Origin of the sequence: Paenibacillus sp. PastM-3, assembly GCF_029893965.1 — a bacterium.
In the GTDB taxonomy this organism is placed as follows: Bacteria; Bacillota; Bacilli; order Paenibacillales; family Paenibacillaceae; genus Paenibacillus_AQ.
Genome location: NZ_JARXXP010000006.1, coordinates 1 through 115,343, shown reverse-complemented (window position 1 = coordinate 115,343; position 115,343 = coordinate 1). Strand labels below are relative to the sequence as shown.

Sequence of the window (115,343 nt, the reverse complement as noted above, 5' to 3'; positions counted from 1 at the left end):
ACCTGCGGTACGGCCGGATTCGCGGCAGCAGCAGTGGAAACCATGAACGTACCGACCATAAACGGACCGTTGCTGAGCGGAATCGTAGCCGTTACAGTCAGAGTGTCCGTATCAATGACAGACATGCTGCTGCCGGTGTAGTTAATGGTATAAGCATGCTTGCCGTCTGCAGAGGCACCGACAACATAAGGGTTGCCGCCAACAGGTATAGTCTTGATTACAGTGTTCGTCACAGTGTCGATAACAGACATATTGTTGGACGATGCGTTTGCAACATAGACACGGCTGCCATCGGGAGATGACTCTGTAGCATGAGGAGCACTGCCGACAGTAATCGTTGCTTCAACTGAGTTGTCAGCAACATTGATGACTGTCACCGAGTTGCCTCCCCGATTAGCTGTATACAATTTGGTACCAGCCGGGTTGACGGAAAGCCCGTAAGGGGCACTATTCGGGATAGGGATAGTTGTCACCAGTTTCTCCTGAGCCAAATCTACTACCTTAATCGAATGATCGGTTTGGGAGGCGATGAACAGCTTATTTCCGACAACGACAATAACTGACGGGCTGCCGGATGTGGAGATCGTATTGGTCACTACCAGTGCTGCGGTATCAATGACAGAGATTGTTCCGTTACTGAGATTTGCAACATACGCCTTGCTGCCGCTGGCATTAAATGCAACACCATGCGGTGATGCACCTACGGGAATTGTGCTGATCACAGTGTCGGTAGCCGGATCAATAACCGATACACTGGAGCTGCCGCGGTTTGTAACATAAATCTGTTTTCCGTTGGGGTTGAAGCCTGCGCTGTTAGGCGAGTTCCCAACTTTGATTTTTCCTGCTTCCACCGTATTGTTCTCAAGATTAACAACATCCACTACGCCTGTGTTAAAGCTGGTAATATAAGCCTTATGGAGCAGATCCGGCGCTTCGGCTGCCGAAGTGTAGGCTGTAAGTCCGGTAAGATTGATAAGCATTGCCGCAGCCAGGAACAATACAGAAAGCTTGGACGATAATGATTTGGTCTTCAGTGTATTCATCTCCCTTGATGTTGGTTATTAGTTTTTGGAAGCGCTTTTTCTGTCAGCTAAACTCGCCAGCCTCCTTTAGCGATGGTGTGTATTAAAGATATAAAGCACTTATCGGTCTTTGTACCTAAAAATGTTATAAAGAAAAATTAAAATATTCACGAAATTAATTTACTTTGTCATATTTTAGCGGGACAATGAATTAAAAAAATATATGACACATATGCGTTATATAAGCTATAATGGGGCATAAAAAATAAAAAAATGGGGTCAGTACATGAATCAACAAAAAAGTCAACAAAGCCTGCTGACAGAGAAAAAAGAACGTTTCTCGAACAGCGGCTTCATTCTCGCAGCCATCGGGAGCTCGGTGGGTCTAGGGAATATGTGGAAGTTTCCTTATATAACAGGGGAAAACGGAGGAGCTGCCTTCTTCCTGCTCTTTATTGTCTGCCTCGTGCTGATCGGCTTGCCGGTCCTGCTGGCTGAGCTCGCGATCGGACGGAGCGGACGCGGAAGCGCCGCAACCTCGTTCATCCGTGCAGGAGGCGGAAAAGGCTGGAAGGCTGCCGGAATTCTGCAGGTTATAGCCCCGTTTCTGATTCTCTCGTTCTATGTCATCGTTGCCGGCTGGACCTTGCAATACGCAGTGGTTTCTTTTAACGGACAGCTGTTCAGCAATACCGATTATGCCGGCGAGTTCGGCTCGTTTATCTCCGGTTATATGCCGATTGTCTGGCAGGGCGTAGGCATGCTGATCACGGCTGCTGTCGTTATTCTCGGCGTATCCGGCGGGATCGAGAAATTCAACAAGGTGCTGATTCCCGGTCTGGTCGTGCTGCTGATCGTCCTGATGATCCGTGCCGTTACTCTGCCTGGTTCCTCTGCCGGCGTATCCTTCTTCCTTAAACCGGACTTCTCGGTGCTGACGGCGGAATCCGCGCTGGTCGCTCTGGGACATGCCTTCTTCTCGCTCTCGCTCGGAATGGGGATTCTGCTGACTTACGGATCATATGTGGACAAAAACCAGTCACTTGGCACTGCCACACTGGCTATCGGCGCAGGCGATCTGCTCTATGCGTTCATCGCCGGCCTGATCATTTTCCCGACCACGTTCTCGTTCGGCATTGCTCCTGACCAGGGGCCTTCGCTGATCTTTGTCGCGCTGCCGGCGGCATTCTCTGCGATGCCTTTCGGCGCCTTCTTCGGCGGACTGTTCTTCATTCTGCTGGCGATTGCCGCTCTGACATCGGCGGTATCGCTGCTTGAAGTTCCGGTATCCTACGCTATGGAGCGCTTCCGCTGGAGCCGTCCGCGTGCTGTCTGGATTCTGTCACTGGTCTGCTTCCTGGTCGGCATTCCGTCAGCCATGTCGCTGGGAATGTTCCCTGAGCTTACGTTCGGCGGAAAAGCGCTGTTTGACTGGATGGATTTCATTACCTCCAACATTATGCTGCCGCTGGGCGGCCTGCTGATTACCATCTTTGCGGGCTACTTCTGGAAAGGTGCAGCTGATGCGGCCGGCCTGAATGCCCGCTGGTTCCGTATCTGGCTGTTCACCCTGCGTTATGTGGCGCCGGTGCTGGTCCTCCTGGTGCTGCTGCACACGTCGGGAATCATCAAATTCTAGAGTGTACGTTCGTAAGCCCCCGGGACTTGTCCCGGGGGCTTTTTTAAATGAACAGGGCAGCGCTGGCAGTTGTTCTTCCGTTACCCCTTCACCGCACCAATCATAACACCCTTCTCAAAGTACTTTTGCACAAAAGGATACACAACCAGGATTGGCACCGTGGCTACAATGATAGCAGCGGAGAATGAACATGATAGTGATCCTAGGCAGAATCCCCGGCAGCTTGAAGTACAGCCTCTGCTTCAGCCGGCTGCCTTATTACTGTAAAGCTAGAAGGCTTCAGCCGCTGGCCGGAAGCAGAGGGGCAGATTTCAGAAGGAAGCAGGGTGCAGAGATCGTTTATCCCCGCAGATTGCGTATAGTGCGTATTGATTGAGCCCTGCATTGGCTGAGTGGTGACTGTAACGGACTCTAACGAACTCTAACGAACACTAACGAACTCTAACGAACTCTAACGAACTCTAACGGACCGTAGAGCCGTTATTTTTCCTATATAAAGCTTCTGGCAAAGCTAACGGACTGTAGTGCGCTTAAATCATCCCCGGAGGACATTTTCAGACCAAATTATTGTATTTAAGCGTACTGGTGTCCGTTAGACTGATAAAATATCGATTTTACCGGAAATAAGATTATCTCTGTCCGTTAAAGATACACAGCATGGCTGGCTTATTCCCCGGTTCGATGATGGTTTACTGACCCGCCCAGGTCTTTCGGACACAACCGGTCTGAAGCAGCTATATATTAGGAAGCTGTAAGCCGGAACAGTACCCGCAGATAATCGCGCGCGATTTCGGGTATATAAAAGATAGGCGTTTGGAGAACCTATTACCCTAACATGGAAGAAACGAGGCGATTTGCATGTCAACTTTGAACAATAGCCATCAGGAGGCCGTCGAGACGGTCCGCAAGCTGATCAAGGGCATTGATACGGCGATGTTCACCACGATTTCACCTGAAGGTCTGGTGTCCCGGCCGATGAAGACGCAGGAGGTAGAGTTTGACGGGGATCTGTGGTTTCTCACCAAGCGGGATACCAGCAAGTTTGATGAGATCCTGCACGACCCGCGGGTCAACGTCGTATACGCTGATAAATCCTATGTCTCCATCCGCGGCGTAGCGCGGATTGTAGAGGATGTAGCCAAGAAGAAGGAGTACTGGAATCCGGGCTATGAAGCATTTTTGAAGACTAGCTATGATGATCCGGAAGTCATTCTGATTCAGGTACATGCGGAAGCGGCAGAGTATTGGAAGAGCGGCAACCTGGCTGAGAAAGCGACCTATATGTTCAAAAGAATAACCAATCAGGATACTGAAAACTCTAACCTCAACCAGACGGTTGAACTGGAATAGCACTGAGCAGGCCAGCATGACAAGAAGGAGCTCCGCTCTCGCAGCGGGGCTCCTTCTGTTTGGTTCGGGACGGTATACTTTATCCAACTCAGATTTTGAATTGATTCACGATCTTTTGGAGATCATCAGCCAGACTGGCTAATGCCTGGGCTGAAGAAGAGATTTCCTGCATGGAAGCCAGCTGCTCTTCAGTTGCAGCAGAGATGTTCTGCGAGAGGGAAGCGGAATCCTTGGCCACGCTGCTAACCTCTCCGATAGAAGTATTCAAGTTCACGACACCGCCGGCCAGCTTCTGCAGAGCCTCGGAAATGTCCCCGATCTGGTCAACGAACCGGCTAACCGCCTCATCAATCTTCCGGAAGGAGCTTCCGGCATCATTTACGACGTTCAGCCCGGCATGCACTTCTTTTGAAGCGGTATCCATCGTATGCAGGGTTGCTTCTGTATCCTGCTGGATGAGATGTATAAGCTGCGTAACCTGCTCGGTTGATTTGTTCGACTGCTCGGCCAGCTTTCGTACTTCACCGGCTACGACCGCGAAGCCTCGGCCATGCTCTCCGGCTCTGGCCGCTTCAATCGATGCATTCAGCGCGAGCAGATTGGTCTGGGCTGAAATTCCGGAGATGACACTAATGATCTCCCCGATTTGAGCGGAGCGGCTATTAAGGCTGTTAACCGCTTCGAATAGGCTGGTTACGTTCGTGGAGATCGAATTCATCTGCGACGTAACCTCTGTAATAGCCTGATTGCCTTCCAACGACATCCTGGAGGCATGCAGTGCATCCTGCTTCATTTGTTCTGTATGATCAGCAATGGTCCGGGTGTAGCCGGTCATGTCTGAAATCGATACCGAGGTGCCCTCGACAATATCTGCTTGTTTCTCGGTACCGGATACAAGCTCCTGAACCGTCTCCGCAATATGCCCGCTTGCATGGCTGTTCTGCTCAGCGCTTGCGCTAAGCTCCTCGGAGGTGGAGGCGACGAAATGCGAGGATTCCTGGACGGTGCTGAAGATCGACTGCAGCTTGGCGGTCATTTTATTAAAGGAAGCGGATAGCCCGCCGATCTCGTCTTTGGAGACATAGCTGCTTTTTACGGTAAAGTCACCATGTTCAGCTTGCAGCAGCAGGCCTCTTACCTCCTTGACCGGTCGGACAATCATGCGCGAGATCAGCAGGCCGAGGAAGACGAGCAGCAGAAGTGTAGCAATCATGACAGATGTGGCAATAATCGTAATCCGGGTGACCCGGCTCTGATTCTGCGAATTGATTACACCGGCTCCTTCAACCTTGGAGTGCTGCAGGGCTTTTAGCGTGTCATTGACCAGCTTGCGCTGGGATTCCACCTCTTCTGTATAGACTATATAGGCCAGCTCATATTTATTCTGAGAGGCCAGTTCAATGACCTGAAGTCTTGAAGCTTCCAGTACCGCTGCCTGCTCATGATACTGGGCTATAAGCTGACGCTCCGCTTCCTTGAGATGTGTCGCTTCAATCTCTCCGATCATGTCATCAATTTCTGCCCATGCGGAAATAATTTCGTCATTTAATTCTTTTATCCGGTCAGCATTTTTGGTTGTCAGCAGCTCAAGCGTATAGGCATCACTTGCTCTGGCGTTGATCCGGATCTGCATGACGGTTTTGAGCGGGATAAGATTCTCCTCGTACATTACTTCAGATTTATCGGCCATTATATTCGTGTAGACCTGACCGATTGTTCCGATGGTAAGCAGAGAAGCTGCGCTCACCAGGATGAGAATCATAAGCTTTTTTGCAATACTCAGGTGTTTTAACAGCCTCATACAAGATGTCCCCTTTGTTTCTCTATAATGTCAATTATTTTAACAAAATATATATCGACAAATTACAGCTGTTTGTTGAGCGGATAGAGGAGAATTCCGGGGCTTCTGTATTGGAGAAAAAGAGAAAGGGTATCCATCCCCCCGGGAGGAGATGAATACCCATTTATTGGGTTCTGCTATAGCTGCATTAGAAGACTGGCTGCTGCAAGAAACCTTAACGCTTTACCGCTCTCAGGCGGTAGGTGCAGCTGGCGAAATCACCACGCAGATCGGAGACAACGAGTCCGATGCGCATCAGGCGGTCGCCGCCGTAAGGCGTTCCGCCGAAGGCCGGCTGGAACGGGGCTGCGCTGTCTGCTGCCGCGGCTGCATCCTCAGCGCCATGCCGGTCCGTATTATCGGCTGCGCCGGTCTCCAGCACATAGTCGAGCGCTGGATCAAGCCCCTTGAGCACAAGCCGTGCAATTGGGGCATTCGGCTTGGCCAGTACACGGAAGTAAGCTACGAAGGCTTCTGTCTTGTCTTCGCTGACAAACATCCAGGCCGTATCTCCGCTGCCCTCGAACGGGCTCAGCAGGCGGTACATATCCCCTTGCTGTACAAGCGAGCGGATCTCTTTGTATTGGGCGATCTGCTTGGCAGCCAGGTTCTTTTCTGCTTCGGTGAAGGCTGTCAGATCCAGCTCGTAGCCGAAGTTGCCGCTCATCGCCACATCGCCGCGGATCGCAAGCGAGGTTGTGCGCTCAACCTGATGGTTCGGCACAGCGGAGACGTGTGCGCCCATGCTGCTGGCCGGGTACACAATGCTTGTGCCGTACTGGATCGCCAGACGCTCGATGGCATCGGTATCGTCACTGGTCCAGGTCTGCGGCATGTAGAACAGCATGCCCGGATCGAACCGGCCGCCGCCGCCGGAGCAGCTCTCGAACAGGATATCAGGGAAGCGCGAGGTCAGGCGCTCCATCAGATTGTAGAGACCGAGCATGTAGCGGTGGGCGGTTTCTTTCTGCCGCTCAGGAGCTGCCGCAGCAGAGACAATCTCGGTCATATTGCGGTTCATATCCCACTTGACATACGTAATCGGTGCGCTGGAGAAGACCGCGCTCAAGGTTTCATACAGGTAATCGCAGACCTCCGGACGTGAAAAATCAAGGATCAGCTGGTTGCGCGCCTCGGTACGGCGGCGGCCTTCAGCATGCAGGCACCAGTCCGGGTGCTTGCGGTACAGCTCGCTGTCCGGCGAGACCATCTCCGGCTCCACCCACAGACCAAACTGCAGGCCTTCCGCGTTTACGCGGCCGGCGAGGTTAGCAAGACCGCCTGGCAGCTTACGGCTGTGTTCGAACCAGTCGCCGAGCGAGCTGTCGTCGTTGTCACGCTTGCCGAACCAGCCGTCGTCGAGCACGAACAGCTCGATGCCGAGCGGGCCGGCTTCTTTGGCGATGGCGGTGATTTTGTCGGCGTCAAAGTTAAAATAGGTTGCTTCCCAGTTGTTGACCAGGATCGGACGGGCTTTGTCACGGTGAACGCCGCGGGAGAGGCGGGTCCGGTACAGGCGGTGATAGGTGCGCGACATACCGCCGAGCCCTTCGCCGGAATAGACCAGTACTGCTTCCGGCGTCTGGAAGGTCTGACCCGGCTCCAGCAGCCAGGAGAAATCAAACGGGTTAATCCCGATGTTCACACGGGTTGTTCCGAACTGCTCAACCTCGGCAACAGCAGCAAAGCTGCCGCTGTAGACCAGGCTGAAGCCGTATACATCGCCGTGGTCTTCATCCGCGCCGTGGCGCAGCAGGGCCATGAACGGGTTAACCTGATGGCTGCTTGATCCGCGGCGGCTCTCGAGCGCTACTGCGGCACCCGGCACAAGCGCACGGCGCTGGATGTGGCGCTCTCTTACCCAGGCTCCGCTGAGGTGAAGGGTATCATAGGCGGAATCGGCAAAATCAACAGAGGCGCTCAGCGCCTGCTCCAGCCGCAGCGGCTCTGAGCCGCCATGCTCGAAGTGTACGGAACGGGCAATCGCGCTGTGATCAGCGAAAACGGTGTACAACAGCTTGACGGTAAGCCCGGCGTAGTTATCCTTCAGGGTAAGCTCCAGTGTCTGTGCTTCATCATCGCTCTCCGTATAGACAGCGGGAAGTCCTTCAAGAACCGGCTTGCCGGAAGTAATAGCATATCCTGCATATTTCAGCTCTGTAATCCGGCTGCCGTCGGCAAGCTGGGCCTGGTAAGCGGGACGGCGGAAGTCACTTGTGCCGTACTGCGGATACTCCTGAGGCAGGGCATCCAGCGAAAGGGACGGTTTGCCCGGCACCGGATTCGGGGAAAACGATGAACGCTCGCGGATCTGTAGCGCATCAGCCAGGGTGCTGTCATGGCGGAGGCGTGATCCCCAGTATACGTGGGAAGGATAGCCTTCGATGAGTTGGATAATATAGCTGGTACCTTTGGATTGAAGATGGAACAGGCCAAGCGATTCGTCAACGTAAATGTTCATGCTCATAACTTAATTCTCTCCTTGTCAATGTAAGATTAATCTGCTGCCGCTCCGCAGGTTCCGCGGACGATCAGCTTCGTGCCGATAATCGTATGCGACGGTGCTTCGCGGCCCTCAAACCGTTCGGCAAGCAGCTGAACGGCAGCCTTGCCCATCTGCTCGGGATAAGCGCGGATTGTGGTCAGCGGCGGCTGGACATAAGCCGCCATCTCGATATCGTCGAAGCCGATGATAGCCATTTCCTGCGGCACCTGGACCCCATGCTCATGCAGGGAGCGCAGGGCCCCGACTGCGAGCGGGTCGCTGGCCGCGAAGCAGGCAGTCGGCCGCTTTGTGCCCGCCAGCAGCTCGTCCATCATCCGGTAGCCGTCGGCGCTGCTCCAGCCGCCGGTGCGGACCAGCGCGGGATCGTAACAGCCCTGCTGCTGCATAACCCGCCCGAAATGATGAGCCCGGCGTTCCCCGCTGTCACCTCCGCCGATAAAGGCAATATCCCTGTGGCCGAGGGCAAACAGGTGGCCGAGTGCCTGGTCCACCGCCTGCCGGAAATGCGTCCGCACCGAATCATAGTCAGAGCGTTCCTGGTACTGGTCAACAAGCACTATAGTGTCGTGATCGGTATGCAGCCCTTCGATGTCTTTGAGATCGAAGCCGCCGACAACGATTAGGCCGTCGCCGGGCCGGAGCAGATGCTGCGGCGTCCGGCCGCGCAAAGTCTGGCCGAGCCGGATGCCCAGTTCCTCACAGCGCAGCTCCACTCCGCGGCGGATGGAGCCGTAATACGGGTCATCCCGTTCTTCCTCAGGAGAGCACCAGAGCAGGAGTGAGACGGTTTTGCCGCCGAGCTCGGTGTCCCTCTTCAGCTGCTTAAGCCGGGCAGGCTTGTAGTCAAGCTGCTCTGCGACGGCAAAGATCCGGGTCCGCGTATCCTCGCTGACCGCCAGGGTCAGGTCATTATTTAACACCCGCGATACTGTGGCTGCGGATACTCCCGCTTCACGGGCGATATCTTTAATCGTTGCCAAGGTGCTCCCGCCTTTTTTTTGTTTTAGTTAATAAATTTACTAAATCACAATAACAATATTATCACCGGGCGTTCAATCTTTCAAGTAGACTCTGACACCAATGTCCAGTAGCGGCTGAGCCTGTATTTTGGAGAGGAATATGGATGGGCTGTACAGAACGCTCCGGGTGAGGGAGCTATAGTGGAACTGTCGCTACGCTCCCTGAATTCTAGTGTGAACACCATATATATAGAAGAAATTTTTCCGGGCGATATTTGTCTGGTGAAAGGGTTCTTCATTACCGGTCAGATCAAGAATCAGGAAGTCACCGGGGCGTACTATCCATTTTTCCGCCGGGACATATATGTTATGCAGGTAAACCTTCCTGCTTTGGGTTGGCGCGTCCAAGAGGTTCCATCCTGCTGCGAATATAAATACAATGAGATCCGACAGCTGCAGAAGGGGTGGTTAATAATGTACAGACAGCCAAAGCCGGTGAAGAATCGATCAAAAGCTGTAAAGAGACAATCAGGCTCAGTTAAAAAGCGCAGTACTTCCTGCGGAACAGCCATATCCTCCAGGTCGGCGCCCAGACGCAGTCTCAATCCCCGGGTGAAGGCCCAGACGGTAAACTTTGCAGTAATTGGAGACAGCCATGTCGGGTATGGGAACAGCTTGGCGATCTTCAGGAATCTTTTACCGAGGGCTGTGAGCAGCGGAAATAAAAGGTTTGTAATCTTCGGCGGAGATAATACGCAGGCGGGTGCTAATCATGGGAATAACGCGGATTCTTTTTACAAGGAGTTCAAGGATGCAGTGACAAGCACACTCGGGAGCATTCCGTATAAAGCTTCAATTGGAAACTGGGAGGCGAGCACGCAGCCGCTTTTCACCAAATATCTGGGCGCTGTCACCGGCATGATGAATTTTCCGGGTACACAAGGCAAAGTGAGATATGTATGGCTGGATTGTGCGCTGGGCAGGTTCACGGCGGACAGTATCAATCTGCTGAAAAATTTGGATGACCGCTACTATCACATTATCGATTTCCATTGGCCCCTCAAGGTGAGCGGAATTACGGTTGACCCCAGCCATGTTTTAAGCACGGCGGAGACGGCAAAGTTTTTTACAGCGGTTCCTGTAAAGGTAAGGGATAAGGTGCTGGCGGTATTCACACATCACGGGCACAAATTTTACCGCAAGCTCAGCAATATTTATCCGGGTTACACCAAGACGAAGTTCTTTGTAACCGGCTGCTCCGGAGATTATAAATGCCGCCCTAACGGTGCGCGGGGATATTATAATGGGACATTGACTATTAGCGGGGCTGCGGTGACGGTGATGTAACACTTTTCTGAATCTGCGGATACATGACATACTTGCACAACTCCCGGCTACTCGTTAAACTCATTTTAAATCAAGAAGAACGAGCAGGGGGGAATGACTCATGAATATCGAGAATCTGGAGGCGTTTGTATTTGTAGTTCATTTGGGAAGCTTTAATAAAGCTGCGGAAGCCTTATTCTTGAGCCAGCCGTCCGTTACTGCCCGTATCCGTTCCTTGGAGAACGAGATGAATGTTAAGCTTTTCCACCGCAATGGCAGATATATTCAATTAACAGAAGCCGGTAAAAAGCTGATTCCTTATGCCGAGAAAATCCTGCAGTCTTACCGAGAAGCTACCTACAAAATGAACCAGCATATTGCGCTGCCTGAGGAGGTGCGGATCGGCTGTTCCATTTCTATTTCCAATTACCTTCTCCCAGGGTTACTGGAGAGCTTCAGGGCAACATTCCCCGACACCCGGGTCAAAATCTTATCCTATCCGTCCGAGCAGATCATGACCCATATTCTGGAGGAAGAGGTTGATTTCGGCCTGGTACGCACGACGACCCATCCCCGGATGATAAGCAAAACGATGCTGTCCACGCCCATTGGCCTGTATGCCGCTCCTGATCATCCGCTTGCGCTGCGCAAGGAGACAATCAAGACTGTCGAGCTGCTGGAACATGAAATTATCTTTTATGATCATCTGTCGGAAGAATGGCTGCTGCTGGTCAAAATGTTCGAATCGATGCAGGTGCGCCCCAACATTATTTTTGAAGTGGATAACATGGAGACTGCAAAGCGGCTGGTTGCGATCGGCAGGGGCGTATGCTTTTTGCCGGAGTATTCAGCCAGAAGTGAGATCCTCAAGAATACCTTGGCCCGCATACCGGTTGAGTCCGAGGTTGATATTCACGCCAAGGTCTCGCTTATGTATTTAAAGGAGAAGGATGAAACCCCTGTGCTGGAGTTTTTCTCAGACAAAAAATTATATCTTTGATATATGACATATAAATAACATAATAGGTTACTTCTAAATAGACTGTCTTTATAACAAATAAGATATTGTCTATTTTTTTTATTTAAAAAATCGTGGTAAGGTAGTAAACAAGAAATAAAGACACAGGGATGTCACTAAAACTGACTTAATGCTTAAGTTAGATGACGTCTCAGACTAAATAACCGAAGGGGTGTTCTGAAATGATACTTCATTTTAAAAGCTTTAAGTCTCTGGCTGTGGTTACAATCCTGACTTCCCTGCTCGCGGGCTGCGGCAATGCTCCAGATAATACCTCATCAGCTGATTCTGCGGATACGGGTTCCGGAGGCAACAATACCACTGCAAGCCAAAGCTTGGTGGATCAGGTTAAAGCGGAAGGAAAAATAAAGGTGGGTACGGATGCAACCTACGCACCATTTGAATTTGTTGAAGACGGTAAAATTGTAGGCTATGGCGCGGAAATTCTTGCCGAAGTAGTTAAAGATCTCGGAGTTACGCTGGAGCAGCCGGATACGCCATTTACAGGTATCCTGCCGGGACTGGATGCCGGGAAGTTCGATATTGTGGCTACGTCCATGACGATTACACCGAAAAGACAGGAGAACTACCTCTTTACAGTCCCCATTGCCGAAGGAACGGCTGCGGTGATGAAGCATAAGGGGGATGATTCTATCCAGACTGTGGATGACCTGAACGGCAAGATTGTCGGCGTTCTGATCAATTCGGGTCCGGTGGATGCACTGAAAAAATATAACGAGGGGCTAAAAGCGAACGGCGGCGGCTTCAAGGAAATGAAGGAATATGTAAGCTATCCGGACGCTTATCAGGATTTGGCAGCCAAACGTGTGGATGCTGTTGTCCAAGCCCTTCCGGCCATGTCACAGCTTGTGAAAAGCCGGCCTGATACTTTTGAAATCGTAGGTACGATTGGGGATCCAACCTACCTGGCCTGGATGGTCCGCAAAGAGGACACAGATATGCAGCAGTATTTAAACCGTGTGATTATTGGACTGAAGGACAGTGGTAAGCTGGCTGAAATGCAGAAGCAGTGGTTCGGATTCGAGATGGAGGTTCCCGAGGAAATGTACAGCATCCAAGACTAGGGAAGCATGAAGCGAGGTGTGTGAATGTTTGAATTTGAAACGGTTGTTAAGTATTTACCGGATTTACTGCACGGTGCCCTGTTAACGGCGGGAATATCGGCAGGTGCTATTGTCCTCGCCTTTCTGGGAGGAATTCTGCTCTCGCAGATGAGAGTCAGCGGACTGAAATTATTGCAGATTCCTGTCCGTGTATACGTGAGCTTTATCCGGGGGATTCCATTTATTATCCAGCTTTTTGTGATCTATTATGGAATTTCCCTGATCGGGGTGGACATGCCGACCTGGCTGATCGGGATGCTGGCGCTGGCCATGAACTCCGCAGCCTATCAATCAGAGTATTTCCGGGCCGGCCTGGAATCGATTCCCCCGGGGTATATTGAGGCTGCGCGCGCTCTGGATATGAGTAAGCTGCAGATCCTGCTGCGGATCAAAATGCCGCTGGTTTTTGCTAAGCTGGTTCCGCCTCTGACGAATGAATTTATTCTGGTGCTGAAAAATTCGGCGATTGTGTCGATTATATCCGTCGTGGAACTGCTGCGGGTCGGCCAGCAGATCATAACTACAACTTACAGGCCTACAGAAATCTATATTATGGTTGCGGCCATTTATCTGGCCATTAATTTGACTCTGATGTTCCTGATTAACATTTACCGTAAAAAGCAATCGGTGTGGACCGGCAGAAGCGGAGGTGGCAGCGCATGACGATTGATTTTTCCATCATTCTTGATTTTTATCCGGCGCTGCTCCGCGGCCTTTATAATACGATGCTGATTTGTGCCTGCAGTCTGGTGCTGGGAATGCTGCTCGGCGTCCCGGTCTGCATGCTGAGAATGTCAGGTAGCTCCATGGTCCGGTTTATCGGCAAATCCTATATCAACGTTGTACGCGGAACCCCGTTCCTGGTTCAGGTTTATTTGCTGTATTACGTTGGCCCCTTATACGGATTGACTTTGAGTGCATTTGCCTGCGGGGTTATTACCTTGACTATCTTCGGAAGTGCCTACTTTTCCGAGATTTACCGCTCAGGTGTGGAGTCTGTCCCTAAAGGGCATCTGGAAGCAGCCAGTTCACTTGGTATGTCCCGGTTACAGGCGTTTAAGCGGATTACATTTCCGCAGATGATGGCGCTTATTATTCCGATGCTAACCAATCAGCTCGTAGGTCTGGTGAAGGAGTCGGCCATTCTGTCCACGGTGACTGTCCATGAGCTGACCTTTGCCGGAACCCGGATTATCGGGGAAACCTTCCGTTATTTTGAAGTATACATTGTGCTTGCGCTCCTGTACTGGATTCTGAATACGTTATTGGCCGCTCTTGCCGACAAGTGGGAGGCACATTTCACCAGATATATGAAGCGAAGCAAAAAATCAGAGCTGATCTAGGATTTTTTTCCAGCAGGGAGGGGATAGAGATGAATAATACTGCAGCTGTAGAGGTAACCGGCCTGCAAAAGAAGTTTGGGGATCAGCTCGTGCTGAAGGGCATTGATATGCATATTGAAATGGGGGAGGTCGTTGGCATCATCGGCCCCAGCGGCTCGGGAAAAAGCACACTGCTCCGCTGCCTGAATCTGCTCGAAACCCCGACAGAGGGTGTGATCCGGATTCAGAATGAGCTGCTGTATAACAGACAAGCTGGCTCAGCACAGCCTTCCAAAATAGCCAAAACCAAACTAAAAACCGGCATGGTATTCCAGCAGTTCAATCTGTGGCCGCATATGACCGTTCTGGAGAATATCATAGAAGCGCCTCTTCGGGTGAAGAAAGCTGACAAAAAGACAGCCATCCGCAAGGCGGAGGCGCTGCTGGAAAAGGTAGGTTTGCTGGAAAAGCGGGACATGCATCCCATTTATCTGTCAGGGGGTCAACAGCAGCGGGTCGCGATTGCCCGTGCCTTAGCTATGGAGCCGGAAATCATGCTGTTTGACGAGCCTACCTCTGCTCTGGACCCCGAGCTGGTCGGCGATGTCTTGAGAGTCATGAAGGACCTTGCCGGGGAAGGAATGACCATGATCGTGGTCACACATGAAATGGAATTTGCCGCGAATGTGGCTGACCGCGTGATCTTCATGGATCAGGGGGCCATTGTTGAACAGGGAACACCAGATACTATATTCCGCCGTTCACAAAGTCCGAGACTGAAGCAGTTTTTGTCCAATACAAGCTTTACAGCCTTTGGCTGACCAAATTACCGATAAGGGGAATATTCATAATGGAAATTACAAGATACCGCAAATTTTCGACCCAAAGCTTTTATCCGTCACAGATGGGGGAGCCGGAGCATCATATCCAGAATGACTTTTGCATGGCAGTTCGTGCCGGTGACCGTATTTTTTTGCGGGGCCAAACCGGGTTTGATCTGGACGGTAACTTCCGCGGGCTGAATGACGTTGCAGAGCAGACGGAACAGGCCTGCCTTAATATCAAGCAGCTTTTGAATGAAGCAGGCAGCTCAATGGATAATATCTGCAAAATCACGGTGTATCTCACCGACCGGGATTACCGGAGCCAGGCCTATGCTGTAATTGCCAAACATTTTCAGGGTGTATTTCCCTGCAGCACCGGCCTTGTGGTAAAAGGGCTGGCCCTGCCCGAAATGTATGTGGAGATTGATGTGGAAGCGATGGCAGCAGAATAAGAAGAGGGGGAAGTTCAGGTGACAGTATCGACTACAAGATTCAGACCCTTTAAGACCGGGCAATTTTACCCTGCCGGGATGGGAGCGCCGCAGCACCATGTGCAGAATGAATTCAGTATGGCGGTGCGCAGCGGGCACAGGATTTTTCTCCGCGGCCAGACGGGATTTGACCTGGATGGCAACTTTCATGGAGTGGACAATGTGGCCGAACAGACCGAACAGGCTTGCCGGAATGTGAAGCAGCTGCTGGAGGAGGCAGGCGGGAGCATGCAGGATGTGTGCAAAATTACGGTATATCTGACAGAGAGAGAATACCGGAGTCAGGCTTATGCAGTAATTGCTGAACATTTCCGGGGAGTATTCCCTTGCAGTACAGGATTAATAGTGGAAGGTCTGGCGCTCCCTGAGCTGCTGATGGAAATTGATGTTGAAGCTGTGATCAGGGAAGCGTAGCGGAGTATGGACATTATTGCATTGCGCCGGGATTTACATGCCCATCCGGAGGTCGGGTTTACTGAGTTTCGCACAGCCTCCATTGTAGCAGGATTATTATCTTCCTGGGGCTACACTACGGTGTATGGACCAGAGGCGCTGGACGGCGCTGTCCGCAAAGGAGTCCCGCCTGCGGAAATACTGGAATCTGCTTATGAACGCGCCCTTGAACATGGTGCCAATCCTGACCTTGTCCGGCGGATGAAAGGCGGGTATACCGCGGTAGTCGGTATATTGGAAGGGAAACGCCCTGGGCCTGTCGCTGCCTTCCGGTTCGACATGGATGCTCTGCCTGTCGCCGAGAGCCAGAAGGAAGGACATCTTCCGCATCGGGAGGGCTTCTCCTCCCGCTACAGCGGACTCATGCATGCCTGCGGGCATGATGGCCATACGGCAATTGGCCTGGGGCTGGCGGAGAAGATGGCAGACAGGGAATTTTCCGGGACGCTCAAACTTATTTTCCAGCCGGCGGAGGAGGGGGTCAGGGGAGCAGAAGCTGTTGTCAGTAAGGGCTGGCTGGATGATGCGGATTATCTGTTCTGCCAGCATCTGGCGACCGATGCGGTTTCAGGCCAGCTATTCGCTGGAGCATTGGGCTTTCTGGCTACTACCAAGCTTACAGCTCACTTTAAAGGGGTATCGTCCCATGCGGGAGCGGCTCCGGAGCTTGGCCGCAATGCGCTGCTGGGGGCAGCGACGGCACTGTTGAACATTCATGCCATACCACGCAACAGCGGCGGGCAGACTTTTGTGAATGTAGGTGTGCTCCAGGGCGGAACCGCGGCAAATATTGTTCCGGATTATGCCAGGCTGGTGCTGGAGTGCCGTTCCGATTCCGCAGAAATTAACAGCGATTTGGAGCGCAGAATCCGGCGGATTCTTCAGCAAAGTGCTGAGATGTATGAGCTGGCCTGTGAAGTTGAAGTGACCGGTGCAGCTATTCCTATTCATTGTGACGAGGCGGCTGTGCGGATTGTGGCGGAGGAAGCGGCAGGACACCCGCGCTTCAGTTCAATTTCAGAGCGTGCGGCAGTAGCGATCGGAAGCGAGGATGCCGGATTTATGATGCAGCGGGTCCAGCAGCGCGGAGGGATCAGCACTTATATGATTATCGGCTCTGACAGGCCTGCAGCCCATCACCATCCTGAATTTGATATTGACGAAGCCGTCCTTGAGCCGGCTGTTGACCTGCTGGCAGGCATCACACGGAGAGTGCTGGTGTGACCCCGATGCGGCAATTGAATACGTACCAGACAGCAGACGGCTTCCTGATCATCGGGGAGCCGTCTTTTTAATATCAGATTTAGCGTTTTGCAACGCCTGCCAGGCATAAGAAAGGGATAGCCAATGCATAAGGCCCGCTATAACGCGGTTTTTTTGTTGTGTCAATAATGACAACCGGGGGGCCTGAAATGAACAGTCCTGCACCGCAAAGCCAGCAGCAGCAAGGGTTTCAGACTGGTACTAAGATGACTATAGACGGCAATTCCGCAGCTAAACTATATTGGTGGCAGAGCAAGCAGCTGCTGCCCGAAGGTGCTGTACAGAACGATGAACCTCTCTGTGCGGCTTTTAAATGAATGCGCTTTCCTGTACAAGATGAGGTGGAATCCAAATCCAAGGAGGCTGTATCAATGGTATCTAATCTAAAAAAACGTTCTGCACTGACGTGGTTCCTGTGTGCCAGCCTGCTCCTTTCATTATTGATAAGCGGCGGTGCGGCAAGTGCGGAGGGGACGCCGGGAAAGGTAGCTTTCCAGTCTATAGAAGCGAAGCAGATGGTGGCCCTGATGGGCAGGGGAACCAATCTCGGCAACACGTTCGAAGGGAACTGGAACAGCCAGAGCTATCAGGATGTGAAGAACACAGTGGACGCTTTTATCGCTGCAGGCTACACGAACATCCGGATTCCGGTGAACTGGGGCGGACGGGGAACGAAATACGCCTCGACGGCAGATGAGCAGGGGCATTTCTCAGCCAGCGCCCCGAATGTAGCAACGGTTAAACAGCTGGTGGACTATGTCCTGAACGATGTAAATACCGTGCGGCAGAGCCAGAACAAACCGCCGGTCATCCTCATTATCAACACGCATCACGAAGAGTGGGCGATGAGCGCGCTGCAGGGAGAGCCTGCTTTTGAGAGCAACATGCAAAGGCTGGAGACGATCTGGACGGGAATCGCCGATTTGTTCAAGGATGCGCCGGAGACGCTGCTGTTCGAGCTGTTCAATGAGCCGCATTTAAGTATGAACACCGGGGCGGCTGCCAAGGCGAGTGTCATCGAGCTGAACAAACGGGCATATGCGGCGATCCGCAGCTTTACCGTAAACGGCACGCAGCCGCACGTTCAGCGGAATATTATTTTTGGCGGATACAACTACAACAGCGCATGGGGACTGTATGATACGTACCGCAATCCGCTGGACCTGCCGGGGGAGGGAGCTGACCGTTATGTTATCGGGACGTATCACTCGTATTATCCGAATCTGGCAGACCATCTGAAGCGGGTGGACGATGTGAAAAGAGAGTTCGCAGATGTGCACGACATTCCGGTGTATATGGGCGAATTCGGATACGAGCACCGGGGTGTCATCACCGATCCGCTGCTTGATTCCTACCGGCAGATTACTAGTAAAGCGGTCTCGGGGGGATTTGCCTTCTCGGTATGGGATGACAACGGCTGGTATCAGATCTATAACCGCTCGACCGGGCAATTCAATGCGTTGAAGGATCAGGTGCTGTATCCCGGCAATTAATCCTTAGCAATGCTGGAAATGGGGAAGGAACATGGGAAATCCTATCGCGGCTTCGAAGCCGACAATGACAAATGTGTACCGCAGGCAGAGGCTGAGACGGATGGTCCGCAACAAATGGCTGTATATCATGCTTCTGCCCGGGCTCCTGTATTTTATTATTTTCAAATATGTACCGATGTACGGCCTGCTGCTGGCCTTTAAGAATTATCAGCCTTTTCTGGGATTTGTGGACAGTGAGTGGGTGGGGCTGAAGCATTTTAACCGCTTTTTCGGGGACCCGCTGTTCTGGAAGCTGCTGAGCAATACGTTCATTCTGGCCGCCTACAACATCCTGTTCTTCTTTCCGCTGCCGATCATTCTGGCGCTGATGCTGAACGAGCTGCGTTCGCAGGCCTACAAAAAATGGATTCAGACGATGGTCTACATCCCTCACTTTATGTCATGGGTCGTCATCGTTTCGATCGCCTATCTGTTCTTCACCACCGAGGGCGGCCTGGTCAATGAAGCGATTGCCTCCATGGGCGGGGAAAAAATCCAGTTTCTGCTCAGTCCCGGCTGGTTCCGGACGTTCATTACGGGCGAAGTGATGTGGAAGGAAACCGGGTGGGGCACGATTATCTTCCTTGCGGCGCTGGCGGGAGTAGATACACAGCTCTATGAGGCTGCCAAAATAGACGGGGCAGGGCGCATGCGCCAGCTGTGGCATATCACCCTTCCGGCCATCCGCTCCACCATTATTATTCTGCTGATCCTGCGGCTGGGGAATTTCCTCGATACGGGGTTTGAACAAATCTTCCTGATGCTGAACTCGCTCAACCGTGAGGTCGGTGAAGTGTTCGATACCTATGTGTACACCACCGGGATCTCGCAGGGTGAGTACAGCTACAGTACGGCGGTCGGGTTGTTCAAATCTGTCGTCGGTCTGGTGCTGGTGTTCGGGTCCAACTTTATAGCCAAACGTTATGGCGAGGAAGGAATTCTCTAAGCAAAAAGGGAGAAAGGAGGTAGAATTGTGGTAAAAGAAACATCATGGGCCAGCCGGCTGTTCGATATTTGTAACATCATCGTTCTGGCAGTAATCGCGCTGGTCACTATTATCCCGTTCATCTATGTCGTTGCAGGCTCGTTTGCCACCCAGCGGGAGCTGCTGGAAAAAGGGTTCATCCTCTTTCCGACCGAGTTCTCACTGGAAGCGTACAAATACATCTTTTCAACCAGTACATTGATGCGGAGTCTAGGGGTCACTATCTTCATCACCGTTGTCGGCACCCTGATCAATATTACACTGACCTGCCTGATGGCGTATCCGCTGTCCCGCAGGGATATGGATTTCCGCTCGCCGATTCAGCTTCTGGTCATCTTTACGATGCTGTTCAGCGGCGGGATGATTCCGACCTTCCTGGTCGTCAAAGAGCTGGGGATGCTCGATACGTACTGGTCATTGCTGCTGCCGGGTGCGATCAGCGCCTTTAACCTGATCATTATCCGCAGCTTTTTTCAGCAGCTTCCGCCGGATCTGGAGGAGTCGGCCAAAATCGACGGCGCCAGCGACCCCGGCATCCTGCTGCGGATCGTCATTCCGCTGTCCCTGCCGGCGCTGGCTACCTTCTCGCTGTTCTACGCTGTAGGCCACTGGAACACCTATTTCAGCTCCATCCTGTACATCAACGACTCGACCATGTGGCCGATTCAGGTGCTGCTGCGGCAGATCGTCATGCTGTCCCAGGGCGGCAGCCTCGGGGATACCTCGTCGCTGGAGAGTAACTTTATCCCGCCGGACCAGGCTGTCAAAATGGCAGTCATCGTCATCTCCACCGTGCCGATCCTGATCGTATACCCGTTCCTGCAGAAGCATTTTGCCAAGGGTGCGCTGCTGGGATCGGTTAAGGGTTGAGAGAGCAGAGTGTTAGCGCGATGCCCCGCCGTGTAAAGTCTGCTGGCGGGACGCTGCGCCGGAAGCACGCAGGATTGTGAAGGCTAGTGTTGCAACGTTACTCACTGGCTCCCTAACACATATTAGGTGGGAAAAGGTCATCTAATTTAGAAAATTCACCTGTCCAAAGTGATTTAAGTGGAATAAGGCAACCTAATTTAGCCGATATGCCGTCCGGATGCCCAAAACCCGAAATGTAAGCGGATTAATTCCAACTAATCTTACCACGCAGGCAATTTAGGAGAGATTAGGTGCCGAATTTCCAACTAAATGCATTAAGTCAGGCACAAACACACCACAATCAAGAAAGGAACATAACAATGACAACAAACCAAGGGGCTCAAGGTTTAAAAAGAAAAGCAATAACCTCCATTTCAGCACTGCTCGTACTGGGAACATTATCCGCCTGCGGCGGCAATAACAATGCAGCCGAGAACGCACAGGGCGGAGACAGCGGCGCACCCGCCGCCGAAGGGCCGTTCAAAATGTCCATGATGCTGACCAGCTATAACCCGGAGCCGATGGACCCGGAGGGAGAGCTGTATAAGCAGCTGGAGGAACGGACCAATACAGACCTCAGCATCACCTGGGTGCCGTCGACCACCTATTCGGATAAGCTGAGCGCAACAGTCGCCTCGGGCGAGCTGCCGAGTGCCGTGCTGGTTCTGGACCAGAAGCTTCCCTACATCGTTAATTCAGCGCGCTCCGGAATGTTCTGGGAGCTTGGGCCTTACCTGAAGGATTACCCGAACCTGAGCCGGATGGACGATGTGGCTCTGAATGCCATCTCCATTGACGGTAAGGTATACGGGATTTACCGTGCACGGGATCTGGCCCGGGACGGCCTGATGCTGCGCAAGGACTGGCTGGATAATCTGGGCCTGCAGGAGCCGAAGACGATTGACGAGTTCTACGAGGTGCTGAAGGCATTCGTGAATAATGACCCTGACAAGAACGGCAAAGCCGATACGATCGGCCTCGCCGAGCAGCAGGTTGCGTCAGGCTGGCGGGCGATGCTGACCTGGATGGGCGGTCCGGCCGACTGGGAGATCAAGGACGGCAAGGCAAGCCCGGCGCATCTGTCGCCCGCTTTTCTGGAAACGATGAAGTTCTACAAGAAGCTGTACGACGAAAAGCTGATCAACCTGGACTTCGCTGTGGTTAAGGATGGCAAGCAGATGATCAATGCCGGCAAGGCCGGGGCATGGGTTGCCAATCTGAACGATGCCAACGGCATTGAAGAAAGCGTCCAAAAGGTGACACCAACCGGTGCAATTACCATGGTTAACGCGCTTGAAGGTCCGGCAGGACTCCGCAGCCCAGGGGGATCTGGCTCATACGGGATTTTCATGATTCCGAAGACTTCGGTCAAGACAGAAGCGGACCTCAAGGCCGTGCTGAACTTTTTTGACAAAGTATCCGACGACGATATGCAGAACATGCTGGTTAACGGGCTGGAGGGCCGCCAGTTCACGCTGGATAACGGGAATTACGTGAAGACAACAGACCCGAAAATGCTGGCCGAATACGGGATGGGTGATTCCTCGCAGCTGGCTGTACTGAGAGATAAGGTAGTGACTTACGGCAAGCCGCTGGTGCATCTGCGTGATGAGATGTGGAAAAAGAATGCGGAGATCGCCGTGGTCAATCCGATCCAGCCGTTTATCTCGGATACCTACAGCGAACGGGGATCAGAGCTCAGCAAAATCATTGACGATGCCCGGGTGCGCTTCATTATGGGGGATCTGGACGAGAGCGGCTGGAATGCGGCGGTAGCCAAATGGGAGCAGGACGGCGGCTCTAAGGTCATTGAAGAATATACGGCGGCTTACAATCAGGCGAACGGGCAATAACAGCAAGCCTTCCTGAGGGGCCCTTTTGAAAATCCCCATATGCTAAAATAAAGGCAACAAACGATTGCGGGGGTAGTGAGTCATGCGGATATCGAGCTATTTGCGGAAATTAATCATACTTACTTTACTGATCGGTGCTTTTCCGGTGCTGATCTTAGGCTGGTATTCCTATCACTACTCCTCCCAATCTGTGCTGCAGCAGGTCGAGGAACGCAATTCCCAAGTGCTCAGGCAGAGCCAGCTGCGGGTGGAGCAGACGCTCAAAATGATCGATTTCTCCACGACACAGCTGCTTGGACTGCCCATAGTGACCAAGGCGATTGCGACAAAGCTTGATATAGATGACATGGAAATCATTCACGAGCTGTATAAACATCTCTCTTCGATCCAGACGTTCGAGCTTGGCATCAAGGATGTGTATCTGTACAGTCTGGAGCAGGATTGGCTGATTACCAATTCCGGCCTTGACGCATACAATCAGCCGGGACTGAAGGAGAAGCTCCGTTCATTCTCCGGCATGTCTAACGGTTCGATGTGGGTCAGCGGCAATTCAGCCAGCATCCAGGGGGCGGAGGGGATGGTCGAACTGAATCATGCCGTCATTAATCTGAAAAAATGGCCGATCAACGCAAGCAGGCCGCGGGGGCTGATTGCGGTGGTAATGTCCGCCCAGCAGCTCAGTGATCTGATTGACAGTGATCCGGGTATGGGCAATGTGTTCATTCTGGATGAGGACGGCCGGGTGATTACCCATCCGGATTCCTCGCTGCTGGGCAAGGATCTGTCAGAGGAGAATTACATTCAAGCTGTCAGAGCGCAGACGGAGGCTAACGGAGTCTTCAGCGGCCTGGCCGGAGAGAGCAAGGCGTCTATATCCTTCCGTAAGTCTGCTTACAACGGATGGACCTATGTATCAGTTGTTCCTACCCAGGCGGTGACGCAGCAGGCTACAGCCATTGGGAGAACCTCGATCCTGATCAGTCTCGGCGTGCTTGCCGCTACCGTGCTTACAGCTCTGATCGGCTCGCGGCGGATGTATACTCCGGTGAGATCGATATACCGGTCCCTGCTGCCGGACAAAGAGCCGCGGCCCAAAAAAGACGAGTTCACCGCCATCTCCGACCGCATTCAGGGCATTTTGTCCGATCAGAGCAAGCTGCGGTTTGAGCTGGCCGGACAGCAGCAGCAGCTGGCAGAGTTTCTGGTCCGCAAAATGCTGCTGGGCGAAGCAAGATCCCAGGGGATACAGGAACGGCTGGCGGATTACGGATACGGCTACACCGGGGATTGGACGCTTATGCGGGTGCTGCTTGTGCAGATAGACCGGCCGGACAGCAGCCGTTTTACAGAGCAGGACCGGGATCTGCTGCTGTTCGCGGTCAGCAATATTGCGCATGAAGTGGTTCCCGAAGGAGACCGGCTGCCGCCGATTGTCATCCGGGAGTCTGTTGTTATACTGGTTGGCACAAAGGCGCAGTCGGAGGAGGCTTTTAAGGAGGCAGTGTACGCGAGAGCTGCCGAGGTGCAGGCTTCCGTAAAAAGCTATCTGCAGCTGCAGGCCAGCATCGGCATCAGCCGCTCCTGTACAGCATGGCCGGAGGTGAGCCGCGGGTATGAGGAAGGCGAGATTGCGCTGAAATACCGGGCCAGATTGGGCGAAGAGGTCATCCTGTTTATCGAGGATGTACAGCCCGCCCGGCGCAAGGAAATCATCTATCCCAAAACGCTGGAGGATGAGCTGACCGGGGCAATCAAGTCACTGGACCGGCAGCGTGCGGCAGAAGTCTTATCCTTAATGATGAATGCGCTCGCAAGCGAGGAATATGATCATCAGGAGTATCAGATGTCGCTGGTGCGGCTGCTGATGGCCCTCATCCGGCTGCTGCAGGATTCCGGTATTTCGCATCATCAGCTTAAGCCTGACGGCGACCCGCTGTTCGAGGAGCTGCTCGGGATGCACAGTCCCCGCGATATAGAAGAATGGTTCAATGATACACTGGTCCGGCCTGCCATCGGGTTGCTTGAAGAACGGCAGAAGAATCAGTTCACCAGCATCTCCGAAGAAGTGAAGCAGCTGATTGCGGAAGCTTTTGACACCGATCTGACGCTGGAAAAATGCTCCGCGAGGCTGAATTATCATCCGCAGTATATCAGCCGGGTATTCCGCCAGGAGACCGGCATCAGCTTCACCGATTACCTGGCGCAATACCGGCTGACTGTCGCCAAAAGATGGCTGAAGGAAACGGATCTGACAATTACCGAAATTGCTTTGAAGCTGAAATATAACAACCCGGCGAATTTTATCCGCTATTTCCGCAAGATGGAGGGGATTACACCGGGCCAATACCGGAATAATCTGACGGGATAGCTGCAAAAATGCCGCCGGGGTCTACAGCGAACAGGAAAGGTGTGCATTGCAATTGAGCAGAAGCGGACCCTACGGATTTTTTAATGAAAGTGGCAGTCAGTATGCCATCACGACACCCCGGACACCGGCAAGGTGGTTCAACTATTTATTTAACGATTCCTATTATATGGAGGTTTCCCAGACCGGGCAGGGAGACAGCGTAGCTTTTGAGCCCCGGCACCGTACCATTACGCGCGGATACCGCTTTTTTTATGTGAGAGATCACGGAACAGGGCAGGCTTGGGCTCCGCTGTATCAGCCGCTGAAGAGCGAACCTGATGCTTATGAGTGCATTCATGGCCTGGCGGATACGGAAATCCGCTCCAGTTCCCATAGGATTGAAACCTCCGTGCATGTGTTTGTCCCTCATGAAGGCCAGCAGGAAGTCTGGACGGTGACGCTTAAAAATGCCGGAGCGGAGCCGAGGGAGCTGTCTCTGTTCACGGCTTTTTCTTGGGAGAACGGCGGTGTCATGGGCAGCAAATGTGATTTTGATGAAGAGACGCAGATTCTGTCTGCTTATTCTTTTCCCTACCATGTGACCTATGAGCAAAAAGCCGGCTGTGACGATCATACCAACGTTGTCTACGTCTATTCCGATCGGCAGGTAGATTCCTATGACTGCAGCCAGCGCACCTTCTTTGGCGGTGACGACATTTATGAGCTGCCGGCCGCTGTGCGGAATGGAAGGTGTTCGGGGCAGCGGGCGGAGGCGGAGCATCCGGTGGGTGCGATGCAGCAGCGGATTATGCTTCAGCCGGGAGAGGCTGCGGTAAGCCGTTTTGTTGCTGGCTGTGCCCATTCGCTTGAAGAGGCAGCTGCAAATAAGGCTAGGCTGACCGCCAAGGGCTTTGATGTTCTGCATAAGGAGGTTATGGAGTATTGGGAGCGGATCAGCGCCACTTTCCAGATTGAGACACCGGATGAGCACGTTAATTCCTTTATGAATGTCTGGCTCAAAAAACAGATTGTCATGCAGACCCGCACGAACCGGATGTCCAATTACTGCCCGGTCCGCAACCAGCTGCAGGATGCTCTAGGCTATGCGCTAGTTGATCCAGAGGGGGCGGCCGATTATATGCTCTCTGTGCTGGAAGGCCAGGAAAAGAACGGCTTTATCCAGCAGTGGATTATGACGGACGGATCACCGCCCAAAAATCTGTGCCTGCTGAAGCATACAGACGGCCCGGTCTGGCTCATCATCTGCATGACCGCGCTGGTGAATCAGAGTGGAGACCCGGAGCTGCTGCACCGGCAGGCAGCTTTCAAGGACTATGATGATACCGCTTCCATTTATGAGCATCTGGTGCTCGCAGCTGATTATATGGCGGGTGCGACCGGGGAACACGGCATTTGCCTGATGGGTGACGGCGACTGGAATGATCCGATCAACGGTCCCGGCCGGCTGGGCCGCGGCGAATCGGTCTGGAACACGATGGCGCTGGTGTATGGCATCCGGGTTCTGCTGCCGTTCTGTGAACGGCTTGGTGATAAAGAAAGTGCAGAGCGCCTCCGGTCGGCGGCTGTGCGGCTGGCGGAAGCGGTGAACACCAGCTGCTGGGACGGGGAATGGTACATCGCCGGGTTTGATGATAACGGCGAGCCGTTTGGAACAGCCCGGGACGAGGAAGGGCAGCTGTTCCTGAACACCCAGACCTGGGCAGCTATGAGCGGTATTGCGGATGGGGGGCGGCTTGAGAAATGCCTTGCGGCGATCGACAGTCTGGATACCCCGTTCGGGCCGCGGCTGCTTGTGCCGCCGTTCAGCGGCTGGAATCCGAAATGGGGGCGGATCAGCCTCAAGCTGGCGGGCACGACAGAGAACGGCTCTGTCTATTGCCATGCCTCCATGTTCAAGGCATTCGCCGACTGCATCGCCGGGCGGGGCACAGCAGCCTGGGAGACGATCAGCCGGACGCTGCCGACGAACAGGGATAATCCGCCCGAGCGTAACGGGCAGGTGCCGATTTTTGTGCCGAATTATTATTTCGGTCTGGCCGGCTCGCCCAGCTACGGCAAGTCCAGCCATCATGTCTCCACAGGTACGGTTGGCTGGATGCTCTGGACTACGCTGGAATATGCGCTTGGAATCAGAGCGACGGCAGACGGCCTGGTCATTGACCCCTGTATTCCGGCAGAATGGCCCGGTTACCGGGTGGAGCGCCGGTTCCGTAAAGCGGTATACCGGGTTCAAGTAACGAACCCTGACCGGATCAGCCGGGGAACAACGAGTGTGCTTGTGGATGGCGAAGCCTGGAGCGGTACAGAGCTTCCTTATGAAGACGGCAGGGAGTATGAGGTCTCTGTTCAGCTTGTGCCGGAAGGATAAATAGATATGGAATCGACAGATTGGAGTGAATGCAGCATGCTGTTTCCAAAAGATACGCTAACGCGCGAGGTCAAGGATCTGTCGGGGATCTGGCGTTTCAAGCCGGATCCGGAGAACAAGGGCAGGGAGGAGGAATGGTTCAAATCGCCGCTTCAAGATACCATACCTATGCCGGTACCCGCCAGCTACAATGACATCCTCTGCCGCCGGGCCGGATTAAAACGTTTGATGACGAGAAGCACCCGGAGGGCTACAGGGTGCAGGAATATTTTCATGATTTCTTCAATTATGCCGGGCTGCACCGGCCGATTACGATTGTACAGTGGCTGCTGCCGGACAAGTGCAAGGTATCGCCCAAGGCTGCCGCCCATATGCTCCGCGGCCGCTGGAGTGAGATGGGGGAGTATCCGGTTAAGATGAACGGAAAACAGGAAGAGGGATAAAGCCAAAGCCGCGCAGGGATGCGCGGCTTTGGGTTTTGGCTGGTAGTTATTTTCAGCTGGCTAGTTCATCGGCTCTGATTGCTTAGAATGGCCTATGTGACATATCTGGCTGTATGATTTGACTGATATTTATTCAATTAACTTCCGGGTCACTCCCGCCTAAAGTAATCTATTGCACGTAATACAGCTGAATCCGGTTTGGAGCATCCCAGCGGGCATTCAAGTGTACAAAATGCAATCACAGCAGATATTACCTACAATCTACCAATCCGCTAACTCAATTACCCGTTACTGCACGCTGAGGTTGTCCCAATTGACCTGAAACTCCTCCAGCATGCCTTCCTTGGTCAGCTTGCCGCCCAAGTAACCCTGTATGCTGCTGGACAGCTCCTGCGGCATCCCGTTAGGCAGGCGTGACCAGTTCCAGGTCAGCGCCTGATCCTTATCTGTATATTCCAGCACCTCTGCACCCAGGGAGCCCAGATCCTCTACGGTCCCTTCAATGCTGTCGAGCGCAGGGATGAACTGGAACTCCTTGGTGATGTAGGTTTTGCCGGTGTCGGAGGTGACGAGCCAATCCAGAAATACCTTGGCTTCCTCTTTGACAGGGGAGTATTTGTTGACCACCCAGTTACTGGGTACGCCTACATACAGCTTGTCATTGTCTTCGGCTGTATCGTCGATAGGCATCGGCAGGATACCGAGGTTTAGCTGCGGATCAATGCCGTCGATCTGGCCCTGGGTCCAGTTCCCCTGCTGCATCATCGCTGCTTCCCCGCTGGCGACCATGGTGACCTGGGTATTGTAGTCCGTGGATAGTGGATTCCTGTTGCCGTACTCTACCGTCAGATCCAGCAGGTCGATCCACCGGGAGAACACCGGGTCTCCGGCAAAGGTCTTCGAGCCGTCCGTCAGCCCGGCGATAAAAGCCTCAGGATCGGGCTGCTGGGCGAAAGCCACATTCACATTGTGGTTGCCGAGGACGAACCACTCCTGATATCCGTTGGCAAAAGGGGTGATGCCCGCTGCCTGCAGCTTCTCGGCCGCCTCTCTAAGAGCGGTGAGCGTCAGCGGCTTTTCAGTGATTCCGGCCTGCTGGAACAGGTCCTTATTATAAATAAAGCCATAGCCTTCAAGGTTCATCGGCATGCCGTACAGCTTGCCGTCAACGGTCATCTGTTCAGCAGCAAGCGGCTTCACATCCTTGGCCCAGGCTTCGCCGCTGAGGTCCTCCAGATATTCCAGCCACATGTCGCGCTCATTATTGCCGCCGATCGTGAAAATGTCCGGCTCATCCCCGGACGAGAACTTGGCGCGCAGGGAGGCCCCGTAGTCGCTGCCGCCGCCGACACTCTGGATTTCTAGACGGATATCCGGGTGTTCCTTTTCAAATTCCGTTTTCAGTGAGGCCAGCGCCTCGGATATTTCAACCTTGAACTGGTAGATATGCACCGTTTTTATTCCATCCGCATTGCCGCTGCCGCGTCCGCAGCCGGAGATGAGTCCAGCCAGCAGCAGAGAGCATGCGAGGAGCATTCCGCGTTTTTTGATCATATCGATTCATCCTCTCAGCCTGAAAAGTACGTTACCATGCGCTAGCCCTTCACAGAGCCCTGGGCAATGCCTTCAATAATATACTTCTGCATCAGCAGGAAAAAGATAACCACCGGCGTAATACCGAGCACGAGACCCGGGAGCGCCAGATCCCACTGCTTGGTGTATTGTCCGAAGAAGCTGTAAGTCGCGATTGGAATCGTCCGCAGCTCCGGGCTCTGCAGAATCAGAGAAGGCATGAGGTAATCATTCCAGATCCACAGTGTATTCAGAATAATAACCGTTACAATGATCGGCTGCATAAGCGGCAGGACAATCCGGAAAAACGTACCGTAAGGGCTGCTTCCGTCCACCCGCGAGGCTTCTTCAATGTCAATCGGCACCGACTTTACAAAGCCGTGGAACAGAAACACAGTCATCGGGGCACCGAACCCCAGATAAGCCAGGATCAGGCCGGCGGTCGTATCCATCACGCCAAGGCCGCTGACAATCTGTACCAGCGGGATCATGATAGCCTGAAAGGGAATGACCATGGCCGCGACGAGTGCGATATAAAGAATACGGTTGTACAGGCTGTTATTGCGGACCATTTTATAGGCGGACATGGAGCACAGGAAGGCCAGCAGAATATTACTGGCTACCGTGACGACCAGGGAGTTCAGAAAAGCATGCGGGAAAGCAGTGGCCTTCCAGGCCTCGGCGTAATTGCTCCACTGGAACGCTGCAGGCAGTGCAGCGGAATCCGACAAAATCGCACTGTAGCTTTTGACCGAGTTGGCCAGCAGGAAATAGAACGGAACAAGAAATACCAGTGCCAGCAGGATAAGCAGCAGCTCGGCCAGCAGCAGGGGAACCTTGTACTTTTTGACGGTAGTCTCCATTACAGCTCCACCTCTCTTTTCTTGGTTGCCCTAACCTGCAGCAGGGAGATAACCGCCACAATGACGAAGAAAACCATCGCTTTAGCTGAACCCATTCCGAACCGGCTGATCGTGTAGGCTTCATTATAAATATTGAGCGCTACCGATTCGGTAGCCTTGAAAGGACCGCCCTTGGTCAGCGACAGGTTCAGGTCGAACAGCTTGAAGGACCAGGAGATCGACAGGAATAGGCAGACCGTCACCGCCGGCATAACCAGCGGAATGGTTACATGGCGCAGCGTCTGCATCAGCCCGGCACCGTCCACCCGGGAGGCTTCAATCAGGCTCTGCGGCACGTTGTTGATTGCGGAAATGTAGATGACCATCAGATAGCCTGCATTTTGCCAGACAAACACAATGACAATTGCCCAGAACGCCGTCCCTTCCGTACCGAGCCAGGGCAGATTAAAGAACGGCCAGCCGGTGGCTGCCCCGATGGAAGTAAACCCTCTGACAAAAATAAACTGCCAGATGAACCCGAGCAGCAGCCCGCCAATGACATGGGGCACAAAAAAGACCGTCCGCAGCAGGTTGCGGGTGAACAGCTTGCGGGTCAGCACGTAAGCAAGCGCGAAGCCGAGCAGGTTAGTCAGCACAAGACCGAATAAAGTGAACTTGGCCGTAAACCAGAACGAATTCAGAAAGGAAGGGTCCTTGGTGAAAATATGTAAATAGTTCCTCAGCCCGGTCCACTCGACATGACGCGAGATCCCGTTCCAGCTGGTAAACGAATAATACAGCCCCAGGAAGAACGGAATCAGAACAATAACAAAGAAAAACAATGACGTCGGCCCGACAAAAATGAACTGCTGCATCAGGCGTGTTCGTTTACTACGGTCCATCATTCCTCACTCCTTTGTGTAAAGTTAAACATTTGATTAAATAACCGGAAGGGTGATTAACCGAATCATTTTTGCTTAATATTGACAGCCCTTTCACAGTGACGTTATGGTAGACTGGTCAGATGAAAAGGGAGGCTGAGGCAGTTGACAGGACTACTAGGCAATCATTTTATTACGCAGATAGGCATTCTGGTGAATGATGTGGAGAAGGTAAGCGCGGCATATGCGGCATTTTTCGGGCTGGAGCAGCCGGAGATTGTGGTTACGGATACAGCTGAACTTGCACAGACCCGCTATAACGGGGAAAAGACGGAGGCGCGGGCGAAGCTGGCCTTTTTTGACATGGGGTCACTGCAGCTGGAGTTAATTGAGCCTGACCATCAGCCGAGCACCTGGCGCGACTATCTGAATGAGCACGGAGAAGGCCCGCATCATATCGCATTTGTGATTGAAGGGATGCAGGACAAGATCATGTTACTTGAAGGCAAGGGCTTTGCGCTGCAGCAGAAGGGTGAGTATACCGGCGGACGTTATGCGTATATGGATACTTTTAAGGAATTGAAGGTACTTGTAGAGCTGCTGGAGAACGATAATTAATAATGGTTAACCCATAGAGGAGGACTTACGGATGGAAAATATTCTGATAACCGGTGCCGGCCGCGGACTGGGCCTTGACCTTACTGCCGAGGCGCTGGAACGGGGGTACTCGGTTATTGCGGGTGTACGCAACCCGGACGGGCAGTCGGAGGGATTGTCTAAGCTTGCCACTGATTACGGGGATAAGCTGAACATAGCCAGGCTGGATGTGACAGATGAAGTAGGAATCACAACGCTGGCTGCTGAGCTTAAAGAGCAGGGCCGCACGCTTGGTGCCATCATCAACAACGCAGCTGTGCTGACTGCACGCAACACACCGGTTGAAGCGCTGGACCTGCAGGACATGCTCACTACAATGGACATTAATTTGTACGGGCCCATCCGTGTGGTCAAGCATTTCCTGCCGCTGCTTACGGAGGCAGAGCCGTCCATTATTAATATCTCGTCGGAAGCGGGCAGCATCACCAATGCATATCCCGGAGACTATCCGTACAGCATCTCCAAGACAGCGCTCACCATGTTCTCCCAGCAGCTGCATGTGTATCTGCAGGAACGCGGAGTCCATGTACTCAGCGTCCACCCGGGCTGGATGCATACCGATATGGGCGGAGAGCAGGCGCCGACAGATCCGCGCCAAAGCGCCAGGGGCGTGCTTGATCTGATTGAGCAGCGTACGGCTCCGGAAGGTCATTTCAGGTTTGTGGATTATACGGGTAAGGATATGAAGATATAGCAGCGCCCACCCGCAGCCGGCCTCCAGAAGACAGAATGAAATCTCTAATTTTGCACTGATTTTTCCGTCAATTGTCCTGGTGTTTCTGAAAGCGGTTATCTTTTATGATTAAGGAGGATGTAACCGTTATCATAAAGAGCTGAGGAGTGACTATGGATGGAAACCGCGACATATCCTTTCCAGCAGACCGGACTGCCGCTTAATGAACGTGTGCAGGATCTGCTGTCCCGATTGACTTTGGATGAAAAAGTAACCTTGATTCCGCAGTATCAGGCGGAGATTGAGCGTTTGGGCATAGGTGCCTATAAGCACGGTACGGAAGGAGCGCACGGCATCTCCTGGCTGGGCAAAGCCACCTCTTTTCCGCAGCCTGTCGGACTGGCCTGCACCTGGAATCCCGAACTGCTGAAGCAAGTCGGCTCGGCGATCGGCGATGAAGCAAGAGCTTTTTATAAAAAGAATCCGACTGTAAACGGACTGACCCTCTGGGCGCCGACGGTAGATATGGAGCGTGACCCGCGCTGGGGACGTACAGAAGAAGCCTATGGAGAAGATCCTGAACTGACCGGTCAGCTAAGCACTGCCCTGGTCAAGGGGATTCAGGGCGATCATCCGGTGTATTTGAAAGCGGTAGCAACACTGAAGCATTTTCTCGGCAACAATAATGAGATTAACCGTGGAGTAGATTCGTCCAGCATAGACCCGCGCAATCTGCGTGAATATTATCTGGAAGCCTTCAAGCCTGCCTTCAAGGAAGGCGGGGCACAGTCGATGATGACCGCCTACAATTCGCTTAATGGTGTGCCTGTAATTTTGCACCCTGCGGTTATGGATGTGGTTAAGGGCGAGTGGGAAATGGACGGCTTTATTGTGAGTGACGCCGGGGATTTGTCCGGCATTGTCAAGGATCACAAGTATTATGAATCCTTTGCCCGTTCCATGGCGGAATCGATCCAAAACGGGATCGACAGCGTAACCGAAGAGACAGCGGAAACGATCAAGGTCATTCATGAGGCACTGGCTGAGGGACTGCTCACCGAAGAGGATCTGGACCGTGCGCTGTTCAACACCTTCCGCGTCCGCTTCCGGCTAGGTGAGTTTGATCCGGAGGAAGGAAATCCGTATACAGCAATAGACGATTCCGTCATTCTGAGCAAGGCCCACAGTGAGCTGTCACTGGAAGCGGCGAAGCAGTCAATTGTGCTGCTGAAGAATGAGAATGGCGCTCTTCCGCTGAACCGGCAGGAGCTATCCAAAGTAGCCGTCATCGGACCGCTTGCGGACGAAGCCTTCAGAGACTGGTATTCCGGCACTTTGGCTTATGGAGTGACTCCACTGCAGGGTGTGACCAAAAAGCTGGCCGGCAAGCAGGTGACCTTTGAAAGCGGCGATGACCGGATTATTCTGACCTCGGCTGCCGGCGGGCAGGCTGTAGGTATGACCGGCGAGGACGGCAGGCTGGCTGTGCTGTATGATGCTCCGGAGCGCGGGGAATTGTTCCGCCATACAGCCTGGGGCTGGACCGCCAATACGCTTGAGGCGACAAGCCGCGGCCAGTATGTTACCTTGAACGACGGCGGAACCCTGACGGCTTCCGCAGACGAAATCTACGGCTGGTATGTGAAGGAATCGCTGGACCTTGTGCCGGAGGAAGACGGGACGGTCAGCCTGCGGACATGGAACGGCAAGCCGATAACCGTTTCTGCTGACGGTACGCTTCAATCCGCGGAGCAAGATGATGCTGAGACCAAAGCGCATGCCTTCCGCAAGAACATCGTCGTGAACGGCGTGGAAGCTGCGGTTGCAGCGGCTAAAGCTGCCGAGGTTGCGGTTGTATTCGTCGGTAACCATCCGCTGCTGAACGGCAAGGAAGAAATCGACAGACCGGATATCGTACTGCCGGAAGAACAGGAGAATCTGGTAAAAGCGGTCTACGCAGCTAATCCGAACACGGTTGTAGTTATCGTCGGCAGCTACCCGATTACGTCCACCTGGATCGACGAGCATATCCCGGCCGTGCTGTATACCTCACACAGCGGTCAAGAGCTGGGCAATGCGGTGGCAGAGGTGCTGTTCGGAGGCTACAGCCCGTCCGGCAAGCTGAATATGACCTGGTTCCGGTCTGTTGACCAGCTTCCTCCGCTGATGGATTACGATATTATTAAGGGCAAAAGAACATATATGTACTTTGACGGCGAGCCGCTGTATCCGTTCGGCCATGGCCTGAGCTATGCGCAGGTAGCCTACAAGCAGCTGGTGCTTAAATCCGGTGAGCTTGAGCTTGAGGGCACGATCAGCCTTGAGGTAGAGCTGGAGAACGCCGGTGCAGTGGATGGAGACGAGGTTGTCCAATTATATGTGCAGTCGCTGTCAACCCGGATTAAGCGACCGCTTAAGCAATTGAAGGGGTTCAAGAAGGTTAGACTGGCGGCAGGAGACAAGCAGACAGTTGCTTTTTCCCTTCCTGTCTCTGAGCTGTCCTTCTGGGATGTAACCCGGGAACAGTACTGCGTGGAGGACGGAGAGTACAATATCCTGATTGGACGTTCCTCCGGCGACATCCGGCTGTCCGCGAAGATCAGAGTACACGGCGAGGTTGTGCCGGCCCGTAATCTGTATCTCCCGGTAAAAGCGGAGAATTATGACGATTACGAAGCTGTTTATCTGGATGAGTGCAAGGCAGGCGGTTCATCGGTTCATCCGGTACAGGACGGCGCCTGGATCGGCTTCCACAATGTGCTACTTGCGGAAGGAGCGGCGGGAGTTGAAGCGCTGGTCTCCTCGAGCCGCGGCGGCAGCATTGAAGTGAGAACCGGCAGTCCGGCAGGCAAGCTGGCGGCAACGCTGGAGGTACCGGCGGGCGGACAGCAGGAATGGAATACTCTGACTGCAGAGGCAAGTGTAGATGCCGGAACAGCTGATGTGTTCCTTGTCTTTACTGGTGAAGTGCTGCTCAGCCGCTTCAAGTTTATACATTAGAATATTTGTTAAAAGCAAACCCGGCAGGCTACGGAATCACGCAGCCTGCCGGGTTATTTGTGCCGTACAAATATTAGTCTCCGCCACCGCCGCCGCCCGAATCCCCGCCGCCGCCGGAATCCCCGCCTCCAAAGCTGCCGCTGTCCGAGCTTCCGTGACTGCTGTGGCCGCTGTCATGGCTGCTGCCCCAGCTGCTTCCGCCATGGTGATGGTCATGATGATGGTTGTGACTGCTGGAGTGATGGTTGTGATGGCTTTGATGCTTGTTGGTTCCGTCAGAATCATCATCCCGGCGGTGATAATCACCTGTAATAATGTTCGGGTCCGCTCCCGTAAAAAAATAATTGTCGGATGGATTGCCGCTCCTGTAATGCCTGCCTCTGCTGCGCGCATTGTTGTTACTCCGTACAACAGCCTGAACAAAGATAGCGACAAAAATAACAGCAAAAATGATTACTATAGTCAAGCTGGCTCCGCTCCTTTTTTAGAAGATGATAAAGAGGACTTCTACAGCGATCATACCATAATTTGCAAAATGTAATAAAATTAATTTGAATACAACATTTTACTCTTCTGAATTGTGTTATTAGAGAAGGGAGGATAAACATGGACGTTTCTACGGAAGACAGCAATAGTATAATCGCCCAAACTTATTATAAGCATGTGGACATGGTTTACCGGATTTGTTTTATGTTCCTGCGAAATGTGCCTGATACAGAAGATGCTGTACAAAGCGTGTTCCTGAAATTCATCCAATCCGGGAAGGCATTTACTGATCCGGAGCATGAAAAGGCATGGTTGATTGTCACAGCTCAAAATCATTGTAAAAACATGCTGAAGTTTTGGTGGAGGAGAAAACGATTTAATCTTGCCGATTTGCCGGAGAGTACGCAGAATCCCAATTCAAATGAGGTTTTTGAACAGTTGATTGCCCTCCCGTATAAGTACAGGACTGTATTGTATCTGTACTACTATGAGGGATACTCGAGCAAAGAAATTGCAGAATTGCTGGGGATTAATGACAGTACTATCCGTACACAGCTCAGGGTAGGCCGGAAGCAGTTCAAACTGCAAATTCAGGAGGGGAAAATATGAAGCCGGAGCAGTTAAACGAATGGTTTGACAGTATCACTCCCACCGGACTGCAGAAGGAAAGTATGCTGCGGCACATCCTTAAGGCTGGTAATTCCGAGCTGGCTGCAAGGCCTGTCCGGCACAATGGAGCAAAGGTGTTGCGTGTGGTCTCAATCATTGCGGCCGTGGTTTTAATTCTTGCGGGAGGTTCATTGGCACGCTCGCTTACCGGAAAATCTTCATTTACGGTGATTGCTTATGCGGACGGAATAGAAGATGCAACGATCGCTTCTGGCAACATGGTCTTAATAACTGGCGATTCCAGCATTGAACTGCCGTTCGGTGCAATCGGTAGGGACAGCGGGCCGATTGAAACTACGGATGAGGATGGAAATAAAGTGATCTCGTATAACACAAACTATACGAATTTGAGCCCGGGAAACGGGACTTTTTCACTACAAGGAGAAAACATCCTGTCCGTCACCTATACCAGTGAAAAAGGATTATTGACCTATACGGATTATGAATTAATGATGCAGGACAAAAATTACATCAAAGCGCAGCAAGCTGCAGCCGAAAAAAACCAAAAGCTGGTTCTAACTGATCTGCTTAACGCACCATATTATCAGTCTGGGCAAACAGTGACGCCGAAGTATTATCCCGAGTTAGGAGATCGATCTTTTGCTGTAGACTGGGCACCGTTTTATGCAACGAAAATGTTATCTGAAGATGGAGACGTCAGCCCTGCCAATCTCCCGCATGACAGAATCACTATAAAGGTGACACTGAAAAATAAAGAGCAGGTGGTTAAAATTATGGATCTTTCATTTGCTGCTGACGGCAGTGTTGTGGCCAAAATGATCAAGTGATAGAACGGAAATAGCCCGTAAATATATTAAGATGCTGAGTGCTAATACATCCGCCCCATATCCTTCCTGTACTGCCGGGGAGTCATTCCCGTAAATTTCTTGAACACCTTAGTGAAATAACTCTGATCGTTAAAATGCAGCCGGATGGCAATATCGGATAAGGTGATCCCGGGCAGCTCCATCAGGCGTTTGGCCTCCTCAATCCGCTCGTGCTGGATATAATCGCTCACGGCCAGTCCGGTTTCTTTCTTGAACAGGTGGGACAAATAGCTGGGGTTTAGTCCGGCAATTTCTGCGAGCCTGCCCAGTGTAATTTCCTCATACAAATGGTTAAAAATATAATTCTGGCACAGGGCGGAGGTCCGGGACTGCTTGGCTTTGCGGTTATCACGGACTCGGTCGGCAAAATCGCACAGCGCGGCAGTCTGCGCCCGGTCCACCGCCGGAATGTCGTTTAGCTCCTCAATGTGCTGAATATGAAAATCGCTGAGGGTATAGGCAATCTCCCAGAACAATCCGCCCTCGATCGCTGCCCGGGTCGCCAGGGTGATGGAGGAGACAGCCAGGTTTTTTTTGCTGCGCAGCCGGCTTTTTTTGGACAGCAGGCCAAAGCTTTCTTCGGAAAATGCCGCCTGGCTCGCGAGCAGCCCCTCCTTATCTCCATTGGCAATATAGCGGAACATTTTGCGTTCCAGCACCGGATCATGATGCAGCCACTCGTTTTCGCGCCGGTAGGAGAGGTCAAGGTCCGGCCCGTCACTGAGCTGCTCTGCCTGCTGCTGCACCGGGGCGGCCAGCAGCAGATCTGTCACGGACAGCTCTTCTCCGGTTACAAGCGTGTATAACAGGAGCGCTGCATGGTACCACCGTATCCGGCTCAGTACGGGCAGGCTGCGGTAGTATTGGAGCCAGCCTTCCTGCAGGCTTGGAGCCAGATTATAATCGCGCATCAGGTCAGCTGCGTTATCCGCGGTAATCGGTGCAGAGAGAGCAGGACCGACTATTACGGTTCCGGCGGAGCCGGACTGCCCGCCAGGGAGCCGGAGCAGAATGAACTGCTCCAGAAATCCGGTCGTGTACAGGAGCGGGAGAGGGGAAGCGCCGCTGTGACCGTCCGTTGGCTGCTGGCTGGAGGCGTATTCCGCAACCTCGTCCAGCAGACTGCTGCTTCCCTGAAGCGGTGCCCGGTACTCATAAGACGCAGGCAGACTCAGCCGGACACTGCCGCCATTATCCAGTAAGCATACCGGAACCCGGTATGCTTCGTAAATTAGCTTGCAAATATAGGCGGTTTGTTCCGTGGCGTATTCAGATTTCAGCATAAGCGACCTCCTTATATCTAAATAAAATACCAAAAAACCAATGAAAATGCCATAAATCTGTGCTGAACTTCGTTAGAATAATAAAAAGAAAACGCATTCCTAGGAGGCTAATTCAGTGACAAAGACGAAGACTGCAACTGACATCCGCGATCTGATCGCGCAAATGACGCTCGAAGAAAAGGCCGGGCTCTGCTCGGGGCTGGATTTCTGGAATACCAAGGGCATTGAACGGCTGGGCATTCCGTCTGTAATGGTGACGGACGGACCGCACGGCTTGCGGAAGCAGCAGGAAGGCGCGGATCATCTGGGGCTGCACAACAGTGTGCCGGCAACCTGTTTTCCTTCGGCGGCGGGACTGGCCTCCACCTGGGACCGTGATTTAATTACACAGGTTGGTGAAGCACTCGGAGCAGAGTGCCAGGCGGAGAATGTAGCTGTGCTGCTCGGTCCGGGCAACAATATCAAGCGTTCGCCGCTGAACGGGCGGAATTTTGAATATTTTTCAGAAGACCCGTTTTTGGCCTCAGAGCTGGCTGCAAGTCATGTCCGGGGTGTACAGAGCCAGGGTGTCGGAACATCGCTTAAGCATTTTGCCGCCAACAACCAGGAGCACCGCAGAATGTCAATCGATGCCGTCATTGACGAGCGGACACTGCGGGAGATCTATCTGGCCAGCTTTGAAGGAACTGTCAAACAGAGCCAGCCCTGGAGTGTGATGTGCTCCTACAACCAGGTGAACGGCGAGTATGCTTCCGAGAGCGAAACGCTGCTGACCAAGGTGCTGCGCGACGAATGGGGGTTTGAAGGCTTTGTAGTATCCGACTGGGGTGCGGTCAATGAGCGGGTGAAGGCGCTGCAGGCCGGACTTGAGCTGGAAATGCCTGCAAGTGGCGGGATCGGAGATGCCAAGATTGTAGCAGCTGTGAACAGCGGCGAGCTGTCGATGGAGACTTTGGATACAGCTGTAGAACGGATGCTGGCTTTTGTCTTCAAAAGTGTGGAGAGCCGCAAGGAGAATGCCTCGTTCGATAAAGAACATCATCATGCACTCGCGCGTCAGGTCGCCCGGGAGAGTATGGTGCTGCTGAGAAATGAAGGGGGCATTCTGCCTCTGGCAAAGAGCGGGACGATTGCTATTATCGGCGAATTTGCCAAAAAACCGCGCTATCAGGGCGGCGGCAGCTCGCATGTGAATCCGACACAGCTGGATGATGCTTTTGCCGAGATGCAGGCGGTTGCCGGAGCTTCTGCCAGCTTCCTGTATGCACAGGGGTATGAGCTTGAAAGCGATGAGGTTAATGAACGTTTGCTGAAAGAGGCGCAGGACGCCGCGGGTCAGGCAGATGTTGCCGTACTGTTCCTCGGACTGCCTGACAGATACGAGTCGGAAGGCTATGACCGCAGCCACCTTTCGCTTCCGGCCAGCCATAAGGCGCTGATTGATGCGGTAGCAGAAGTCCAGGAGAGAGTTATCGTTGTGCTGAGCAACGGATCGCCTGTGGAGATGCCCTGGCTGTCCAAAACCAAAGCGGTGCTGGAGGGATATCTGGGCGGACAGGCTGTTGGCGGCGCAGTTGCCGATCTTCTCTTTGGGGTTGTAAGCCCAAGCGGCAAGCTGGCTGAGACGTTCCCGCAGAAGCTGAGCGACAACCCGTCGTTCCTGAACTTCCCGGGGGAAGGGGACAGGGTGGAGTACAAGGAAGGGCTGTTCGTCGGCTACCGTTATTATGATAAAAAAGAAATCGAGCCGCTGTTCCCGTTCGGCTTCGGACTAAGCTATACCAGCTTTGAGTACAGCAATCTATTGTTAAATAAACGGAGCATTCAGGACACTGAGGCAGTAGAGGTTACAGTAACCGTGAAAAACACCGGCACTATAGCCGGCAAAGAAACCGTACAGCTCTATGTCAGCGATGTGGAGAGCAGTGTGATCCGTCCGCTGCAGGAGCTGAAAGGCTTCACCAAAATAGCGCTCCAGCCGGGTGAAGCGCAGGAAGTTACATTTACATTGGATAAGCGTTCGTTCGCCTATTATGATGTGAAGCTGGGAGACTGGCATGTAGAGAGCGGGGAGTTTACGGTTGCCGTGGCTGCTTCTTCACGTGACGTCCGTCTCACCGCACCTCTGGAAGTAATCTCGAGTGTGAAGACTGTATCCAAGTTTCACCGTAACACCACAGTGGGGGATTTGCTGGCCAATCCGCTGACCGCTGACAAGGCGAAGCACTACAGCAGCATCTTCGGTCTGGAGAGTGCGATGGAGGACAATCCTGAAATGTTCCTGGCGATGATGAAATATATGCCGCTGCGCGCACTGGTCAACTTCGGCCAAGGCAAGTATACCGAAGAGAATCTCGCTGAGGATCTGCGTGAGCTGAACGCCCTGGCCGGACAGGAGTAGGCCGCTTGGAGTTATCTAAAACGCTGGCAGTAGTTTTGTGAACTTCGCCCCATATGGGGCGGGGTCTTTTTTTGGAGCGTGGGGATGTGTAAATAAGCAGGATAGATACAGTCTGTTTGGATTTTTCCCTTTAAGTAGGATATATGTGGCCCGTTTGGGAGGAAATAAAGGGAATTTTCCCTCTAAGTATGATGAAAGTAGCCTGTTTGGGAGGAATAAGGGGATTTTTCCCTTTAAGTAGGATGTACGTGGCCCGATTGGGAGGAGATAAGGGGATTTTTCCCTTTAAGTATGATGAAAGTGGCCTGTTTGGGAGGAAATAAGGGGATTTTTCCCTCTATATCGGCGACACGCTACAACGCAGCTTATGATTTAGTTTGTCGGGCATTAGTAGACGTTTATGGCCCCGCTTGCAGAGCAGTACCAGCCATTTCCGTAGTGGTACTGCTCTACGTGGTTTGCTCCTGCTCCTATCAGAGCTGCCTGTCCAGCAGAAATTCGAGGTTGCGCTGAAACACGGCAGCGGCGTCCCAGCTCCGATATGCTTCCGGAATCGGAATTTCAGCAGCCGTGGGTTTGGACTCCAGACTGCGGTAAGAGCTGCAGATGGCCAGCAGGTCGTTTATGTACTGCTCCATAGATGTAATGCTGCCTGTATCGCTGACCGGGCCGTGCCCCGGTACAACGCAGCGGGTATCCAGGTTCCCGAGTGTCTCCAGTGCACTTAGCCAGCCGTGCGGATCGCCGTCGGTGAGAAGCGGATGATTGTTGACCGCGACTGCGTCTCCGGCGAAGAGCATGGAGTCGGCCGCGAGATGCAGAACCGAATCACATTCTGTATGTGCCCGGCCGAGCGAGAAGAGCCTGCCGCTTCTTTTGGAACCGTGAATCCATAGCTGGTTCCCGTAAGTAACACCGGGATAAGTAACAATCAGCGTCTCAATAGACTCGCGGATTTCCAGCAGATAGCTGTGGCGGGCGGTTAGCTGCTGCCGGGCAGCATCATCCTGTTCAGCCTCAACAGCGGCAGCGGCTGCAGCAGCAATATCTTCATTCAGTTGCGGAAGCAGCGGTGTCATTCGGTCCAGCCACTGCGGCTGGGTTATCTGCATGAGTTCTCTGGTCCGGGCCGAGGAAACAATAGACACACCGGGAAAACACTGATTACCACGGACATGATCGCCGTGCCAGTGGCTGTTAACAACATACCCGATAGGCTGTGCAAGCAGGTGCAGCGCAGCTTCACGCAGATCCCGGCCGGCTTGGGGGGTATTAAAGGTGTCAAAAACCAGCGTAAAGCCGCCCATGTCAATAATGCCTGCATTGCTCATAGCTCCGCCTTGCTCAGAGGCTATAAGCACATAGATGCCTTCAGCCAGCTGGTTGATGCTGAAGTGCCTGGAATGAAACATCATTCCTCCTCCTTCATCTCAAAAAGTAATAAATTCATAATAATACCATTTGTTTCGTGGCGGTAGTCTGATTATCCGCATTTATTGAACTGACGGTTAACAGGGGTTGCTTTCCGGTACGTAATTTGCTAACATACGATGTAACTTAATCAAATTGGTTTTCTAGGGTTCCGCGGGCGGTAACGGCCGGACTGGTCCGAGGGAAAACGCACGGATTCCAGTCCGTGTCTACACGGAGGGATAAAAGCCCGGGAGGTATCGTCAGTGATGACGGTGGCCTTCCGGGCTTTTATGTTGCCGGAGGAAGGTCTGGATTAAGAATTCAGCAAAGCTGGAGGAGAAAGAGATGAGCAAGAGCAGTAAAGCATGGCTGAAAATCGTGGGCGCAGCCTGTTTTGAGGTGATGTGGGTGATCGGACTGAAGCATGCAGCGGCACCATGGGAATGGGGCGTTACGGTATTTGCTATTATTATCAGCTTTTATGTTCTGATCTCTGCAAGCAGCAGACTGCCGGCAGGGACGGTATATGCAGTGTTTGTCGGGCTGGGAACGGCCGGAACTGTCCTGGCGGATATGATCTGGTTCGGGCAGCCGTTTCAGCTGGTGAAGGTAGTCTTGATCGTACTGCTGCTGGCCGGTGTTATCGGACTCAAGCTGGCTACCAAGGACAGTGCGAAGAAGCAGATAAAGGAGGTCTCGTAAAATGGACTGGATAATGCTGATTGGTGCCGGGCTGTGCGAGATGCTCGGTGTGGCAATGATGGCCAGGCTGCAGACGTACCGCAACTGGCGGACACTGGCTTTGCTGATGGCAGGCTTCGGTGCGAGCTTTGTACTGTTATCTCTGGCGATGGTGACGCTTCCCATGGGCACTGCTTATGCAGTGTGGACCGGGATCGGCGCTTCCGGAGGGGCCATCCTTGGCATGGTGCTGTATGGAGAATCAAGGGATATGCGGCGGATCCTTTGCATTGTGCTGATCCTTGGCGCAGCAGTCGGGCTGAAGCTGACCGGCTGATTTTAAGAAGCAATATGTTAAAGATTTGGACACCTGTACGATGTTTCGAACGGAGCAACATGGTAAGTATAGTAAGTATACAATCCATCTGTTAAGGAGACATCACCATATGAACAACAGCATTCACAACCGGGTTAAGCTGCGGGGCGGCGCCACTGTGCCGAGAATCGGCCAGGGCACCTGGTTTATGGGAGAGGATGCGGCAAGCCGGGCCGAGGAGATCGCCTCCCTGCGTCTGGGTGTCGAGCTTGGCATGGATCTGATCGATACCGCTGAAATGTACGGGGACGGGCGCTCCGAGGAGCTGGTGGGTGAAGCCATCCGGGGCATCCGTGATGATGTGTTTCTGGTGTCCAAGGTCTATCCGCACAATGCCGGTATGGAACGGCTTATCCGCAGCTGTGACGGCAGCCTGAAGCGGCTCGGTACGGACCACCTGGATCTGTATCTGCTGCACTGGCGCGGCAATGTTCCTCTGGAAGAAACTGTCGAAGGTATGGAGCAGCTGGTGGCTGCCGGCAAAATCAAGCGCTGGGGTGTGTCCAACCTCGATACGGAGGATATGCGGGAGCTGCTCAGCATACCCGGCGGGGAGAACTGCGCCGTGAATCAGGTACTGTATCATCTGGGTTCAAGAGGCATTGAACACGATCTGCTGGCCTGGGAGCGGAGCCACAACATTCCGATAATGGCGTATTCCCCGCTCGCCCAGGCCGGCAGTCTGCGCAAGGGGCTGACCGAGAACATGGCGGTCCGGCATATTGCCGCCAATCATGAGGTTACACCGCTGCAGATTCTGCTGGCCTGGAGTATCCGCGAGGGGGACGTTATTGCCATACCAAAGGCAGCCTCCCGTAAGCACGTGGAGGAAAATGCGGCGGCAGCCTCCATCAGGCTGAGCGATGAGGAGCTGCAGCAGCTGGATGAAGCTTTTCCACAGCCGGCATGGAGGGTTCCGCTGGATATGATTTGATTGACTGCTGTCCGTGATTTCACGGGCGGCTTTTTTTATTGATCATGAAGAAATAAGCTGCGCAGGTCACGGGTATCCAGGGTATAGAATATAAAATTTCAATTAAAATTTGTATAGAGCATTGCGAAAAAGCTTCGTCTGCATACAACTGGCTGAGAGTTACGCACTAGAGATGAGGCGAGGTGCAGCTAAATGAGCAAATTGAAGGGCAAAAATGCCTTTGATTCCACTGTTTTTTTCTGTAAGTTAGGCCATAAGGCCCGGAAAAAGCCTGTGGCAACAGCTCTTAAATGTTGTCAACAACGTTCATGACGAAACCGCATTTTCAATTTGGTGACAAAGAAAGCGCTTTGATTTACGATGTGTGCATAGGGGATGACCTTACAACAAAGCTTAAGGGTAGGAAGTCCCATTTAATTCAATAGGGGGGCATATTAAATGGCCACATCGGCAACTACGCCAGCAACACAACCTTCATCCGGCGGAACAAGGGTGAAAGTCCAACAATTCGGCCGCTTGCTCAGCGGTATGGTTATGCCAAATATCGGTGCTTTTATCGCATGGGGTTTGATTACAGCATTGTTCATTCCAACAGGCTGGTTTCCAAATGAAAGCCTGTCCGCTCTTGTAGATCCAATGATCAAGTACCTGCTGCCGCTGCTGATCGGTTACACCGGCGGTACAATGGTACACGGCAAACGCGGCGGTGTTATCGGTGCTGTCGTTACAATGGGGGTTATCGTCGGCTCCTCCATTCCAATGTTCCTTGGAGCGATGCTCGTTGGACCGCTGGCCGGCTGGATTCTGAAACAGTTTGACAAAGCCGTTGACGGTAAAATCAAAGCCGGTTTTGAAATGCTGGTTAATAACTTCTCACTCGGTATTATCGGTGGCGGTCTGTCTATTGCCGCGCTGAAGGGGATCGGACCACTGGTTGAAGGTCTTACCAACATTTTGTCCAATGGCGTGCAATTCCTGGTTGATCACAATTTGCTTCCGATCGTCAACATTATCATCGAGCCTGCAAAAGTGCTGTTCCTTAACAATGCGATCAATCACGGGGTTCTGGGGCCGATTGCGCTTGAAGAATCCCAAAGAATTGGTAAATCCATTCTGTTTATGCTTGAGTCTAACCCGGGACCAGGACTTGGTATCCTGCTGGCCTACTGGCTTGTAGGACGCGGTTCTGCAAAAGCTTCTGCGCCGGGTGCTGTAATCATCCACTTCCTTGGCGGTATCCATGAAATTTACTTCCCGTACATTCTGATGAACCCGCGTCTGATCCTTGCGGTAATCGGTGGCGGTGTATCCGGTACATTCACTTTCCAGATGCTTGGTGCAGGTCTGGTAGCTTCTCCGTCACCAGGCAGTATCTTTGCTTATTTCGCTATGACGCCTAAGGGCGGATACTTCCCGATGCTGGCCGGTGTAGTTGTGGCAACCGTAGTTTCCTTTGTCCTTGCAACGCTGCTGCTGAAGACAGTGAAGAAAACGGATGAGGAAGAAATGGATCTGGAAGCAGCTTCTGCAAAAATGAAAGACATGAAGACTGCCGGTACAGCAGCTTCTGCAACTGTTGCAACTGCAGCTGCCAATAACATTGCTGCTAATGTCCGCAATAAAGCAGATGTACGCAAAATCGTCTTCGCTTGTGATGCCGGTATGGGTTCCAGTGCGATGGGTGCTTCGGTACTGAGAAAGAAGCTGCAGAGCGCAGGTGTCAATCTTACTGTAGTCAATTCGGCGGTAAGTGAAATTCCGGCGGATGCGGATATCGTCATTACCCAGAAAACGTTAACCGACCGTGCTATTGCAAGCAATCCTAATGCAGAGCATATTTCAATCGATAACTTCCTCAAGAGTCCGAAGTACGATGAACTGGTTGAGCGTTTAAAATAATCGAATACAGTTTAGAAATGACGTATAACGCTAAATAAGGAGACGCTGGCCCCCGGGAGCCAGCGTTTGTCTCCATTTTAGGGCGGAGGTACACGGTTATGAGGAAGGTTACCGCCCGGCAGCGCCAGATCATCTGGCTGCTGCTGGGCGTAAATGAAGAAATCACAGCCGCCGAAATCGCCGAAGGTATCGGGGTAAGTGTTAGAACCGTTCACCGCGAGATGGAAGACATAGAACAACTGATTGCGGACTTCGGCCTGGATCTTATCCGTAAATCGGGTAAGGGCATACAGCTGAGCGGTCCGGAGGATGGCCTCGCAGAGCTTCGCCTGTTCCTACGCCAGGAGAAGCCGGCGGAATACTCCAGCGAGGAACGCAAGATATATGAGCTGTGTACGCTGCTTGAGGCAGAAGATCCGGTGAAGCTGTTTACTCTGGCCCATTGGCTGAAGGTAACCGTAGCCACCGTGAGCTATGATCTGGATGAACTGGAGCCATGGGTCCGTAAATTCAATCTTCAGCTGGTCCGCAGGAGAGGCTACGGGGTTGAAATTACCGGCAGTGAGGTGGATAAGCGCAGGGCGATCGGCCGTCTGGCGGCGGAGCATCTGGATTTATCCGATCTGGTGGGACACTCTCCCCAGCAGGCCAGCAGCCCCGTTTACCGGATCCTGCTCATGACCGTCGGGAAGAACAATCTGCTTGAAGTGGAAAGTACACTGTGGGATATGGAATGGCAGTGGACTGCAGAGCTTCCGGAAATAGTGTACATGGAGATGCTGCTTGGCCTTGCCGTCACCACCCGGCGGATCTCAATCGGCCAGGGGATCGAAAACGGCGGTGACGCCGGCTATCCCAGGATGTCCGACCACCGCAACATTTCCGGTGCGGAGCAATTTGTGGAGCGGCTCAGACTGGCGCTTGAGGAGGATATACCGCGGGCTGAGATTCTGTATATCGCCGGTCTGTTTGACCGGGCCCAGGATTCATTCCCCTCCGGCGGAATTGCCTATGGCGATATGGAACTGATGGAGACCGTCTACAGGCTGACCGAGAGTGTAGTCAGGCGGACAGGGCTGCCGTTCCAGAGCGACCGCTCTCTGCGGGAAGGGCTGCTGGAGCATATGGATCCGGCTTTCAAACGGCTGCGCGAGGGAACGCGTATCCGCAATCCGCTGCTTGGCCCGATCCGCAAAGATTATGAATACCTGTTCCAGATTGTCAGGGCTGCGGTGGAGGATCTGCAGCTGGATCTGGAGATTCCCGACGAGGAAGTGGGCTTTCTGGTCATGCATTTCGGCGCTTCCGTCGAAAGGCTCAATCAGCTGAAGCGCAGTGTGCGGGCCATTCTGGTCTGTGCCAGCGGGTTAAGCTCCTCCCGTCTGCTGGCCACCCGGCTCGCCAAGGAAATGCCGCAGATTGAGATTCTCGGGAATATTTCCTGGTATGAAGCAGCCCGCCTTCCCGAGGTGGATTATGATCTGATTATTTCAACCATTGATCTGCCGCTGGATAAGGAACGATACATCAAGATCAGCCCTCTTTTGACCGGGGATGAAATTGAGAAGCTTTTAAGCTATATTCAGAATATCACGCTGCGGGAGCGGGAGAGCGTTCCAGGCGGTGAGAGTGACCGTTCTGCACGGGACGACAATGCGCTGGACCGCTTGAAAAGCTATAAAGGCATACTGGATGAGACGGTTAGCCTGCTGGAGCGGTTCCGCTTTTATCCGCTTGATAATGAAGGAATCCCTCTGCAGGCTACCATTGCAGCAATGCTTGATTCGCTTAGGGGCACCGGGGTTGTCGGGGATGCGGATATCCTGCTGGAGCGGCTGCTGGAACGGGAAAGAATGTCCAGCCAGGTCATCCCGGATACCGGACTGGCGCTGTTTCATACCCGCAGCAGCCACATCCTGATGTCATCCCTGACCCTTTATCGTCTGCAAGAGCCGGTTGTGCTGGAAGGCAACACAGAGGTAAGGGTCATCCTGCTGATGCTTGCCCCGCGCAGGCTGTCCAAGGAGAGTCTTGAGGTTCTTAGCGAGATCAGTGCCATGCTGTTGAATTCAGAGCTGGTGAAGCTGCTGGAGGAGCGGACAGAATCCGAAATCCGCAGCTACCTGTCGTCAGAACTGCTGCATTTCTTCGAAAATAAAATGTGAAAGCGAGAGAAACCATATGAGTATACTGTCAGAAAACAAGATTATTATGAACGGTGCCGCCAAAGACAAATATGAAGCGATCACCATGGCCGGCAAGCTGCTGGTTGATGCAGGACATGTAACAGAGGAATACGTGCCGAAGATGCTGGAGCGCGAAGAAGTCGTGTCCACATACATGGGCGGCGGGCTTGCCATTCCGCATGGTACGAAGGAAGCAAGACCTTTTATCAAATCTACCGGTCTTTCCGTGATCCGCTTTCCGGACGGCGTTGACTTTGGCGGCGATGAGCCTGCTTTTGTCGTAATCGGGATTGCAGCTGCAGGGGACGGACATATGGAAGTGCTGACGAATGTAGCGATGATCTTCACTGAAGACGATGCCATTGAGCGTGTAATGAATGCCCCTACTCCTGCTGATGTTATTGCGATCTTTGAAGGAGGCCTTGAATAATGAAGGCTGTTCATTTCGGTGCAGGCAATATCGGCAGAGGGTTCATCGGTCTGCTGCTTTCACAGGCAGGCTATGAGGTCTGTTTCGTGGATGTAAATGAAGCTTTTGTATCCCAGCTCAAGGAGCGCGGGGAATATCCGGTAACTCTGGCCAGTGAAGGACAGGAAACGGTTATCGTAAAAAAGGTTACAGCGCTGAGCAGTGTTACCCATGCTGAAGAAGTGGCGGCTGCAATTGCTGAAGCGGATCTGGTTACTACCGCTGTCGGCGTATCCATTCTGAAGCATATTGCGGGTGTGGTGGCCGATGGAATCAAGAGACGGATTGCCGTCTCCGACAAGCCGCTCCATGTGATTGCCTGCGAGAATGCCATCGGCGGCAGCGCCCAGCTCAAAGAGCTGGTCTATGCACAGCTGGATGATACAGCCCGTGCCAAGGCGGATGCCTCGGTAGCGTTCCCGAACGCAGCAGTAGACCGGATTGTACCGCTTCAGCAGCATGAGGATATTCTCAAGGTTGTGGTAGAGCCCTTTTACGAGTGGGTGGTGGATGCTTCCCAGATGCTTCCGGGATATACACCGGTTGAAGGCGTACATTATGTGGAGAACCTCGAGCCTTATATTGAGCGCAAGCTGTTCACGGTTAATACCGGTCACTGCTCCGCGGCATATCTGGGCTTCCTGCGCGGCTACGAAACGATTCAGCAGGCAATGGCGGATGAGAATCTGACTGCCCTGGTCCGCGAAGTGCTGGAAGAAACAGGTGCCGTACTGGTGCAGAAGCATGGCTTCGACAGCGCAGAGCACAGTAAATATATCGACAAAATTCTGGAGCGGTTCCGCAATCCGGCCCTGACCGATGAAGTGTCCCGTGTCGGCCGTTCGCCGATCCGCAAGCTGTCACCAAATGACCGTCTGGTATCTCCTGCCCTGCAGGCCTATGACCGCGGCCTGAGCTACAAGGCGCTTACCCGTTCCATGGCCGGGGCACTGCTGTTCCAGGCTGCTGATGATCCTGAAGCCGTAGAGCTGCAGGCTGCTATCACCGAGCTTGGCGTGGAAGCTGCGCTGACCAAATATACCGGGCTGGCTGCAGACCATGCCGTTCACCAGTCTGTGATGGCGGAATACGCCGCTCTGAAATAAAAGGTTTTAAGACTATAGCAACAATAAAAAGAGCAAGACCCTTCCGATGCCGGAAAGGTCTTGCTCTTTCTTACTTTTGAATCGGTTCCCAGTGCCTTCTGGACTTTGCCTATTAGCTGTTTTCCAGAATAGTCTGCAGAGTGGTGCGGTCCAGTCCTTCCACCAGCTTGATCAGCAGCTCCTTGGCCGCCTCGTAGTCGTCGCTGTGAATGACGGAGGAGGCGGTGTGGATGTAGCGGGAGCAGATGCCGATAACCGCTGACGGTACGCCGATGCCGCTGGTATGAACCGCTCCGGCATCCGTTCCGCCCTGGGAGACGAAGTACTGGTATTTGATCTTATGGGTGTCCGCTGTATCCTGCACATATTCTATCAGCCCGCGGTGGGTGATCATCGTCGGGTCATAGATACGCAGCAGCGCGCCCTGTCCGAGCTGTCCGAACGCCTGGCGGTCCCCGGTCATGTCGGAGGCGGCACTGGCATCCAGGCCGAAGAATATATCCGGGTTCAGGAGGTTAGCGGCTGTACGGGCGCCGCGCAAGCCCACTTCTTCCTGTACTGTTGCACCGGCGTAGACGGTGTTCGGCAGCTGCTTGTCATGCAGCGCCTTGACCAGTTCAAGCGCCAGGCCGACACCATAGCGGTTGTCCCAGGCTTTGGCCATGATCTTCTTCGGGTTGGCCAGCGGGGTAAACGGGCATACAGGGAGAATCTGCTGGCCGGGTTTTACACCGAAGCTTTCGGCTTCTTCCTTGCTGTCAGCGCCGATATCAAGGTACATCTTGCTGATATCACCGGTCTTGGTACGTTCTTCGGGTGAAAGCAGATGAATCGGTGTACTGCCGACTACCCCGTCAAGCACGCGGTCAGGTGTAATAATCTGCAGCCGCTGTGATGCGACGGCGGAAGCCAGCCAGCCGCCGAGCGGTGTAAAGCGGATCATACCGCCAGGGGTAATGCCGGTAACCATAAAGCCGACTTCGTCAAAGTGTCCGGCAACCATAATTTTCGGGCCGTTCTCGGCGCCGCGCAGCACGCCGAACAGGCTGCCGAGCCGGTCCTGCACAAATTCATCCGTATAAGGTGACATAGCGTTCTTGACATAAGCGCGCAGTTCGCGCTCGAAACCCGGAGCTGCCGGGAATTCGGTCAGTGTCTTGAACATGTCCATCGTTTCCTGATTCATAATGTAACGCTCCTTTTCTCGATCTCAAGAGTTCAGATTCAACCTATATAGTATGAACTTCACCGGCCTGAATGTCTATCTTTCACGGAATCCGGGCGGACACCGGAGGCTGCGCGGCTGAATAACATACTGTAACGGGTCTGCACGCAGGAGCCGGGAAAGGAAGCGGATAGAATGAGGGTTGCAGGAAGCAGTTCCGGGCCTTTTGCCCCAAGAAAGGTCCCGCCCAGGGCACGTGCGAGCGGCATTCAGCGGAGATACCGCCGCCGCGACGCGCGGGAAAGCGAGATTGTGCTGATATTGGTTCTGTTTATGCTGCTTATAGTGGTGCTGCTGTTTTTTTCCTGAGTATGCAGGGACATAACAAGGCGGATTACGGTGAACAATAAGGAAAAACTTCTAGGCGAAGAAGAGCCGGAGGGAAGCGGACAATGAGACTGACTTGGCGGCTTCCCTTCGCACATATTCCAGGAGGTGTCCTATTTTGCCAGCAAAAACAAAGAAAAGCGGTGTAAAGCTGCGGCTTGACACCATGACTCCCCAGGACTACGAGAAACTGTCCAAGCCGTTTGTACCCTCGCGTCCGGTGTTCAAAAACTGCGTCCGTGCCTTTCTCTCAGGCGGTCTGATCTGTGTACTGGGACAAGCTATCCAGGAGGCCTTCATGGCGATCTTTGATATGACCTCACGGGAAGCCTCAAGCCCGACGGTAGCAGTGCTGATCCTGCTGTCCGTCATTCTTACCAGCTTTGGCGTGTACGACAAACTGGCCCAGTGGTGCGGTGCAGGGTCAGCAGTACCTGTTACCGGCTTTGCCAACAGCATGTGCTCGGCAGCGCTTGAACACCGTGCTGAGGGTCTTGTGCTCGGCGTTGGCGCCAATATGTTCAAGCTGGCCGGCTCCGTTATCGTCTTTGGCGTGGTTGCTGCCTTTGTGGTGGGCTTAGTATATGCCGTTATGGGCTGGGGAGGTGCTCACTAATTATGGAGCAGCTTGGCAGCCAGACCTGGAAATTCACCACCCGTCCTGTCATCCTTGGTTCTTCTGCGGTAGTAGGGCCGGAGGAAGGGGAGGGACCCTTGGCCTCGGATTTTGATTTTATCTACGATTCCCTTGAAATGGGCGAGAAAACGTGGGAGAAGGCAGAGCGCGCCCTGTTCGAAAAAGCTTCCAAGCTCGCGCTGATGAATGCCGCGATTGAGCAAGAGCAGCTGGAGTTCTTCGTCGGAGGCGACCTGATGAACCAGATTATCAGCAGCTCGTTTGCCGCACGGAAGCTTGGCGTTCCTTATCTGGGTGTCTTCGGGGCCTGTTCGACTTCCATGGAGAGTCTGGCGATCGCCTCGATGATCATTGATTCAGGCGGCGGCAAGTATGCGCTGGCCGGAACCTCAAGCCATAACTGTACGGTGGAGAAGCAGTTCCGCTATCCGACCGAGTATGGCTCACAGAAGCCGCCGACAGCCCAATATACCATTACCGGCTCCGGGTGTGCGGTAGTCGCCCGCAATGACGGCACTGCACCCGGTACTCAGGTTCATGTGGTTTCTGCTACGATTGGCCGGATCATGGATCTGGGCCTGACAGATCCGTTCAATATGGGAACCGCGATGGCCCCGGCAGCGGCGGATACGATAACCGCCCATTTCCGCGATACAGGCCTTACGCCGGGGCATTATGACCTGATTGTGACCGGGGATCTTGCATCGGTAGGTTTGCCGATTGCCAAGGAGCTGCTGGCTGAAGAGGGCATCCCGATGGAACAGACGACCTTTGATGACTGCGGACTGCTTATTTTTAATCTGGATAAGCAAAAATATGTAATCGCCGGAGGAAGCGGCTGCGGCTGCTCTGCAGTTGTCACATACGGCCATATCCTGAAGCGGATGAGAAAAGGAGAGCTGAAGCGGGTGCTTGTCGTGGCAACCGGGGCGCTGCTGTCTCCGCTATCTTATCAGCAAGGGGAGAGCATTCCATGCGTAGCCCATGCTGTAGCCCTTGAGATTGGAGGTGAAGGACAATGATCTACCTCTGGGCTTTTCTTGTTGGCGGAGCCATATGTATAATCGGCCAGCTGATGTTCGACGTGCTTGCACTGACGCCGGCCCATACGATGAGTACACTCGTCGTGCTGGGAGCGGCGGCGGATGCTTTTGGACTATATGATCCGCTGGTGAAGTTTGCGGGAGCCGGGGCCAGCGTGCCGATAACGAGCTTTGGTAATTCCCTGGTGCACGGTGCATTAACCGAGCTGGAGCGTGACGGATGGGTAGGCGTAGTGACCGGTATATTTGATGTAACCAGTGCCGGGATTTCATCAGCCATTGTGTTCTCGTTCCTGGCTGCACTTGTTGTAAGGCCTAAAGGCTAACTCTTTTTCGTTAAAGTGAACAGACTATGAACAAAGGCCGCTGCAGAGCGGTCTTTATTTTCATTTTAACCGGGATGGAATAGCAAAAAAAAAAGTCGATTATTGACGATAATAAACCTTAGAGGTTAGGTATATACATAAAGACAGGGGACGTGCACAAGTTGCAGAATCAGTGGAAGGTCGAATTGTTTTGGAAGAGAAACAAAATTATTATCGCTATTTTTGGGGTTGTAACCGTAATTGGAGTTATTCTGGCCTTTCAGACCCCGAAGCTTTGGGGTACTAGCGCAGTAGCTGTTCCGCTCGCAGTCGGATTGACTCTGTTTAACAGCCGGCGGAAAGGGGTGCTGGTCATCCCTTGGATCCTTACAGCTGTCCTTACTGCAATGGCCTTTTATTTAACCCTCGGCTCCTTAGACAGTCTGGTTGTAATGCTGCTCTGCTCGCTGCTTCTGCTCTATCCGCACTATAAATACTACGCGATTGCTGCCGGAATAAGCGCTGTTCAAATTCTGTTTCAGCAGCTCGGAGGATCGGAAGCCGCCGGTTCGGAGAGCAAGCTGCTCTTCTATTTTTCCGGCATAGGCCTGTACCTCATAGTCAGCATCGTGCTGTTTGTCGTTTCATACCTGAATGAGAAGCTTCAGCGCCAGAGCGAACAGCAGCGTGAGCAGGTTGAAGCCTCCGGCGAACAGGTGAATTTCCTGCTAGAACGGGTGAAGACGGCAGTGGACGGCCTTTATGAGTTTACGGGCAGATTTAAGGTAGAGGTAGAGATGGCCGGAGCTATAACGAGTGAAGTGGCCATCGGTCTCCAGGAGGTCTCCAAAGGAATTGAATATCAGGCCGGCAGCATCGGTGAAATTACGGAGGCGATTTCGGTCTCTGACCAGCATATCCGTGATGTGGCCGGGTACTCGCATGAAATGAAAAAGCTGTCTGCGGAAACGGCTGCGGTCAGCGAGCAGGGCAGCGGTAACGTCTCGCAGCTGGCAGGACAGTTCTCCGAGCTCAGAGAGATGATGGAGCAGACCTCGGATCAGATGCTGGAATTCAGCCGGCGCAGCCAGGAAATCCATGAAATGCTTGGAGGAATAACCCAGATCTCCAGGCAGACGAATCTGCTTGCCCTTAATGCTTCCATCGAAGCAGCCCGCGCGGGCGAACACGGACGGGGCTTTGCCGTGGTTGCCGGAGAGGTGCGGAAGCTGGCTGAGGACTCCGGTAAAACAGCGGATTCCATCAGCGGCGTGATCGCCGGCCTGCAGCAGCAGATGGACGCCTTGATTGCCCAATTTGAACAGAGCAGTTCTCTGAAAAGATAGTAAATGAAATAACCGAGTTCTCCAGCGTAACCGAGCAGTCCAGCGCCGCGACAAAGGAGATTCTGGCCGGGGTAGAGGAGCAGCGCACGATGACAGACAACATGGTTGGCAGCTTTAAGCAGCTGGAGAGCCTGATTGTCAGCCTGAACGAACTTGTCGGCGATCATAAACAGGCTTAGCAGGATACAAGGATCAAGCAGCGCAGGGCAGCTGTTCAACCTTCGGGGGGAGCGGCTGCCCTGTTTGCTATAGTTTGCGGCATGCAGAATTCTCTCGAATTTTTGTGATTTATTACAAGAAATTAACGGATTCGCTTCTTTCATTTGTAAAACAGGCTATATGTTCCGGCTCTGCCAACTTCAAAGTCTTCAATAATGTACTTTGGGTCCTATAATCATGTAAAATATAAATATTACTGCTTATTCTGACATAGGAGGTCTAATCATATATGCCCGTACGTCAAGAATCTACGCAAATTATGAAGGCTGTTCGCTCTAATCTGGAATCCTGCATACTTGGAAAATCATTTGAAATAGAACTGCTGCTCACAGCACTTCTGGCCGGTGGACATGTCCTGATTGAGGATGTTCCCGGAACCGGCAAAACCCAGCTCATACGGGCGTTGTCACGGTCCATGTCGGGTGATTACCGGCGGATCCAGTGCAATCCGGATATTCTGCCGAGTGATATTACCGGAGTATCCGTCTACCATCCGCGCGATGAAATGTTCTATTTCCGGCCCGGGCCGGTTATGACCAATATTCTGCTGGCCGATGAAATTAACCGGGCAACCACGAAGACACAGTCAGCGCTGCTTGAGGTTATGGAGGAACGGAATGTTACCGTGGACGGCGAAACCTATCCGCTGCCGCACCCGTTCATGCTCTGTGCGACGCAGAACCCGATTGATTTTGAGGGCACCTATACGCTGCCTGAAGCCCAGCTTGACCGTTTTATGCTTCGTATCAGCCTTGGTTATCCGGACAGCGAGACCGAGAAAAATCTGCTGCTCAGCCATCAGGCAGGCCAGCCTGTGGACAAGCTGACACCGGTGACGGGCATGGAGCAGATTGCGGCGATCCAGGAGGAGATCCGCGAGGTCTATTTGAGTGAACCGGTTCTTGGATATCTGCTGGATATTGTCCGCCAGACCCGGGAGCATCCGCTGGTGCTGCTGGGCGCAAGCCCCCGTGCCTCGCTGTCCTTCATGATGGCCTGCAAGGCGTATGCTTTCCTCCAGGAGCGCGATTACGTGCTGCCGGATGACGTTAAGATCCTCACGCCTTATGCCCTGGGGCACCGTATCATTCTGCGTCCGGAATCGCGGCTGGACAATGTTAACGTGGAATCTCTGCTGCAGAAGCTGCTGCAGGGCATCCGTGTGCCCGTTACGATGAGGCAATAACGATGAAGAGCTATCTGACTGGTGTGGCTGCAGGAATCCAGCCGCGGAAATTCGCCGGCATACTCGCGATATGGGCGGTTACGCTCCTCTATGTGCTGTTTCAGGGCGGAAAAACATCCTTTATGCTGTTTATTATGGTCTCGGTCCTTATTCTTTATTTAGTAGTCAGCGCGGTTGGCGGAGTCCGGCGGGCCAAGGGCTCGCGCAGCCTGTATTCGGAGCAGGATAAGCCTGAGCTGCTCTATGCGGGCGGCTATCTGCGGGTGAAGCTGCAGGTGGACATTCCGGGATTTTTACCGCTGCCGTATGTGGTTGTCAGAGAAATTCTGAAGCGGCATAACGGAGAGTCATGGGTGTTCGAAGAGAGCATGATCCCCAGCCTGAGGGGGCATGGGGAGCTGCAGTTTCAGACGCCGCCGCTGGAGCGCGGCAGCTACACCTTTGAGCAAACCGACATTCTGGCCGAGGACATTTTCGGGCTGGTGGAGCATAAGGGGAGCTTCCGGGCCGAAGGGCAGTTCCGCGTCCTCCCCCGGGCAGTCTTCGTGCCCCGCTGGCAGCTGTATGAGCGCAGATCCCGCCTGGCCGGGCTGCAGACCTCCCTGCTGCATTCACGGCGCGAGACAACGCAGATTAACGGGGTGCGCGACTATGTTTACGGTGACCGGCTAACCCGGATCCACTGGAATGCAACCGCCAAGACCGGCGTATGGAAGTCCAAGGAATTCGAGCATGAATCCGTCCCCAAGACCATCCTTGTTCTTGACGGCAGTACAGCGGCTTACGGCAGCTCCAGCCAGTTTGAGCTGGCCGTTTCCGTAACGGCTTCGCTGCTCGGTTACGGGATCCGTGACCGGATCGGCATCGGCCTCTGCTGTCTGGACCGGACGACCAAGGTCTTTGTTCCGGCAGAGAGCGGTGCAGAACGCCAGAAAATGCTTCAATACCTGATCGATATCAACGCAGAAGGCCGCGGACCGCTGCTGCCCAAGCTGGAGCAGAGCCACCGGATGTTTCCCAGAGGCGCCTATTTTGTCCTGATCAGTCCGCAAAGCGGCCAGCCGGTACTGGATATCATACGCTGGGCGGAGAGCCGGGGTATGACCCCGGCCCATATCCAGGTTCGTAATCCGGCTGCAAACCATAGCGGCAGGGAATGGAACGATGTGCTGAGGTCACGCGGAATAACGGGCTACAGTGTTAATTCCCTGCAGGATCTTCCTGCTGTACTCGGAGGTGATACTGCAGTATGAGCCGTTGGTGGAACGGAATCAAGTCTTCCTGGCATCATTCCTTCAGCCTGCTCTGGCTGATGCTGATCGGTCTGCAGTGGGTATCCTTCACGGAACCGTTCTGGCTGCAGGCTACTACCGAGGTTGTGCTGCTGTCGCTTGCGGCAGTGGCGGTCATTGAAATTCTCCTGCCTGTCAAATGGGGACTCAGACTGCTGCTTGAGGCAGCGGTTATTCTATACATTACGTATAGGCTGATCCTGAACAAGGGGATCCATGTTCCCGATCCCTGGGCGGTAACGCTGCGTGACCGGCTTGTGGATACCGGAGCAGACATGGTTCCGTACATTTGGTTCGCTTTGGCGGCTGGCTTGCTGCTGCTGCTGTCCTCCTGGTGGGTTACGTCCAAGTCAAGGATTCTCATGTTTCTTACCGCTAACATCGTTGCTTTTGCGGCGCTTGATTCCTTTACCTCGTCAGTCCTGTGGCAGGAGGTGGCCTGGACGGTAGCAGCAGGCATGGGCTGGCTTGTTACACAGCATCTGCGCAGCTTCCAGCTGCATTATCCGCGCGGCTGGACCTATCTGCTGCGGTATCCGTTCAAGGTTCTGATCAATGTGGCGATTATTTTCTCGCTGGTTATTGTGACAGGAGTAAATATGCCTGAAGTACGGCCGACACTGACCGATCCTTATACGGCCTGGCAGGACTGGAACGGGGGCGGAAGCCCGTCCGGTCCGGGAACCTCCGGAACTTCGGAGACCGGCACCAGCAGCGGCGGAACCGGGAGCGGCAGCTCCTCCTCCGGCTACAGCCTGAACGACGATAATCTGGGCGGCGGTTTCAGCTTCGATTACTCGCCCGTAATGACCGTCACCTCCAGCCGGCGCACCTATATGCGCGGGGAATCACGGGCTGTCTATTCCGGCAGAGGCTGGAGTGATGATGACCGGTGGAACAGGGGCCCGCTGATGCGCGCCCGGGTAGGCGAAGAGCTGGAACGGGAGGCTTCCCCGAAGACACAGACTGAGCCGCTGCAGCAGACGGTCAGACTGCTGGGCAACAATGATTATCCGGTACTCTTCGGCGCTTATTCCATTTCCAGTGTGGATACGATAGACGGTGAGGAGGCCAGCAACGGATTGTTCTGGCGGAGCCAGGACAATGAGATGATCTGGGGCTCCGATGATGTCCTGACCTACCCGCAGACTTATGTGCTGACCTCTGAGGTACCGGTTGTTCCGGTCCAGGAGCTGAGCCGGCAGACATACAATCAGCTGTATGAGGGACAGGACAATGAGCGTTACCTTCAGCTCCCGGACAATTTTCCGCAGCGGGTCATTGACCTTGCCGAGGAAATTACAGCGGGCGCACAGACGCCTTACGAGAAAGTAGCGCTCCTGCAGCAATATTTACAGGTAAGCTTTCCCTACACCAACCAGCCGGATCTTTCGCGCAAAAAGAGCAGGGACATGGTGGAAAGCTTCCTGTTTGAAATTATGGAAGGCTACTGTGACTATTACTCTACGGCGCTTGTAACGATGGCCCGGTCACTTGATATTCCTGCCCGCTGGGTCAAAGGTTATGCTCCCGGCGAGCAGGGGCAGCTGCCCGACAATCTGATGATGCAGGGGGCGGCCAACAACAATTATACGATTACAAATGCCGATGCCCATTCCTGGGCAGAGGTATATTTCGGTGATTACGGCTGGGTTCCTGTTGAAGCAACCCCGGGCTTCACTGTTCCGCTGCTGACCCAGAGCGAGGAACAGACTCCTGACGATCCGGAGCAGGAAGAGGAGGAAGCTGTGGAGCCGGTACAGACACCGGCGCAGACGGATTCCGGAAGCAATCTGCATATCGGAGCATGGATTGTGGCTGCTGCTGCTGCCATATTGCTGCTCTGGGCAGGCTATCAGCTGTGGCAGCACCGGTTAAGCCTGCGTTTCCTGCTGGAGCGGCTGCGCAATGGCCGTCCGCTGACGCCGGTGCAGAAAGTGGTTGCCGAAACAGAGCGATGGGTAAGGTATGTCCGCAGAAAGGGCATGCTGAAGGAAGAGCATGAAACGCTGCGTGAGGCTGTCGGCCGCTGGAGCCGGGAAACCCCGCAGGCAGCGGACAGTTTTACTTCATTGCTCAGGCTGTTCGAGCAGGCCAAGTACAGCCCTGATATTATTGAAGACAAAGACTGGCGCAGCGTGTATACTGAAGCTTTGCAGCTGCAGCGGATGCTTAAAGGACGCAGATAGTGATAATTTTTTTTGAAAGATAAGAGAGGGCATGCTTCACCACTGCTGTATCCTTATCTTTCACACGGAACAGGTACCGTCCAGTTCAGGATGGCGCAGCCGTTTTGACTTGTATAAAATTGAGGTGAACGTATTGTTTGAGAGGCTAGTCCCGAAACTGCGGGTGAATACCGTTTTTGATATCAACCTTGAAGAATTGCACCGGCAGGGCTACCGCGGCATTATTACAGATCTGGATAACACGCTCGTAGGTGCCAAGGCACCCCTGGCTACTCCGGAGCTGCTGCTGTGGTTCGCAAAGGTAAAGGAGCTGGGCTTCAAGCTGGTCATTGTATCCAACAACAATATGGACCGGGTGTCCCGCTTTGCCACGCCGCTGGATATCCAGTTTGTCCATCAGGCGCGCAAGCCGATCAATACCCCGTTCCTGAAGGCAATGAAGCTGATGGAGCTTCAGCCGGAACAAACCATCGTTGTCGGTGATCAGATGCTTACTGATGTGCTGGGCGGCAACCGCCTGGGTCTGTATACAGTATTGGTGCTGCCGATCTCCGTCAAGGATGAAGGATTTGGAACAAGAATTAACCGCCGCGTTGAGCAGATTGCGCTGACACGGCTGCGGAAGCAAGGATTGTGGCATGAGGAGGATAAACGTTAATGAGTCAACACAATGAAACGGAGCGCCCGGTGAAATGCAGCGGCTGCGGTATTAAGCTGCAGACCGGGAATAAGGAGCTTCCGGGTTATATTCCGGAGTCTGCCTTTGAACGGGAACCGGTTATTTGCCAGCGCTGTTTCCGGATTAAGAATTACAATGAGGCTTCTTCGGTATCTGTGGATCAGGATGAATTCCTGCACCTGCTGAGCGGAGTCGGTGAAAAGAATGCGCTTGTCATCCACATCGTGGACCTGTTTGATTTTGAAGGCAGCCTGATTTCGGGGCTTCAGCGGTTTGTCGGCAATAACCCCGTCATTCTCGCTGTGAACAAATGCGATCTGCTGCCTAAGGTAACGAACTGGAACAAGCTGCGCAACTGGATGCAGCAGCGCTGTAAGGAGCACGGCCTGCGCACAGCAGAGATCGTCCTCGTCAGCGCCAAGCGCAACCAGGGCTTTGAACGTCTGCTGGAGACGGTAAGTGAGCTCCGCGGACAACGTGATATCTATGTGGTCGGTGCAACCAATGTGGGCAAATCCACGCTGATCAACCGCCTGATCTCGGACTACAGTGATCTGGAGCAGGAGCTGACAACCTCACGGTATCCCGGCACGACGCTGGACATGGTCAAAATTCCGCTCGATGACGGCCACTATATTATTGATACACCGGGGATTGTATATCCTTGGCGTTACAGCGAGCTGGTGGAGCGGCGTGACCTGGGCGCGGTAATGCCCGAGAATCCGCTCAAGCCTGCGGTATACCAGCTGAACGAGGGACAGACGCTGTTCTTCGGCGGTTTGGGACGGTTCGACTTCATCCAGGGACCGCGCCAATCCTTCACCTGCTATATAAGCACCACGCTGAAGATTCACCGCACAAAGCTGGAGCGGGCAGATTCGCTGTATCAGGATCACCGCGGTGAGCTGCTGACGCCTCCGGCTGCAGCGGATATGGACAAGCTGCCGCAGTGGCAGCGTCATGAATTCCGGATCGGCCGGGGCAGCCAGACTGACCTGTTCATCTCCGGGCTCGGCTGGATTAAAGTCAACGGGACGGAAGGCGCAGTAGTCGCTGTGCATGTTCCGCGCGGTGTGAAGGTGCTTACCCGCCCTTCACTGATTTAAGCGCATCAATCATATTTTCAGGAGGGGCATGCCTATGACCGGCAATATCAGAAATACGGACATGCTGCTGGGCGTCATGGGCGATCCGATCGCCCAGTCCAAATCACCGCTGATGCATACAGCAGCGCTGAAGGCTCTAGGCATACCCGGGGCTTACGTGCCGCTTCACATTGCCCCGGGCCAGCTCGGCGAAGCGGTGCAGGCCATCCGCACGCTTGGCTTCCGCGGAGTCAACGTGACGATACCGCATAAAATTGCGGTCATGGACTATCTGGACAAGCTGGATGCCAGTGCAGTTGCCGGCGGTGCGGTTAATACGATAGTCAACGACAACGGAGTTCTTACCGGTTATAATACCGATGGTATCGGCTATGTACGTTCGCTCAAGGCCGAAGCTGTCCCGGACTTGGCCGGTATGCGCATTCTGGTGCTGGGAGCAGGGGGAGCAGCCAGAGGAATCATCAGCGCTCTGCTGCAGGAGAATCCGGCTGCCGTCGTCATTGCGAACCGTACTGTGGACAAGGCTCAGGAGCTCGCAGCTTCATGGCAGGCTGCAGGCATTGTAACCGGGACGGCTATGGAGAACATTGCCGGGATGATCCCGGATGCTGATATTGTGATCAATACCACTTCAGTCGGCATGTTCCCTTATCCTGACGAAACGCCGGTCGCTTCCGGCCTGTTCCGCAAAGGCCAGGTGGTCAGCGACTTGATCTACAATCCGCTGCGGACCCGGCTGCTTGAGGAAGGCCTGCAGGCAGGCTGCACGGTACACGGCGGTCTGGGCATGTTCATTTATCAGGGCGCATATGCCCTGGAATATTGGACGGGCGAGGCTGCCCCGGTGGATATCATGCGGCAGACCATCCTTGAAGCCTTCGGGACATGAAAATGCTTAAACAGGGTAATAATATTTAATATTTGTTAATTAAGGGGTTTGTTCATTTATGTTAACTGGTAAACAAAAACGTTATCTCCGTTCTTTGGCGCATCATCTCGATCCTGTGTTTCAGGTCGGCAAAGGCGGCGTTAACGAACATTTGATCCGTCATGTCGAGGAAGCCATCGAAAAGCGCGAGCTGATGAAAATCAGCGTGCTGAACAACAATGCCGATGATCCGAAAGAGATCGGCGCTGCCCTCGCAGAGCAGTCCGGTTCAGAGCTTGTACAGGTGATCGGCAAAACGATCGTGCTGTACAAGGAATCGCGCGACAACAAAACGATTGAGTTGCCGCGCTAAAGCTTTTTATCCGGATGATAAGAGGAGGTACACCTCTTGAAAGTTGGAATCATGGGAGGAACCTTTGATCCTCTTCACATAGGCCATATGCTGGCGGCGGAAGCCGCCAGGGATTCGTATTCGCTGGATAAGGTCTGGTTCATGCCCTCGCATATTCCCCCGCATAAGCACGAGGCCGGTGCCTCCGGCGCTGACCGTCTGGCCATGGTTAAGTGCGCGGTGGAGGGGAATGAAGCGTTCGGCATCCTCGACTGGGAAATCGTCCGCGGCGGTGTCTCTTATACTATTGAAACCGTACGCAGCCTGAAGCAAGAATATCCTCAGCATGAGTTCTATTTTATTGTCGGAGCGGATATGGTGGAGTACTTGCCTAAATGGCACGGGATCCATGAGCTGACGGAGCTGCTGACCTTCATCGGGGTGGGACGCCCGGGAACTCCGCTTGATCTGGCGGCCCTGCCGGATTTCATCTCCGGCAATGTGCTGCTGGCGGACATGCCGCAGGTGGATATTTCATCGACGGCGCTCAGGTCAAGGGCGGCGAGCGGCCGTTCTATCCGCTATATGGTGCCTGAGCAGGTGTATGAATATGTGCAAAGGAGTGGATTGTATGGCTTACAGCCGCGAAGCGCTGATTGAAGCCGTCTCCGCCCAGATGCCCGACAAGCGCTGGCAGCATACGCTGGGCGTAATGGAGACCTCAATCAAGCTTGCCGAAGTGTACGGAGCTGATCCGCAGCGGGCCGAAACGGCAGCTATTCTGCATGATGTGGCCAAATACTGGCCGGTTGAGCGAATGAAGGACATTATTGTTCAGAACGGCCTTTCAGCTGAGCTGCTGCAGCATGACAAGCAGCTGTGGCATGCCGAGGTGGGGGCTTTTGTCGCCGAGCATGAGTATGAAATCACTGATCCCGGGATTTTGGGGGCGATCCGGTACCATACCTCTGGCCGCGAAGGGATGACCCTGCTGGAGAAGGTGGTCTGCCTGGCGGATTATATCGAGCCCGGCCGGGATTTCCCCGGTGTGGACGAGATCCGTAAGAAGTCTATGGTCAGCCTTGAGGATGGGCTGATTGCAGGCTTTGATTCCACCATCAGCCTGCTGCTGCAGAAGCGCCGGGTCGTATTTCCGCTTACCGTGCTTGCACGTAACGATTTAGTAAGAATACTGGAGGAAAAAATATGAGTGTACAATCAAACAAGCTGCTGGAGCTGGCCCTGAAAGCGGTCGAAGACAAGAAAGCGATGAACGTCGTTGCTCTGGATCTGCGCAGCGTATCGCCGATCAGTGATTATTTCATCATCTGTCACGGTAACTCCGACACCCAGGTGCAGGCGATTGCCACTGAAGTGCGCAAAGTGGTTCACGAAGCCGGCGGTGTTATCCGCGGGATCGAGGGCATGGATGCTGCCCGCTGGGTACTGATGGATCTCGGGGACGTTATCGTGCATGTCTTCCACCGTGACGAACGGGAGTATTACAATATCGAGCGTCTCTGGTCTGACGCCAAGGTTGTGGAGACGGTATGAGTCTGATTGCAGGTACTATCGTTACATTGGAAGTGCTACGTGAAGTTTCGCCTTACGGTTATTTCCTTGGTGCAGGTGACCAGGATGTCATGCTGCACTATACCGAGCTAGTGGGCAGTAAGCCCAAAATCGGCAGTAAAGTGGAAGTGTTCATCTTCTTTGACACGGAGGACCGGCTTGCTGCGACAATGAAAAAGCCGTTTCTGACGCTCGGTGAGATGGCCTTGCTGGAAGTGGCCGATATTCATCCGCGTCTGGGCTGCTTCCTGGAGATGGGGCTTGGCCGCCAGCTGCTCCTGCCGATCGGTGAGCTGCCTGAGCTGATCGAGCTCCGTCCGCAGATTGGCGACAAGGTATTCGTGCTGATGGAGCATGACAAGCAGGGCCGCCTGCGTGCCAAGCTGGCCGGTGAGCAGGAGCTTGCTCCGCTGGCTTTTGCCTCGCCGGAATCCTGGAGAGGCCAGAACGTTACAGCAAGAGTCTATAGACCTCTGCAGATGGGCACTTTCGTAATTATCGACGGCGGAGTACTCGGCTTTGGTGTAATCGGGATGATTCATTCCTCCGAACGCAGCCGGCTGCTGCGTCTGGGGGAACAGGTTGAAGCACGCGTCTCACATATCCGTGAGGACGGCCGTGTTAATCTGGCGATGACCCAGCGCAAGGAAATCGGCCGGGACGTGGATTCCGCAGCCCTGCTGGAATTCCTGCACTCCCGCCCGGGCGGGGCAATGCCGTATTCGGATGCTACGCCTCCGGAGATTATCAAACAGCGCTTCGGCATCAGCAAGTCCGCGTTCAAACGGGCGATGGGCAAGCTGATGAAGGAAGGCCTGATTACTCAAAAAGAGAACTGGACCTATCTGGCCAAGCCTGAAGAGAGCGTGCCGGAACAGAATCAGGAATAGAAAGCGGTGTGCGCATTGTCTTCCTACGGGAAATTTGCATATGTATACGATGAACTGATGGCGGACATGCCGTATCCGGACTGGCTGGCTTTTGCAGAAGCGGCATGGGTTAAATACGGCAAGCCGCGGACGGTCGCTGAGCTCGGCTGCGGCACAGGAAGTATTACGATTCCGCTGGCTGCAGCCGGCTATCATATGACCGGGATTGATCTTTCCTCGGACATGCTGTCTGTAGCCCAGCAGAAGATGGAGCGGCATCCGCAGGGACGCCGTTTCCTGCGTGAGGGAAGCGTACGCTGGATCAGGCAGGATATGACAGAATGGGAGCTGCCGGAGCCGGTCGATTCCGTTATTTCCTTCTGTGACTGCCTGAATTATGTGCTGGAAGAAAAGGATATCCAGGCGGTGCTCGCCCGGACATACGCCGGCCTCAAGCCAGGCGGGACGTTCCTGTTCGATGTACATCATCCGAATACGCTGGTCCGATATGAGGAGGAACAGCCTTTTGTGCTGGATGAGCCTTCGGTATCCTACATCTGGACCTGTGAGCTGGATGTGCCGCGGCGGGAAATTGAACATCATCTGTCCATTTTCGCCCGGGAAGAGGGCAGCGGCCTGTACCGCCGGTTTGAAGAAAATCATGTGCAGCGCGCCTATGATCCGCAGTGGCTGACGGAGGAGCTCCGTAAGGCGGGATTCAGCGAGGTTCAGCTGTATGCCGATTTCGAATGGCTTCCGGCAGATGACAGCGCCCAGCGCCTGTTCTATGTAGCCATAAAATAAATCTAATGTATGACAAGGTCCTCGCCTCCGGCAGGGCCTTTTTGGTGCGTGCATTTTGCGTGATAGGTGCTTGATGAAAAGGGAACCGGCCCTGTACATGCTGTACAGGACCGGCATCTTCCAACCTTTTACCGGTGCTCAAACAAGTCGATAGCACCCAGAACAATGTGTGCCAGACCAAAGCCAAGTACGCCTGTTGCGGCCAGCTTATACTTGCTTCCCAGAAAAGCTGCGCCGGAAGCCGAAACTACGGTACCAAGAACGGTGGGGATCAGACCTTCGCGCATTCGAAACACTCCTTCTCGGTGGTTTGGGAGACAGGTTTATTGTCTGCTCTTCGCAACCGGATTATGTATGGAAGGTGCTAATGCCTGATGTTTTAAAGAATTTTAAAGAAAACAGGCTTAATCGGTGCGGAAACTATCTTCTTCTGCAATTAAGAACCAATATTTTACTATTTTTGAATTGATTTATCGATTCTGTTCACAAAGCTGGTGTTCTTGGCCGGCTGCGGGGGGAGTCTTCCTCAGGCACTTCCGGCGGCGACTCATCTGTCCTGGAGGGCGGTGCAGGGGAAACGGCAACAGAGCTGTCTTACTGGACGTTTGTCGAGCTGCACGGGCAGCATTTTGAGAAAATGCTGGAGTAGTGGAACGCTGCCAATCCGGACCGGCAGATTAAGCTGAATGTAACCGTCATGCCGTATGACGATATGCACAACAAGCTGTCCATCGCCGTATAGACAGGTGTGGGAGCGCCGGATATTGCCGATATCGAGCTGGGCAAATTCCCGGATTTCCTGGCCGGAGAGCCGCAGCTTGAGCCGCTTAACGATATGGCAGAGCCGTATAAAGGTACGGTTGTCCAGTCCCAGCTTGATCTTTACGCTAAAGAGGGCCAAATCTACGGATTATCCACCCACGTAGGGGCGACGGTCGCTTTTTACAATACAGAAATTCTCGATGCAGCCGGGGTGGATTACAAAAGCATCGTAACCTGGGATGATTTCAAAAAGGCGGGCATTCAGGTCTACGAAAAAACCGGCAAATACATGGGTACCGCCGACACCAGTGCAATCTGGCAGGCTTCGTTGCTCCTGGCCAGACAATAATGTAATCTCAACTATCGCTGGGGGGCAGCCTGATACGGAAGAAGCTTACGGTGAGTATAACTCAGGCAACTATGCGACCGCCTTTATGCCGCTGTGGCAGATGTCCCGCTATACCAACTACATGAAGGACCTGAGCGGCAAAATCGCCATCGCCCCGCTGCCCGTCCTGGAAAAAGGCATGCACAGATCGTACGGCGGAGGCGGTACAGGAACAGTGGTGACCAAGACGGCTAAGGATGTCCAGCTGGCAAAAGATTTTATCGCCTACGCGAAGCTGTCGCTTGATGCCAACATTGAAATCTGGAATACACTCGGCTTTGATCCGATCAACATGAGTGTGTGAGATATGAAGGATATGACCCACAACCCGGAGAACCAGTTCGTCTGAAGTAACAGGCCCGGTTACTCTTTGGGGCTGTCCACCTATGGGCAGCTCTACTTTAAAGGAGCAGAAGCCATGATCAAAAACTTCCTCTATTCGCAAAAGGTCGCTCCGTACGTCTTCGTGCTGCCTTTTGTGCTCGTATTCATCATTTTCTGGGTCTACCCGCTGCTTAGTTCGTTCGGTATGAGCTTTCAAAAGGTCACCCACTACCGGCTTTATTGCTCTGGCGAGCTGGCGGTGGATGGGCGTGAACATGCTGTATTTTCTATCCGGACTGAAAAATATCCCCGACGACTACTACGAAGCCGCCTCGATCGATGGGGCATCCGCCTTCCAGCGGTTCACCCGGATTACGATACCTTTGCTGAAGCCGACGACCATTTATGTGCTGACGGTCAGCATTTATGCCGGACTGGCCATGTTTATTGAGAGCATGAAGCTCTGGAACGGCAATAACTTACCCAAGAACATCGGACTGACCATCGTCGGTTATCTGTACCGGCAGGGGATTAAGAAAAATAATCTCGGCTACGCGGCGGCGGTCGGTATCGTGCTGCTCATCATCACCATGGTGATCAATCTCACCCAACTGGCTTTTAGCGGCATGTTTAAAAAGGAGGAGGATTAACGTATGAACACAGGGACTCTCCGCAAAATCCTCCTGTTTGCCTTTTTCAGTGTGCTGTGCCTGCTGATCCTGGTGCCTTTCTACGCCGTGACGATTGCCTCGTTTAAGCCCGGGGAGGATCTGATCCGCTACGGCCTTAATCTGCGGTTTGACTTGTCGGCGATGAGCCTGGACAATTTCGTCTTTTTGTTCACCGGGGAGCATGCTTACTTCACCTGGTTTTTCAATTCATTGCTGCTCACGGTGGTTCAGGTTGTATTGACGCTGCTCGTTAGTGCTACGGTTGCTTACGGCTTTTCGGCCTATGAATTCAGAGGGAAAAACCAAGGAGATGATAGCGGCCGGACGTGTGGACGGGGCGAACGAGTATGCGATTTATGTGCGCCTGATTCTGCCGATATTGGCGCTGTTTCTCGGGTTTAAGAAGTATTTTATCGACGGGATGACGGCGGGTGCGGTGAAGAGGTGAGGCTGGTGAAGAGTGGGCTGGTGAAGGGGGGCAGGTGAAGGCCGGGCTAGTGAAAGGCTATAAGTCTAACGGGGCCTACCCTTCACCTGCCCCTAGGCAAGACAAATATATAGACCGGTTATAAATTTAGCAGGCGGCTTACCTTGAATGGTAGGCGGCTTGTTTTTTTATCTGCAATTTCATTTGCTATCATGATGGTTTTATTTTATTGTTTGAATATATGGAAAAAATTACTTTGGTGCGGAGGACTACATTATGAAGCCAAGTGTGCTTAACGTTACGTTATGTTTTGTGCTTATAGCCGCAGTGGTTACCATGCACGACGTATTTCCCGATTTCAGTTACAGGGTGCCGTTCACTCTACTTTTGGCGTTGGCCGTGTTATATGTTTTTTCAAAAGCGGGAATTCAGAAGCCAGCATCGTACAAAGGGATTTCGCTCCTATTCCTGTCATTGTTTATATTCACCTGTGTGTACCATGCGGTTCTGTCGGCGGTAACAGGGGGCGGATTGTTCGATAACAGCTACTGGATTTTCTTGTGCGTTATCTACGTTTTGGCCTGGCTTCGGATGCGCTTCAGCTTCAAAGGGAATAGCGGTACTGCGTTATAAGCAACTTGTCTGCGGATAAGTTGCTTTTTTCTTTGCTGGCCGCGGCATATGAGCTAAATGGGCCGAATCAAGGGCACAAATGCCCTTGAATTCGGCTATCTGCCGGCGTACATTCGCGAACTTACCCGGCTCCCTTATGCAACTGCCCTAAAAAGGCAATCCCCACCAACCGCGGGAATAGCTTTTTTTGCATTGCATACATCCTTATTCATCGCTGCCGATCTCCCGGCTGCCCAACGGTTGAACAGGACGGTTATCATGCGGGAAAATCGCAGCGAATTTGCCGATCTGTTCCCCGGACCAAGTAACCGGATTCTCCAGGACGGTCCACTGGACGCCTTCGGTACATGGCGGTGTGGTGAGCGAGCCGTCTTCACTTTTATGTACCAGATGAAGCTCCATCTCCGCATGTTTGCCGTCAACCTCATGTTCGCTGGGCAGATGGAAGTGGAACTGCTGCAGCAGGTAAGTCTTGCCCTCAATAGTGAGTTTATTGTCCTGGTTGTGAAGATTCACCTGAATGGTATGACCGTTGTTGATGATGGACACTGGTGAAGGAGAATACTCCACTTTTAGAGGGGAGAGACTATCATCTGCCTTCACTTTGTCATGAACAATATTAACCGGCGACTAGGCTGAACCGGTACTGCAGGTTGTGAACAGCTGATCCAGCTCCGCCCAGTGCTCCGGGGACGTCTCGCCTTCATAAGACCAGTGTGTCTGGTGCGCGGCGGCCGGGACGGAGATTTCTTGTGTGGCTTCTGCGCCATCATTAAGATTGCCGTTATTTCCGCAGCCAGCCAGTATAGTCAGGACTGCGGCCGGGAACAGGATCCGTGACACCCTTTTCGTAAATTGCATACGTTATCCTTCTTTCGGATTATTTGGGACATTATTATTTATATTGTAAATAATGGTTTCCCGTGTATCCAGTGAACAAAGACTCAGCTGTGTAAGTGGTTCAAAATATCCAAAATAATCCAAAAGATATAGGATAGCAAAGGTTAGAGGAAAGGAGGAAAGGAGGAAAGGACAAGTCAAACAAAAAAAGCCCCTCCGCATCCAAAGGAGGCGAAAGGGCAGAGAAACATATATATAGTTGTATTAACACTCGTAACGCTCATAACGCTTCTAACGCTCCTAACGCCTATAGCTCTCCTAACGCTCCTAACTCTCTTACGCGCTTTACCCGCTCATAACCCTTCCAAATCAACCACTACTCAGCGGTACTTGTCGCCGGGCGCCGGTTCACTTCCTCCACCTCATGCACATTGTAGAGCACGCGGGCCAGCAGATCCTGGCTGTAGTTGCCGAAGTGCTTGCCGTAGATGGTCAGGCCGCGTTTGTTGACCGGCTTGTCGGTGACGGCGATGCGGAAGGTCAGCTCGCTTTTGTAATCGAGCTTGATATCGTCCAGTGTAATGTCAGAGATGCGGCAGCCGTCAATGAAGCTTCCTTCATTATTGATCCGGATCAGCTTCAGCATTCCGTATTGGTTAAGGTGCGGCGGCCACCAGTCCGGGTTGAAGGTTCCGCGCTGGTCGCCGAAGTCGCCGGGGCTGGTCCAGTAGCCGATCTCAATACCGTTCAGGTAAAAGTAAAGATCAGAAGGATAGTTGTCACTGAACCCCGGAGCCTCTGAACCGATCTCCATGGAAAACTGAATCTCGCGGAAGGTCTGGTTAGCCTTCAGATAGTTCGGGATACGATATTCAAGGAAGCCTTCCGCCATCCAGATAATCTCGGAATCGATCCGCTGGGGATCGGCGAAATAGCGCGGCTCGTCGAAGTCGCCGATAATGCTGTCTTTGGTAGCGAGGCCGCAGGTTGGGACCGCCTGATAGTTACTGTAGTGGCCGACCTGGATCTCCACCTCATACAGATTGTCAACATCCTTGCTGCGCAGATCGACCATCAGCTTATCCTTGTTCAGATAGCAGACCTTCTGGATACCATGCTTGCCGACGGAGGTGTTGATCTCGATCAGGCCACTTTCCTCCAGCTTTTTGATGTGCATTGTGATGGCGCCGTTGCTCAGATTCAGCTTCTTGGCGATTTCATTCAGGTTAAGGGCCTGGTTGCCGGCGAGCAGCTCCAGAATCTGAATCCGGATTTCTGAGCTTAGCGCTTTGAAGATGTCAATGCCACTCATTAGATCTTTGATATATATCATATCGAACCTTCTTCCGCAGACGTCATTAATAACTATTTTATAAAATTATAAACTAATTGAGGTGAAAAGGAAAGCTTTCCGCCTTTATTTGTGTCATATCATTAAATTTAAGCTAAAATATGTGTAAATCAGCGATTTACTTTAAGTTTTTCTAAAAATGGATGATCGATTAATGCTGAAATAACGCCTATTTTTTCACGAATATCTTATATTTCTCATTTAGTTTCAATAAGTATAAAAAGATTTATATTTTTTGGTTTACAGCAAACCTTATATATGTTATTTTATATCTGTAAGCGAATACATTCAAATGTTTTTTAACTGATTAAGAAAAGTATGAAATAGGTCGGTCGCAAAAAGGTAGCTTGAACTATAAACAACCGCAAACGGTTACTTTAGTTCTTTCTATATAAGCTTCGCAATTGTTCACAACACTCTAGGAGGGGTTTCAGTGTTAAAGAAAAAGGGCTGGTTTACACTGCTGTCGTTAGTTTTGCTGGTATCGGTTGTACTGGCGGGCTGCGGCGGGAACAACAATGCATCGTCAGGCAATAATGCGGGAAGCAACACAGGAAATAGCGGGGGAAGCAGCAATTCGCAGGAAACCAAGAATCTGACGTTTATGTTCAGAGGCGGCACAGATGAGCAGAAGGCTTATGAAGGCGTTGTCAAGCAATTCGAAGCTGACCACCCGAACGTGAAAGTTAAGATCGTGGTTACTGCAGCCGACCAATATGCAACCAAACTGAAAGCCTCTATTACGGGCAACAGCGTACCGGATGTGTTCTATTTTGAATCCGGTGACCTCAAGGCTTATGTTAACAGCGGCGTCCTGCTGGATCTGACCAGCTATATTGAAGGCAATTCTAACATTAATCTCGATAATATCTGGAAATACGGCGTGGACCTGTACCGTTATGACGGTACAATGGCCGGTCAGGGCAACATTTACGGTATGCCGAAAGACGTTGGTCCTTTTGCACTCGGCTACAACAAAACGATGTTCGAAGCAGCCGGCATTCCGCTGCCTGACAAGGACAAGCCTTACACCTGGGATGAGTTCATCAAGGTTGCCCAGCAGCTGACCATCGACAAGGACGGAGACGGCAAGCTTGACCAGTTCGGCGCAGGCTTTAACGTGAACTGGGCTTTGCAAGCATTTGTATGGAGTAATGGTGCAGACTGGATTGATGCAACCAAAACCAAAGTTACCATTGATGATCCGAAATTTGCGGAAGCGCTTCAGTTCTTTGCCGACATGCAGAACAAATACGGCATCACACCATCCACCGAGCAGGCGCAGACCCTGGATACCTACCAGCGCTGGATGAAAGGCGAAATGGCCTTCTTCCCTGTAGGTCCATGGGATATGAGCACTTATGAAACACTGCCTTTCGATTATGATCTGATTCCTTACCCTGCCGGTTCCACTGGCAAATCCGCTACATGGACAGGCTCCCTTGGTATCGGCGCATCCGCCAAAACCAAGCATCCGGAAGAAGCAGTTGAGCTGATTAACTATCTGACAGCCTCGAAGGAAGGCATGGACGCGCTGGTTAAGGCCAAAGTTCAGATTCCTAACCTGATCGACATGGCTAAAGAATGGGCAGCAGACACCACAACCAAACCAGCGAACAAAGAAGAATTCCTGCAGGTTGTTGAAGAGTACGGAAGAGTACTGCCAGGCCACTATACTTACAATGCTGAATGGTACAACCTGTTCTTTACTGATATCCAGCCTGTGCTGGACGGAAAGATTACAGCTGCAGAGTATGTGAAAGAGGAACAGCCTAAGATGCAGAAGCTGCTGGATAAAGCGATTGAGCAGGAAGCGAAATCCAAGAAATAATTCCCGGTAAACCTGCTTTACCCCAGAAAAAAGTGATGTCGGCCCTTAAAGCAGCACCGGCCGGCATCACTTTTATCTGATATCCGAATTTGAGGTGATTGCCATGAATCAAAAGTCTAACCTCTACCGGAAGGAGAAAATCTACGGATTTCTGTTCATTCTTCCTCCGCTGCTGGGGCTTCTGATCTTTACCCTGTATCCGATGATTTATTCCATCTACGGCTCGTTTACGGATTGGGACGGCCTCGGCCAGATGAATCTGATCGGTTTAAGCAATTTCAAGGATTTGTGGACGGATGAGCTGTTCCATAAAGCGCTTTTCAACACCCTCTTTATGATGCTCGGCATTCCAATCGGGATTGTGCTGGCCCTGCTGCTGGCACTGGGACTTAACCGCGGTGTACCCGGTACAACAGCATTCCGCGTGATCTACTATGTTCCGGTAATCTCGTCACTGGCTGCGGTATCCATTATGTGGAACTGGGCTTACAACGGGGATTATGGACTGGTTAACCAGTTCCTTGACCTGTTCGGCATAACGGGGCCCAACTGGATGGCCAACAAGTATACGGTCAAACCCGCACTGATCATTATGGCGGTCTGGAAGGGTGTCGGCTATACGATGCTGCTGTATTTGGCGGCGCTGCAAAGTGTATCGAGATCCTATTATGAAGCGGCCGAGCTGGATGGAGCGAACAGCTTCAAGGCCTTCTGGCATATTACCTGGCCGATGGTGCGTCCGGTTACCTTCTTTATCATCGTTACCAATATTATCGGAGGATCGCAAATCTTTACCGAGATGAACATTATGACCCCTACAGGCGGACCGGAATATGCTTCGGCTTCAGTCGTGTTCTATATCTGGCAAAAAGCCTTCGGCAACTTCCAGATGGGTTATGCTTCCGCCATGGCGGTTGTTCTGGGCGCGTTTATATTTGTCGTGACTCTTATCCAATTCAGAATGAACGAGAAGCAGTCGTTCGATGTTGATTGATATGAGAGGGAGGAGCGAATAAAGTTGAAGAGCAGAAGAAGAATTACCAATACCCTTATTTTCATTTTGCTGTTAATCGGTGCAGTATTCATGATCGGCCCGCTGCTCTGGATGTTGTCCACCTCACTGAAGGACAAGCAGGACGTCTTTGCCTTGCCGCCGGTCTGGATTCCAAACCCGGTTCATTTCGGAAAATATAAAGAGATTTGGGAAGCCGGCCCGCTGCTGAGCGGGATCAAGAACAGCGTAATTATCGCGGTTTCAGTAACCGTAGTAGGAACGTTTACGTCGTCGCTGGCGGCCTTTGCTTTTGCCAAACTGAAATTTCCGGCCAAAAATAAAATCTTTCTGCTGATGCTCTCATCCCTGATGATCCCTTATCCGGCAGTTATGATTCCGCAGTTTTTCATGTTCTCCAAGCTGGGCTGGGTGGATACCCTGCTGCCGCTGATTGTTCCCGGCCTGTTCGGCAACATCGTCATGATCTTCTTCCTGCGGCAGTATCTTAGCAGTGTGCCGAATGCTATTATCGAAGCCGCCAAAATCGACGGCAGCTCCTATTTCCGGCTGTACAGCTCCATTACCTTCCCGCTGATCAAACCTGCGGTAGCCGCGCAGCTGATCCTGTGGTTTATGGGGATCTGGAATGATTATCTGTCGCCGATCATTTATCTGAATTCACCCGAGAAGCAGACGCTGCAGCTGGTCATTGCCAACTTTAATGCGACCTATGCCATCCAGACGGATTATCCGCTCATTATGGCTGCTTCCATTATCGCGCTGCTGCCGATGCTGATTATCTTCCTGGTGTTCCAGAAGCAGATTATCGAATCAGTAGCCATCTCGGGGGTTAAAGGCTGATGGGCACGCCGGTTCATCGCAAGGGCGCGGATGGAGGCCTTCTTTTTCCGGATTCACCGGGTGAACAAAAGCTCTATGACACTTCCATTCTGGATACGGAACCCGCGTGGGGGACACATAATGCCCATGATCCCGGTATCATCAAAACGCCTGACGGCTACTATATCTTTTCTACGGATGTAAGAGTAGGGGGAGAGCCGGTACCCGGCGTGATGGTGCGCAAATCGGCAGACCTGATTCATTGGGAGTGGGTGCATTATGCGCTGCCGGGCATTCCGGAGATTGCAGCAGAGTGGGCCCGGGCAACAAATTTGTGGGCGCCTGACGTTGTCCAGCATAACGGGAAATACCGGATGTATTATTCCGCTTCCTCCTTTGGCAGCCGCCGGTCGCTGATCGGACTGCAGACTGCGGATTCCATTGAGGGTCCGTGGACAGATGAGGGTGCGGTGATCAAAACGCGGGATGAGGATCATCTGAATGCAATTGATGCCAATGTAGTGTGTGATGCGGAAGGCCGGATGTGGATGGTGTACGGCTCGTTTTTCGGCGGGATACATATTCTCGAGCTGGATAAGGAGTCTGGCAAACCGCTTGAGGAAGGCTTCGGCCAGCTGCTGGCTGTCCGTGATAAGACTACAGAGGACGGTGCCGTGGAAGGCCCATACATTGTCTATAACGAGCAGTTCCGCAAATATTATCTGTTTGTCTCGTATGATTCGCTTTTTGAAGATTACAATGTGCGCGTTGCCCGTGCGGATTCCATAACCGGACCTTATGTGGACGTACACGGCCGGGACATGAAGGACAGCTCGTATATGCCGCAGCATGAGGTAGGTGTCAAAATCCTCGGCGGGTACCGGTTCGGTAACGATGCCGGCTGGATTGCTCCGGGGCATAACTCAGTGCTGAACGATAACGGAGCCTACTATATGGCGCATCATGCACGCGGCGGAGAGAACAAGCATTGGCCTTATCTGCATATCCGCAAAATCCTCTGGACGGAAGACGGCTGGCCGGTTGTTTCGCCGGAGCGTTACGCAGGAGAAGTGGAGCAGGATATTCCTGCCGGACTTATCCCGGGCCGATGGGAACGGCTGGTGCATGATCCGTCTGCCCACGGCCAGGTGAGTCCGCAGCTGCTTACTTTGCAAGAGAGCGGGGAGTTGATAGGCAAGCACGGCATGGGCGTATGGTCCTTTGACGGACGGCGGACATTGTCGCTGAGCTGGAACAATCTTTCAGAGGGCAAAGGACGGGAAGAGAAGGTGCAGCTGCTGCCGGCCTGGGACTGGGAGAAAGACAAACCGGCTCTGGTCTTTACAGGGCTGAATGACAGCGGGATTGCTGTCTGGGGTAAACAAGCTTCCGAAGCCTAAACAGACAACAGGGAGCAGAAGGATGGAGGAGAGAACGATGACCAAAGCCGTACTAAATGCGGATATCGTAAAAAGCAGGATCAGCCGTCACATTTACGGGCATTTCGCCGAGCATCTGGGCAGATGTATCTATGAAGGCTTATGGGTAGGCGAAGATTCGCCGGTTCCCAACACAGATGGCATCCGTAATGATGTCGTGGCTGCGCTGAAGCAGCTGGACATTCCGGTGCTGCGCTGGCCGGGAGGCTGCTTCGCCGATGAATATCACTGGAAAGACGGGATTGGCCCGAAGGAAGGCCGCAAACGGATGGTTAACACCCACTGGGGCGGCGTTGTGGAGAACAACCACTTTGGCACGCATGAATTTTTCCGCCTGTGTGAGCTGCTGGAATGTGAGCCTTACATTTGCGGCAATGTCGGCAGCGGTACGGTTCAGGAGATGTCGGAGTGGGTCGAGTATATGACCTTTGACGGCGAATCCCCAATGGCGGCCTGGCGTCAGGAGAACGGGCGGGAGAAGCCGTGGAACTTGAAATATTTCGGTGTCGGCAATGAGAACTGGGGCTGCGGAGGCAATATGCGCCCTGAATATTATGCTGATCTGTACCGGCGCTACCAGACCTATGTCCGAAACTATGGCGACAACCGGCTATACAAAATTGCCGGCGGTGCCAATGTGGATGACTATTACTGGACTGAAGTTGTGATGCGGGAAGCGGGCGGCATGATGGACGGCCTTAGCCTGCATTCCTACACCATCCCCGGCAGCTGGGAGGAGAAGCGTCCGGCGCTCGGCTTCGATGAAGCGCAGTGGATCGAGACGATGCAGAAATCCCTTCGTATGGACGAGCTCATTACCCGTCACACGGCGATCATGGACAAATATGATCCGCAGAAGCGGGTAGGATTAATCATAGATGAATGGGGCACCTGGTTCCTGAACGAGCCGGGAACGAATCCCGGGTTCCTCTACCAGCAGAATACCCTCAGAGATGCGCTGGTTGCCGGCATCCACCTGAATATTTTTCATCATCACAGCGACCGGGTGCATATGGCAAATATCGCCCAGATGGTCAATGTGCTGCAGGCACTGATTCTGACCGAAGGCGACAAGCTGCTGCATACCCCAACTTATCATGTCTTCCGGATGTATAAGGTGCATCAGGATAACGAGCTGCTGGAGGTTGCCTTTGACAGCCCGCTGTATACCTATGGCGGAGTAACTGTTCCGCAGCTAAGCATCTCTGCATCCCGCGACGGAGAGGGCAGCATGTATGTCTCCATCTGTAATCTGAGTCATGAAGCGGATGCCGAACTGAGTTTGGATATCAGAGGCGCGCAGGTAAGCGCAGTAACAGGCGAGATCCTGACTCATGCAGAGCTTGGTGCTCATAACACGTTCGAAGCGCCGGAAACAGTAGCGCCTGTTGCCTATGAAGGTGCTGAGCTGACTGATGGCAGCCTGAACTGTACCCTGCCGCCGGCATCTGTCGTCGTACTTACACTTAAATAGATCCAGCTCTATGGACCAAAGGAGAAACTGATATGAGTACTGGCAAAGAGTATAGCAACCCGCTTGTGGAGCAGCGCGCTGATCCCTGGGTGTACAAGCATACAGACGGATATTACTACTTTACCGCTTCCGTACCGGAATATGACCGGATCGAAGTACGCAGAGCCGCAGCAATTGAAGACCTTGCAGAAGCGGTACCTGTCGTGGTCTGGCGCAAATATGACACTGGGCCGCTCAGCGCTAACATCTGGGCGCCGGAAATCCATTATCTGCAGGGCAAATGGTATATCTATTTTGCTGCCGCGCGTACAACGGAAACAAAGGACGGGCTGTTCGACCACCGGATGTATGTGCTGGAGAACGAATCGCCGAATCCGCTGGAAGGCAGCTGGGTGGAGAAGGGCCAGGTCAAGACGGCCTGGGAATCCTTTGCCCTGGATGCGACGACCTTCCAGCATAAAGGGGTTCTCTATTATGTATGGGCCCAGAAGGACCCGGACATTCCGGGAAATTCCAATCTGTATATCTCGGAGATGAGCAATCCTTGGACCCTGACCGGGAAGCAGACGATGATTGCCCGGCCGGAATACGATTGGGAAAAAATCGGCTTCAGCGTGAATGAAGGTGCGGCCGTGCTGAAACGCGGCGGAAAGATTTTCATGAGCTTCTCGGCCAGTGCCACCGACTACAACTACTGCCTGGGACTGCTTACTGCAGATGAGGACAGCGATCTGCTGGACGCAGCCTCGTGGAGCAAGCACCCGGAGCCGGTGTTCAAGACCAGCGAAGAGAACGGCCAGTTCGGTCCGGGCCATAACAGCTTCACCGTTAACGAGAACGGGGAGGATGTGCTGATCTACCATGCACGCAGCTACAAGGAGATTACAGGCGATCCGCTGTATGATCCGAACCGCCACACCCGCGCCAAGGTAATAGGCTGGAAAGAAGACGGCACACCGGACTTCGGCGTGCCGCTGCCGGATAATAAGTAACAGGCCTTAGCCGGGTGTGGCGAAGGCCACAAATGCCCTTGAATCCGGCCGGCGCAGCCAAATCGCCGAAATGAAGGGCACAAATGCCCTTGAATCACAACAGCGGCAGTTATGGACATTGTTTTTTTGTCCATAAACTGCTGCTGTTTTTTCATTCATATTAGTTAACTTTTATCCGTCTTCAGCCCGCCCGCCTTACGAAATCTGCTTAAGTCCTACGGCAGCGGCCAGCACCATCCCGATGAACAGAACGCGGCGCCACTCTTTGGATTCCCCGAAGAAGAACATCCCGACCAGCACACCGCCGACCGTACCGATTCCGGTCCAGATGGCATAAGCCGTCCCCATAGGCAGGTCTCTCATAGCAAGGCTTAGACAGGCGAAGCTCAGCACAATGCCGGTGATAATTCTAGGGATAACAGGCATACCGGCTGGAGGGGGGAGAAAGCTGGGGTATTTGGTTCGATAACGCAAATTTTGCGGAGGAGTAAAAATGGTTGCCGTAACCGGGGAATTGCCACTCAGCTCATGCAGCGTATTTTGGAGCAGTATGCAGCCGTCCACCGATGATGCACCGGATGTCAGAGGTTTTTACGAGAAGAACGGGTTTGTCTCCTGTGATAAAGGGACGCTTGTTGCGTTTGCCAGACTGACCTCATAGTTTCCGACAAGAGAGCCAGCCTGGTTTATTGAGTGTGGCTCTTTTGTGTATGTCCAGAGCGCTTACTCATAGAACAACAGCCGCTTGGCGTACGCATTGCGGAATTCTGTGGGTGTGAGGCCGACGATTTTTTTGAACGATTTCATGAAATTGTGACAGTCCTTATAGCCGAGCTGGAGCGAGACCTCGCTGATATTCTGGTTAGTGTCGGAGAGGAGAAACTTTGCAAGCTCCATCTTTTGCTGCAGGATGTACTGCTTGAGCGGGATGCCGGAAATTTTCGTGAAAAGATGAGACAGGTATTTTTCGTTATAGCCAAAATAGGCGGCGATCTGCGTGACCTTGATATGCTCGCTGCGGCTCCATTTGATGTAGTCCACAATATCGTTGTAGAGCTGCTCCTGCTTGGTCTTCCTGACCGGGTTAAGCTCACTCTGGAACACCTGATTGTACAGCTCGCACAAAATGACCGTGGTCATATAGTTGTTGAGCGTCTTCTGGTTGTAGGCTCTGACGGAATCCTGAAGCTGCTTCATCATGACGATGATTTTCTCCAGGCTTTTTACAGTGCCGCATTGCGGGAGCAGCAGCCGGTTATCTGTTGTATCCGCTATATGGCCCGTGCTGTTTGTAACGCTGAGACCCGCGGACGTCTTGAAGTGAAGCCAGTAAAAGCTGCAGCCGGAGGCTTGGTAGCCGTACTGCCTGGTGTAGGGAGGGAGCAGCAGATACTCGCCTTTGGAAAGGGTATAACGGGTATCGTCACCCGCCAGATAGAGTATGCCCTCCGTCATTACGATCAGCTCATAATCCTGCAAAATCCGGCTCAGATGAATCCAGTCGCTGGAGGGGGCGACAAATTTGCCTGTCATCTCCAAATGAACCGGCGTATCCACGTTCAGCTCAAAAGCAACCATGCATAGATCTCCTTTATCTAACGTTAATACACTTGTTACTCCTAGTATTGGGGAAAGAACAGTTAAAGTAAAGTTCTTCCTTAGGGAAAAAGATAACCTTTTTACACCTCTCCCAAGGCGGCTCACCCATCAGAATCAAGTAATCCCTGCAAACGTTCCGTCAAAAAAGAGACTATCCATGAAGTAGATAAATCTACTGCAGGATAGCCTCTGTCTCTGCTTGCACAGTTGTGTGATTATGGAGTGTACTGCTGGACAATGGAAGTGATGACGCCGTTCTCGATAGTGAGGTGATACGGAGACCCGCTAAGGTCGAACACCTCCGTTTTAGCAAACTCCTCAGAGAACCTCTGGAGTGTAATGCTCTCGTTCCAGTTGATGTCAAGATCTTCGATATTGCCGGTGTGGTCGAAGATTTGCATCGTCACCGCCGCGTTGGCGGCTACCGGATAAGTACTGAGCGTCTCACTGTCATTCACGATATAGTAGCCGTCCGGCGTTCCGCCGATTTCTGCAGCAGCTTCCGGCTCACGCTGAGCAAAAATACGGTCCGCTTCAGCACCCTCATACCATTCAATCGGGTCTGCTGTCAGCTTCAGGCTGCCGTCTGCATTCTTTTGCAGTTCGTGGATATATACTGTCAGGTGCTCTGTCTGAGCGCCGCTCTGCGCTTCTACTCTCGTACCTGCCGTGCTTGCCGTCGTAATGAGGGAAAGGAACAGCAGGACCAGCACAGGCAGTAAAACTTTCGGTTTGTTGATTAACATCTCAGTTTCCCCCTTGGCAAAATGTGATCCGGTAAATCGCCCATACTCTTTCTTTACCCGCCGCTCCATTGTTCAAACGGGGGATGTACTGTTATTAACGTTGATTTGCCGAAAATGTTGCAATTATTTTTGGGACAGAGGCCATTTGCCGAAAGTTTCCTCCAGAGCATATTAGAATATCCTGGATGAGATCGTTAGGTGTCTGGGAAATGGGCGGATTACGCGGATAAATTGCGAACGAAGAGCAGGTAAAGTGGGGGACCTTAAGCAGAACTGTGCAATGTGCGCAGCGGTGTTCGCGGGAATGGGTGGAGACGAGAGCGGCGGGGGCTGCTCTCTCGTATGGAAAGAGAGGGGGAGTGCGGCTTGCCGGGTGCGGAGTGCGGAGGCAAGGGGAGGATAAGTGGTATGAGGGCACACAGGTGGAGGAAGAACGGGGTTGAGTATTGCTAGCGGCGGCAGGTTGGTATGGTAACTTGTAGGGCTAACGGACTGTGCGGACGTTATTTGCGGAATTATTAGGTTTCGCTGAATCTAACGGACACCAGCGGCGTTATTCTGAGCTAATCGCGGCAAAACAGGCGTATGTAGCGGAGATAAGCTCATCTGAGTCCGTTAGCAGGTAAATACGCGCTGAAAACAGCAAATAACGCCTCTTGAGTCCGTTAGGCCAAACGGAGGTCAGGCAGTGTGATGCAGAGGGAAGTAACAACGGCAGCAAGCAGCCGGATAGCCAAGCGCGGAGAAGCGGGACTTCACTGAACGAGCCAAAAAGCCGCCTTGATCCAAGCAGGCTGCTCCCAATCAAACTGGACTCAGCCTTGGGGGGCGGTTCGGCCGGGCTGCTATTCGGTGGAACCGTCTGCTAGCTGCTTGAGCCGACCAGCCGACGGCATGCGAACGCCCGTCCCGGGATGCGCCGCCGGGCCAATGCCAAACAAGCAGAGCAGCGGTCCCCGCAGGAACCGCTGCTCTGCTTGTTGTATCCGGCTCCTTACCTCGCCGGTGCAAAACTCGCCACCTGGCTCAGAATGCGGTCGATCGTCTCCAGCGTGTCCGGCTGGAGGACGATGTCCACGGCCTGCGCGTTCTCCTGAACCTGCGCAGGCTTGCTTGCGGCGATCAGCGCGGAGCTGACGCCCGGCTGGCGGAGCACCCAGGCCAGCGCGAGCTGCGAGAGCTTCACGCCGAGGCCGGCGGCGACTTCGTCGAGCTGGGCGACCATGCCCAGCACTTCGTCGCGCAGGTAGCTGCGGATGACGCCGTTGACCGAGTCATCGGCGCCGCGGGTGCCTGCCGGGGCTTGCTGGCCCGGCTTGTATTTGCCGGTCAGGATGCCCTGGGCCAGCGGGGAGAAGACGACCTTAACCATGCCGCCATTCCGGACATTGTTATCTCAGAATAAATCCCACTAATATGAGGGGTTCCCGGTCGTCCGCAGGCGTGCTAATATAATGCAGTCAGGGTTGGTTGAAAGCCCTTACTTTATTTCAGGCCGCCATGGTATGGCCTTGTGACAAGGGGAGGAAGAGGCCGCGTGCGGTGGCTGCAAACAAGATTAAAGTTAAATACGCTGAGGAATCAGATGCTGCTCGGTTTTCTAGCCGTTATGCTCCTGATCCTCACATTCGTCGGCTATCTCACGTTTCATTCGGTTTCGACGCTGCTCAAAAACAACGCCGAAAAGCATATTCAGCAAACCGCAGTTCAGGCTAACGGCCGTCTGGAAGGCATTCTGGAACAGATCAATTCTCTGACGACACTGGTATCCACCAATGAGTATATCCAGCAGCTGCTGCTGCGGGATTTGGAGGGGCAGCCGCCAACCTTTGCGGAACGGCAGGCACTGCCGCCCATTATCAACCTGGTCCAGTTATACACGGACGATATCAAATCTGTTGAGCTGTACAATAAAGACGGAACGAGGCTATACCCGCTCGACGGCAACAGCCTGAAAGGGAAGGTGCCAGGGAATCTGATTGAGCTGGCGACCCAAAAGGAGGGAAGCCTGGTCTGGTACGGGATTGATCCGCTTGATCCCACCTCACTGCTGGCGATCCGTCAGATCAGCCTGATTGACCGGTATTTCACAACTGGCGGATACTTGCTTATCCGCTCAGACCGCAGCAAGTTTGCGCTGGAAGGCTCCCTGTCCGGGGAGGGGGAGAAAGAGACGATCCTGCTGCTCGATTCCGACAGCCGGCTCATCACCTCAAACGACGATACGATTTCGCAGGAAACAGCGGCCCTGCTTGCCGGGAAGTCGGGGGATAAGACTGCAGCAATCGGCAACCGTTCCTTTGTCGTTGTGACACAGAGATCCGCGGTAACCGGATGGACGCTGCTTATCCTAACACCGGTTAATGTTATTACTCAAGGGATTTCAGTCCTGCGGACGACAATCGTTGTATCAGCGATCATCGGCACTGTACTGTTTACTGTGCTTTCTTTTTTCTTGTCCACGCTCATTACCCGCCCTGTATTCAGGCTGATTAAAGCGATGAGAAGCACCCGGCTCGGCGTTCTGAGAACCACCGAGAAGGCATCATCCACTATGGAAATTCAGGAGCTGAATTATTCCTATAATAAAATGGTGGATAACATCAATGAGCTGATCCAGCTGGTTTATGAGAAGGAGCTGTCCCGGAGCCACACGGAGCTGAAAGCGCTTCAGGCCCAGATCAATCCGCATTTTTTGTTCAATACACTGGATGTGCTGTACTGGTCGCTGCTCGATAAGGATGAAGACGAGCTGGCAGGTTATGTTGTCGCCATGTCTGATTTATTCCGCTATACGATTACCGGTCAGAGTGAAGAGGGCTGGGTGAGACTCCGCGATGAACTGGAGCATATAGGCAAGTACCTGTATATCATGAAGGTGCGGTTTGAGGAACGGCTGGAATGGGAAATCGAGGCTTCCCCCGAAGCGCAGGATGCCGAGCTGCCCCGGCTGCTGCTGCAGCCGCTGGTGGAGAATGCTGTCCTGCATGGCGTGGAGAGCAGGATTGAGCCCGGGAGGGTCAAGCTGACGGCTGTCCGCGAGGGAGAGCGGATTGTCATTACTGTGGAGGACGACGGCATAGGTATGGATGAGGAGAAGCTGTCCTCCCTTATGGAAGAGCTGGACAGCGGCAGGGTAACATCCTCCAAGGCTTCCGGGGTCGGAATCGCCAATGTGCAGAAGCGGCTTCGTCTGTTTTTTCCGGGAACGGGGGAACATGCTGCAGTTATGCATATCGACAGCCGGAAGGGCCAAGGCACCACCGTCAGCATCGAAATACCTGTCCAAGGAGGCACAATGCCATGAGGAGCCGAACGATTCTTATCGTCGATGATGAACCGAAATCAAGAGAAGGCTTAAAGAAGATGCTGGGGGTGTGGTCTGCCGGCCAATTTGAGGTGCTCACCGCAAGCAATGGAGTGGACGCGCTGCAGATTCTCGAGCAGATTCCGGTCGAGCTGATGATAACCGATATCCGCATGCCGGAAATCACCGGTCTTGCCCTGGTCAGCCAATTACGGGAAAAAGGCATCCGTTCCCAGCCGTCCGTCATTCTTATTTCCGGTTACGCCCAGTTCGAATATGCCCAGCAGGCCATTCATCTGTCTGTTGTGGACTATCTGCTGAAGCCTGTCAGCAGGGATAAGCTGGTGGAATCGGTGGAAAAAGCCCTGAAGGCGGGCGAGGAGCGCGAGCGTCTCCTCTTCATGCGGAAGATGGCCGACCCGCAGCTGCTGGAAGTCAGGAATGAGGAAGCCGCATTAAGCGATCCGGTCCGCCAGGCGATTCAATTCGTGGAAATGCATCTAGAGGAGGCAATCAGCCTGCAGGAGGTCGCCGGGCATGTGCATCTGAACGGCAGTTATTTCAGCGCGCTTTTTAAAGAGCAGTGCCAGATGAATTTCAGCGAATACGTCGCCCGCAGAAAATTGCAGAAGGCGAAGGAACTGCTGCTCAAAACCAATCTGCCGATAGCGGAAATTGCCAGCCGTACAGGCTATCAGGCGGTAAAGTATTTCAATAAGCTGTTCAAAGAGCATGAAGGAATGAGTCCGGGGCAGTACCGGTCCATGAGGAACGAGACGAAAGCGGAAGTCCGTTAATGATCAGAATCCGCAGGGGAGGGATACCCACGAACAAAATCGGATTATATTGTGCCCTGCTCCTGGCCCTGCTGCTGACAGCGGCTGCCTGCGACAATAACGACAGGAACAAGGGGAACAGCACCGAGGGCGGCAGTGAAAAAATCACCCTCAAAATGATGCATTCATGGCCGGACAGCAGCAATTCAGCGCAGAACAAAATGGTAAAGGATATTATCAGCGAGTTTGAAAAGGCCAATCCGAACATTACCGTTAAGACGGAGGCACTGGAGACCGAGCAGTACAAAAGCAAGCTCACAGTGCTGGCCGCTTCCAATGATCTGCCGGACATCGGATTCACCTGGGCAGCCGGGTCGATGGACCCTTATGTTAAGGGCAACAAATTTGCAGCGCTGGACGATCTTTTACAGACGGAGCTGAACGGCAAGTTCGTAGCAGGCACGACGGAAGCCTATTCCTTTGGCGGGAAAACGTATGCTCTTCCTGTTGAACTGAACATTGTTCCGGTCTACTATAACAAAGAAATTTTTGCAAAATACAGTTTGCGGATTCCCCGGACGCTGGATGAGCTGAAGACGATTATCCGCATTTTGGATTATAACGGAGTTACTCCGGTTACCCTCGGCGGCAAGGAAGGCTGGTCGTCCTCCTTCTGGTACATGTATCTGGCTGACCGGATCGGCGGGCCTGATCTGCTGGATAAAGCTGTAGCAGATCAGGACTTTACGGACCCTGCGCTCCTTGAAGCCGCCAAAGCAGTGCAGGAGCTGGTTGACCTGGGCACCTTCGTAAAAGGCTACAACGGATTATCCAATGATGAAGCCAAAGTCCAGTTTCTGAACGGGGCAGCGGCCATGTTCGTTACAGGGACCTGGGAGCTGCCGGACTATACGACTACTGCAGGCATCCCGCAGGAGTTCAAGGACAACATTGGATACTTCAAGTTTCCGGCCATAGCTGGCGGCAAAGGGAATGTGGATGACTGGGTCGGCGGACCGGGCACCGGTTTATTTGTATCCCGGAATTCGGAGCATCCTGCGGAGGCGAAGCATTTTGTCAGCTTTTTCGTTGAAAAATGGGGCGAGCATTCGGTTGTGGATGCGGGTGTCATCCCCGCTACCAAAGTAGATACGGCGTCCATCAGGCTGCCGTGGCTGTTCATTGACCTGCTGGATGAACTGGGTAAAGCCCGCAAAGTAACGCTTTATCTGGATACCCAAATGAAGCCCGGCGCTTCGGGTGTACACATTAACCAGGTCCAGGCTTTGTTCGGTAAAGCGGTAACACCTGAGGAGTTCATCAGGGAGCAGGATGAGGCGCTGAAAGCGGATAATTAGCAAAACGAATAGTACGGACAATGAAAGACATCAGGGATGTTCCCCTGATGTCTTTTCGCGTCCATCAGGCAGCGGAATCCAAAAATAGTGGAAGTTTTCCCAATCACAGGTTCCTTACGGGGAAGCATAATCAGCTATATAATCATGTATGCGGTTACATAAACCGCAGGCTCAAACAAAAAGGGGAGGCAAAGTATGAAAAGGTTGAAACGTGTGTTTACAGGGATTTCTGCACTGCTGGTGATGTCAACTGCACTTGCAGCGTGCGGCGGCAACTCTAATTCCGGCTCGAACTCTTCCGGCTCTGAAGCAAGTCCGGCAGCATCGGCTGCTGCATCCGAGGCTCCGGCCAAAGGTGGCGGGGAAAAGGTGACGATCAATCTCTGGAGCTTCACCGACGAGATTCCGAACATGACTAAAAAGTACCTGGAGACTCATCCCGATGCCAATGTGGAATTCAAAACGACGGTGATTGCAACGACCGACGGCGCATACCAGCCTGCACTTGACCAGGCACTGGCGGCCGGCGGAAAGGATGCACCGGATATTTTTGCAGCTGAAGCGGCGTTCGTCCTCAAATATACACAAGGTGACGCTTCCAGCTATGCGGCTAACTATGCGGACCTCGGACTTGACGATCAAATGGTTAAGGATGCGGGCATCGCCCAATATTCGGTTGATATCGGCAGCAAGGATGGCCAGCTGAAGGGCCTCGGCTACCAGGCGACAGGCGGAGCGTTTATCTACCGTCGCTCGATTGCCAAGGATGTATTTGGAACCGATGATCCGGCTACCATCAAAAATGAAGTCGGACCCGGCTGGGAGAAGTTCTATGAAGCCGCTGCGAAGCTGAAGGCCAAAGGCTACGGCATCGTTTCCGGTGACGGGGATATCTGGCACGCCATCGAGAACAGCTCGGAACAAGGCTGGATTGTCGACGGCAAGCTGCATATCGATCCCAAGCGTGAAGAGTTCCTTGATCTCTCCAAAAAGCTGAAGGACAATGGCTACCACAACGATACAACAGACTGGACAGAAGCCTGGTTCGCGGATATGTCCGGCGCCGGCGCCCAGCCCATCTTCGGTTTCTTCGGTCCAGCCTGGCTGATCAACTATACAATGAGCCAACAGGTCAAAGACACAAATGGCGACTGGGCCGTTACCGAATCACCGACAGGCTTCTTCTGGGGAGGCACCTGGCTGCTTGCTAACCAGGAAGTGACCAAGAACGATGCCAAGAAACAAGCCGCTGCGGACTTTATCAAATGGGTGACACTTGATACCTCCGAAACCGGCTTGCAATATTACTGGGCTAACGGAACGATGAAAGAGGGCGAACAGGGTACCAAGGACAGCGTTGCCTCCTCTGTGGTAATGGCGAAATCCAACGGTGAAGTGCCGTTGCTCGGCGGCCAGAACATGTTCGACGTGTTTGTACCGGCCAACGCCAACGCTTCGGGTAAGAACCTGACCCAGTATGATGAAACCATTAACAAGCTGTGGCGCGACCAGGTGCGCGAATATACGGCAGGCAACAAAGACCGCGAAAAAGCGATCGAAACGTTCAAGCAGCAGGTCAAGGACCAGCTTGGCATCGACAGCGAATAAGAAGACAAGAGAAATGGAAGGGGCGGGAACTTATCCCGTCCCTTCATATAACAAGGGGTGAGATCATGCGCCGCAAAGGTGTGAATTACGCAAAATTCGGCTACATCTTCACGTTTCCGTTTGTCCTGGCCTTTCTGATTTTTTCGTTATATCCCATTCTTTACACCGCAGTCATCGGATTTACAGATATGCAGGGGCTGATACCCAAACCGATTCATATACTGGATAACCCTTTTCAAAACTTTAAGGATTTGCTGTTCGACAACGTTTCCTTCAGGAAATCCCTGATCAACACCGGACTGCTCTGGATCGTCAACTTTATCCCTCAGATTGCTCTTGCGCTTTTGCTCACGGCATGGTTCACGAACAAGCGCCTCAACATAAAGGGACAAGGAGCATTTAAAGTGCTGCTGTACATGCCCAATATCATCACCGCGGGTACAATTGCCGTATTGTTCAGCTCTTTGTTTGCCTATCCGATGGGTCCCGTGAACAGCCTGTTTGAATTGATGGGCTGGTCTGATGCTCCAATCTTCTTCCTGCAGGACAAGACAACAGCGCGCGGCATCGTGGCGTTCATCCAGTTCTGGATGTGGTACGGCAACACCATGATTATTCTGGTCGCAGGCGTTATGGGCATTAACCCGGCCCTCTTCGAGTCTGCGGCGATTGACGGTGCGAACGGCTTCCAGACCTTTTTCCGGATTACACTCCCGAGTCTGCGGACCATTCTGCTGTTTACGCTCATTACCTCGATGATCGGCGGTCTGACGATGTTCGATATCCCGCAGCTGTTCCTGGCAGGCGGACCGGATGACTCTACGCTGACTACGTCGATGTTCATCTACGGGCAGGCCTTCAAGGGAAGCTATATGTATAACCGCGCTGCTGCGGCAAGCATGATCATGTTTGTCATTGCAGCTGTACTGTCCAGTCTGGTGTTCTATTTAATGCGCGACCGCGACGCCGAGAAATTGAAGAAAGCAGAGAAAACATATAGAAAAGCTGCTAAAGCATCAGCTGCGAGGGAGGTGTAGTGCATGAATCCGAGTCCTAAAGGTGAAACCGTTACCCGTAGAATCAACAAAACGATTATTTATATCGTCTGCATCTTTTTGGCGGTGCTCAGTATCCTCCCGTTCTGGATCATGTTTGTTAATGCTACCCGCTCTACAGCGGAAATACAGAGCGGGCTCTCGCTGCTTCCTTCGTCTCACTTGATGAGCAATCTGAGAGTGCTGCTGGATAAAAGCTTTGATCCCATACAGGGATTTATGAATTCATTCATCATTTCCAGCTCAGCCACCATCCTGACCGTGTACTTTTCCTCATTGTCAGCCTATGGACTGGTAACGTATGATTGGAAGCTGCGCAAGCCGTTCTTTACCTTTATCTTGTGTGTAATGATGATTCCTTCCCAGGCAAGTGCGATTGGGTTCTATCAGTTTATGTATAAGATCCACTGGACCAACAGCTTTCTCCCGCTGATCCTGCCCGCGATTGCAGCACCGGCGGTGGTGTTCTTCATGCGCCAGTATCTGCTTGCAACGCTGTCGCTGGAGATCGTGGAAGCTGCGCGTGTCGACGGGTCCGGCGAATTCAAAACCTTTAACCGGATCATCCTGCCGCTGATGATGCCGGCAGTAGCAACACAGGCGATCTTTGCCTTTGTAGCGAACTGGAACAACCTGTTCATGCCGCTGATTCTGTTGACACAGAAAGAAAAGTATACGATGCCGGTTATGGTGAGCCTGCTGCGCGGCGATATATATAAAATGGAATTTGGCTCGATTTACATGGGCCTGGCGCTGACGGCCCTGCCGCTGTTTGTGGTGTACTTCCTGTTATCCAGATATATCATCGCAGGTGTAGCGCTGGGAGGCGTCAAGGAATAATCGGTTGAGGGTCCGTAACCCGTTCACAAAACTTTAATGTACTGAGTGCGGCGGAATCCGGTTTGTCTGGTTTTACTGGTATCCGAGCGAGATGCTGAGTCCTGTTGAATGTTTTCAACAGGACTTTTTGGCGCCCGCGGAGGTTAGTTGGATATTTGCAATCTAATTCCAAAAAATTCGGTAATTTCTAATCATTAGGTGGAAAAACGTCACTTATTTCGGGCCGTAGTTCCATTTAAGGGCGAAAACCGCAGATTTAAGTAGCATTTTTCCAACTAATCTCCCACTCACGGTAATTAGCAGATAAAATAGATGACGATTTTTCACTTAGTTGCTGCTATTGGCGAGGCCGCGATCCGGCAACTTGAGCAGACGCGGTGCACCGCAGCATCCGCAGCGACTCAGCACTCTAGCACCGCAGCCCCGCAGTGTCCAGAGCACCTGCAGCACTTGCAGAAACCGCAGCGCTCACAGTACCCGCAGCACCCGCAGCACCTGCAGCACCTGCAGTACCTGCAGTACCCCCGCACCCTCACATCCCGGCCACCCCGCAATCCTGTCACCGGTTCTGCTTCCTGTACTGCAGCGGCGAACGCTTGGCGATTGCCTTGAACACGCGGCCGAAGTGGGCGATGCTGTCGAAGCCGGTGTCTTCGGCGATCCGGGTGACGGAGTCGCTGCTCTCCCGCAGCCGCCGCTGCGCTTCCTGGACACGGATTGTGTTCAGATACTCAATAATCGTGAAGCCGGTCGTCTGCTTGAACAGGCGGCACAGGTACGGAACACTGAGGTAGAACTGTTCCGACAGCTCCTCTAGCGTTATAGTCCCGCTATAACGGGCCTGCAGATACTCAATAATCTCATACACCTTGCGCTGCTTCTCGTCATTGGCTGGGGCGATTGCGGCCTGTGCGCTTTCGCGAATGCGGTTCATCTCAATCAGGAACTGGATCAGCAGTGTCTGCAGATAGAGGCTCTGGTGGCCCCGCGGCTCCTGCTGCTCCTTCAGCATCGCAAACAGCAGGTTCTCAATGGTGCCCTGTTCGTGCGCATCCGGCCGCAGCAGCAGACATTGCTCCCTGAAGAAGGGAAGCGTAAGGCTATTGCCGCCAAGCATCTCCTGCAGAAATTCCCGGCGGAAGTTGATCAGGATGCGTTCATGGCGTACTGTGCCCTTGGCCATCGTCCGGTGCAGTTCATTGCGGTTAATGAAGATCAGATCGCCTTTGCGCAGGGAATAGACCAGATTGTTGATGTAGTAGCTGCGCTCCCCTGCCAGCAGATAATAAATTTCATAGGTCTCATGAAAATGGTCGGTGTCCATGCTGAAGGCGCCGGCCCTTTTCACCTGCTCCACACAAAACAAAAATTCCTGCTTCTCCTCCTGCACTTTGCTCACCTCTACGCTAAGGATAATATATGCATAAAAAAGCTTGTTTTCAGCAAAAACCGTTTAGAAATGAATATATTTTATACTATACAATATACGTAGTAAACGCATTCAAAACAATAGCGATGGAGTGATAACAGTGGGAAGCAAGAAATATGCTTTTGTAGGCACGGGCGGCCGGGCCGAATTCTTTTACGGGGAGATTACAACGAATTACCGGGAGACCGCGGAGATCGTGGGCTTGTGTGATGTCAACGGGGCGAGAATGGCTTACGTGAATACACTGCTGACCGACAAATACAATTACCATGCTGTTCCAGCGTATAAGGCGCATGAATTCGACCGTATGATCGAAGAGACGAAGCCGGATACCGTGATCGTAACCAGCGTTGACCGCACGCACCACCGTTATATTGTCCGGGCCATGGAGCTGGGCTGCGATGTCATTTCCGAGAAGCCGATGACTACGGATGTGGAAAAATGCAAGGAGATTCTGGATGCCATAGAGCGTACCGGCAAAAAGCTGCGCGTAACCTTCAACTACCGCTATGCGCCGCACAACACCAAAATCCGCGAGCTGCTGATGGACGGGGTAATCGGCGAGGTGCTGTCCGTCAACTTTGAATGGCTGCTCAACACGCAGCACGGGGCAGATTATTTCCGCAGATGGCACCGCGACAAACGCAACAGCGGCGGGCTGCTGGTCCACAAATCGACGCATCACTTTGACCTGATGAATTTCTGGCTCGGCTCGCAGCCGGATATCGTATTTGCGATGGGTGATCTGCGTTTCTATGGGCGGGAAAATGCCGAGAAGCGCGGAGTTACCGGGTTCTACCAGCGTGTGCACGGAAGCAAGGCGGCGGAGAATGACCCGTTCGCCCTGCATCTCAAGGACAATGAGCAGCTGAAAAAGATGTATCTGGACACTGAGCACGAGGACGGGTATTTGCGCGACCAGAGCGTTTTTGGCGATAATATCAGCATTGAGGACACCATGGGCGTTATGGTCAAATACAAGAACAAGACGATCATGAACTACTCCCTGAATGCCTACCTGCCGTGGGAAGGCTTCAATATTGTATTTAACGGCACCAAAGGCCGGATGGAGGTCAAGGTTGTGGAGCAATCCTACGTCAATGCCGGAGGCGGCAAGGATCAGGAGGGTGCGGTAAAAGACAAGCGAATTACCATCTTCCCGCAGTTTGCAGCCCCGTATGAGGTGGAGATTGAGGAGGGCGTAGGCGGACATGGCGGCGGTGACCCTGTAATGTTGCGCGATATTTTCGAGTGTCCCGCGGATGACCGCTTTAACCGGGCTGCCTCGCACATTGACGGTGCCCAGTCGATTCTGACCGGCATTGCCGCCAACCAGTCGATTGCCACCGGTCTGCCGGTGAAGGTGGAGCAGCTGCTCAAGCTGTAACGAATCTGATTCACAAAACAACTCTATAAGCCTTCCTGAGACCGTCTCGATTATGCAGGCGGTCTTTTTATGTCGAAAAAGTTGATGAATGATCATAGTTTGACGATAAATTGTTAAAAAAGACCTTGAAAATAGTGAATATGTCGAGATTTGTTGAGAGTTTGTTCAGAGCGGTCTGCTACAATGACTCCAGGATTAAAAATATAGGTACAAAGTAGTTGATTACAGGAGTGAACCTTAGTCAGCCACCGTATTTTAACTTGGGAGGTAAGCAGCATGAAAAAACGGTTTTTATCAAAGGTCTTATCTATTGTTACTACCGTCAGTTTGAGTATAGGCTCTTTTGCAGGCATCGGCTATGCGGACCCGGCGGATACAAGCGCGTATGGTGAGGTCCTGGTCAGTGATACCGATTCTACCAGTTGGACTATAGCACCGGGTAATACCTCAAGAAATTTGGCGGTTTCGCCGGATGGTTCCATTTATGCCGTATATAACGGCGGTACTGAGATCCGTGTCGCCAAGAGCTCAGATAACGGAAAGACCTTCCAGAAGAGTGTTATCGCTGCAACCGGCCAATATGAGCCGGAGATAGCGGTTTCTTCCTCCGGTACGGTGTATGTTGTGGGAGTGGAATCAGGTATAGGTGTACTGGTGAAAAGCACTGACGGCGGTAAAACATTCGGTGCTCCGGCCACAATTGGCTCTTTTATGGGCAGTGCTGTACATATGGCTGTGGACGGCAGCTACATTTATGTGACGGACACGGTAGGGTCAGACCTTTTTTACAGCAGTGATGAAGGGGCGACCTTTAATAAGTATGCATTTAATGAATATTATGCCTTTACCGACCTGCATGTTGATCCTCAGACAGGGGATTTGATTGTTCAGAAGGATAACCCATCACTGAAGTATTATGTCAGCAAAACCCATGGGCAAACTTTTGAGAAGGCTGTGATTCCTAACCGTTCGGTCTTTTACTCTGTTGGTGCATTATCGGCAGGTAACCAGGGCCAGTATCTGTTTGTTGCCGGTTCCGGTTCAAACCTGGAGCGCATGAACCTCGGCGATAATACGGTTGCCACGCTGCAAGGCGGAAACAACCAGTCTTCACAAGGACGTTCCCTTAGCGCAGACAGCTACGGCAATGTCGTGACCGGCTTCAGCAACGGCTCCTCTGTATTTTTCAGCGTCAGCCAGGATCTGGGCACGACCCTTTCCTCCGCGGTTGAAGTCGCAGCGACAGACGTAGCTAATGCGGCAATCAATACGACGAATGGCGACATTCTCTATTTGTATGAGAAGAGCGGCAAGATCTATCTGAAAGTGTTCCAGGGTCTGCTGAGCGGCTACAAGCTGTATCTCTCAAACACCAATCTGTATTTTAATTATCCAGCGCAAAAGAAAGGCTCCGTCACAGTAACCAACACTTCGGATGCCGCGCTCAAAATCAATGAGGTATCAGTCAGCGGCGACTTTTCCATTGTCAGCAATACCGTTGCTTCCGAGCTTGCTCCGGGTGAAGGCGGTGTAATTGAAGTGCAGTATTCACCGCAGGGTCCGGGTACCTCCAACAGCAAGCTGACCCTTAAGGTGGACGGCGAGCCGGATCGTGTAGTTCTGCTCAGTGGTATCAGTGAAGCAGCGGCAGGCAGCTCTGCACCGCAGGCAGCTGATATTGCTGCTAATGCGACTACCGACACAGTGACTCTTAAAAATGTTCCCGCTGGTGCAGAAGTTACGGTATATGCCGCAGACGGTACGACTGTTCTCGGAACCGCGAAGAACACTGCTGATGCAGCTGCCGATGTTACTGTAGTCATTACAGCCGGATTAAGTGCAGGGGAAGCCCTGAAGGTGAGTCTGACTGAGCCTGATTTGGCTGAGAGCGAGCTTACAGATATCACAGCCCTAAATGAAGTGACAGCATCACCTGCAGCGGCTGATATTTCCGCGAATGCTACTTCATCTGCTGTTACTGTAAAAAATGTGCCTGCAAACGCAGTGGTATCTGTATATAGCGAAGATGGTATTACCGTTCTCGGAACAGTTACCAATGAGACTGGAAGCCCGGCTGATTTAAATATCGTAATTGCATCCGGACTTGCAGACGGCCAGATCGTGAGAATCGGCTCACAGGAGCCGGGCAAGGATCAAAGTCCGCTGACAGCAGTTCCCGCAGCGTATGAGCCGACCGTGGCGCCAGCAGCCGGTAGTTTGACGGCCAATGCAACGACCGGCGTAGTTACAGCAAGCGGCGTTCCGGCAAGTGTTACGGTATCTGTATACGCAGAAGATGCTGTAACTGTGCTGGGTGCTACTTATAATGATACCGGTGCTCCGGCTGACTTTAATTTTGCAGTGAACGGCCTTGTACTGGGACAGATTGTAAAGGTCAGCTACACTGAAGTAAATAAAGCAGCAAGCGCCAAGGTGGAGGTTAAGGCCGTTTATGAGCAGACTGTCCAGCCTCTGGCCGGAAATATTAATATCAGTGCCACTCAAAGCACGGTTATTGTCAATCAGGTGCCGGCAGGCGCGGCAGCTTCTATCTACAACAAAAATAACAAGCTGCTGATCAGCGCTGTAAATAACACAGATACAGCAGGTCCGCTGAAATTTACCGGCCTTGCTCTGACTGAGGGCGACAGCATTTCCGTTACATTGACAGAAAACAAAAAAACGGAAAGTGCTCCGATTAGTGTAATTATAACTATCAACGCAGCAGACGCTGTAAATGAAGCCTCCAAGCTGCTTGAAATCAGCTATTCAGCCGGTGAAAGCTGGGAGAATGTACTGTCAGCCCTGACCCTTGCAGCGAACGGCAGCTACGGTACACAGATCAGCTGGACTTCCAGCAAACCGGAGGTTATTGAAATTCCCGCAGCATCAGGCAGCACCATCAAGGCTGCTGTGAACCGCGGTACCAAGGATGAATCTGTAGTGCTTAGCGCGAAAGTCAGCCGGGACGGACAGGAGAAAATCCGCACCTTCCTGCTGGTTGTAACTGCAGAAGGAACATCAAAGGTTGAGGATACCAGCAATATCCGCAATGTGGAAGTGAAGGACCAGTCGGATGTAACAGCCCAGGTTCCGGTAAAACGGATTAACGTAACGGCTGCAGACGGTACAGTCTCCAAAATTGACAAGGTAGTATTCGATACTGCCAAGGCACAGGAGATCATTTCATCTTCTGTACCGGGCTACAATAATACAACTACTGTATACATCGATGAGCTGGCAGGGAATGCCGCTGATGAAATTGCAATTGAAGTTCCGGCAAGTACACTTGCCCTTCTGGGAGCAAACGGCTTCAGGCTGAATATCCAGAGTGACTATTCAACAGTAACGCTGAATGCAGCTGAGCTGCAGTCCATGATGGAAGATAATCTGGATCTGTATTTCCGGATTGTACCGGTTCACAGCCAATCAGCGCTGGCAGCAGTAACGCCTCCGGTTCCAACGTCCTTTGGCGGACAGAATCTGAAGGCGCTTGGCCAGCCGCTGGAGATCGAGACGAATTACAGCGGCTATGAAACAACGCTGATGATTCCTTTTGTGAAGAATGGTATCAACGGTGCACTGGACCTTAACCGTCTTGCTGTATATATTGTACACAGCGACGGGGATATTGAGCTTTCGGCGGGAACTGTCGTGTACAATGAGCTGAAAGAGCCAGTAGGCATTTCCTTTGTAATTAACAAATTCAGTACCTTTAGTGTAGTCGAAACTAGCTCCTCGCTTCCGGGCAGCGGTGCACCTGCACCAGCCGGGCCGGTTGTACCAGGGGTTATCTCGGACAGTCAGACTACGGCAACAGAAGCAACCTATTCGCATTCCTCTTATATCCAGGGGTATGAGGATGGTACCTTCAAGCCTAGCCGTGCAGTAACGCGGGCTGAGCTTGCAGCCCTTCTTGCTCGCAACCTAGGGACAACTGCTGCAGCTGCAGCAGGCTTTACAGATGTAACAGCCCAGCACTGGGCTGCGGAGTATATCTCCACAGTTGCAGCAGCCGGCCTGATGAAGGGTGATCCGGACGGCAGCTTTAAGCCGGACCGTGCGGTAACCCGTGCCGAGATGGCGGTTCTGAGTGCGCGTCTGAAGGCATTGTCCTTTGATGAGAGCGGGGCAGCAGCTTCCGCTATCCCGGATGTGAACAAGCACTGGGCTGCAGGAGCAATTGATGCAGTGAAGGCTGCGGGGCTGATGACCGGCTTTGCAGACGGAAGCTTTGCCCCTGCCAAGACATTAAGCCGTGCAGAAGCAGTAACTGTAATCAACCGTCTGTTCGAAAGAGGGCCGCTTACGGGTGTAACCCGTCCAAGCTTCTCTGATGTTCCGGCAGCACACTGGGCTTATGCAGACATTGAGGAAGCCGCGGTACATCACAAGTACATGATCCAGAACGGTAAAGAGGTTCTTGCCGACTAGAATTATAGCCAGGCAAGTAAGCATTAAGCTGTAAAGAATAAAGCAAGCCTGTCTGAATGCCGTAGCTTACGGCTTCAGACAGGCTTTTTGCTGACTTTATAACAGGGTTTTAAAGGAATGGCGGATGACATCCCCGCGGCTGATGATGCCGACAAGCACACGGTTGCGTTCAACCGGAACCTTTTTAATCTGTTTTTTGCCCAGAACTGCAGCGATCCGTTCAACATCCTCGTCCCAGGCTACCGTGGTCACCTTCCTCTTGGCGATGGTCATGACGTTGAGGTTCAGCAGCCGCCGGGTCCGCTCCTCGAATTCATCCTCGTCGCCTTTAATTACATTGATCTGAAAAAAAGAATCGACGATCAGATCATCATGCTTTCCGATGTACCGCATGATATCCCCGTCGCTGATATAGGCAACAATCTCGTTCCGGTCGTTGATGACCGGCATGCCGCTGATCCGGTGCTCCAGGCACTTCTCGATAAAGGTCCGCACGGTATCGTATTCCTTCACCTTGTATACCTGCCGGATCATGATTTCATGAGCTTTCATGAGGTTCCCCCAACTGTGAATGGACTAGCTTTTGCGGAAATAACTTGTATAATGAAACTATATACTTGTATTATACAAGCTACGAATTTGAAGTCAATAAATATCGGATATGCAGGAAAGAGAGGCTGCTGCACATTATGGAACGAAGCCCGCTAGAAGCAATTGAACTGGAAATGACCATTCTCAGCCGCCGGCTGACCTCCATTAGCACCTACAAAAAGTACGGGATTCTTGATCACTCGGCCTATCTGCTGCTTCATCAGATTGCATCGAACGGCTCCGCCGGCGTAAAGGCCCTGGCCGATGAATTTCATCTGGACATTTCAACCATCAGCCGGCAGGCTTCTGCCCTCGAGCAAAAGGGTTATGTGTTCCGCGTTCCCGACCCGCAGGATGGCAGAGCGTATACGCTGCAGATGACAGAGCTGGGAGCAGAGACGCTGAAGAGTGATACGGAAGTGCGCCGGGACAAATTCGCACAGCTGCTGCAGGACTTTAGTGAAGCGGAGCGTGAACAGCTGGGGCAGCTGCTGCAGAAGCTGAATGATGCTGTATTTCGGGTTATGTAACGGCCGGACTGACTATACCATACACGGAGGTATCTTATGGATTCCCAGATTCATCAGGAAGAGCAGCTGCTGAAGGTATTTGAGAATATCAGAAGTTTAACGAACCGTACGAACTGGAATGGTCCGCTTCCCTACGGTGAATTTCTGATGATGTTCATGATCGATGTGATGATGAAGAAGGAGGGGGCCCGGCCGGATTCGCCGGAGTGCCGCGGCATTATGGTTTCCCGGTTAAGTGATTTGCTGCAGATCAGCAGACCAACCGCCTCACAGACCATCAGCACGCTGGAGGACAAGGGGTATATTGAACGCGCGGTGTCCGAGACAGACCGCAGGGCCGTTTATATTAGCCTCACCGGTGAGGGACAGGAAGTATTCCGGGAGCGGATGGCCCGTTACTCCGGTATCCTGCATGAAATAGTCGAGAAGGTAGGCCGGGAAGAGGTTGATCAGCTGCTCACCACCTGTGACCGGCTGCGTAGTGTGGTGGAGGAAGTGAGGCAGCGGTACGCGGCAGGCACAACATCATAGGAATTAAAAGGGATAGACGCCGCTTATACCAGTATAAGCAGCGTCTATTTAACTTTTGCCTGACTCTCTGTCTATAATGGCTTCAGAGATTAATTCCAAGTTGTCTCATTGGAATATCTACAATATTGATGGACGGAGTGAAATGACATGGCAGGCAGCAAGGGTACAGCGAAAAAGGTAATGCTGCTGGGGCTTGACGGGGCGGACCCGTCAGTAATCCGGCGATATGTGGCAGAAGGAAAGCTTCCCAATTTCCGGAGAGCGATCGAGGCAGGCGCGGCAGCAGGCGATTTGGGCATGCAGAGTGTGCTGCCCGCGATCACTCCCCCGAACTGGGCATCGATTGCCACCGGAGCGTATCCGGCCACGCATGGGATTACCTGCTTCTGGAACCATACGCTGGGCAACGAGCTGGATGTGCTGGATTACGGCTTTGATTCCGGGCTCCTAAAGGCGGAGACGATCTGGGAGGCTTATGCCAGAGCGGGCAAGAAGAGTATCATCTTCAACTATCCGACCTCATGGCCTCCGCAGGTGCAGGATGCGATCTATGTAGACGGAACCAGCATATACACAAATCTCCGCGGGTATATCGACTATGAAAAGCTCTACGAGGGCAGAACCGGCGACTTTGAGTTCATTGAAATTCCGCATGTGGTTGACAATACAGGAGCCAACTGCCGTTTTGAAGGGGAGGAAACGACCCAGAAGGCAGAGCTGAGTAAAGAGACTTATGAGGGCTACGGTTATACTCAGCCGGGGCTGGTGACTACAACACAGGACGGGGAGCTGTCAGCCGATACGCCTACTGCGGATCAGATTCTGACGCCGGTCAAGCCGGCTGAGGGCTGGATCACTGCCCCGGCAGGCGCGAGAGAATTCCCGGTGCCGGTAAATAACGGCCAGGCCAGACGCTGGGGACTGCTCATAGCCGATGACGGGGTAACCTACAACCGGATCGGAATCTATGCATCCAAAACAGCGGAAGCCCCGCTTGGAGAAGCGGTGCTAGGGGAGTGGAGCGGCTGGATATATGACAGCTATACCATTGACGGGAACAGCATTCCGGTTGCCTACAAGATTCGCGTATTGGAGCTGGACCCATCAGGCAACAGCTTCAAATTCTATTCGTCTTATGTATTGGATCTTAAGACCGGGAAGTATTTCCACCCGCAGAGTATCGGGGAAGAGCTGTACAGCAAGGTCGGACCGATGCTGCAGCCGTCCAACTACAGCCGCCTGAATCCGCAAGCCGATCAGGTGCTGCTCGAATCCATCGGGGAAATGTACGGCTGGCATGTGGATGCAATCAACTACCTGCTGGACGGCAACGAGTGGGATTTATTTTATACCCATATGCACGGGATCGACATGTTCAACCATTTCTATCTCGATCATACGCTGTCTGCCGCGTCACCGGATTATAAGCGTTATGAGGAGATTATTTACAGAATATATGAAATCAGCGACCGCTTCATCGGCGCACTCCTGGATCGTCTGGACGGCGAGACGGCGGTGTTCATCGTGTCAGACCATGCAGGAGTAGCCAAAAATCCTGATACGGATCACCCGCTGATCGGGGACATGTGGGGCATCAACGTCGGCATCATGGGCGAGTTGGGGTATACCAGGCTGAAGGATAATGCGGGAAGCCTGGAGATTGACTGGAGCAATACGGTTGCTGTCGCCCAGCGCGCTACCTTCATCTATCTTAATTTAAAAGGACGCGACCCGCAGGGTATTGTTGATCCTGCTGATTATGACCATACGGTCCAGAAGATTATTGATGACCTGTACAGCTACCGCGATCCGAAAACCGGCAGACGGGTGATCAGCTTTGCCTTGAACCGCAATGATATGGAGCTTGTAGGACTGGGAGGCGAGAATTCCGGGGACATCTTCTACATTCTGGAGCCGGATTTCACCCGCTGCCACGGCAACGGCCTCAGCAATCATACGCTGCAGGGCTATTCCATGCAGGCTTTGTTCATTGCTCTTGGAGCCGGAGTGAAGAGCGGAGAGGTCATCGGCCGTAAGGTCAAAGTAGTCGATATCGTACCCACCATCTGCCATCTGACCGGCTCACCTGTACCTAAGGATGCTGAAGGCGGAATCCTCTATCAGATTCTGTCCGGGGAAGCGGACGGGGCGTCCGGAGCTGCCGGTCCTGCGGCTGAGCCTGTTACGGCAGGAGCAGGAAGTTAAGCACAGGATGCGGACCGAGGTGCCCCGCAAGCATGTGCCCCATATTACGGACCGTGAATTTGATGAGCTGACCTTTGGCAGTGAAGAGCCAGTGCTGGTGTTCTTCGGTTCCCGGCGCTGCAAAATCTGCCGGGAGCTTTTCCCGGTCGCCGAGGCGGTGGCCCATGATTTTAGCGGACGGCTGCAGGTATACGGGGTGAATGCCGACAGATACCGCCACCTGTTCAACAGGCTGCGGCTGAAAGGGATTCCCCATCTGGTGCTGTTTCTGGGCGGAGAGGTGAAAGTGAGAATCGGCGGGTATCATCCGCAGCAGGAGCTGGCCGACAAGCTGGAGGAGTGGGTACCTGTAGAACAGCCGGGTAACGGGGAACAGCCAAGGCAATAAGATAAAGGCTGCGGCTTGTCAGTGATCTTTTTCCTAGTAGTCACATTGGATTTATAATTATATAATGAGGCTATTACGTTGAGAGAGGGAGAGCTTATGCGCCTGGAACAGCTCTATCATATTGTGGCGATTGCCCAGACAGGGTCCATTTCGACGGCAGCTGAACGCGCCTACATATCACAGCCTGCACTCAGCTCCTCGGTATCCAAGCTGGAGGTGGAGCTGGGGGTTCCGCTGTTCAAGCGGACCAATCAGGGTGTGCATCCTACAGAAATCGGACAGGCTGTCATCGCCAAGGCTATGGAGGCCATTGATCTGCTTGAGGATATCAAAGCGCTTGCCGAGGAGAATACACGCAGTATGACCGGAAGCATTCATCTGGCGGTAGAGCCGTTCATCAGCAACACGATTATGGTCAATGCCCTGACAACGTTCAAGTACAGGCATCCCAATGTGAATGTGCTGATGAAGGTAGGGGAGTCCAATAACAACCTGCGGGATATTGCGGCGGGAAAAGCGGATTTCGGTGTGGTGATGAAAAGCTGCAGCCCGGGCGGGGAACGGGATCTTTGCTTCAGGGAGCTGTTCAGGGACCGGCTGGTGCTGCTGGTCAGCAGGGAGTCGGTGCTGGCCGCCGGCGGGAGCATTATGCTGCAGGAGGCAATGGCTCAGCCACTGGTGTTATACAATACGGAATTTGCTACCGACTGCTGGGTTTCCGAGCTGCTTGGAGGTTACGGCGAATGCAATGTGGCTTACCGGCTGGACAGCTTCCCGATGCTGGAAAAAGTGATTTCGCAGAACCTGTGCGCAGCCTTTGCCCCCAAGTTCATGAGTGATTATTTTGTGAATAAGGGCAGTATTATTCCGCTGGAAATTACCGGTGCCGAGCTGGATGTTTCCATTGTTCTGGCCTGGACCAAGCGGCATCATCTGTCCCTGATTGAAAAAGAAATGATGGAAACGATCAAATCCTTTTGTGCAATGTTTGAGTTTATCGGTTAGCGCTGACCGGACAACCGGAGGCCTGCCGTCTCAGCAATACGGGTGAAGTATGCCCTGCTGAGCGGCAGGCCTTTTTGAATGAAGGAGATGCTGATATGCAGAGCAACACACAGGGTGCCGTGCCGCTGACAAATGGAGAGGACCGGCTTGCGCCGGCTGCCGCAAGGAGAGGTACCGGCGGGAAAATATCAAAGGAATGGCTGTACCGCGGAATCTCCGCCGCTTCCCTGCTGGCGGTGCTGCTGCTGTGGTGGTGCGCCGGCACGTTCGGCTGGGTCAATCCGCTGTTTCTGCCAAAGCCCCAGACCGTATGGAACGCCTTTATGGATGTGCTCCGCGACGGGTACAAAGGGCAGACGTTGCTGAACCATATCGGCACCAGCATGCGGCGGCTGTTTCTGGCGCTGGCGGCAGCTTTTGCCACGGCGGTTCCGCTGGGTATTCTGTGCGGCCGGTACCGGGTGCTGCGGGCAATTGTGGACCCTTTTATTGAATTCTACCGTCCGCTGCCGCCGCTTGCCTACTATACGCTGCTGATTCTGTGGTTCGGGATCACGGATGTGTCCAAGGTGCTGCTGCTGTTTCTCGGCGCCTTTGCCCCCTTGTTCATTACGGCGGTATTCAGCGTTCAGCGGCTCAGCCCCGACCGGATTAACGGTGCCCGTTCGCTTGGGGCAAAGGGCTGGAAGCTGTATGCGTTCGTTATCTTCCCGTCGGTGCTCCCGGAGCTTCTGACCGGTCTGCGCACAGCTGTCGGCGTAAGCTACGCTACACTGGTTGCCGCTGAAATGGTTGCCGCTGTATCCGGCGTCGGCTGGATGGTACTGGATGCGAGCAAGTTTCTACGCAGTGACATTATGTATCTGGGCATTATCATTATGGCGCTCATCGCCATTGCCATTGATCTTGTAATCCGCAGCCTGATCCGGCTAGTCTCGCCGTGGACGGAGCAATAAGACTATATATTCAAAAGGGAGAGGAATGCTTTGAGACATTTCCGCACATTATTCAGGATTACCCCGCTGCTGGCGGTGCTGGCAGTACTGCTGGTGATTACCGCCTGCGGCAATAATAATCAGGCAAGCGGCAAAAATGCGGCGCAGGCGACGGAAACGCCAGCCGGAACGGCTGCTGCGGAGACGGCAGCTGCTGAGCCGGCCGCTGCTGCGGAGGAGCTGCCGAAGGAGATCCGCATAGGCTACCAGGTATCCCCGAACGGGGAGCTGCTGGCCAAAGCACTTGGCCTGCTGGAGAAGAAGTATCCGGATATCACTGTTTCCTGGCTGAAATTCGACTCCGGCCGGGATGTGAACGTGGCGATTGCCAGCGGAGGCATTGACTTCGGCCTGCTGGGAACACCGCCGGGGGCATCCGGCATTGCCCAGGGTCTGCCGGATCAGGTCTATTATATTCATGATGTAATCGGCCAGAGCGAAGCGCTTGTCGTCAAGAGTGATTCGGGGATTGCCTCGCTTGCGGATCTGAAGGGGCATACCATTGCCACGACCTTCGGCTCCACCTCCCACTTCAGCCTGCTCTCGGCTCTGAAGCAGGAGAACATCGATCCGGCTACCCTTACCATCCTTGATATGCAGGCTCCGGATATTGTGGCCGCCTGGCAGCGCGGCGATATTGAAGGCGCATATACCTGGCAGCCGAGCCAGTCCAAGCTGGTGGAGGACGGAGGAAAGATCATTATTAGCTCTGCCGAAGTTGCAGCCAAAGGCGGAATTACCGGCGAGTTCGGTGTCGTGCATAATGACTTTATCGCCAAGTATCCGCATGTGGTCAAAGGATACATCTCAGTGCTGGATGAGGCGGTCAAGCTCTACCGCGATCAGCCGCAGGAGTCGGCAGAGGCGCTGTCTGCAGAGCTCGGTCTGACACCGGAAGCCACCCTTAAAGCGATGAACGAAATCATTGTGCTTGATGCTTCACAGCAGACAGCGCCCGAGTATATGGGGACTCCGGATCAGCCGGGTGCGTTCGGCCAGCTGCTGAAGGATACCGCAGATTTCCTGGTGGAGCAGAAATCGATTACTGAATCACCCGAGTTATCCGTGTACCAGAAGGCGCTGCGCAATGATCTGTATTCTGCGGAATAAACAATCTGCAGCAGGAATGGGGGAGCCAGAGTGATCTATGAAGAAAAGCTGGAGCAGGGGATTCTGCTGGACGGAATCAGCCTTGCCTACGGCAAGGGAACGGCGGAGCGCCATGTGCTGCGGGACATCAGCCTGCAGCTGGCACCCGGAGAATTTGTAGCTGTTCTTGGCCCGTCCGGCTGCGGCAAAACCTCGCTCCTGAATATCCTTGCAGGTTATCTGCGGCCGACCCGGGGGACGGTTACCATCAACGGCAAACGCCATACAAGGCCCGATCCGGAGGTCGGTGTCGTCTTCCAGCAGGCCAACCTGTTCCCATGGTTATCGTTATCCCGTAACATCGAGTTCGGCATGCGGATGCAGAATCTTCCCAAAGCCCGGCGCAAGGAACGGGTATCTTATTTTCTGGAGCTGATGGGGCTGGAAGCATCCGCAAAGCTGCTGCCGCACCAGCTGTCCGGCGGAATGAAGCAGCGGGCAGCCATAGCCCGTACGCTGGCCGCCGAGCCGGAGATTGTGCTGCTGGATGAGCCGTTCAGCGCACTCGATGCCTTGACCCGCGAGAATATGCAGCTGCATTTGCGGGAGATTTGGCGCAAGACAGGCAAGTGTATGTTCTTCATCACCCACGATGTAGATGAAGCGCTGCTCCTGTCCAGCCGTCTGATCGTAATGCACCCTGAACCGGGCAGAGTGGTGGAGGATTTCGCCAATCCGCTGACCTCAGGCAGTGTGGACCGGACCTTTCAGGACATCCGTAATTCCAGTGAATACGCTGAACTGCGGCAGCTTCTCGTTTCCGGGATTGGCGGATAGTTATATAACAGAAACAGGGCTGTGCCGGATTAGCGGTGCAGCTTTTTTCTGCTGAGCAGCATCGGCCAAAATTTGTCCGGTAAAATAACAACAAATGTCCATGGCAGAGCATACGGAGGTCACGTTAGAATGAAAAATAAAATTGAGAATTGTTATCATTTGGGGGAGGGATATATTATGATAAAACACCGTCCAGCGCTGCTGCCGCTGTGCCTGATGCTAATGGTAATGCTGTTTTTGAGTGCCTGCGGAACGGAGTCCGCTGGTAACACTCCGGCTTCGGCTGCTACTCCGGCAGCTACCGCAAGTCCTGTGCCATCGCCTACAGCCGGTACCGGAGGCACCCGGACTTACACTGATGCGCTGTCCAGAGAAGTAGAGATTCCCGAACATCCGCAGCGGATTGCGGCCCATTATTTTGCACCGGAGATTGGAAAAAATCGCACCGACCGTGGTCATGAGCTACAGCGAGGAATCCTTTTGCCCGGCTGCGCAAGCTTGGCGAGCTTACAGGTCTGGAGGATGCGGCCGTCAAGTGGATTGACGCCTACAATGCTAAAGTGGAGCAAAAGCGTGAAGAGCTGAAGTCCTACATTAGTGAGGGAGAGACAGCTTCAGCCTTTATCCTGCACTCCGATCAGAAGCTGTATGTCTACGGGCCGTAGCGCCTTGGACCGACGATGTACGATGCGCTTGGATTCAAGTAGCCGCAGAAGCTGGCCGAGCTAAGCGCCACTGAGCCAGATGCATTATGGACGGAAATCTCCCTGGAGGTGCTTCCTGAATATGCGGGAGACCGGATTTTCCTGGTGAAGCCGTCTGAGGATGCGGAAGCTTTGAAGAAGACGGAGGAGCTGCAGAACAGTGCGGTATGGAAGAATACTCCTACGGTAAAGAATGGACAAGTTTATGTAGTCGGATCAAGATGGGCGCTTAACGATCCGCTGACGCTGGACTGGCTGCTGGACCAGATGCCTGCTGCTTTGATGAAATAGGTGAATTAGTTTTGGCTGTGAAATGGAGCTTTTTCCGGCATGCGCTGCCGGGGAAGCTTCATTTTTGCGCTGTTCTGGCGTATACTTAGTCCAGCTAAATGAGATTCATTATCAATGATGTCGGGGGCGAAAGTTATGACAACAACTAAGGACCGCGCCTTTGCACCGCCTCCCCGGTTTATACTGGCCGAAATTGCTCATTGCAGGCTTGTTCTTCCGGCAGACAGGGCAGAAGAGGCAGCGGGGATAACCGGAAGGCTGGAGCATCACGCCATATATATCGTGATAAGCGGAAAAGGGATGCTATATGCGGGTGGCAGGGGCTATTCGCTGTTCTCAGGCTCCTGCCTGTTCCTGCCACCCAGGCTGGACGTACGGATTCAGGCAGACAGGCCTGAAGCTTTCGTCTTATTCAGACTGCTATATGTTATAGAAGGAGGTGCAGGTCTGTCCGAAGCGGCTGAGCTGCTTTTACTGGACCAGTTCTCCTTGCTTATCGGCAGGCTGGAACGCCTCCTCGGGACAGCTAAAACATCCGGATCCGCTTAAACAGCTGGGGCAGGAGGTTCTTTTTCAGCAGATTATTCTGTTTCTCTGGATAGCTGAAAAAGGCAGCGAGGAACGGGATTGGACGTGTGAAGCACTGAAGGAGCAGTGGGCTGCGGAGGCGCATCAGGAGGCGGAGGAAACGGTGGAACACACGCTCACCTTCCTGCACACCCATTACAGGGATAACTTACAGATCGGCGGGCTGGCGCGCGATGCCCATATTAGTCGCTGGCAGTACGGCAACCTGTTCAAATCATTGACCGGACGGACTCCGATAGAATATTTAACAGCGCTGCGGATCACCTTATCAAGGCAACTGCTGGCGAATGGTCCTGACGTAAGGCTGCGCGAAATTGCCGGCAGGGTAGGCTTTTTTGAGAATATCAGGCAAGGCGCACTTTTAGAAAAGCGGACCGTATGCATCAGATGTGTGAGCAGCATTTGACAACAAATTTGGTCTTGAGCTATACTTTCTGTAATCTTATAGTTTGTATACGTTGAATGAGCGCAGTAGCAGCTTAGTCCCTGTCACAGAAAGCCGGGGGGTGATGGAACCCGGTACACACGAGGGCTGCGAAATACACTCTGGAGTATCTTGGGTAATGCCAAGCGGAATCAAGCGAACGATAACTCGCTTATGAGTGGTATGGACCGGCTGATTTTTGGCTGTCTATGCAATTTGGGTGGTAACACGGTTAATTCAATCGTCCCTGTGTCTGAATAGACAAGGGGCGATTTTTTGCGTTCGCCGGGCTGGCTGTATGCCAATAGCGCAGACATTGGCGGTCCGCAAACCCTTGCCGTACCCCAGGTGATGCTCATCCTCCAACGTATCTCACTGACCATACCGATCACTAACAAAGGGGCTGTACATGTTGAATATTATTGATGAACTGGAATGGCGCGACGCCATTAATCAGCAGACGGATGCGGAAGGGCTGCGGGAATTAACAAATACTAAGGCGGTTTCGCTGTACTGCGGCGTTGATCCGACCGGGGACAGCATGCATATCGGACATTTGATTCCATTTATGGTGCTCAGACGCTTTCAGCTGGCCGGGCACCGTCCGGTGATCCTGATCGGCGGTGCAACCGGAACCATTGGCGATCCGAGCGGACGCCAGAGCGAGCGCTCCCTGCAGACACTGGAGCAGGTACAGGAGAATGTGGATGCATTGACTGCACAGATGAAGAAGCTGTTTATCTCCGATGATGACGCCAACCAGGTCCGTCTGGTCAACAACTACGACTGGACGAAGGACATTAATGTCATTGAGTTCCTGCGCGATTTCGGCAAAAACTTCAGCATCAACACCATGCTCGCCAAGGATGTTGTCTCCAGCCGTCTGGACAGCGGGATTTCGTTCACCGAGTTCTCGTACCAGATTCTGCAGTCGATCGACTACCTGCACCTGTACAAGCATGAGGATGTGCAGCTGCAGATCGGCGGCTCCGACCAATGGGGCAACATCACCAGCGGCCTGGACCTGATCCGTAAAAAAGAAGGCAACGAAGCCAAAGCGTTCGGCCTCACCATCCCGCTGATGCTTAAGGCAGACGGTACCAAGTTCGGCAAAACCGCCGGCGGCGCAGTATGGCTCGACCCTAAGAAAACAACCCCGTATGAGTTCTACCAGTTCTGGGCGAACACGGATGACCGGGATGTAATCAAATACCTCAAGTACTTTACTTTCCTCAGCAAAGAGGAGATCGAAGCTCTTGCAGCCAAGGTTGAATCTGAGCCGCACAAGCGCGAAGCACAGAAGGCACTGGCGGAAGAAATGACCCGGTTCGTACACGGTGAAGAGCTGCTGGAGCAGGCGAAGCGGATTACTGCCGCCCTGTTCAGCGGCGACATCCGCTCCCTGACTGCCGATGAGATTGAGGAAGGCTTCAAGGAAATGCCTACCTTTACCGCCACTAACGAAACGAAGAATATCGTGGAATGGCTGGTTGACCTGGGCATCGAGCCGTCCAAGCGCCAGGCGCGTGAGGACATCACCAAGGGTGCTATCTCCATAAATGGCGAGCGCGTTAATGAGCTGGAGGTTGACATTACTGCCGAGCACGCTATCGGCGGCAAGTTCATTATCGTCCGCAAGGGCAAGAAAAACTACAGCCTGGTAAAACTGGTTTAAGCAGCGGGCGGCGGATTAGAGGCGAAAATCCTCTGATCCGCCGGTTTTGTATTTGAAGGAGGATTAAGGGGAAATATCCCACTAACTGCACCGTCTAAGGCTGAACACCAGAAACGAAAGGGAAAAATCCCTCTGATTCAGCTACAACTAGCCTAAACGCCGAAATGAAGGGGAAAAATCCCTTTGATTTGGCTGCAATCGGCTCAAACGCCCCTTGAAAGTTAATATGCGTAACGCCCATACCAGGCAGTCCCTTAAATCGCATCACGCCATCCTCCGGTTACCTTGAACACAACTTACCCTCGTCAGAAACCTTAAGACCAGTTACCTTCATACATTTAAAGACTTAGTCTTGTCTCATTCACCCATTGATAATAATTCTCAATTTTATTTTTGGTTACCATACAGCCTGTTATTCTTTATTCTCCCTCTGTTCTCTCTAACAGGCAGCCTGCTTAGTCTTCCAGCTGCTCCAGCTCATCCTCCAGTCCGGCCAGCTTTTTGCGGATGGCGGCGGCAAGCTCCACATCGCCGGCTTGTTCAGCCTGTGCTAATGCGTCCTGAGCTATGCTGATCTGATACTCCAGATAGGTGAAATCCGATGAAGCTCCGGTGCGGGCTGATCGTTGCGAATAGGTCATAATCACACACCTCCTTTTTTACATAGTAGGATCGTTTCCTGGCTGTTTCCTAGCTGTCACCATTAGTATGTCCATATTACTAGCTTCCGGGGATATGCTCAACCTGTGAACGTTCAGGAACTGTCAGCAGCTGCTTAATTATCTGCACCGGAAAGAACAGCTGCAGCTGCTTGTTGTTCCCGGTAAGCTCCACTAACCGGTATATGAAACATAGCCTTTCTGTATAAACTGTGCGCTGATTATGATATATTTGCAGTAAGCTTTACGAAGTGACAGCAACAGACCTGAAAGGGAGTACTTCATGACACAATTTGTTTACAAGCAGATTATTGATGACCTCAAAATGAAAATTTTTGCCGGAGAATATCCGGATATGCGCCTGCCGGATGAACGGACGCTCAGTGAAACCTACCAGGTCAGCCGCAGCTCGATCAAACGGGCGCTCGCCAAAATGGAGAGTGTCGGCATTATTTTCAAAAAACGGGGCTCAGGCACCTTTATCAATCCCTTGTACATAAAAAATGAATCGATCTTTAATTATGAAGGCTCTAATCTGGGGGTTACCGATAACTTCCAGATGCATGGCACGAAGCCTAAGGTTAAAGTGCTGAATTTCGAGGTTATTCCTCCAACCAAAGAGCTGCAGCGGGATTTGTTCCTCGGGCCCCATGATTTTGTGTACAAAATCGTCAGGCTCCGGCTGTTCGACGATGAACCGTTCATGATTGAAACAGGCTACATCCCGATCAAAATTGTCCAGGATCTTAACCAGACGATTATTGAAGGCTCAATCTTTAATTATCTGGAGGATTCGCGCAATCTCGCTGTCACCAAATCATTCCTGTCTGTTTTTGCAGAGCCGTCTGAGCCGGGTGACCAGGAGCTGCTGCACCTGTCACCGAATGAGCCTGTAAGTATCATGGAAGGGATTTTCTTCCTCGATAACGGCACTCCGCTTGAATTCTCGCATATGAGGTTCCACTACAAGTATCTGAAATTTAATACCTTTGTGTCCGTTACGTAAGCGCAGGTCCGGGAAATTTTCCCGGACTTTTTTTTTGGCTGGGAGAAGAGAGGCAGGAGGATTAAGGGGCAGAGGTATAGATGCCGAATTCGGCTGTGAAAATAATCGTCGTGCCGGTTGAAGCCGGCTCTGCTGAACTGAGGCCGATCTCCCCGTTCATTAGTTCTACAATCCGCTTGCAGATCGCCAGACCGAGCCCGCTGCCTTCTGTCTGCCGGGTGATGCTGTTATCGACACGGTAAAAGGGAAGGAACAGGCGGGCTTGTTTTTCCGGAGGTATGCCGCTGCCGGTATCCTGTATCTTAAATTGCAGCTGGGCGGTATCAGCGGAAACTGAGAGAAGATATGCGGCGACGGAAATACTTCCCGCCCCGGTAAATTTCACCGCATTCCCCAGCAGATTGAGCGATACCTGTCTGAGCCTTCCGTCATCTCCGACCAAAAGTTCTGGAATGTTATCGTCAATAGAAACGTTAAGCTGGAGCTGTTTGTTCCAGATAGCCGGAGTAAGCAGCTCCAGCGTCTCCGCAATGGATTCCCGCACACTGAATGCTTCAGCCAGCAGCTGACCGAAACCGGACTCCAGCTTGCTGTAATCCAGAATATCGTTCACGATCCGCAGCAGTGACTTCCCGCTTCTTTGAATAGTGGCAACGTACTCCTTCTGCTGCTCATTCAGCGTGCTTGCCGCGAGCAGTTCGGCCATGCCCAGTACGCCGTTCATCGGCGTCCGGATCTCATGATTCATCATCGCGATGAACTCATTTTTGGCCTGGTTGGCCAGCTCCATGGCTTCTTTTTCGATCAGAAGATGTTTCTGTTCATTCAGCAGCTGTCTTTGTATAGACAGGGAGGGGAAAATAATTTCTTCTGTTGCTTGATGCTTATAAAGGGGTGATTTATAAAACTCGGTATCAGTCATGACATACTCATGCTCCCTGATAAGCCCGGTCTGCAGGGAAGCAGAAATCCCGTACGCATTATAGGCGCATACAGATACCATCCCGTATTCCCGCACAAAATCGGCTGTCTGCCGCTCATATGCCATCAGATTTTCCCGAATGGTGTGTTCATTGTGCTCACCCCAGGTCAACACATTAGCCCATGTACGGAGCGAATAGTCTTTATGTTGAATCGTCGCGGTTATTTTCTCGAAATGAGACACAATGTGCTGGAAATTAAAATCTCCCCGGGAACCGTAATAAGTGAAGCCTGTCGGCCAGACTGCTGCTGCCCAGCTTTTCCAGGATAGTCTGATAAACGTCGGCCTGCTCAATAAACAGAATGTGGTGATTGTGCTCAATTGCCGTTGTGATATATGAAAGAGCATTATCAATATAACGATCGTAATCCTCAAACAGATAGATGATATGTCCGCCGTCTGTAACACTTGTTAAAGAATTTAACGTTATTGCCTGTCTGCTCATAATGGGGCTCCTCATTGCTGCAAGTTTATCTATTACTATAATTGAAAATAATATCTTCGTCACTTTTTCTTCAGCTGGTGGGGAATCATTGCTATAACTCCTTTTATTTACAAGTTATTGAATGTAAAAAACTGGCGAAAGACATAGCGGACGAGCGTTTTCCCAGACAATTCCCTGCACATTTCATACTATGTTCAAAATTTCACAAAATTGGACCGCATCACTTGTCTAAAAGGTTGTATTTATTTTTTTCAGAGGTATGATGTACCTGTAGAGAAAAAAGATTGGTAATTATAAATACAATCATTTAGGGAGTGGAGAAAATGGGATTATCGACCATGAATGTTGATTATTCATCAAAAACGTATCTGGAGAAGCTGGACGCTTACTGGCGGGCAACGAACTATATTTCCGTAGGACAGTTGTATTTGAAAGACAATCCGTTGTTAAGAGAACCGCTGAAGGATGCTGATGTCAAAATCAAACCAATCGGGCACTGGGGAACGATTCCCGGCCAGAACTTCATTTATGCCCATCTCAACCGCGTTATCACCAAATATGATCTGAACATGTTCTATATAGAAGGACCGGGCCACGGCGGCCAGGTAATGGTATCGAATTCCTATCTGGACGGCAGCTACACCGAAATTTACCCGGACATCACCCAGGATATCCCGGGTCTCAAAAAGCTGTTCAAGCAGTTCTCGTTCCCTGGCGGCGTAGCTTCCCATGCTGCACCTGAAACTCCGGGATCCATCCATGAGGGCGGTGAGCTTGGTTATTCCCTGTCTCACGGCGCCGGCGCGATTCTCGATAATCCTGACCTGATCTCGGCAGTTGTCATCGGAGACGGCGAGGCTGAAACCGGACCGCTGGCCGCATCCTGGTTCTCCAACCGGTTCATTAACCCTGTTACAGACGGCGCTGTACTGCCGATCCTGCACCTGAACGGCTTCAAGATCAGCAACCCTACGATCCTCTCCCGCCAGTCACGGGAAGAAATCACGGCTTACTTCACCGGCATGGGCTGGGAGCCGTTCTTTGTAGAAGGTGAAGATCCGGAGCGGATGCACCCTGAAATGGCCAAGGTACTGGATACAATCGTGGAAAGAATTGCAGCGATCCAGAAAAATGCGCGTGAAAATAACGACCTTACCCGTCCGCTATGGCCAATGCTTGTCTTCCGTTCCCCTAAAGGCTGGACCGGACCTGCTCAGTGGGATGGCGTACCGAATACCGGCTCGTTCCGGGCTCATCAGGTGCCTATTCCGGTTGACCAGAAGAATATGAAGCATGCCCCGGCGCTGCTGGACTGGATGCACAGCTACAGACCGGAAGAGCTGTTCGACGAAAACGGCCGTCTGTTTGCTGAAATTGCTGAAATTCTGCCTACCGGCAACAGACGAATGGGGATGAACCCTGTTACGAATGCCGGCAATCTGATCAAGGACCTGAACCTGCCTGACTTTGCCGACTATGCGCTGGACAATGCTGTTCCGGGCCAAGTGGTGGCACAGGATATGGCGGTTCTCGGTAAATACCTGAAAGAGGTTGTCCTGCGTAACGAGCCTAATCGCAACTTCCGGATCTTCGGGCCGGATGAAACGATGTCCAACCGTCTCGCACCGGTGTTTGAAGTGACCAAACGCCAGTGGCTGGATCAGGTTATTGAGCCAAATGATGAATTCCTGGCTTCATACGGCCGGGTTATCGACTCCCAATTGTCGGAGCATCAGGCGGAAGGCTTGCTTGAAGGATATGTACTGACCGGACGCCACGGCTTCTTCCACAGCTATGAAGCGTTCCTGCGCGTTGTGGATTCAATGATTACCCAGCACTTTAAATGGCTGCGCAAGGCAACCGATCAGGGCTGGCGTGCCGATATCCCGTCACTGAATGTTGTGGCAACTTCGACCGTATTCCAGCAGGACCATAACGGCTACACTCATCAAGACCCGGGTCTGCTCGGCCACCTGGCTGACAAGAAACCGGAATTCATCCGTGAATATCTGCCGGCCGATGCGAACTCCCTGCTGGCTGTATTCGATACGGTGCTGAATGACCGCCAGAAGATCAACCTGATCGTCTCCTCCAAGCATCCGCGTCCGCAATGGTTCAGTGTAGCAGAGGCGCAGGAGCTGGTTGATAAAGGGCTGAAGATTATCGACTGGGCAAGCACAGACAAGGGCGGCGAGCCTGATGTGGTCTTTGCTTCCGCAGGTACAGAGCCAACCATTGAAAGCCTGGCGGCGATCTCCATCCTGAATGAGAAATTGCCTGAGCTCAAAATCCGTTATATCAACGTAGTGGACCTGCTGAAGCTGAGAAGCCAGAAGCTCGATCCGCGCGGCCTGTCCGACGAAGAGTTTGATCAATTTTTCACAAAAGACAAACCGGTGATCTTCGCGTTCCATGGCTATGAAGGCCTGATCAAGGACCTGTTCTTCGACCGTCACAATCACAATCTGCATGTGCATGGCTACCGTGAGAACGGCGACATCACCACTCCGTTTGATATGCGCGTGCTGAATCAGATGGACCGCTTCGACCTGACGAAGGAAGCTGTACTGAGCCTGCCTGAGTCTGCCGAGCATACTGCTATCGCAGCTGAGATGGATGCCATGGTTAAGAAGCATTATGAATTTATCCGCGAAGAAGGCATTGACCTGCCGGAGGTTGAAAGCTGGGTCTGGAAGGGCTTGAAATAAAGTTTGGATATTGAAATTGCAAGCCTGTCCCCGTGTTGGGGGCAGGCTTTTGTGGTACGCCCAGCATGGGCGTCATCTCTAGGGTGAAAGTCCCGAACGGGGGCTGGCAAGCGCCTACCGTTAGCCAAGGGCAAGGGTGTCCACCGTGAGGCGGAATCTGAAGGAAGCCGGAGGCAAAAGCACGGCCTGAGGTACACGAATCCAATTTGAGGCGGT

General features: G+C 52.8%; 102 protein-coding genes, 6 pseudogenes, 1 riboswitch and 1 other annotated feature (1 of these 110 running past the window's edge). Of the genes and pseudogenes, 83 read left to right on the top strand and 25 right to left on the bottom strand.

The window, feature by feature from the left end; all coding sequences use genetic code 11:
* Positions 1–1,043, bottom strand: partial view of an S-layer homology domain-containing protein gene (locus tag M2108_RS12185; RefSeq protein WP_277469604.1) — the 5' end (the start) only. Its footprint begins 2,395 nt before the window's first position; only the first 1,043 of its 3,438 coding nucleotides appear in the window; the start codon lies at positions 1,041–1,043; its stop codon lies beyond the left edge, outside the window.
* A gap of 265 nt (positions 1,044–1,308) precedes the next feature.
* Here M2108_RS12185 and M2108_RS12180 point away from each other — a divergent pair, with 265 nt between their 5' ends.
* Positions 1,309–2,661 carry a sodium-dependent transporter gene (locus M2108_RS12180; protein WP_277469603.1) on the top strand — a complete coding sequence of 451 codons (1,353 nt, stop codon included), beginning with the start codon at positions 1,309–1,311 and terminating at the stop codon, positions 2,659–2,661.
* A gap of 80 nt (positions 2,662–2,741) precedes the next feature.
* Here the strand turns inward: M2108_RS12180 and M2108_RS12175 are convergent.
* A pseudogene (locus M2108_RS12175) lies at positions 2,742–2,840 on the bottom strand (carbohydrate ABC transporter permease); the annotation flags it as partial.
* 679 nt (positions 2,841–3,519) lie between these two features.
* On the opposite strand from M2108_RS12175, the gene M2108_RS12170 reads away from it, so the two are divergent.
* Entirely contained in the window at positions 3,520–4,011 is a 492-nt protein-coding gene (locus M2108_RS12170) for a pyridoxamine 5'-phosphate oxidase family protein (RefSeq protein ID WP_277469602.1), read from the top strand.
* A gap of 88 nt (positions 4,012–4,099) precedes the next feature.
* Here M2108_RS12170 and M2108_RS12165 read toward each other — a convergent pair whose 3' ends face one another.
* The 3 genes from M2108_RS12165 to M2108_RS12155 all read right to left on the bottom strand — a co-directional run bounded on the left by M2108_RS12165 (position 4,100) and on the right by M2108_RS12155 (position 9,337).
* Positions 4,100–5,812 (bottom strand): methyl-accepting chemotaxis protein, encoded by a 1,713-nt coding sequence (locus tag M2108_RS12165; RefSeq protein WP_277469601.1) that lies wholly within the window; start codon positions 5,810–5,812, stop codon positions 4,100–4,102.
* Between the two features lie 214 nt (positions 5,813–6,026).
* Positions 6,027–8,312, bottom strand: coding sequence for an alpha-galactosidase (locus M2108_RS12160; RefSeq protein WP_277469706.1), 2,286 nt, complete (start codon positions 8,310–8,312; stop codon positions 6,027–6,029).
* 35 nt (positions 8,313–8,347) lie between these two features.
* On the bottom strand, positions 8,348–9,337 hold the full coding sequence (locus tag M2108_RS12155) for a LacI family DNA-binding transcriptional regulator (protein WP_277469600.1): 990 nt from the start codon (positions 9,335–9,337) through the stop codon (positions 8,348–8,350).
* Between the two features lie 453 nt (positions 9,338–9,790).
* Between M2108_RS12155 and M2108_RS12150 the strand changes: the two genes are divergently transcribed.
* The 17 genes from M2108_RS12150 (at position 9,791) to M2108_RS12070 (ending at position 27,595) form a co-directional block, all read left to right on the top strand.
* Complete coding sequence (locus M2108_RS12150; RefSeq protein ID WP_277469598.1) at positions 9,791–10,663, top strand: metallophosphoesterase family protein; 873 nt, start codon at positions 9,791–9,793, stop codon at positions 10,661–10,663.
* Between the two features lie 100 nt (positions 10,664–10,763).
* Positions 10,764–11,642, top strand: a complete 879-nt coding sequence (locus M2108_RS12145) for a LysR family transcriptional regulator (protein ID WP_277469597.1) — start codon at positions 10,764–10,766, stop codon at positions 11,640–11,642.
* Positions 11,643–11,842: 200 nt separating this feature from the next.
* Positions 11,843–12,745 (top strand): transporter substrate-binding domain-containing protein, encoded by a 903-nt coding sequence (locus tag M2108_RS12140; RefSeq protein WP_277469596.1) that lies wholly within the window; start codon positions 11,843–11,845, stop codon positions 12,743–12,745.
* 24 nt (positions 12,746–12,769) lie between these two features.
* The gene (locus M2108_RS12135; RefSeq protein WP_277469595.1) at positions 12,770–13,447 is read left to right on the top strand and encodes an amino acid ABC transporter permease; all 678 of its coding nucleotides are present in this window, start codon (positions 12,770–12,772) and stop codon (positions 13,445–13,447) included.
* The gene (locus tag M2108_RS12130; protein WP_277469594.1) at positions 13,444–14,127 is read left to right on the top strand and encodes an amino acid ABC transporter permease; all 684 of its coding nucleotides are present in this window, start codon (positions 13,444–13,446) and stop codon (positions 14,125–14,127) included. Before M2108_RS12135 ends, M2108_RS12130 begins: the two co-directional genes overlap by 4 nt.
* Before the next feature lie 29 nt (positions 14,128–14,156).
* Entirely contained in the window at positions 14,157–14,927 is a 771-nt protein-coding gene (locus M2108_RS12125) for an amino acid ABC transporter ATP-binding protein (RefSeq protein ID WP_277469593.1), read from the top strand.
* A gap of 29 nt (positions 14,928–14,956) precedes the next feature.
* Complete coding sequence (locus M2108_RS12120) at positions 14,957–15,382, top strand: RidA family protein (RefSeq protein WP_277469592.1); 426 nt, start codon at positions 14,957–14,959, stop codon at positions 15,380–15,382.
* 18 nt (positions 15,383–15,400) lie between these two features.
* Positions 15,401–15,835, top strand: a complete 435-nt coding sequence (locus tag M2108_RS12115; protein WP_277469591.1) for a RidA family protein — start codon at positions 15,401–15,403, stop codon at positions 15,833–15,835.
* 6 nt (positions 15,836–15,841) lie between these two features.
* Positions 15,842–17,098 carry an amidohydrolase gene (locus M2108_RS12110; RefSeq protein WP_277469590.1) on the top strand — a complete coding sequence of 419 codons (1,257 nt, stop codon included), beginning with the start codon at positions 15,842–15,844 and terminating at the stop codon, positions 17,096–17,098.
* 188 nt (positions 17,099–17,286) lie between these two features.
* Positions 17,287–17,454 (top strand): hypothetical protein, encoded by a 168-nt coding sequence (locus M2108_RS12105; protein ID WP_277469589.1) that lies wholly within the window; start codon positions 17,287–17,289, stop codon positions 17,452–17,454.
* Positions 17,455–17,508: 54 nt separating this feature from the next.
* Positions 17,509–18,630 carry a glycoside hydrolase family 5 protein gene (locus M2108_RS12100; protein ID WP_277469588.1) on the top strand — a complete coding sequence of 374 codons (1,122 nt, stop codon included), beginning with the start codon at positions 17,509–17,511 and terminating at the stop codon, positions 18,628–18,630.
* A 64-nt stretch (positions 18,631–18,694) separates the two neighbouring features.
* Positions 18,695–19,615 carry an ABC transporter permease gene (locus M2108_RS12095; RefSeq protein WP_481856902.1) on the top strand — a complete coding sequence of 307 codons (921 nt, stop codon included), beginning with the start codon at positions 18,695–18,697 and terminating at the stop codon, positions 19,613–19,615.
* Between the two features lie 27 nt (positions 19,616–19,642).
* On the top strand, positions 19,643–20,524 hold the full coding sequence (locus M2108_RS12090) for a carbohydrate ABC transporter permease (RefSeq protein WP_277469586.1): 882 nt from the start codon (positions 19,643–19,645) through the stop codon (positions 20,522–20,524).
* Positions 20,525–20,883: 359 nt separating this feature from the next.
* Positions 20,884–22,416 carry an extracellular solute-binding protein gene (locus tag M2108_RS12085; protein ID WP_277469585.1) on the top strand — a complete coding sequence of 511 codons (1,533 nt, stop codon included), beginning with the start codon at positions 20,884–20,886 and terminating at the stop codon, positions 22,414–22,416.
* Between the two features lie 82 nt (positions 22,417–22,498).
* Complete coding sequence (locus M2108_RS12080; RefSeq protein ID WP_277469584.1) at positions 22,499–24,784, top strand: AraC family transcriptional regulator; 2,286 nt, start codon at positions 22,499–22,501, stop codon at positions 24,782–24,784.
* A 52-nt stretch (positions 24,785–24,836) separates the two neighbouring features.
* Positions 24,837–27,152 carry a 3-O-beta-D-glucopyranosyl-beta-D-glucuronide phosphorylase gene (locus M2108_RS12075; RefSeq protein WP_277469583.1) on the top strand — a complete coding sequence of 772 codons (2,316 nt, stop codon included), beginning with the start codon at positions 24,837–24,839 and terminating at the stop codon, positions 27,150–27,152.
* 257 nt (positions 27,153–27,409) lie between these two features.
* Positions 27,410–27,595: a hypothetical protein gene (locus tag M2108_RS12070; protein WP_277469582.1), complete on the top strand. Its 186-nt coding sequence runs from the start codon at positions 27,410–27,412 to the stop codon at positions 27,593–27,595.
* 288 nt (positions 27,596–27,883) lie between these two features.
* Here M2108_RS12070 and M2108_RS12065 read toward each other — a convergent pair whose 3' ends face one another.
* Genes M2108_RS12065 through M2108_RS12055 form a run of 3 tightly spaced genes read right to left on the bottom strand, consistent with a single transcriptional unit; the run spans position 27,884 to position 30,911 of the window.
* A complete protein-coding gene (locus tag M2108_RS12065; RefSeq protein ID WP_277469581.1) occupies positions 27,884–29,149 on the bottom strand; it encodes an ABC transporter substrate-binding protein in 1,266 nt (421 codons plus the stop codon).
* A 41-nt stretch (positions 29,150–29,190) separates the two neighbouring features.
* Positions 29,191–30,030, bottom strand: a complete 840-nt coding sequence (locus M2108_RS12060; RefSeq protein ID WP_277469580.1) for a carbohydrate ABC transporter permease — start codon at positions 30,028–30,030, stop codon at positions 29,191–29,193.
* Positions 30,030–30,911 (bottom strand): carbohydrate ABC transporter permease, encoded by an 882-nt coding sequence (locus M2108_RS12055; RefSeq protein WP_277469579.1) that lies wholly within the window; start codon positions 30,909–30,911, stop codon positions 30,030–30,032. Before M2108_RS12055 ends, M2108_RS12060 begins: the two co-directional genes overlap by 1 nt.
* Positions 30,912–31,055: 144 nt before the next feature.
* Here M2108_RS12055 and M2108_RS12050 point away from each other — a divergent pair, with 144 nt between their 5' ends.
* The 3 genes from M2108_RS12050 (at position 31,056) to M2108_RS12040 (ending at position 35,220) form a co-directional block, all read left to right on the top strand.
* Complete coding sequence (locus M2108_RS12050) at positions 31,056–31,508, top strand: VOC family protein (RefSeq protein ID WP_277469578.1); 453 nt, start codon at positions 31,056–31,058, stop codon at positions 31,506–31,508.
* Positions 31,509–31,539: 31 nt separating this feature from the next.
* Positions 31,540–32,241: an SDR family oxidoreductase gene (locus M2108_RS12045; protein WP_277469577.1), complete on the top strand. Its 702-nt coding sequence runs from the start codon at positions 31,540–31,542 to the stop codon at positions 32,239–32,241.
* Between the two features lie 156 nt (positions 32,242–32,397).
* The gene (locus tag M2108_RS12040; RefSeq protein WP_277469576.1) at positions 32,398–35,220 is read left to right on the top strand and encodes a glycoside hydrolase family 3 protein; all 2,823 of its coding nucleotides are present in this window, start codon (positions 32,398–32,400) and stop codon (positions 35,218–35,220) included.
* 73 nt (positions 35,221–35,293) lie between these two features.
* Here M2108_RS12040 and M2108_RS12035 read toward each other — a convergent pair whose 3' ends face one another.
* Complete coding sequence (locus M2108_RS12035; protein ID WP_277469575.1) at positions 35,294–35,686, bottom strand: hypothetical protein; 393 nt, start codon at positions 35,684–35,686, stop codon at positions 35,294–35,296.
* Positions 35,687–35,826: 140 nt separating this feature from the next.
* Here M2108_RS12035 and M2108_RS12030 point away from each other — a divergent pair, with 140 nt between their 5' ends.
* Both M2108_RS12030 and M2108_RS12025 read left to right on the top strand, forming a co-directional pair.
* Positions 35,827–36,315: an RNA polymerase sigma factor gene (locus M2108_RS12030; protein ID WP_277469574.1), complete on the top strand. Its 489-nt coding sequence runs from the start codon at positions 35,827–35,829 to the stop codon at positions 36,313–36,315.
* Positions 36,312–37,163, top strand: coding sequence for a hypothetical protein (locus M2108_RS12025; RefSeq protein ID WP_277469573.1), 852 nt, complete (start codon positions 36,312–36,314; stop codon positions 37,161–37,163). Before M2108_RS12030 ends, M2108_RS12025 begins: the two co-directional genes overlap by 4 nt.
* Positions 37,164–37,204: 41 nt before the next feature.
* Here the strand turns inward: M2108_RS12025 and M2108_RS12020 are convergent, their stop codons facing one another.
* The gene (locus M2108_RS12020; RefSeq protein ID WP_277469572.1) at positions 37,205–38,485 is read right to left on the bottom strand and encodes a helix-turn-helix domain-containing protein; all 1,281 of its coding nucleotides are present in this window, start codon (positions 38,483–38,485) and stop codon (positions 37,205–37,207) included.
* Between the two features lie 163 nt (positions 38,486–38,648).
* Between M2108_RS12020 and M2108_RS12015 the strand changes: the two genes are divergently transcribed.
* A complete protein-coding gene (locus tag M2108_RS12015) occupies positions 38,649–40,886 on the top strand; it encodes a glycoside hydrolase family 3 C-terminal domain-containing protein (protein ID WP_277469705.1) in 2,238 nt (745 codons plus the stop codon).
* A 473-nt stretch (positions 40,887–41,359) separates the two neighbouring features.
* Here the strand turns inward: M2108_RS12015 and M2108_RS12010 are convergent, their stop codons facing one another.
* Positions 41,360–42,301 (bottom strand): MBL fold metallo-hydrolase, encoded by a 942-nt coding sequence (locus M2108_RS12010; RefSeq protein WP_280777031.1) that lies wholly within the window; start codon positions 42,299–42,301, stop codon positions 41,360–41,362.
* A gap of 148 nt (positions 42,302–42,449) precedes the next feature.
* A riboswitch (guanidine-I (ykkC/yxkD leader) is annotated at positions 42,450–42,555 on the top strand.
* Positions 42,556–42,644: 89 nt separating this feature from the next.
* Here M2108_RS12010 and M2108_RS12005 point away from each other — a divergent pair.
* The 7 genes from M2108_RS12005 to M2108_RS11975 all read left to right on the top strand — a co-directional run bounded on the left by M2108_RS12005 (position 42,645) and on the right by M2108_RS11975 (position 49,950).
* Positions 42,645–43,001 carry a DMT family transporter gene (locus tag M2108_RS12005; protein WP_277469570.1) on the top strand — a complete coding sequence of 119 codons (357 nt, stop codon included), beginning with the start codon at positions 42,645–42,647 and terminating at the stop codon, positions 42,999–43,001.
* Between the two features lies 1 nt (position 43,002).
* Complete coding sequence (locus tag M2108_RS12000) at positions 43,003–43,317, top strand: DMT family transporter (RefSeq protein WP_277469569.1); 315 nt, start codon at positions 43,003–43,005, stop codon at positions 43,315–43,317.
* Between the two features lie 109 nt (positions 43,318–43,426).
* Positions 43,427–44,290, top strand: a complete 864-nt coding sequence (locus tag M2108_RS11995; RefSeq protein ID WP_277469568.1) for an aldo/keto reductase — start codon at positions 43,427–43,429, stop codon at positions 44,288–44,290.
* 438 nt (positions 44,291–44,728) lie between these two features.
* The gene (locus M2108_RS11990; protein ID WP_277469567.1) at positions 44,729–46,189 is read left to right on the top strand and encodes a PTS mannitol transporter subunit IIBC; all 1,461 of its coding nucleotides are present in this window, start codon (positions 44,729–44,731) and stop codon (positions 46,187–46,189) included.
* A 98-nt stretch (positions 46,190–46,287) separates the two neighbouring features.
* Positions 46,288–48,354: a BglG family transcription antiterminator gene (locus M2108_RS11985; RefSeq protein WP_277469566.1), complete on the top strand. Its 2,067-nt coding sequence runs from the start codon at positions 46,288–46,290 to the stop codon at positions 48,352–48,354.
* Positions 48,355–48,370: 16 nt separating this feature from the next.
* Positions 48,371–48,805 (top strand): PTS mannitol transporter subunit IIA, encoded by a 435-nt coding sequence (locus tag M2108_RS11980; RefSeq protein WP_068721915.1) that lies wholly within the window; start codon positions 48,371–48,373, stop codon positions 48,803–48,805.
* Positions 48,805–49,950, top strand: a complete 1,146-nt coding sequence (locus tag M2108_RS11975) for a mannitol-1-phosphate 5-dehydrogenase (protein ID WP_277469565.1) — start codon at positions 48,805–48,807, stop codon at positions 49,948–49,950. The genes M2108_RS11980 and M2108_RS11975 overlap by 1 nt, the downstream gene beginning before the upstream one ends.
* A 112-nt stretch (positions 49,951–50,062) precedes the next feature.
* Here M2108_RS11975 and M2108_RS11970 read toward each other — a convergent pair whose 3' ends face one another.
* Positions 50,063–51,136, bottom strand: coding sequence for a M42 family metallopeptidase (locus M2108_RS11970; RefSeq protein WP_277469564.1), 1,074 nt, complete (start codon positions 51,134–51,136; stop codon positions 50,063–50,065).
* A gap of 174 nt (positions 51,137–51,310) precedes the next feature.
* Between M2108_RS11970 and M2108_RS11965 the strand changes: the two genes are divergently transcribed.
* From M2108_RS11965 to M2108_RS11885, 17 genes are all read left to right on the top strand, one after another.
* Positions 51,311–51,484 carry a hypothetical protein gene (locus M2108_RS11965; protein WP_277469563.1) on the top strand — a complete coding sequence of 58 codons (174 nt, stop codon included), beginning with the start codon at positions 51,311–51,313 and terminating at the stop codon, positions 51,482–51,484.
* Between the two features lie 136 nt (positions 51,485–51,620).
* On the top strand, positions 51,621–52,118 hold the full coding sequence (spoVAC, locus tag M2108_RS11960; protein ID WP_481856901.1) for a stage V sporulation protein AC: 498 nt from the start codon (positions 51,621–51,623) through the stop codon (positions 52,116–52,118).
* A 2-nt stretch (positions 52,119–52,120) separates the two neighbouring features.
* The gene (spoVAD, locus tag M2108_RS11955; protein ID WP_277469562.1) at positions 52,121–53,161 is read left to right on the top strand and encodes a stage V sporulation protein AD; all 1,041 of its coding nucleotides are present in this window, start codon (positions 52,121–52,123) and stop codon (positions 53,159–53,161) included.
* Positions 53,158–53,508 carry a stage V sporulation protein AE gene (gene spoVAE, locus M2108_RS11950; RefSeq protein ID WP_277469561.1) on the top strand — a complete coding sequence of 117 codons (351 nt, stop codon included), beginning with the start codon at positions 53,158–53,160 and terminating at the stop codon, positions 53,506–53,508. Before spoVAD ends, spoVAE begins: the two co-directional genes overlap by 4 nt.
* A gap of 161 nt (positions 53,509–53,669) precedes the next feature.
* Positions 53,670–54,833, top strand: coding sequence for a methyl-accepting chemotaxis protein (locus tag M2108_RS11945; RefSeq protein WP_277469560.1), 1,164 nt, complete (start codon positions 53,670–53,672; stop codon positions 54,831–54,833).
* Between the two features lie 448 nt (positions 54,834–55,281).
* Entirely contained in the window at positions 55,282–56,238 is a 957-nt protein-coding gene (locus M2108_RS11940) for an AAA family ATPase (protein ID WP_277469559.1), read from the top strand.
* Positions 56,239–56,240: 2 nt separating this feature from the next.
* Positions 56,241–57,491, top strand: a complete 1,251-nt coding sequence (locus M2108_RS11935) for a DUF58 domain-containing protein (RefSeq protein WP_277469558.1) — start codon at positions 56,241–56,243, stop codon at positions 57,489–57,491.
* On the top strand, positions 57,488–59,719 hold the full coding sequence (locus M2108_RS11930; RefSeq protein ID WP_277469557.1) for a DUF4129 domain-containing transglutaminase family protein: 2,232 nt from the start codon (positions 57,488–57,490) through the stop codon (positions 59,717–59,719). The genes M2108_RS11935 and M2108_RS11930 overlap by 4 nt, the downstream gene beginning before the upstream one ends.
* A gap of 133 nt (positions 59,720–59,852) precedes the next feature.
* Positions 59,853–60,377 (top strand): YqeG family HAD IIIA-type phosphatase, encoded by a 525-nt coding sequence (locus M2108_RS11925; protein WP_277469703.1) that lies wholly within the window; start codon positions 59,853–59,855, stop codon positions 60,375–60,377.
* Positions 60,377–61,504 carry a ribosome biogenesis GTPase YqeH gene (gene yqeH / locus M2108_RS11920; RefSeq protein ID WP_221799175.1) on the top strand — a complete coding sequence of 376 codons (1,128 nt, stop codon included), beginning with the start codon at positions 60,377–60,379 and terminating at the stop codon, positions 61,502–61,504. The genes M2108_RS11925 and yqeH overlap by 1 nt, the downstream gene beginning before the upstream one ends.
* Positions 61,505–61,538: 34 nt before the next feature.
* A complete protein-coding gene (aroE, locus tag M2108_RS11915; RefSeq protein ID WP_277469556.1) occupies positions 61,539–62,393 on the top strand; it encodes a shikimate dehydrogenase in 855 nt (284 codons plus the stop codon).
* A gap of 58 nt (positions 62,394–62,451) precedes the next feature.
* On the top strand, positions 62,452–62,745 hold the full coding sequence (gene yhbY, locus M2108_RS11910; RefSeq protein WP_277469555.1) for a ribosome assembly RNA-binding protein YhbY: 294 nt from the start codon (positions 62,452–62,454) through the stop codon (positions 62,743–62,745).
* 36 nt (positions 62,746–62,781) lie between these two features.
* The gene (locus tag M2108_RS11905) at positions 62,782–63,384 is read left to right on the top strand and encodes a nicotinate-nucleotide adenylyltransferase (protein WP_277469554.1); all 603 of its coding nucleotides are present in this window, start codon (positions 62,782–62,784) and stop codon (positions 63,382–63,384) included.
* Positions 63,356–63,934, top strand: a complete 579-nt coding sequence (yqeK, locus tag M2108_RS11900) for a bis(5'-nucleosyl)-tetraphosphatase (symmetrical) YqeK (protein WP_277469553.1) — start codon at positions 63,356–63,358, stop codon at positions 63,932–63,934. The genes M2108_RS11905 and yqeK overlap by 29 nt, the downstream gene beginning before the upstream one ends.
* Positions 63,931–64,278: a ribosome silencing factor gene (rsfS, locus tag M2108_RS11895; RefSeq protein WP_221799184.1), complete on the top strand. Its 348-nt coding sequence runs from the start codon at positions 63,931–63,933 to the stop codon at positions 64,276–64,278. Before yqeK ends, rsfS begins: the two co-directional genes overlap by 4 nt.
* Entirely contained in the window at positions 64,275–65,186 is a 912-nt protein-coding gene (locus M2108_RS11890) for a CvfB family protein (protein WP_277469552.1), read from the top strand. Before rsfS ends, M2108_RS11890 begins: the two co-directional genes overlap by 4 nt.
* Positions 65,187–65,201: 15 nt before the next feature.
* Positions 65,202–65,969 (top strand): class I SAM-dependent DNA methyltransferase, encoded by a 768-nt coding sequence (locus tag M2108_RS11885; protein ID WP_277469551.1) that lies wholly within the window; start codon positions 65,202–65,204, stop codon positions 65,967–65,969.
* A 128-nt stretch (positions 65,970–66,097) separates the two neighbouring features.
* On the opposite strand, the gene M2108_RS11880 is transcribed toward M2108_RS11885, so the two are convergent.
* Positions 66,098–66,256, bottom strand: coding sequence for a hypothetical protein (locus tag M2108_RS11880; RefSeq protein WP_039871250.1), 159 nt, complete (start codon positions 66,254–66,256; stop codon positions 66,098–66,100).
* A 192-nt stretch (positions 66,257–66,448) separates the two neighbouring features.
* Here M2108_RS11880 and M2108_RS11875 point away from each other — a divergent pair.
* The 4 genes and pseudogenes from M2108_RS11875 to M2108_RS11860 form a co-directional block, all read left to right on the top strand.
* Positions 66,449–67,420: pseudogene (locus M2108_RS11875) on the top strand (ABC transporter substrate-binding protein); the annotation flags it as partial.
* A gap of 262 nt (positions 67,421–67,682) precedes the next feature.
* Positions 67,683–68,093 (top strand): annotated as a pseudogene (locus M2108_RS11870) (carbohydrate ABC transporter permease); the annotation flags it as partial.
* 3 nt (positions 68,094–68,096) lie between these two features.
* Positions 68,097–68,562, top strand: a pseudogene (locus tag M2108_RS11865) (ABC transporter permease family protein).
* A gap of 255 nt (positions 68,563–68,817) precedes the next feature.
* Positions 68,818–69,174 (top strand): hypothetical protein, encoded by a 357-nt coding sequence (locus tag M2108_RS11860; RefSeq protein WP_277469550.1) that lies wholly within the window; start codon positions 68,818–68,820, stop codon positions 69,172–69,174.
* A gap of 204 nt (positions 69,175–69,378) precedes the next feature.
* Here M2108_RS11860 and M2108_RS11855 read toward each other — a convergent pair whose 3' ends face one another.
* From M2108_RS11855 to M2108_RS11845, 3 genes are all read right to left on the bottom strand, one after another.
* The gene (locus M2108_RS11855) at positions 69,379–69,792 is read right to left on the bottom strand and encodes a carbonic anhydrase family protein (protein WP_277469702.1); all 414 of its coding nucleotides are present in this window, start codon (positions 69,790–69,792) and stop codon (positions 69,379–69,381) included.
* A gap of 12 nt (positions 69,793–69,804) precedes the next feature.
* Positions 69,805–70,035, bottom strand: coding sequence for a hypothetical protein (locus M2108_RS11850; protein WP_277469549.1), 231 nt, complete (start codon positions 70,033–70,035; stop codon positions 69,805–69,807).
* A gap of 355 nt (positions 70,036–70,390) precedes the next feature.
* Positions 70,391–71,347: an ArsR/SmtB family transcription factor gene (locus M2108_RS11845; RefSeq protein WP_277469547.1), complete on the bottom strand. Its 957-nt coding sequence runs from the start codon at positions 71,345–71,347 to the stop codon at positions 70,391–70,393.
* A 451-nt stretch (positions 71,348–71,798) separates the two neighbouring features.
* On the opposite strand from M2108_RS11845, the gene M2108_RS11840 reads away from it, so the two are divergent.
* The 6 genes from M2108_RS11840 to M2108_RS11815 all read left to right on the top strand — a co-directional run bounded on the left by M2108_RS11840 (position 71,799) and on the right by M2108_RS11815 (position 78,935).
* Positions 71,799–73,196, top strand: coding sequence for an ABC transporter substrate-binding protein (locus M2108_RS11840; RefSeq protein ID WP_277469546.1), 1,398 nt, complete (start codon positions 71,799–71,801; stop codon positions 73,194–73,196).
* Positions 73,197–73,299: 103 nt separating this feature from the next.
* Positions 73,300–74,190: a carbohydrate ABC transporter permease gene (locus M2108_RS11835; RefSeq protein WP_068721719.1), complete on the top strand. Its 891-nt coding sequence runs from the start codon at positions 73,300–73,302 to the stop codon at positions 74,188–74,190.
* Between the two features lie 24 nt (positions 74,191–74,214).
* The gene (locus tag M2108_RS11830) at positions 74,215–75,051 is read left to right on the top strand and encodes a carbohydrate ABC transporter permease (protein WP_277469545.1); all 837 of its coding nucleotides are present in this window, start codon (positions 74,215–74,217) and stop codon (positions 75,049–75,051) included.
* Positions 75,051–76,430: an arabinan endo-1,5-alpha-L-arabinosidase gene (locus M2108_RS11825; RefSeq protein WP_277469544.1), complete on the top strand. Its 1,380-nt coding sequence runs from the start codon at positions 75,051–75,053 to the stop codon at positions 76,428–76,430. The genes M2108_RS11830 and M2108_RS11825 overlap by 1 nt, the downstream gene beginning before the upstream one ends.
* 37 nt (positions 76,431–76,467) lie before the next feature.
* A complete protein-coding gene (locus M2108_RS11820; protein ID WP_277469701.1) occupies positions 76,468–77,943 on the top strand; it encodes an alpha-N-arabinofuranosidase in 1,476 nt (491 codons plus the stop codon).
* A gap of 32 nt (positions 77,944–77,975) precedes the next feature.
* Complete coding sequence (locus M2108_RS11815; RefSeq protein ID WP_277469543.1) at positions 77,976–78,935, top strand: glycoside hydrolase family 43 protein; 960 nt, start codon at positions 77,976–77,978, stop codon at positions 78,933–78,935.
* Positions 78,936–79,130: 195 nt separating this feature from the next.
* Here M2108_RS11815 and M2108_RS11810 read toward each other — a convergent pair.
* Positions 79,131–79,334, bottom strand: a pseudogene (locus M2108_RS11810) (DMT family transporter); the annotation flags it as partial.
* Positions 79,335–79,428: 94 nt separating this feature from the next.
* Between M2108_RS11810 and M2108_RS11805 the strand changes: the two are divergent.
* Positions 79,429–79,596 (top strand): hypothetical protein, encoded by a 168-nt coding sequence (locus M2108_RS11805; RefSeq protein WP_277469541.1) that lies wholly within the window; start codon positions 79,429–79,431, stop codon positions 79,594–79,596.
* Positions 79,597–79,658: 62 nt separating this feature from the next.
* Here the strand turns inward: M2108_RS11805 and M2108_RS11800 are convergent, their stop codons facing one another.
* From M2108_RS11800 to M2108_RS11790, 3 genes and pseudogenes are all read right to left on the bottom strand, one after another.
* Entirely contained in the window at positions 79,659–80,513 is an 855-nt protein-coding gene (locus tag M2108_RS11800; protein WP_277469540.1) for an AraC family transcriptional regulator, read from the bottom strand.
* A 236-nt stretch (positions 80,514–80,749) separates the two neighbouring features.
* Positions 80,750–81,280, bottom strand: coding sequence for a hypothetical protein (locus tag M2108_RS11795; protein WP_277469539.1), 531 nt, complete (start codon positions 81,278–81,280; stop codon positions 80,750–80,752).
* A 994-nt stretch (positions 81,281–82,274) separates the two neighbouring features.
* Positions 82,275–82,655: pseudogene (locus tag M2108_RS11790) on the bottom strand (aldo/keto reductase); the annotation flags it as partial.
* A 162-nt stretch (positions 82,656–82,817) separates the two neighbouring features.
* Between M2108_RS11790 and M2108_RS11785 the strand changes: the two are divergent.
* From M2108_RS11785 to M2108_RS11760, 6 genes are all read left to right on the top strand, one after another.
* A complete protein-coding gene (locus M2108_RS11785) occupies positions 82,818–84,587 on the top strand; it encodes a sensor histidine kinase (RefSeq protein ID WP_277469538.1) in 1,770 nt (589 codons plus the stop codon).
* Positions 84,584–85,384 carry a response regulator transcription factor gene (locus M2108_RS11780; RefSeq protein WP_277469537.1) on the top strand — a complete coding sequence of 267 codons (801 nt, stop codon included), beginning with the start codon at positions 84,584–84,586 and terminating at the stop codon, positions 85,382–85,384. The genes M2108_RS11785 and M2108_RS11780 overlap by 4 nt, the downstream gene beginning before the upstream one ends.
* Positions 85,384–86,721 carry an extracellular solute-binding protein gene (locus tag M2108_RS11775; RefSeq protein ID WP_277469536.1) on the top strand — a complete coding sequence of 446 codons (1,338 nt, stop codon included), beginning with the start codon at positions 85,384–85,386 and terminating at the stop codon, positions 86,719–86,721. The genes M2108_RS11780 and M2108_RS11775 overlap by 1 nt, the downstream gene beginning before the upstream one ends.
* Positions 86,722–86,916: 195 nt before the next feature.
* Positions 86,917–88,329: an ABC transporter substrate-binding protein gene (locus M2108_RS11770; RefSeq protein ID WP_277469535.1), complete on the top strand. Its 1,413-nt coding sequence runs from the start codon at positions 86,917–86,919 to the stop codon at positions 88,327–88,329.
* A gap of 65 nt (positions 88,330–88,394) precedes the next feature.
* Positions 88,395–89,366 carry a carbohydrate ABC transporter permease gene (locus M2108_RS11765; protein ID WP_277469534.1) on the top strand — a complete coding sequence of 324 codons (972 nt, stop codon included), beginning with the start codon at positions 88,395–88,397 and terminating at the stop codon, positions 89,364–89,366.
* 3 nt (positions 89,367–89,369) lie between these two features.
* A complete protein-coding gene (locus M2108_RS11760) occupies positions 89,370–90,224 on the top strand; it encodes a carbohydrate ABC transporter permease (RefSeq protein ID WP_221799219.1) in 855 nt (284 codons plus the stop codon).
* 559 nt (positions 90,225–90,783) lie between these two features.
* Here the strand turns inward: M2108_RS11760 and M2108_RS11755 are convergent.
* Complete coding sequence (locus tag M2108_RS11755; protein ID WP_348537942.1) at positions 90,784–91,614, bottom strand: helix-turn-helix domain-containing protein; 831 nt, start codon at positions 91,612–91,614, stop codon at positions 90,784–90,786.
* A gap of 139 nt (positions 91,615–91,753) precedes the next feature.
* Between M2108_RS11755 and M2108_RS11750 the strand changes: the two genes are divergently transcribed.
* Both M2108_RS11750 and M2108_RS11745 read left to right on the top strand, forming a co-directional pair.
* Positions 91,754–93,040: a Gfo/Idh/MocA family oxidoreductase gene (locus tag M2108_RS11750; protein ID WP_277469533.1), complete on the top strand. Its 1,287-nt coding sequence runs from the start codon at positions 91,754–91,756 to the stop codon at positions 93,038–93,040.
* A 276-nt stretch (positions 93,041–93,316) separates the two neighbouring features.
* Positions 93,317–97,474, top strand: coding sequence for an S-layer homology domain-containing protein (locus tag M2108_RS11745; RefSeq protein ID WP_277469532.1), 4,158 nt, complete (start codon positions 93,317–93,319; stop codon positions 97,472–97,474).
* Between the two features lie 96 nt (positions 97,475–97,570).
* Here the strand turns inward: M2108_RS11745 and M2108_RS11740 are convergent, their stop codons facing one another.
* On the bottom strand, positions 97,571–98,026 hold the full coding sequence (locus M2108_RS11740; RefSeq protein WP_277469531.1) for a CBS domain-containing protein: 456 nt from the start codon (positions 98,024–98,026) through the stop codon (positions 97,571–97,573).
* 137 nt (positions 98,027–98,163) lie between these two features.
* Between M2108_RS11740 and M2108_RS11735 the strand changes: the two genes are divergently transcribed.
* The 13 genes from M2108_RS11735 (at position 98,164) to tyrS (ending at position 109,327) form a co-directional block, all read left to right on the top strand.
* Entirely contained in the window at positions 98,164–98,595 is a 432-nt protein-coding gene (locus tag M2108_RS11735; RefSeq protein WP_277469530.1) for a MarR family winged helix-turn-helix transcriptional regulator, read from the top strand.
* Between the two features lie 36 nt (positions 98,596–98,631).
* The gene (locus M2108_RS11730; RefSeq protein ID WP_277469529.1) at positions 98,632–99,126 is read left to right on the top strand and encodes a MarR family winged helix-turn-helix transcriptional regulator; all 495 of its coding nucleotides are present in this window, start codon (positions 98,632–98,634) and stop codon (positions 99,124–99,126) included.
* Positions 99,127–99,273: 147 nt separating this feature from the next.
* Complete coding sequence (locus M2108_RS11725) at positions 99,274–101,331, top strand: alkaline phosphatase family protein (RefSeq protein ID WP_277469528.1); 2,058 nt, start codon at positions 99,274–99,276, stop codon at positions 101,329–101,331.
* Between the two features lie 7 nt (positions 101,332–101,338).
* On the top strand, positions 101,339–101,719 hold the full coding sequence (locus M2108_RS11720) for a thioredoxin family protein (protein WP_277469527.1): 381 nt from the start codon (positions 101,339–101,341) through the stop codon (positions 101,717–101,719).
* 96 nt (positions 101,720–101,815) lie between these two features.
* On the top strand, positions 101,816–102,724 hold the full coding sequence (locus M2108_RS11715) for a LysR family transcriptional regulator (RefSeq protein WP_277469526.1): 909 nt from the start codon (positions 101,816–101,818) through the stop codon (positions 102,722–102,724).
* 95 nt (positions 102,725–102,819) lie between these two features.
* A complete protein-coding gene (locus tag M2108_RS11710) occupies positions 102,820–103,680 on the top strand; it encodes an ABC transporter permease subunit (RefSeq protein ID WP_277469525.1) in 861 nt (286 codons plus the stop codon).
* 30 nt (positions 103,681–103,710) lie between these two features.
* Positions 103,711–104,829, top strand: a complete 1,119-nt coding sequence (locus tag M2108_RS11705; protein ID WP_277469524.1) for a taurine ABC transporter substrate-binding protein — start codon at positions 103,711–103,713, stop codon at positions 104,827–104,829.
* Positions 104,830–104,859: 30 nt separating this feature from the next.
* Positions 104,860–105,645 (top strand): ABC transporter ATP-binding protein, encoded by a 786-nt coding sequence (locus M2108_RS11700; protein WP_277469523.1) that lies wholly within the window; start codon positions 104,860–104,862, stop codon positions 105,643–105,645.
* Positions 105,646–105,822: 177 nt separating this feature from the next.
* Positions 105,823–106,230, top strand: coding sequence for a hypothetical protein (locus M2108_RS11695; RefSeq protein WP_277469522.1), 408 nt, complete (start codon positions 105,823–105,825; stop codon positions 106,228–106,230).
* A gap of 131 nt (positions 106,231–106,361) precedes the next feature.
* Positions 106,362–106,640, top strand: coding sequence for an ABC transporter substrate-binding protein (locus tag M2108_RS11690; RefSeq protein WP_277469699.1), 279 nt, complete (start codon positions 106,362–106,364; stop codon positions 106,638–106,640).
* 135 nt (positions 106,641–106,775) lie between these two features.
* Entirely contained in the window at positions 106,776–107,189 is a 414-nt protein-coding gene (locus tag M2108_RS11685; protein ID WP_277469521.1) for an AraC family ligand binding domain-containing protein, read from the top strand.
* Between the two features lie 142 nt (positions 107,190–107,331).
* Positions 107,332–107,634 carry a helix-turn-helix domain-containing protein gene (locus M2108_RS11680; RefSeq protein ID WP_277469520.1) on the top strand — a complete coding sequence of 101 codons (303 nt, stop codon included), beginning with the start codon at positions 107,332–107,334 and terminating at the stop codon, positions 107,632–107,634.
* A gap of 43 nt (positions 107,635–107,677) precedes the next feature.
* Positions 107,678–107,904, top strand: a binding site (T-box leader).
* Positions 107,905–108,064: 160 nt separating this feature from the next.
* Positions 108,065–109,327: a tyrosine--tRNA ligase gene (tyrS, locus tag M2108_RS11675; RefSeq protein WP_277469519.1), complete on the top strand. Its 1,263-nt coding sequence runs from the start codon at positions 108,065–108,067 to the stop codon at positions 109,325–109,327.
* 455 nt (positions 109,328–109,782) lie between these two features.
* On the opposite strand, the gene M2108_RS11670 is transcribed toward tyrS, so the two are convergent.
* Positions 109,783–109,968 carry a hypothetical protein gene (locus M2108_RS11670; protein ID WP_277469518.1) on the bottom strand — a complete coding sequence of 62 codons (186 nt, stop codon included), beginning with the start codon at positions 109,966–109,968 and terminating at the stop codon, positions 109,783–109,785.
* 301 nt (positions 109,969–110,269) lie between these two features.
* Here M2108_RS11670 and M2108_RS11665 point away from each other — a divergent pair, with 301 nt between their 5' ends.
* The gene (locus M2108_RS11665) at positions 110,270–110,992 is read left to right on the top strand and encodes a GntR family transcriptional regulator (protein ID WP_277469517.1); all 723 of its coding nucleotides are present in this window, start codon (positions 110,270–110,272) and stop codon (positions 110,990–110,992) included.
* A 61-nt stretch (positions 110,993–111,053) separates the two neighbouring features.
* On the opposite strand, the gene M2108_RS11660 is transcribed toward M2108_RS11665, so the two are convergent.
* The gene (locus M2108_RS11660; protein WP_277469516.1) at positions 111,054–112,157 is read right to left on the bottom strand and encodes an ATP-binding protein; all 1,104 of its coding nucleotides are present in this window, start codon (positions 112,155–112,157) and stop codon (positions 111,054–111,056) included.
* 13 nt (positions 112,158–112,170) lie between these two features.
* Positions 112,171–112,419: a hypothetical protein gene (locus M2108_RS11655; RefSeq protein WP_277469515.1), complete on the bottom strand. Its 249-nt coding sequence runs from the start codon at positions 112,417–112,419 to the stop codon at positions 112,171–112,173.
* 323 nt (positions 112,420–112,742) lie between these two features.
* Between M2108_RS11655 and M2108_RS11650 the strand changes: the two genes are divergently transcribed.
* Positions 112,743–115,127: a phosphoketolase family protein gene (locus tag M2108_RS11650; RefSeq protein ID WP_277469514.1), complete on the top strand. Its 2,385-nt coding sequence runs from the start codon at positions 112,743–112,745 to the stop codon at positions 115,125–115,127.
* Positions 115,128–115,343 lie beyond the last annotated feature (216 nt).

Bases quoted from the DNA above. Each gene is read 5' to 3' on its own strand.
- M2108_RS12180 (WP_277469603.1), top strand. From the start codon at position 1,309: ATGAATCAACAAAAAAGTCAACAAAGCCTGCTGACAGAGAAAAAAGAA.
- M2108_RS12170 (WP_277469602.1), top strand. From the start codon at position 3,520: ATGTCAACTTTGAACAATAGCCATCAGGAGGCCGTCGAGACGGTCCGC.
- M2108_RS12165 (WP_277469601.1), bottom strand. From the start codon at position 5,812: ATGAGGCTGTTAAAACACCTGAGTATTGCAAAAAAGCTTATGATTCTC.
- M2108_RS12160 (WP_277469706.1), bottom strand. From the start codon at position 8,312: ATGAACATTTACGTTGACGAATCGCTTGGCCTGTTCCATCTTCAATCC.
- M2108_RS12150 (WP_277469598.1), top strand. From the start codon at position 9,791: ATGTACAGACAGCCAAAGCCGGTGAAGAATCGATCAAAAGCTGTAAAG.
- M2108_RS12145 (WP_277469597.1), top strand. From the start codon at position 10,764: ATGAATATCGAGAATCTGGAGGCGTTTGTATTTGTAGTTCATTTGGGA.
- M2108_RS12140 (WP_277469596.1), top strand. From the start codon at position 11,843: ATGATACTTCATTTTAAAAGCTTTAAGTCTCTGGCTGTGGTTACAATC.
- M2108_RS12135 (WP_277469595.1), top strand. From the start codon at position 12,770: ATGTTTGAATTTGAAACGGTTGTTAAGTATTTACCGGATTTACTGCAC.
- M2108_RS12130 (WP_277469594.1), top strand. From the start codon at position 13,444: ATGACGATTGATTTTTCCATCATTCTTGATTTTTATCCGGCGCTGCTC.
- M2108_RS12125 (WP_277469593.1), top strand. From the start codon at position 14,157: ATGAATAATACTGCAGCTGTAGAGGTAACCGGCCTGCAAAAGAAGTTT.
- M2108_RS12120 (WP_277469592.1), top strand. From the start codon at position 14,957: ATGGAAATTACAAGATACCGCAAATTTTCGACCCAAAGCTTTTATCCG.
- M2108_RS12110 (WP_277469590.1), top strand. From the start codon at position 15,842: ATGGACATTATTGCATTGCGCCGGGATTTACATGCCCATCCGGAGGTC.
- M2108_RS12105 (WP_277469589.1), top strand. From the start codon at position 17,287: ATGAACAGTCCTGCACCGCAAAGCCAGCAGCAGCAAGGGTTTCAGACT.
- M2108_RS12100 (WP_277469588.1), top strand. From the start codon at position 17,509: ATGGTATCTAATCTAAAAAAACGTTCTGCACTGACGTGGTTCCTGTGT.
- M2108_RS12095 (WP_481856902.1), top strand. From the start codon at position 18,695: ATGACAAATGTGTACCGCAGGCAGAGGCTGAGACGGATGGTCCGCAAC.
- M2108_RS12085 (WP_277469585.1), top strand. From the start codon at position 20,884: ATGACAACAAACCAAGGGGCTCAAGGTTTAAAAAGAAAAGCAATAACC.
- M2108_RS12080 (WP_277469584.1), top strand. From the start codon at position 22,499: ATGCGGATATCGAGCTATTTGCGGAAATTAATCATACTTACTTTACTG.
- M2108_RS12065 (WP_277469581.1), bottom strand. From the start codon at position 29,149: ATGATCAAAAAACGCGGAATGCTCCTCGCATGCTCTCTGCTGCTGGCT.
- M2108_RS12060 (WP_277469580.1), bottom strand. From the start codon at position 30,030: ATGGAGACTACCGTCAAAAAGTACAAGGTTCCCCTGCTGCTGGCCGAG.
- M2108_RS12055 (WP_277469579.1), bottom strand. From the start codon at position 30,911: ATGGACCGTAGTAAACGAACACGCCTGATGCAGCAGTTCATTTTTGTC.
- M2108_RS12045 (WP_277469577.1), top strand. From the start codon at position 31,540: ATGGAAAATATTCTGATAACCGGTGCCGGCCGCGGACTGGGCCTTGAC.
- M2108_RS12040 (WP_277469576.1), top strand. From the start codon at position 32,398: ATGGAAACCGCGACATATCCTTTCCAGCAGACCGGACTGCCGCTTAAT.
- M2108_RS12030 (WP_277469574.1), top strand. From the start codon at position 35,827: ATGGACGTTTCTACGGAAGACAGCAATAGTATAATCGCCCAAACTTAT.
- M2108_RS12025 (WP_277469573.1), top strand. From the start codon at position 36,312: ATGAAGCCGGAGCAGTTAAACGAATGGTTTGACAGTATCACTCCCACC.
- M2108_RS12020 (WP_277469572.1), bottom strand. From the start codon at position 38,485: ATGCTGAAATCTGAATACGCCACGGAACAAACCGCCTATATTTGCAAG.
- M2108_RS12015 (WP_277469705.1), top strand. From the start codon at position 38,649: ATGACGCTCGAAGAAAAGGCCGGGCTCTGCTCGGGGCTGGATTTCTGG.
- M2108_RS12010 (WP_280777031.1), bottom strand. From the start codon at position 42,301: ATGATGTTTCATTCCAGGCACTTCAGCATCAACCAGCTGGCTGAAGGC.
- M2108_RS12005 (WP_277469570.1), top strand. From the start codon at position 42,645: ATGAGCAAGAGCAGTAAAGCATGGCTGAAAATCGTGGGCGCAGCCTGT.
- M2108_RS12000 (WP_277469569.1), top strand. From the start codon at position 43,003: ATGGACTGGATAATGCTGATTGGTGCCGGGCTGTGCGAGATGCTCGGT.
- M2108_RS11995 (WP_277469568.1), top strand. From the start codon at position 43,427: ATGAACAACAGCATTCACAACCGGGTTAAGCTGCGGGGCGGCGCCACT.
- M2108_RS11990 (WP_277469567.1), top strand. From the start codon at position 44,729: ATGGCCACATCGGCAACTACGCCAGCAACACAACCTTCATCCGGCGGA.
- M2108_RS11985 (WP_277469566.1), top strand. From the start codon at position 46,288: ATGAGGAAGGTTACCGCCCGGCAGCGCCAGATCATCTGGCTGCTGCTG.
- M2108_RS11980 (WP_068721915.1), top strand. From the start codon at position 48,371: ATGAGTATACTGTCAGAAAACAAGATTATTATGAACGGTGCCGCCAAA.
- M2108_RS11975 (WP_277469565.1), top strand. From the start codon at position 48,805: ATGAAGGCTGTTCATTTCGGTGCAGGCAATATCGGCAGAGGGTTCATC.
- M2108_RS11970 (WP_277469564.1), bottom strand. From the start codon at position 51,136: ATGAATCAGGAAACGATGGACATGTTCAAGACACTGACCGAATTCCCG.
- M2108_RS11965 (WP_277469563.1), top strand. From the start codon at position 51,311: ATGAGGGTTGCAGGAAGCAGTTCCGGGCCTTTTGCCCCAAGAAAGGTC.
- spoVAD (WP_277469562.1), top strand. From the start codon at position 52,121: ATGGAGCAGCTTGGCAGCCAGACCTGGAAATTCACCACCCGTCCTGTC.
- spoVAE (WP_277469561.1), top strand. From the start codon at position 53,158: ATGATCTACCTCTGGGCTTTTCTTGTTGGCGGAGCCATATGTATAATC.
- M2108_RS11940 (WP_277469559.1), top strand. From the start codon at position 55,282: ATGCCCGTACGTCAAGAATCTACGCAAATTATGAAGGCTGTTCGCTCT.
- M2108_RS11935 (WP_277469558.1), top strand. From the start codon at position 56,241: ATGAAGAGCTATCTGACTGGTGTGGCTGCAGGAATCCAGCCGCGGAAA.
- M2108_RS11930 (WP_277469557.1), top strand. From the start codon at position 57,488: ATGAGCCGTTGGTGGAACGGAATCAAGTCTTCCTGGCATCATTCCTTC.
- yqeH (WP_221799175.1), top strand. From the start codon at position 60,377: ATGAGTCAACACAATGAAACGGAGCGCCCGGTGAAATGCAGCGGCTGC.
- aroE (WP_277469556.1), top strand. From the start codon at position 61,539: ATGACCGGCAATATCAGAAATACGGACATGCTGCTGGGCGTCATGGGC.
- yhbY (WP_277469555.1), top strand. From the start codon at position 62,452: ATGTTAACTGGTAAACAAAAACGTTATCTCCGTTCTTTGGCGCATCAT.
- yqeK (WP_277469553.1), top strand. From the start codon at position 63,356: ATGGCTTACAGCCGCGAAGCGCTGATTGAAGCCGTCTCCGCCCAGATG.
- rsfS (WP_221799184.1), top strand. From the start codon at position 63,931: ATGAGTGTACAATCAAACAAGCTGCTGGAGCTGGCCCTGAAAGCGGTC.
- M2108_RS11890 (WP_277469552.1), top strand. From the start codon at position 64,275: ATGAGTCTGATTGCAGGTACTATCGTTACATTGGAAGTGCTACGTGAA.
- M2108_RS11880 (WP_039871250.1), bottom strand. From the start codon at position 66,256: ATGCGCGAAGGTCTGATCCCCACCGTTCTTGGTACCGTAGTTTCGGCT.
- M2108_RS11860 (WP_277469550.1), top strand. From the start codon at position 68,818: ATGAAGCCAAGTGTGCTTAACGTTACGTTATGTTTTGTGCTTATAGCC.
- M2108_RS11850 (WP_277469549.1), bottom strand. From the start codon at position 70,035: ATGCAATTTACGAAAAGGGTGTCACGGATCCTGTTCCCGGCCGCAGTC.
- M2108_RS11845 (WP_277469547.1), bottom strand. From the start codon at position 71,347: ATGATATATATCAAAGATCTAATGAGTGGCATTGACATCTTCAAAGCG.
- M2108_RS11835 (WP_068721719.1), top strand. From the start codon at position 73,300: ATGAATCAAAAGTCTAACCTCTACCGGAAGGAGAAAATCTACGGATTT.
- M2108_RS11825 (WP_277469544.1), top strand. From the start codon at position 75,051: ATGGGCACGCCGGTTCATCGCAAGGGCGCGGATGGAGGCCTTCTTTTT.
- M2108_RS11820 (WP_277469701.1), top strand. From the start codon at position 76,468: ATGACCAAAGCCGTACTAAATGCGGATATCGTAAAAAGCAGGATCAGC.
- M2108_RS11815 (WP_277469543.1), top strand. From the start codon at position 77,976: ATGAGTACTGGCAAAGAGTATAGCAACCCGCTTGTGGAGCAGCGCGCT.
- M2108_RS11805 (WP_277469541.1), top strand. From the start codon at position 79,429: ATGGTTGCCGTAACCGGGGAATTGCCACTCAGCTCATGCAGCGTATTT.
- M2108_RS11800 (WP_277469540.1), bottom strand. From the start codon at position 80,513: ATGGTTGCTTTTGAGCTGAACGTGGATACGCCGGTTCATTTGGAGATG.
- M2108_RS11795 (WP_277469539.1), bottom strand. From the start codon at position 81,280: ATGTTAATCAACAAACCGAAAGTTTTACTGCCTGTGCTGGTCCTGCTG.
- M2108_RS11780 (WP_277469537.1), top strand. From the start codon at position 84,584: ATGAGGAGCCGAACGATTCTTATCGTCGATGATGAACCGAAATCAAGA.
- M2108_RS11775 (WP_277469536.1), top strand. From the start codon at position 85,384: ATGATCAGAATCCGCAGGGGAGGGATACCCACGAACAAAATCGGATTA.
- M2108_RS11770 (WP_277469535.1), top strand. From the start codon at position 86,917: ATGAAAAGGTTGAAACGTGTGTTTACAGGGATTTCTGCACTGCTGGTG.
- M2108_RS11765 (WP_277469534.1), top strand. From the start codon at position 88,395: ATGCGCCGCAAAGGTGTGAATTACGCAAAATTCGGCTACATCTTCACG.
- M2108_RS11760 (WP_221799219.1), top strand. From the start codon at position 89,370: ATGAATCCGAGTCCTAAAGGTGAAACCGTTACCCGTAGAATCAACAAA.
- M2108_RS11745 (WP_277469532.1), top strand. From the start codon at position 93,317: ATGAAAAAACGGTTTTTATCAAAGGTCTTATCTATTGTTACTACCGTC.
- M2108_RS11740 (WP_277469531.1), bottom strand. From the start codon at position 98,026: ATGAAAGCTCATGAAATCATGATCCGGCAGGTATACAAGGTGAAGGAA.
- M2108_RS11735 (WP_277469530.1), top strand. From the start codon at position 98,164: ATGGAACGAAGCCCGCTAGAAGCAATTGAACTGGAAATGACCATTCTC.
- M2108_RS11730 (WP_277469529.1), top strand. From the start codon at position 98,632: ATGGATTCCCAGATTCATCAGGAAGAGCAGCTGCTGAAGGTATTTGAG.
- M2108_RS11725 (WP_277469528.1), top strand. From the start codon at position 99,274: ATGGCAGGCAGCAAGGGTACAGCGAAAAAGGTAATGCTGCTGGGGCTT.
- M2108_RS11720 (WP_277469527.1), top strand. From the start codon at position 101,339: ATGCGGACCGAGGTGCCCCGCAAGCATGTGCCCCATATTACGGACCGT.
- M2108_RS11715 (WP_277469526.1), top strand. From the start codon at position 101,816: ATGCGCCTGGAACAGCTCTATCATATTGTGGCGATTGCCCAGACAGGG.
- M2108_RS11710 (WP_277469525.1), top strand. From the start codon at position 102,820: ATGCAGAGCAACACACAGGGTGCCGTGCCGCTGACAAATGGAGAGGAC.
- M2108_RS11695 (WP_277469522.1), top strand. From the start codon at position 105,823: ATGATAAAACACCGTCCAGCGCTGCTGCCGCTGTGCCTGATGCTAATG.
- M2108_RS11685 (WP_277469521.1), top strand. From the start codon at position 106,776: ATGACAACAACTAAGGACCGCGCCTTTGCACCGCCTCCCCGGTTTATA.
- M2108_RS11670 (WP_277469518.1), bottom strand. From the start codon at position 109,968: ATGACCTATTCGCAACGATCAGCCCGCACCGGAGCTTCATCGGATTTC.
- M2108_RS11665 (WP_277469517.1), top strand. From the start codon at position 110,270: ATGACACAATTTGTTTACAAGCAGATTATTGATGACCTCAAAATGAAA.
- M2108_RS11655 (WP_277469515.1), bottom strand. From the start codon at position 112,419: ATGAGCAGACAGGCAATAACGTTAAATTCTTTAACAAGTGTTACAGAC.
- M2108_RS11650 (WP_277469514.1), top strand. From the start codon at position 112,743: ATGGGATTATCGACCATGAATGTTGATTATTCATCAAAAACGTATCTG.